The organism is Micromonospora sp. WMMD1155 (assembly GCF_029581275.1).
Taxonomy (GTDB): domain Bacteria; phylum Actinomycetota; class Actinomycetes; order Mycobacteriales; family Micromonosporaceae; genus Micromonospora.
Genome location: NZ_CP120742.1, coordinates 619,033 through 734,375, shown reverse-complemented (window position 1 = coordinate 734,375; position 115,343 = coordinate 619,033). Strand labels below are relative to the sequence as shown.

Below are 115,343 nucleotides of genomic sequence, written 5' to 3'. Positions count from 1 at the left end.
CCTCGTACGGGGCCATCGAGGTCGGCATCCGTCGCGGGACCGCCGCCTGGCTCGACGTCAGCTCCAAGCACGGTCGCGTGCACAACGCCCTGGAGAGCACCGACGGGCCGGCGCAGACCGACGAGACGGTCGAGGTACGGGCCAACACCTCCTACGGCGACATCACCGTCCGCCGCGCCTGACCGGCCAGCACACCGACGTGAAAGAGGAGACCATGACCAGTTCCACGAAGCCCGCTATCGTCGCCACCGACCTGCGGAAGTCCTACGGCGACAAGCTCGTGCTGGACGGCATCGATCTGATGATCACCGAGGGCACCATCTTCGCACTGCTCGGCCCCAACGGCGCCGGCAAGACCACCACCGTGCAGATCCTCTCCACCCTGGTCGGCGCCGACGGCGGGCAGGCCCGCGTCTTCGGCCACGACCTGAACCGGGAACCCGACGCGGTACGCGCGCTGATCGGTGTCACCGGTCAGTTCTCCGCCGTCGACAACCTGCTCACCGGCCGGGAGAACCTGAACCTGATGGCCGACCTGTGCCACCTGGACCGGGCGGCGGGCCGGCGACGGACCCACGAGCTGCTCGACCAGTTCGACCTGACCGACGCGGCGGGCAAGCCGGTGTCGACGTACTCCGGCGGTATGCGCCGACGGCTGGACCTCGCCATGACCCTGGTCGGTGACCCCCGCGTCATCTTCCTCGACGAGCCGACCACCGGCCTCGACCCGCGCAGCCGGCGGGCGATGTGGGAGATCATCCGCAACCTCGTCGCCGAGGGCGTCACCATCATGCTCACCACCCAGTACCTGGAGGAGGCCGACCAACTCGCCGATCGCGTGGCGTTCCTCGACCACGGTCGGCTGATCGCCGAGGGCACGCCGCGCGAACTCAAGCGGCTCATCCCGGGCGGCCACGTGGTGCTGCAGTTCGCCGACCAGGAGGGGCTCGACTCGGCGGCCCGTGTGCTGTCGACAGCCAGCCGGGACGACAGCGCGCTCACCCTCCAGGTGCCGAGCGACGGGGGAGTCGGGGCGCTGCGCTCCCTGCTCGACCAGCTCGACCGCGCCTCGATCACGGTGGCCGGGCTCTCCGTGCACACCCCCGACCTCGACGACGTCTTCCTCACCCTCACCGGTCAGCCCGACACCCGCGCCGGCCGACCCGACACCGAAAGGGCCTCCGTGCGATGAGCACCCTCTCCCTCGCCGTCCGTGACTCGAACACCATGCTGCGGCGCAACCTGCTGCACATGCGGCGCTACCCGTCGATGACCTTCCTGCTCATGGGCATCCCGGTCATCATCCTGCTGCTCTTCGTCTACGTCTTCGGTGGCACGCTCGGCGCCGGGCTCGGCCCGTCCGGTGGTCGCTCCGACTACGCGAACTACGTCACCCCGGGCATCCTGCTCATCACCGTCGTCAGCGCGGCGCAGGGCACGGCGATCTCGGTCGCCATGGACATGACCGAGGGCATCATCGCCCGGTTCCGCACGATGGCGATCTTCCGGCCGTCGGTCCTCACCGGTCACGTCCTGGGCAGTCTCGTGCAGACCCTGCTCAGCCTCGCGGCGGTCACCGGGGTGGCGCTGCTCGTCGGGTTCCGCCCCACCGCCAACCCGGTCGAGTGGCTGGCCGCCGTCGGTGTCCTCGCCATGGTCACCCTTGCGCTCACCTGGCTGTCGGTCGCCCTCGGCCTGGTCAGCGACAGCGTCGAGACGGCCAGCAACCTGCCGATGCCGCTGATCCTCCTGCCCTTCCTGGGCAGCGGTTTCGTCCCGACCGACTCCATGCCCACGGTGGTCCGGTGGTTCGCCGACTACCAGCCCTTCACCCCGGTCATGGAGACCCTGCGCGGCCTGCTCCTCGGCACCGGGATCGGTGCCGACGGAATCATCGCGGTGGTGTGGTGTGCCGTCATCACGGTGGTGTGCTTCCTGTGGGCGAAGACCCTCTACAACCGCAACCGGGCCGCCTGATCCGACCGACGCTCCACGTTCCGCCACCGCGCCGGCAGCCGGCGGTTCGGCCCACCGGGCCGGGCCGCCGGTTTCGCGTGCGCCGCGGTGCCCGCCTCGGCCCGGGGCGATCCGTGTGCGGCCGTGTCCAAACGTCGAATGTTATCGATAACACGGCCGACGCGTCGGCCCGTGAGGTCGGCCGGAGTGCTCACCTATGAGCAGTCGCGGCGGGCGGCGGCCCTTCCGCGCGTCCGACCGTAACAGCGGGGTGTGTCGATGATGTTATCGCTGACATCATGATCGAGGGCGACGCGGTTGCCGTCGGATGATCGACTCACGACGTCCGATGCGTTGTGCCTGTCGACCGGCCTGCCGAGGCGCCTCTGCTCCCCACCCGATCCGTGCGGCACTCCGTTCGAGGCCCGAGTGCGCTGGGTCGACATCGCATTTGCGCGTTTTGCACCGGTCCGTTATCGACGCGCCCGAGTCAACCGGGCTTCGCTGTTCCGTTACGCAGCTGTTGCGGGGGGATGTCTTGACGAGGGTTGATGTGAGCGTTAACACTATCCCCGTTAACGGTGGAGGTGAACATGAACCGTGTGGACGGAGCAGGCGACCGCTACGTCGTCGGTGTCGACTACGGCACCCTGTCCGGGCGAGCTCTGGTGGTCCGTGTCGGTGATGGTGCCGAGTTGGGGACCGCGGTGCACGAGTACGGCGACGGAGTCATCAGCACGGCGCTTCCGGGAGGTCGACAACTACCCCCGGACTGGGCCCTGCAGAACCCGGAGAACTACCGCGACGTGCTGCGATACGCCGTCCCGGCGGCGTTGTCCGCGGCCGGGGTGGATCCGGCCGCGGTCGTCGGCATCGGCATCGATTTCACCGCCTGCACGGTGCTACCGACGCTCGCCGACGGCACCCCGCTGTGCGAGACGCCCGAGCTGCGTGACCGACCGCACGCCTGGGTGAAGCTGTGGAAACACCACGCCGCGCAGCCGCACGCCGACCGGATCAACGCGCTGGCCCACGAGCGGGCCGAGCCGTGGATCGGCCGGTACGGCGGCAAGATCTCCGCCGAGTGGCAGTACGCCAAGGGTCTGCAGATCCTGGAGGAGGACCCGGAGGTCTACCACCGGGCCGAGCGCTTCATCGAGGCGGCCGACTGGATCGTCTGGCAGCTCTGCGGTGCCGAGACCCGCAATGTCTGTACGGCCGGTTACAAGGGCATCCTGCAGGACGGCCACTACCCGTCCGAGAGCTTCCTGACCGCGCTCAACCCCGACTTCGGCGACTTCGTGGCCAAGCTGGACGGTCCGCTGCTGCCCCTCGGGGCCCGAGCCGGCTCGCTCACCGCCCAGGCCGCCGCGTGGACCGGTCTGCCGGAGGGGATCGCGGTGGCCGTCGGCAACGTCGACGCGCACGTCACCGCGGCGTCCGCGCAGGCGGTGGAGCCCGGACGGCTCGTCGCCATCATGGGCACCTCGACCTGCCACGTGGTCAACGGCGCGGAGGTCGCCGAGGTGGCCGGCATGTGCGGGGTTGTCGACGGTGGGATCAGCCCCGGCGCGTGGGGGTACGAGGCCGGACAGAGCGGTGTCGGCGACATCTTCGGCTGGTTCGTCAAGCACGCCGCCCCGGCCGGCATCGACTCGCACGAACAGCTCACCAAGCTGGCCGCGAGCCAACCCGTCGGGGCGCACGGCCTGATCGCACTGGACTGGTGGAACGGCAACCGGTCCCTGCTGGTCAACCACGACCTCAGCGGCGTGATCGTCGGAATGACCCTGGCCACCCGGCCGCAGGACATCTACCGGGCGCTGCTGGAGTCGACCGCGTACGGCACCCGGATGATCATCGAGGCGTTCGTCGACGCCGGAGTGCCGGTGAACGACCTGGTGATCGCCGGTGGGCTCACCTCCAACGAACTGCTGATGCAGATCTACGCCGACGTGACGAGGCGACCGCTGAACATCATCGCCTCGGCGCAGGGCCCGGCCCTGGGCTCGGCGATCCACGCCGCCGTCGCCGCCGGAGAGTTCCCCTCGATCCACGAGGCGTCGCAGGCGATGGGTCGGGTGCACGAGGCCGTCTACCGCCCGGACCCCGAGCGGGCCCGCGCCTACGACGCCCTCTACGCCGAGTACCGCGCGCTGCACGACCACTTCGGTCGCGGGGGCAACGACGTCATGATGCGCCTGCGGGCGATCCGCAACGCGGCTGTCGAGAGCGCCGCGACCACACCCGAGACCGCGTTGGAGGTGGTCGCGTGAACGCCGAGGTGACCCGACAGATCCGTGAGCTGCGGGAGACCGTCGCCCGCCTGCACGGCGAGCTGACCCGCTACAACCTGGTCGCCTGGACGTCCGGCAACGTCTCCGCGCGGGTTCCCGGCCAGGACCTGCTGGTGATCAAGCCGAGCGGGGTGAGCTACGACGACCTCACCGCGGACACGATGGTGGTGTGCGACCTCGACGGTGTCCTCGTCGAGGGCGACTTCGCCCCGTCCAGCGACACCGCCGCCCACGCCTACGTCTACCGGGCCATGCCCGAGGTGGGTGGTGTGGTGCACACGCACAGCTCGTACGCCACCGCCTGGGCCGCGTGCGGGGAGTCGATCCCCTGCCACCTCACGGCGCAGGCCGACGAGTTCGGCGGGGAGATCCCGATCGGCCCGTTCGCGCTGATCGGCGGCGACGACATCGGCAAGGGCATCGTCGCCACGCTCTCCGGGCACCGCTCGCCCGCGGTGCTGATGCGCAACCACGGCGTGTTCACCATCGGCCGGGACGCCCGCGCGGCGGTCAAGGCGGCGGTCATGTGCGAGGACGTGGCGCGTACCGCGCACCTGGCCCACACCCTCGGTCAGCCGGTGCCGATGGCGCAGGCGGACATCGACGCCCTCTACGACCGCTACCAGAACGTCTACGGTCAACAACCAGTCGCACCGGCGGGTTCCTGACTCTTCCCCGATCATCAGGGCCCGCCGGTCTGCACCACCACGCACCAGCACGCACCACCCGCGTACGCCGCTTTTCGGGTCTTTCGGCGGCCGACGCGGTTACCCACCACATCCAGCCAAGGAGATTCGATGGGAAAGATGCGAACGCAGTCCGTTCGGTGGCGCGCTGTCGCGGTCCTCGCCAGCGCGTTGCTGGTCGGAGGCGTGGCGGCCTGCGGCAACAGCGACACCGGCGGCGGCGGGTCCACGGACGACGGCAAGATCACGATGGGCTTCTCCCAGGTCGGTGCGGAGAGCGGGTGGCGTACCGCGAACACCACCTCGATCAAGGAATCCGCCGCTGCCGCGGGCATCGAGCTGAAGTTCGACGACGCGCAGCAGAAGCAGGAGAACCAGATCAAGGCGATCCGCAACTACATCCAGCAGAAGGTCGACGTGATCGCCTTCTCGCCGGTCGTGGAGTCCGGCTGGGACACCGTGCTCAAGGAGGCCAAGGACGCCGGCATCCCGGTCATCCTGACCGACCGCTCGGTCGACTCGGCCGACAAGACGCTGTACAAGACGTTCCTCGGCTCGGACTTCGTCAAGGAGGGCCGTCTCGCCGGTGAGTGGCTGGTCGAGCAGAAGAAGACCGCCTCGGGCCCGGTGAACATCGTCGAGCTGCAGGGCAACACGGGTGCGGCGCCGGCGAACGACCGTAAGAAGGGCTTCGGCGAGGCGATCGCCGCCAACCCGAACCTGAAGATCATCGCCTCGCAGCCGGGTGACTTCACCCGGGCCGGCGGCAAGCAGGTCATGGAGCAGTTCCTCAAGGCCAACCCGAAGATCGACGTGCTGTTCGCGCACAACGACGACATGGGTCTGGGTGCGCTGGAGGCGATCACCGCGGCCGGCAAGGTGCCGGGCAAGGACATCATGATCATCACCGTCGACGCGGTGAAGGACGGCATGCAGGCGCTCGCCGACGGGAAGTTCAACTTCATCGCGGAGTGCAGCCCGCTGCTCGGCCCACAGCTGATGGACCTCGCCAAGAAGGTGCACGCGGGCGAGGAGGTGCCGCCTCGGATCGAGACCGAGGAGACCACCTTCACCCAGGAGCAGGCCAAGGAAGCGTTGCCCAACCGCAAGTACTGATCGACGCCGGGGTCGCCGCGCTCGCGTGGCGGCCCCGCCGCGTCGTCCCCCTACCCGCAACGGACCGGGCATGGCCCGCGACCACCCCGTGCCACGCCCGCCCGGACGATTCCGGCGGGCGCACGGGAGCGCAGCGGCCCTTCCGTGTCGACGACCCAGAAGAGGTCTGATGGGATGACGGATAGCCGTCCGGTCCTGACGATGACCGGGATCAGCAAATCCTTCCCCGGGGTGCGCGCACTCCACGACGTCAACTTCCGGCTTTTCCCCGGCGAGGTGCACGCCCTGATGGGCGAGAACGGCGCGGGCAAGTCGACCCTCATCAAGGTGCTGACCGGTGTGTACGACACCGACGGCGGCACGATCACCCTCGACGGCGAGCAGGTGTCCTTCAGCGGGCCGATGCAGGCGACCGCCGCCGGGGTGAGCACGGTCTTCCAGGAGGTCAACCTCTGCACCAACCTGTCGGTGGCGGAGAACATCTTCATCGGCCGGGAGCCCCGGCTCCTCGGTGCCGTCCGTTGGGGCGAGGTCCGCCGTCGCGCCCGGGCGCTGCTGACCCGCCTCGACCTCGACCTCGACGTGAGCGCGCCGCTGGGCTCGTACTCCCTGGCGATCCAGCAGATGGTCGCGATCGCCCGCGCCATCGACATCAAGGCGCGGGTGCTGATCCTGGACGAGCCGACGTCCAGCCTCGACGCCGGTGAGGTGGCGCAGCTGTTCCGCATCATGCGGCAACTGCGCGACGAGGGCATCGCGATCCTGTTCGTGACCCACTTCCTCGACCAGGTCTACGAGATCGCGGACCGGATCACGGTGCTGCGCAACGGTGGGCTCGTCGGCGAGTACCCGACCGCCGAGCTGCCCCAGCTCTCCCTCGTCGAGAAGATGATCGGCAAGGAACTGGACGTCCTGGAGGGCATCGAGGAGCACTCCCGGCGGGACCTGGCCGCCCTGGAGGAGGGCACCCCCCTGGTGGCGGTGTCCGACGTCGGCCGGAAGGGCGCCGTGGAGCCGTTCAGCCTCACCATCCACGCCGGCGAGGTGGTGGGCCTGGCCGGTCTGCTCGGCTCGGGGCGTACCGAGGTGGCCCGGTTGTTGTTCGGCGCCGACAAGACCGACGGCGGCCAGGTCACCGTCGACGGCACGGCGAGCAGTCTGCGCACCCCAGCGCAGGCCATCGGCCAGGGCGTCGGCTTCTGTTCGGAGAACCGCCGCGCGGAGGGCATCGTCCCCGACCTGTCGGTCCGCGAGAACATGATCCTCGCCATGCAGGCCGCCCGGGGCTGGCTGCGTCCGATTCCGCGTCGCCGCCAGGACGAGCTGGTCGACAAGTACGTCAAGGCACTGAGCATCCGGCCCGCGGATCCGGAGATGCCGGTACGCAACCTCTCCGGCGGCAACCAGCAGAAGGTGCTGCTGGCCCGGTGGCTGATCACCGAGCCACGGCTGTTGATCCTCGACGAGCCGACCCGGGGCATCGACATCGGCGCGAAGACCGAGATCCAGAGGCTGGTGACCCAGCTGTCCGACGGCGGCATGGCGGTGCTGTTCATCTCCGCCGAGCTGGAGGAGGTGCTGCGCCTGAGCCACAAGGTGGCCGTCATGCGGGACCGGCAGATGGTCGCGCAGTTCGCCAACGACGACAGTCTGGACGCCGACCGCATCATGCAGACCATCGCCAGTGGGTCCCTCCAGGAGGCAGACCGATGAGCGCCACCATGGGCCGCTACCGGGCGCTGACCGGTCACCGGCTGTTCTGGCCCGCCGCCGTGCTGGTCGTCATGCTCGCCGCCAACACGATCTACCGGCCGGGGTTCCTGTCCATCGAGCTCAAGGACGGGCACCTGTACGGCACCCCGATCGACATCCTGCGGCTGAGCGCGCCGTTGATCCTCGTCGCGCTGGGCATGACGCTCGTCATCTCGACCGGGGGCATCGACCTGTCGGTCGGTTCACTCTGCGCGATCAGCGGCGCGATCGCCTGCATGTACATCAGCAAGCAGCCCGACCAGAACAGCCTCACCGTGGTGCTGACCGCGCTCGCCCTGGCGTTGGCGATCTCGCTGGTGCTCGGTGCCTGGAACGGGGTGCTGGTGGCCGTGATCGGGATCCAGCCGATCATCGCCACGCTGATCCTGATGGTCGCGGGCCGCGGCCTCGCCCAGTTGATCACCCAGGGTCAGATCATCACCATCAACTCCGGGCCCTTCCGGGCGATCGGGCTGGGCCACCTGCTGACCCTGCCACTGGCCATCTTCATCGCCCTCGCCGCGGCACTCGTCGTCGCCGGGTTCACCCGCCGCACCGCACTCGGCATGATCGTCGAGTCGGTGGGCGGTAACGCGGAGGCGAGTCGACTCGCCGGCATCCGCTCCGGCCGGGTCATCTTCCTCGCGTACGTGATCAGCGCCGCCTGCGCCGCGGTCGCCGGTTTCATGATGACCGCCAACGTGTCCAGTGCCGACGGCAACGCGGTCGGTCTCTGGGTGGAGTTGGACGCCATCCTCGCGGTCGTCATCGGCGGCACGTCCCTCGCCGGCGGCCGGTTCTTCCTCAGCGGCACGATCCTCGGCGCGCTGATCATCCAGACCCTGACCACCACGGTGTACGCGATGGACATCTCGCCGCAGACGTCGCTGCTGTTCAAGGCGGTCGTCGTCATCGCCGTCTGCCTCATCCAGGCGCCGGCCTTCCGGGCCAAGTTCGCCGGCCGTCGGCGCGACCTCCCGCCGCCCACCACCGTTGCCGACAAGCCGAAGGAGCAGGTGCCGGCATGACCACTGGATCGCTCACCGCTGGGCGTACCCGGTTCCGGCTGCCACGGCGGCAGATACCGGTCCTGGCCACGCTCGCCCTCCTGCTGGTCATGTACGGCATCGGCGTGTCCCAGTACACGGCGTTCTCGAACGTCCAGGTCATCTTCAACGTCTTCATCGACAACAGCTTCCTGCTCGTCGTGGCGATCGGGATGACCTTCGTGATCCTCACCGGGGGCATCGACCTGTCGGTCGGCTCGGTCGTCGCGATGACGGCGATGGTGTCCGCCTGGCTGCTCCAGGAGGGTCTGCCCGCGGCGCTGGTGCTCGTCATCGCCCTGCTCATCGGGCCGACGCTCGGCCTGCTGATGGGCTGCGTCATCCACTTCTTCGAGATCCAGCCGTTCATCGTCACGCTCGCCGGGATGTTCTTCGCCCGGGGCATGTGCACGTTCATCTCCGACTCGTCCATCCCGATCACCGACGGGTTCTGGACCAGGATGTCGCAGGAGCGCATCGGCGATCCCCGGGGCAACTTCGTGTCGATCAGTGTGCTGATCGCCTTCGTCGTGGTCGCCGTCGCCGCGTACACGCTGGCCTACACCCGGCTCGGGCGCAACGTGTACGCCATCGGCGGCAATCCCCAGTCGGCCCTGCTGATGGGCCTGCCGGTGGGGCGGACCCGGATCGCCGTCTACACGATCAGTGGCCTGTGCTCGGCGATCGGCGGAATCCTGCTGTCCTTCTACACCCTCTCCGGCGCGCCCCTGATCGCGGTGGGCATGGAGTTGGACGTCATCGCCGCCGTCGTCATCGGTGGCACGGTGCTCACCGGAGGCGGCGGCTACGCCTTCGGCACGGTGCTCGGCGTACTCGTCCTGGGCGTGATCCAAACCCTCATCACCTTCGATGGGAGCCTCAACTCCTGGTGGACCAAGATCGTGATCGGCGGCCTGCTCTTCGCGTTCATCCTCCTCCAGCGCCTCATCGGCATCCGTTACAAGTGACCGTTCCTCTCCCGGAAGGCAACCCCATGGCACCACACCACGCACCCGAGATCTGGTTCCTCACCGGCAGCCAAGGCATGTACGGCGAGGAGACGCTCCGGCAGGTCGCCGAGCAGTCTCGCCAGATCGCGGCCGCGCTCGACGACTCGCCGCAGATTCCCGCCCGGGTGGTCTGGAAGCCCGTCCTGACCAACAGCGGTGAGATCCTGCAGGTCTGCCGGGACGCCGCCGCCCAGGGGGCCATCGGGGTCATCGCGTGGATGCACACCTTCTCGCCGGCGAAGATGTGGATCTCCGGGCTCGACGCGTTGCAGACGCCGCTGCTGCACCTGCACACGCAGGCCAACGTCCTGCTGCCGTGGAACGACATCGACATGGACTTCATGAACCTGAACCAGGCCGCCCACGGCGACCGTGAGTTCGGGTACATCCAGACCCGTCTCGGTGTGGCTCGCAAGACGGTGGCCGGGCACGTCAGTGACCCGCGGGTGAGTGCCCGGGTCGGTGCGTGGGCCCGTGCCGCGCTCGGCTGGTCGGCGATGCGGTCGCTGCGGCTGGCCCGCTTCGGCGACAACATGCGCGACGTCGCGGTGACCGAGGGCGACAAGGTCGAGGCGGAGCTGCGGTTCGGGGTGTCGGTCAACACCTACGGCGTCAACGACCTGGTCGAGGTGGTCGGTCAGGTCGCCGACGCGCAGGTCGACGACCTGGTCAAGGAGTACGAGGACACGTACCGCGTCGCCTCGGAGCTGCTGTCCGGGGGCGAGCGGCACGATTCCCTGCGGTACGCGGCCCGGCTGGAGCTGGGCATGCGTGCCTTCCTGGACGAGGGCGGGTTCCGGGCCTTCACCACGAACTTCGAGGACCTCGGGGGCCTGCGTCAGCTGCCCGGCATCGCCGTGCAGCGACTGATGGCCGACGGTTACGGCTTCGGTGGTGAGGGCGACTGGAAGACCTCGGTGCTGGTCCGGACCCTCAAGGCGATGTCGGTGGGTGTGGACGGCGGCACGTCGTTCATGGAGGACTACACCTACGACCTCACCCCGGGCGAGGAGCTGGTGCTGGGCGCGCACATGCTGGAGGTCTGCCCGACGATCGCCTCCGACACGCCGAACGTGGAGATCCACCCGCTGAGCATCGGCGGTCGGGAGGACCCGATCCGGCTGGTCTTCGACGCCGCGCCCGGCCCGGCGGTCGTGCTCGGCCTGGCCGACATGGGAGAGCGGTTCCGGCTCGTCGCCAACGAGATCGACGTGGTCACCCCGCCGCAGCCGCTGCGCAGCCTGCCGGTGGCCCGCGCCGTCTGGCGCCCGCGACCGGACCTGCCCGTTTCGGCCGAGGCGTGGATCACCGCGGGTGCGCCGCACCACACGGTGCTGTCCCAGGCGGTGGGGGTGGAGGAGTTGCACGACCTGGCCGAGATGAGCCGTACCGAGCTGGTCGTCATCGACGCCGAGACCCAGACCCGCCGCTTCGCCGACGAGCTGCGCTGGAACCAGGCCTACTACCGGCTGGCCCGCGGCTTCTGAGGCCCTGCCGCCGGGCGTGATCGGCTCGGGCCCGACAGGTCCGGGCCGATCACGGCTTAGGTGATCATGTTGTCCTGCCTTTGATCAGCGGGGCGTAGGCCGGCGCCGATGGGCCGGCCGTGTGGCCCGGTCCTGAACTGGCGGTCGGTGGAGCTGAGCCACCAGACACGCCGAGCACCGCACCGTTGAGCTGCCACCGATCGCGCATCCGCTGGCCGCGCCGCACGCACGTACGCACGCGTCGTGCCCTCCCGTCGCGCCCTCCGGCGTCGACGCCGTCCGCTCGGACCGCCGACTCATGTTTCGTCTTGACTACGGTCTTGTTATCGATAACAGTAAGCATCAACGCAACTCGATTCCTGCGCCACGCCGGCTCTGATCCGCGCCTCTCCGTCGAGGTCGAACGATCTCCGGGACCTGGCGTGGGGTGCTGTTAGCGATCACATCAATGGTCTGGCCAGCGCGCCGACCAGCGATGCGGATGCCGGCTGAGACGGTCCGGCACCTCAGGCCAGCGAAGGAGGATCATGATTTCCATCGGACGGGTTCCCCGGGGAGCACCGCGCCGGCGCGGAAGACTGTCACTACTCGGCGCGGCCGTGGTGGCGGTGGTGCTCGGTGGGGCCCTCGCGGCCGTCGCCCCGTCGCCGGCTTCGGCGGCGACCGTCGACACCAACGCGTGGTACGTGTTGGTCAACCGCAACAGCGGCAAGGCCCTGGACGTCTACAACCTGGCCACGAACGACGGTGCCCGGATCACGCAGTGGGCCCGGAACAACGGTAATCAGCAGCAGTGGCAGTTCGTGGACTCCGGTGGTGGCTACTACCGGTTGAAGTCGCGGCTGTCGGGCAAGGTGCTCGACGTCTATCAGCGTTCGACGGCCAACGGTGCGGCGATCGTGCAGTGGTCCGACAACAACGGGACCAACCAGCAGTTCCGGTTGGCCGATTCGGACAGCGGCTACGTCCGGTTGATCAACCGGAACAGCAACAAGGTCATGGAGGTGCAGGGCGCCTCGACCGCCGACGGTGGAAACATCGTGCAGTACGACGACTGGAACGGCGCCAACCAGCAGTGGCAGCTCGTCCGCATGGACGGCGGCACCGACCCCACCACGCCGCCCCCGTCGAACGGCACGTTCTCGAACCCGGCCATCTGGCAGGACTTCGCCGACGTCGACATCATCCGGGTGGACAACGTCTACTACCTGACGTCGTCCACCATGCACTACTCGCCGGGCGCGCCGGTCCTGCGCTCGTACGACCTGGTGAACTGGGAGTTCGCCGGTCACGCCGTGCCCCGGCTCGACTTCGGCTCGAAGTACGACATGAGCGGTGGTAGTAACGCGTACGTCGACGGGATCTGGGCATCGACGCTGAACTACCGGCCGAGCAACCGGCAGTACTACTGGGCCGGGTGCATCGACTTCGCGCAGACGCACATCTACACCGCGTCCGCCGTCGACAGCACCTGGAGCAAGCACGCCACCATCCCGAACTGCTACTACGACGCCGGCCTGCTGTTCGACGACAACGACACCCCGTACATCGCGTACGGCAACGGCACCATCAGCGTCGCCCAGCTCTCCGCCGACGGAAAGTCCCAGGTCCGGGCCCAGCAGGTGTACCAGACGCCGTCGAGCATCGGCACGCTGGAAGGTGCCCGGTTCTACAAGCGCAACGGCGCCTACTACATCTGGCTCACCCGACCGGCCAACGGCCAGTACGTGCTCAAGTCGACGAACGGCCCGTTCGGCCCGTACGAGCAGCGTCAGGTGCTGCTGGATCTGCCCGGCCCGATCTCCGGCGGTGGTGTGCCGCACCAGGGCGGCCTGGTGCAGACCCAGAACGGCGACTGGTACTACATGTCCTTCGTCGACGCGTACCCCGGTGGTCGGATGCCGGCCCTGGCACCGATCACCTGGACCGGCGACGGTTGGCCGGTGTTGCAGACGGTCAACGGCAGGTGGGGCGACACGTACCCGAAGCCGAACCTGCCCGCGCCGCCGCGTGCGGTCAAGCCGCTGACCGGCACCGACACGTTCGCCGGCACCACCCTCGGCCCGCAGTGGGAGTGGAACCACAACCCGGACAACAGCAAGTGGTCGGTCAACAACGGCCTGAACCTGCAGACCGCCACCGTCACCGGCGACCTGTACAAGGCGCGCAACACGCTGACCCACCGGATCCAGGGGCCCACCTCGACCGCCACCATCGAATTGGACTACTCCACGATGCGTGACGGTGACCGCACCGGCCTGGCGGTGCTGCGCAACTCGTCGGCCTGGATCGGCATCAAGCGGGACAACGGGTCCACCCGACTGGTCATGCAGAACGGCCTGACGATGGACGGCAGTTGGAACACCACCAGCACCGGCAGCGAGGTCGCGAGCACCGGTGTCTCGGGTGGCCGGATCTGGTTGCGGGCCAACGCCGACATCAGACCCGGGTCCGGCCGGCAGGCTCGTTTCTCCTACAGCACGGACGGGGTCAACTTCACCTCGTTCGGCAACGCCCTGACGCTGGCCAACAACTGGCAGTTCTTCATGGGCTACCGGTTCGCCGTCTTCAACCACGCGACCCAGGCGCTCGGCGGCGCGGTCACCGTACGCCGGTTCGACCTGACCACACCGTGACACCAGTCACACAACGAATGGTCTGACCAGCGGCGCTGGCAGACACGTGCCCGCCGGCACGTCGAGTCGACGCCACGGCTGGTCCTCGCCGGCCTGCTCCACGCTCTGTCCAAGGGCGTAGGGCAGGCCGGCGTGCCATCGCGCATCGACGGAGAACGGCTGTTCACCGCGTACCTCAGGCGGGGGTTGGGTTATGCGGCACTGGTGCGTCGCGCAGTCCACCGACGGGCATGCCGTGTTCGGGGCGGTGGCTGGCGTAGACTATCGGCGATCCAGCGCTGGTCACCTGGGATTCAGCACCGGCGTGGTGGCTGAGCGAGGGGGATCGGGCCGGGCCGCTCCAGTCGACGTCGACGGGCTGCGGGCCGGAGATGTAGCGGGGGGAGCGAAATGGCCGTCCACGGTCCCGCGATGACGGATGTTGCTCGTCTCGCCGGTGTCTCCCATCAAACGGTGTCGCGGGTGCTCAACGGGCACCCCAACGTTCGTGAGCAGACCCGGTTGCGGGTGCGGGCGGCGATCGCCGAGCTCGGCTACCGCCCGAACGGCGCGGCACGCGCGCTGGTGACCGGTCGGTCCCAGGTCATCGGCGTGGTCGCGCAGAACACGACGCTCTACGGTCCGGCGTCCCTGCTCGCCGCGTTGGAGCAGACCGCCGCCGAGGAGGGTTTCGCGGTCAGCGTCGGCAGCGTCCGCAACCTCGACCACCGGTCCATCTCGGCGGCCGTCGAACGGCATCTGTCGCACCGGGTCGCCGGCATCGTGGTCATCGCGCCGGTCGAGTCGGCCGGTGAGGCGCTGGAGCGCCTACCGAAGGACGTACCGCTGGTCACCGTCGACGGTGACCCGAACCGACCGGTGCCGTTGGTGACCGTCGACCAGGTGGCGGGCGCCCGGGCGGCGACCCAGCATCTGCTCGACGCGGGGCACCGCACCGTCTGGCACGTCTCGGGGCCGTCCGACTGGTTCGACAGCGTCGGTCGGATCGACGGCTGGCGGGAGGCGTTGCTGGCCGCCGGCCTGGTGCCACCGCCGCTGATGCCGGGGGACTGGTCCGCGTCCTCCGGTTACCGGTGCGGGCAGATGCTGGCGCGGATGCCGGAGGTCACCGCGGTCTTCACCGCCAACGACCATCTCGCGCTGGGCGTGCTGCGGGCGTTGCACGAGTACGGCCGACGGGTGCCCGACGACATCAGCGTCGTCGGCTTCGACGACGTGCCGGAGGCGGCGTACTTCATCCCGCCGCTGACGACCGTCCGTCCGGACTTCGACGCGGTCGCGCGGGCGAGCCTGCAGATGTTGCTGACCCAGATCGAGTCGGGCACCGGTGGCGCGCTGCGGCAGACGGTCGCCCCGACCCTGGTCGCCCGCGAGAGCGTCGCCCCACCGCGTCGCTGACGTCCGGGCCACCGCGTCGCCCCGGTTGATAAGACCCGGGTCAATCGCTGCGCCATCTCACCAATCGACGAGAAGCAATGCGATGCGCGCAAGGTATTGAACCTCGTGAAATGGGACCGTAACATGATGGACGTCTCTGTTAACGCTAACAAACAATTGGCGTCCAGCTATCGGCCCATCGACCGGAGATCGTAGTCAGGGCGGGCGCCACCGACAAGGAGGCTCGATGAACCGCATCACTCGAGGTCGTCGCTGGGGGAGCGTGCTGGCAGCCGGCCTACTGGTCGCCGGCGCCCTGGTCGGCCTCCGCGCCCCCGCGGCGCAGGCGCTCGACAACGGCGTGGCGCGTACCCCCCCGATGGGGTGGAACTCGTGGAACCAGTTCGGCTGCAACATCAACGAGGCGCTGATCCGCAGCACGGCGGACGCGATCGTCAGCAGCGGGATGCGGGACCTGGGCTACCAGTACGTCGTGGTCGACGACTGCTGGTTCAACCCGAACCGGGACGCCAACGGCAACATCCAGGGTGATCCGACCCGGTTCCCGAGCGGAATGAAGGCGCTCGGCGACTACCTGCACGCCCGGGGTCTGAAGTTCGGCCTCTACCAGGTGCCGGTCGACAAGACCTGCGCGCAGTACTTCGGCGCCTACCCGGGCGCCACCGGCAGCCGGGGTCACGAGGTGCAGGACGCCAACCAGTTCGCCGCCTGGGGTGTCGACTTCCTGAAGTACGACTGGTGTTCGCCGGAGGGCAGCATCAACGACCAGGTCGCCACCTTCGCCAAGATGCGCGACGCGCTGGCCGCCACCGGCCGGCCGATCGTCTACAGCATCAACCCGAACAGCATCCACGCCAAGACCGGCCCGCAGCGCAACTGGGGGGACGTCGCCAACATGTGGCGGACCACCGAGGACATCACCAACGCGTGGGACACCGGCCAGACCAACGGCTACCCGATGGGCATCCAGAACATCATCAACGTGACGGTTCCGCTGGCCTCCTACGCACGCCCGGGTGGGTTCAACGACCCGGACATGATGGAGATCGGTCGCGGTGGCATGAACGACACGGAGATGCGCAGCCACTTCGCGATGTGGGCGATCATGGCGTCGCCGCTGATCGCCGGCAACGACGTGCGGAACATGAACGCCGCGACGCAGACCATCCTCAAGAACGCCAACCTGATCGCGATCAACCAGGACTCCCTCGGGTTGCAGGGGACGCAGGTGTCGTTCGACGGCACGCGTCGGGTGCTGGCCAAGCGGCTCGCCAACGGTGACGTCGCCGTCGCCCTGTTCAACCAGGGCTCCTCGACCACGACGATCTCGACCACGGCCTCCGCCATCGGCAAGTCCGGCTCGTCGTTCACGCTGGTGGACGCGTGGACGAATGCCACCAGTTCCAGCAGCGGAACGATCAGCGCCAGCGTCCCGGCGCACGGCACCGTCGTGTACCGGGTCAGCGGTGGCGGCACGACTCCGCCGACGACCCCGCCGCCGACCACGTCGAGCGCGTACGCCAGCGCGGCCTCCAACCGCTGCCTGGACGTGCCGAACAGCAACACCACCAACGGCACCCAGCCGGTCATCTGGGACTGCAACGGCCAGGCCAACCAGCGCTGGACGCGCAACGGTCAGACCCTGCAGGCCCTGGGCAAGTGCCTGGACGCGCCGACGAACGCGGCGGCCGGCTCCAAGGTGCAGATCTGGGACTGCAACGGCGGAACCAACCAGCAGTGGAACATCAACGCCAACGGGACGATCAGCGGCGTACAGTCCGGGCTCTGCCTGGACGTCAACAACAACGGCACGGCCAACGGCACCACGGTGATCCTCTGGAACTGCACCGCGGCGGCCAACCAACGGTGGTCGCAGCGGTAGCCACCCGAACCGGCGCTTCTCTTGGTGCCCGCGGACGACTACGGTCGTCCGCGGGCATCGGCGTGTCACGGCGTCGGACTGACCCCGGAGAGTCGCCGTGCGCTCACTCTCAAGCGATTGACTGCATGGCTACGCTCGCCTGGATGCTCCGTTACGAGACCGTGACACCGGTATTTCGGAGTAGGTGTTGACGCAACCTATGTGAGCGCTAACACTACCCGAAAGATGACAGTTGGCCCCGGCAGTCGGCGGGGGAGTCCAGAGAGGAGAACCCCGTGCGCAGGAGATTCCTGGTAGCTCTCGGCAGCGCGGCGCTGGCGCTGAGCCTTGCGGCGTGCAGTGGCGAGGGAGCGGGCAGCGACGGCGACAAGAGCGGCGAGAAGCCCAGCGACCTGACCATCGGTGTGTCGATGCCGACCCAGACCTCGGAGCGGTGGATCGCCGACGGCAACGCGGTGAAGTCCAAGCTCGAGGCGAAGGGCTACAAGGTCGACCTCCAGTACGCCGGCGACGACATCCCGACGCAGTCCCAGCAGGTCGACCAGATGATCACCCAGGGTGCGGACGTCCTGGTGATCGCGGCGATCGACGGCACGGCGCTCAACAGCCAGCTGCAGGCCGCCGCGGCCGCGAAGATTCCGGTCATCTCCTACGACCGGCTGATCCGTGGCAGCAAGGACGTCGACTTCTACGTCAGCTTCGACAACTACAAGGTAGGCGTCGCCCAGGGCACCGCGCTGCTCGTCGGTCTCGGCCTGCTGAACAAGGACGGCTCGAAGGGCACCGCCAAGGGCCCGCTGAACGTCGAGCTCTTCGCCGGGTCGCTGGACGACAACAACACCCAGTACTTCTACGGCGGCGCGATGGACACGCTGAAGCCGTTCATCGAGGACGGCACGCTCGTCGTCAAGTCCAAGCAGACCACCCCCGAGCAGATCGCCACCCTGCGCTGGCAGCAGGAGACCGCGCAGAAGCGGATGGAGAACCTGCTCACCTCCAGCTACAACGACGGCTCGAAGGTCGACGGCGTGCTGTCCCCGTACGACGGCATCTCCCGGGGCATCATCACCGCGCTGCAGAACGCCGGCTACGGCAGCGGCGCGAAGAAGCTCCCGGTGGTCACCGGTCAGGACGCGGAGATCGCCTCGATCAAGCTGATCAACGACGGCGTGCAGAACTCCACCGTCTTCAAGGACACCCGACTGCTGGCCGAGCAGGCCGTCAACGCGTCCGAGGCGTTCCTGCAGAAGAAGCAACCGCAGGCCAACGACACCCAGACGTACAACAACGGGGTCAAGGTCGTCCCGGCGTACCTGCTGCCGATCGCCACGGTCTACAAGGACGACATCAAGGCCACGCTGATCGACTCGGGCTACTGGACGGCGGAAGAGGTCGCCGCCGGCCAGGCCAAGAAGTAAAGCCACTCGTCGGGCCCGGCGGTCTCCGCCGGGCCCGACGCCGTGGCGTACCACGTCCGACCTGACAGAGGACAGTGACAATGGACGACACCATCCTTGAGATGCGCCGCATCACGAAGACCTTCCCCGGCGTGACCGCGCTGGAGGACGTCACCCTCGCCGTCCGTCGCGGGGAGATCCACGCCATCTGCGGGGAGAACGGCGCCGGCAAGTCAACCCTGATGAAGGTGCTGTCCGGCGTCCACCCGTCCGGCTCGTACGACGGTGAGATCCTCTTCGACGGCAAGCCGGTGCAGTTCCGGGGCATCCGCGACAGCGAGGCCAACGGCATCGTCATCATCCACCAGGAACTCGCCCTGGTGCCGTACCTGTCGATCGCGGAGAACATCTTCCTCGGCAACGAGCGGCGCGGCCGCACCGGGCTCATCGACTGGAACCTGGCCAACGCCGAGGCGGCGAAGCTACTGGCGTCCGTCGGGCTGCACGAGAACCCCGTCACCCCGGTCATCCAGCTCGGCGTCGGCAAGCAGCAGCTGGTGGAGATCGCCAAGGCGCTGTCGAAGAAGGTGAAGCTGCTCATCCTCGACGAGCCCACCGCCGCGCTCAACGACATCGACTCCGCTCACCTGCTCGACCTGCTGCGGGCACTGCGGGACCAGGGCATCACCTGCATCATGATCTCGCACAAGCTCAACGAGATCATGGCCATCGCCGACTCGACGACGGTCATCCGCGACGGGCGCACGGTCGAGACCCTCGACATGAAGTCCGACGACGTGAACCAGCAGCGGATCATCCGCGGCATGGTCGGCCGTGACCTGGACAGCTTCTACCCCGACCGGGAGTCGTCCCCCGGCGAGGAGGTCCTCCGCATCGAGGACTGGACGGCGCGGCACCCGGTCCAGGACCGGATGATCGTCGAGGGCGTCAACCTGTCCGTGCGCGCCGGTGAGGTGGTCGGCATCGCCGGCCTGATGGGCGCCGGGCGCACCGAGCTGGCGATGAGCGTGTTCGGTCGGTCGTACGGGCGCGACATCAGCGGCCGGCTGTTCGTGCGCGGGAAAGAGGTGCAGGCGCGTACCGTCGCCGAGGCGATCGACAACGGGATCGCGTACGTCACCGAGGACCGCAAGCACTACGGTCTCAACCTCATCGACGACGTGCGGCGCAACGTGTCCGCCGCCGCGTTGGACCGCCTGTCCCGGCTGGGCTGGGTCAACGGCAACGAGGAGATCAAGGTTGCCGAGACGAGCCGCCAGGAGATGAACATCCGGACGCCGAGCGTGATGGCGGTGGTCGGCAAGCTCTCCGGCGGCAACCAGCAGAAGGTCGTCCTGTCGAAGTGGCTGTTCACCGACCCGGACGTGCTGATCCTGGACGAACCCACCCGTGGGATCGACGTCGGGGCCAAGTACGAGATTTACACCATCATCAACCGGCTGGTGGCCGCCGGCAAGGCAGTGATCGTCATCTCCTCCGAGCTGCCGGAGCTGCTCGGGATGTGCGACCGCATCTACACCCTCGCCGCCGGCCGGATCACCGGTGAGATGCCGGTGGCCGAGGCTACTCAGGAGAGCCTCATGGAGCTGATGACCAAGGACAAGGAGCTCGTCGGATGACCGACATCAAGACCTCTTCGACGGAGCGCCCGACGCCCCCGGACAGCGCGCCCGCCGCCGCCCTGCACAGCGGGACGAGCGACCTGCGGGCGTTGGTGTTGAACAACCTGCGGCAGAGCGGGATCTACGTCGCCCTGGTCGTCATCGTCGCGCTCTTCGCGCTGCTCACCGACGGGGTGCTGCTGAGCCCCGGAAACATCACCAACATCGTCCTTCAGTACTCGTACATCCTGGTGCTCGCCATCGGGATGGTCATCCTGATCATCGGCGGTCACATCGACCTGTCGGTCGGATCGGTGGTCGCGCTGACCGGAGCGGTCTCCGCCGTCCTGGTGATCCAGCAGGGGCATCCCTGGTGGATCGGCGTCCTGGCGGCACTGGCCGTCGGCATCGCCGTCGGTGCCTGGCACGGCTTCTGGGTGGCGTACGCCGGCATTCCGGCCTTCATCGTGACCCTGGCGGGCATGCTGCTGTTCCGGGGCCTCACCCTGCGGGTGCTCGACAACATCTCGCTGTCGCCGTTCCCGGCCGAGTACCAGAAGGTCGCGGCGGGCTTCCTCAACGGACTGCTCGGTGGAAACGGCTTCGACGCCTTCACGTTGCTGATCGGCGCCGTCGCCGTGGCCGGCTACGCGGTGAGCGGCTTCCGCACCCGCGTGGCGCGCATCCGCTACCAGCAGCACGTCGAGTCGTTCCCGCTGTTCGTCGCCCGGGTCGTGCTGGTCGGCGCGGTCATCATGTACTTCGCCTGGCAGCTGGCGCACGCCCGCGGTCTGCCGATCGTGCTGATCATCCTCGCGGTCCTCGTGCTGGTCTACGGCCTGGTCACCCGGCGTACCGTCTTCGGTCGCCAGGTCTACGCGATCGGTGGCAACCTGTCGGCGGCGGCGCTGTCCGGGGTGAAGGTCCGGACCGTCAACTTCTGGATGTTCGTCAACATGGGCTTCCTGGCCGCGGTGGCGGGCGTCATCTACTCCTCGCGGTCCAACGGCGCCCAACCCGCCGCCGGCAACATGTTCGAGCTGGACGCGATCGCCGCGGCCTTCATCGGCGGCGCGGCGGTCACCGGTGGTGTCGGCACCGTGGTGGGCGCGATGGTCGGCGGTCTGATCATGGCGGTGATGAGCAACGGCATGCAGCTGATGGGCATCGACCAGTCGACCCAGTCGGTGGTGAAGGGCCTCGTCCTGCTCGTCGCGGTCGCCTTCGACGTCTACAACAAGCGTCGGGCCGGAACGGCCCGCTGACGCCTGGACCGTACGCACGTGCGCCCCTGCCCGCCTCGCGGGTGGGGGCGCACGTCGTTTCGGCAGGATGCCGTCCCGTGCGGTGCCGATCCTTGAGCGGTTCGAGGTGGTGGGGATCCCGCTGCGCCGAACGGCGCAGCGGGATCACGCGCTCAGTGGCAGTTGCCGGTGCCGCTGTCGCTGTAGGTCTGCCCGGCCACCGGCACGAACTGCCAGTCGTAGCTGCCGGAGTGCAGGGTGAACTTCAGGACGCCCCACGCCGAACTGTTGCGGGCTTCGCTGTTGGGCTGGATGGTGCCGAAGCCGTAGTGGCTCGCGCCACCCATGCCGGCGACGAAGCTGCGCAGACCCCGACTGCTGTCGGCGCCACCGGAGGGGTTCATCGGTGCGAACCGCTCGTACACGTGGTTGTGTCCCCACACCACGACGTCGGCGTTGTAGTCGTAGAGCGCCTGGTACAGCGGGCGCGTGGACGTCGACGGCGCGTGGTTGGAGCTGGACGTGAACAGCGGGTGGTGCCAGTACGCCAGCGTGCACGGCTTGCTGGTGGCGGCCAGGTCGGCGCGCAGCCACTGCTCCTGGGTCGATCCGGCGGACATGCTGATGTTCGAGTTCAGCGACACGATGTGCCAGTTGCCGAGGTCGAAGGAGTAGTAGCCACGGCCACTCGGGCCGGCTGACGTACCGAAGTAGTTGTAGTAGCCGGTCGCGCCGGACGTGTTGTAGTCGTGGTTGCCCGGCGACGGCCGGGTGCGGCTCTTGTGCCGCCCCCAGGTGGGCTCGTAGTAGCTGTTGAACTGCGACGCGGTGCCGCTGTCGTAGACGTTGTCGCCGGTGGTGAAGACCGTGCCGGGGATGGTGTCGAGCAGCGCGGCGGTGGCGCTGTCGCCGGAGCCGGAGTCGGCGATGTCGCCCGCGCCGACGAACACCGGGTCACCGGACGGAGGCGTGGTGGTCCCGGTGGTGACCACCAGTTGCGGGGCGTCCGCGCCGCTCTCGCGGGTGTCGTAGTACGCGCCGTCACCGCTGGCGGAGGTCGCGCCGAAGCTGTACGTGCCGTTGCCGGTCACCGCAGCCGTGACGTCGACCTCGTACCAGGTGTTGCCGCTGACCGCGCCGATCGTGCCGAGTGTGGCGCCGTCGATGGCCGGTTGGTTGTTCCAGGTGGTGCCGGTCTCCGACCAGGTCGTGTTGGACATCCGGCGGAACGTGCCACCGGCGTCGCTGCCGCTGTTGCCGCTGATCGTGCGCAGCCGCAGCTTCGCGCTGGTCACCGTGCCGCTGACGCCGCTCACCGTGAAGCGCAGGAACGAGCGTCGCACCGGCGAGTTGTCGACGACCATCTGCGTCGACGTGCCGTAGTTGGTGGAGGCCGTGTCGCTCTGGACGTAGGTGTCGGCGACCGGCGTGAACGTCACGCTCGCCGCCGACGCCGAGCCGGCAGCGGTCACGACGACGGCGGCGGTCGCGGCGAGGACCACCGTGACTACCCCCAGCGTCACCGGCGGACGGGGGAATCGAATGTCCATCCAGGACTCCTTCGCATCGTGGGAAGAGCGCAAGGAATGTAGGAGAGTCGACGGTCCGAAGGGCCACAGTCGAATGAACAGTACGCTCAGCCAGTGAAACATCTCGATGTTCGTCGGATGTTCACCCGCCGCACGCCTGGCGGCTCCCGTCGAACCCTTGCCGCTCCTGCGTCCAGTCGCCACGATGGCTGACCGTCAGCTACCGACCCGAGGAGATGCTCGTGTACCTGTCGACCGTCTCCCGGCCGGTCGCCGACCCACCGGAATCGGGGCCTCGGCGTCGACGACTGGCCATGGTCAGCGGCAACGTCGTCGCGCTCGGCACGGTCAGTCTGATCACCGACGTCTCGGCCGAGATGGTGGCCGCCGTCCTCCCCCTCTATCTGGTGCTGGGCCTGCAACTCAGCCCGGTGGCGTTCGGGGTGCTCGACGGCGTGCACACCGGTGCCACCGCGTTGCTGCGGGTCGTCGGTGGCTTCGTCGCCGACCGGTTCCAGCGGCGCAAGCTGGTCGCGGGTCTCGGCTACACCCTCTCCGCGGTCGCGAAGCTCGGGCTGCTGCTCGCCGGCCGGTCGATACCGGCGATCGGTGCCGTCATCGCCGTGGACCGGCTCGGCAAGGGTGTCCGCAGCGCACCCCGCGACGCCCTGATCACACTCTCCACCCCGCCCGAGGCGCTGGGCCGGGCGTTCGGGGTGCATCGCGCGATGGACAGCGTCGGCGCGTTCCTCGGGCCGCTCGCCGCGTTCGCGGTCCTGCTGGTCGTCGGGCAGTCGTACGACGCGGTGTTCGTCACCAGCTTCTGCGTCGCAGCCCTGGCCGTGGTGGTGCTCGTGCTGTTCGTCCGGGAGCGGCCACCGGGGGAGGTGAGGGGCGAGGTGAAGGACGAACCGAAGGTCTCCGTCCGGGAGGCTCTCGGGCTGTTCCGTGGCGGACCGGCCCGTCGACTCGTGCTGGCCGCCGCGATGCTCGGGTTGGCCACCGTCGGCGACGGGTTCGTCTACCTGTTGTTGCAGCGTCGGGAGGATCTCGGCCTGCGCTGGTTCCCGCTGCTCGCAGTGGGCACCAGCCTCGCGTACCTGCTGCTCGCCGCCCCGCTCGGCGTGCTCGCCGACCGGATCGGGCGGCTGCCCGTGGTGATCGGCGGCTACACCGCCCTCGGTGCGACGTACCTGCTGCTGGCCGGGCCGGTCGACGGCTGGCCCCTGATCGTGCTGACGCTGACGCTCTACGGCGCGTTCTACGCGGCCACCGACGGCGTGCTCATCGCGCTCGCCGGGCCGGTCCTGCCGGCACGGCTGCGGACCACCGGGATCGCTCTCGTGCAGACCGGGCAGGCCCTGGCGTACCTCGTCTCCTCGGTCCTGTTCGGTCTCGCCTGGCAGGCGTTCGGGCCGGAGACCGCGATCCGCGCGGCGGCCGTCGCGGTCGCCGGGGTCCTGGTCCTCACGCTGCTCCTGCTGGTGCCCCCGTCCCGCCTCGCCACCCGGAAGGTGCCCCGATGACCGCGATGTCGACCCGAGCGAAACTCGGCGTGGTGACCGCCTCGGCCGTGCTGCTGGCCGGTGTGGCGGTCGGCTACGTGGCCACGGCGGCGGAGACCGCACCGAAGCCGCCTCCCACCACCGGCGAGCAGGCGGTCACCCTGACGCCCGGCCCGCGCCTGCTGGCGATCACCGACCGGCACGTCTCCACCGTCGCCGCGGCCGACCCCACCGGGCCGCGTACCGTCTCCGGCCTGGAATGCCTCCGGGTGTACGCCGCCGCCGGCACCGGCGTCTGCCTGAAGCCGGAGACCGCGTGGTCGTACCAGATGGTCGTGCTCGACGCCGCGTTGCGTGAGACCCGGAGGATCAGCGTGCCGGGTCTGCCGAACCGGGCCCGGGTCTCGGCCTCCGGACGGATGGTCTCCTGGACGACGTTCGTCGGCGGCGACTCCTACACCTCCAGCGGCTTCTCCACCCGCACCGGAATCCTCGACACCCACAGCGGGGTCACCGTCGCCACGCTGGAGGAGTTCGCGATCACGAAGGACGGTCGACGCTACCGCCACCCGGACGTCAACTACTGGGGTGTCACCTTCACCGCCGACGACAACCGCTTCTACGCGACCATGTCGACCGGGGGCAGGAGGTACCTCGTCCGAGGTGACGTCGCCGCCCGCACCGTCGAGACGGTGAAGGAGAACGTCGAGTGCCCGTCGCTGTCGCCGGACGGCACCCGGCTCGCGTTCAAGGAGGCCGTCGACGCCGATCCGGCGAAGGGCTGGCGGCTCTCGGTCCTCGACCTGGCGACCATGCGGGTCACCGTGACGGCCGAGGCGACGAGCGTGGACGACCAGGCCGCCTGGCTGGACGGGTCCACGCTGGCCTACACGCTGCGGCAGGACGACGGGCGGCCGGACGTGTGGAGCGTCCCGGCCGACGGGTCCGGCGCGCCGAAGCTGGTGATCCCCGGCGCCGAGTCGCCGTCCCCGCTCACCTGACGGATCGGCCCTCGGGCAGCCACGACACCTGACCGCCTTGGTGCGGACAGCATTCCGTCATGTGGGATTCCGCGCCGCACCCATCGCCGTTCATCGACGTTCCCGAGGCTGCTGACCATGACAAGGCTCAGTCGTCGCATCTTCGTCCTCAGTGGACTGGTGACCGCCGGTGTCGCGCTGACACCACGCCAGAACGCCCGCGCCGCGGTGCCGTACCCCTTCAAGCTCGGTGTGGCGTCCGGTGACCCGGCGCCCGACAGCGTGGTCCTCTGGACCCGGCTGGCACCGTCGCCGCTCAACGCCGACGGGCAGGGCGGCATGGCCAACGCCGACGTGACAGTCGAGTGGCAGGTGTCCACCACCGACCGGTTCACCTCGCTGGTCGCCTCCGGTTCGGTGGTCGCCCGCTACGCCGACGCGCACTCGGTGCACGCGATAGCGGGCGGGCTCGCCGCCGACTCCGACTACTTCTACCGGTTCCGGGCCCAGGGTCAGATCTCCCCGGTCGGGCGTACCCGGACCGCCCCGGCGCCCAGCTCCTTCGGCCGCGACCTGGTGATGTCCTTCGCCTCGTGTGCGCACTACGAGGCCGGTTACTACACCGCGTACCGGAGGATGGCCGAGGACAACCCGGGGCTGATCCTGCACCTCGGGGACTACATCTACGAGGGCGGCGTCAACACCTCCGCCGTGCGGCAGCACGTCGGCGCCGAGATCGTGTCGCTGGCCGACTACCGCCGCCGGTACGCGCTCTACAAGTCCGACCCGGACCTGCAGGCGGCCCACGCGGCGGCGCCCTGGCTGGTGGTGCCGGACGACCACGAGGTGGAGAACAACTACGCCGACATGGTCCGCAACGACAGCAGCCCCACGCTGACCGCCGCGCAGTGGACCGCCCGGCGGACCGCCGCCTACCGGGCCTACTACGAGAACATGCCGCTGCGCCCGGCCTCCGCCGCGAACGGCAACAGCATCCCGCTGTACCGACGCGTCCGGTGGGGTCAGCTCGCCACCTTCCACATGCTCGACACCCGGCAGTTCCGCGACGACCAGGCGTGCGGTGACGGCTGGAAGGTGTGCGCGGACGCGGACCTGACCTCCCGGTCGCTGACCGGGGCGGCCCAGGAGGCGTGGCTGCTCGACGGCCTGGCCCAGCGTTACGGCACCTGGGACATCCTCGGTCAGCAGGTCTTCTTCGCCCGGCAGTTCGACGCCGCCGGGGCGGCCAGCATGGACGCCTGGGACGGCTACCGTGCGTCGCGTAGCCGCATCCAGACCGGCTGGCAGCAACGCGGGGTACGCAACCCGCTGGTGCTCACCGGCGACGTCCACAAGTCGTGGGCCAACGAGCTGAAGGCCGACTACGCCAACCCGTCGTCCGCGACCATCGGCACCGAACTGGTCTGCACCTCGATCACCTCCGCCGGCAACGGCACCGGAAGCACCACCATCCCGAACGCGGCGACCAACCCGCACCTGAAGTTCCACTCGGACCGGCGGGGCTACGTTCGTACCACGATCAGTCGCAGCCAGGTCCGCGCGGACTTCCGCGCACTGAACACGGTGACCGAGCACGGCGCGGCGGCTTCCACGGTGCGTTCGTTCGTGATCCTCGACGGCCAGCCCGGCCTCCAGGCCGGCTGAGGGAGAGCCACACCATGACCGCGATCACCGCACTGCTCACCGCGTCCCTGCTGGTCCCGAACCTGGCACCGGCCCCGACCGCCATGACCGCCGAGGCGGTCACCTGGACCACCGCGAACAGCGTCGCCACCGGCGACCAGGACCTGCCCTCCATCGCCATGAACCGCAACGGCCAGGTCGCCGTCGTGTGGGAGGACGACCGGGACAGCACCGCGCCCGAGGACGACACCCACAGCGAGATCTACCTGCGACTCTTCCGCGACGGCACACCCGGCTACGAGCTGAAGCTCTCCAACGGTGGCACCAGCGGGGCCGCCTGGCGGCACATCAGCCCCGACGTCGGGCTCGACGACAGGGGCAACGCCGTGGTGGTCTGGGCCGCCGACGGCGACGGCAACGGCTACTACAACATCCAGTACCGGGTGGTCTCACCGACCGGCGCGGTGCTCGGCTCGGGCCAGGCGAACGCCTCCGACGCCGGGCAGCAGATCTGGCCGAAGGTCGGCGTCGACCCGGACGGCGCGCCGACCACCGCCGCGGTCGGCTTCACCGTCGCCTGGGAGGACGTGCAGGGAACCGCACCCGCCACCGTCAGGGCCGCCGGCTTCACCGCGCCCACCACCAAGGGGTACGAGGTGACGGCCTCACAGACGACCGGGACGCACCACCGCCCCGACGTGGCGGTGTCGGCGTCCGGCGAGGCACTCGTGGTCTGGGACGAGGACGCCGACGCGAACGGCTCGGACAACATCGGGTTGACCCGGCTGGCCCGGTCCACCGGCGCGGTGGTGCTGTCCCGGCGGACGGCCAACGCGCAGAGCGGCGGCCAGCAGCGGCGTGCCTCGGTCGCGGCGAACTTCGCCGGTGACTTCACCGTCGGCTGGGAATCCGACCACACCGGCACCCGGGGTGTCTGGGCGCGTTCGTTCACCGCGGCCGGTACGGCCCGGCACGGGGAGGTCGAGGTCTCCACCGGCGCCGGTGCCGTCGTGCCCAGCGTGGGCATCGACGACCAGGACAACGCCGTGGTGGGCTGGACCGTGTCGGGCGCGAACCCGGACGTCTGGGCCCGGGGCCTCAACCCCGACGGCACTGTCGACGGCCGACTGGCGGCCCAGGCGTTGAGCCAGACCACCACCGGTCGCCAGGAGCACTTCGCGCTCGCCGCGTCGCCGTGGGGCGAGGTGAGCGTCTGCTACACCGACGACAACGACGGGAACACCTTCGACCAGGTGCTCCTCGGCCTCGGCACGACGAACTCCACCTGGCTGATGTCCGCCGACGACCTGCGCCGACTCAAGGCGCGGGGCACCCCGACCCGCTGAGCCGAGCGGGCCCGTTCAGCCTGCGTGGTCGGGCTCGCCGCCGACCCTCGCCACCCCGTCGTCCGCGCCGCCGGGCGACGGGGTGGCCACAGCGCGCAGAGTCACCGACCGGTCGGTGTGGTCGACCTCGAAGAGCGTTCCGGCCGGGAAGCCGGCCAACGTCTCGGGCGGCAACTGGATCGTGCCGTCGCCGGCCACCACGGCGAAGTCCCGCCCGTCGCGCCCCTCGGCCCCGACCCGACCGTCCCGGATCGTGACGGCGCGGCCCAACCGGGCACCCACCTCGCCGTCATGGGTCACCACGACGACTGTGGTGCCCCGCTCCGCGTTGACGGTGGCCAGCGCCGCGAGCACCTCGTCCCGACCGGACCCGTCGAGCTGGCTGGTCGGCTCGTCGACCAGGAGCAGACCGGGCCCGGCCGCGAGCCCCTGCGCCAGAGCGGCCCGCTGACGCTGCCCAGGAGTCAGGTCGCCCATCCGCCGGGCGCCGGCGCCGCCGAGGCCGACGAGGTCCAGGATCGCCTCCGGCGGATCGAGCCGGCGTCCGGCGATGCGTGCCGCAGGTCGCTGCGCCAACCAGACGTTGCGCGCCAGCGACACGTACGGCAGCAGGTTGCGTTCGGCGCCTTGGAGCACCGTGCCGACAGTGGCCCCGCGCAGAGCGGCCAGGCCCTTGGCGGAGAGTCGGGACAGCTCGTGGTCGCCCACGTAGACGCGCCCGGCGGAAGGCTGCGTGAGCCCGCCGAGGATCGCCACCAGAGTGGACTTTCCCGAGCCGGACGGGCCCACCAGCGCCAGCATCTCGCCGGCGGCGATTCGCAGGTCCACCCCGGAGAGCGCGACGACGTCACCGGTGGCAGTGGGATAGATGTGGATCAGCCGGTGGCAGGTGACGGCCACGCCTCCGGCCGGCAGGGTGACGGGCACCGACTCGTGCGCCTCGGCGGTCATCGGCCAGTCCGGCGGCGTACCGAGGCGGCGACAACCTGACCGAGAACGACTGCGGTGAGGGCGAACAGCGTGACCGTGGGCACCACGAACACCAACAGACGGCCGACGTCCGGCCACTCGGGTACTGGCACCGGGGAGCGGCCGTCACTGAACAACCGCTGGCCGCTTCGGGTGAGAAGCCAGATCACCACTGTGACGAGGGCGCCCGAGACGGCGGCGACCGCGACCGGCCATCCGTAGCCGCCACGGACCGCGCCTGGTGGCAACCCCTGCCGACGCAGCGCCACCAACATGGCCACCCGGCTACGCTGCTCGGCCGCCGCCATCGCGACCAGGCCGGCCGCTCCGATCAGCACCCCCGCCAGCGCCGCGAACATGTTGAAGCGCACGGCCAACGCCATCGCCTGCCGATCGAGATCCTGGCGGAGGGCGATGGCCGTCCGGTCGTTCTTGATGACCAGGCCCTGGGCGCGAAGTCGGTCGAGGACGTCAGTGGGGGCTGTGCGAGCCAACCAGACCTCTTCGTTGCCATTCTGGCTGGCGACGGCGAGTCGATCCGCGTACTCCAGGTCGAGAATCAGACCGGATCGACCGAGCCGCGGCAGACGATCGGCCAGACCACCGACCAACGCCCTGGTCGGTGTCCCGTCGACCCCGTCGTACGCATGGACCCCGGCGAGCGGCGTTCCCATCGACCGGGTCAGGTAGACGGGTAGCGGGAAGGGTGCGTCGACAACTGCGATCCCGGCCGGCGTCGCACGCCGGTTCTCCGTCACGGTGAGAACGAGCGCCGCCTCCGTCCCGCTGGCGACGTCGAGGAAAGTGTCGTCGGGATCGGACAGCCGCCACCGCGTCGGGTCGGCGAACTGCGCACCGGTCAGCACGATGTTCTCGCGATCGCCGTCCTCATCGCCGGTTCGCAATGCCTCGAAGCGGGCCTCCAGGTTTCCGGACACCACCGGTGCGACGATGTCGATTTTGACCAGCCGGCATTCCTGCGTGCACTCGGGCACCTGGAGGACGTAGCCCTTACGGCCGGGCTCGATGTCATCGCGAGAGGTGACCACTCGGGTGCCGTTGGCGCTGGAGACCGTGACCGCGAGGCGGACCCGATTGCCGCCGAAGAGCTTGGCGTCGAAGCTGGCGGAGATCTGAACGGTGAGCAGGCGCCCGCGCAGTCGCACAGGTTCCCCGGGCACAGCTGGGCGGATCTTTCGCGCGACGTCCGCCAGGGACACGCCGTAGGACGGATGCGACCCGGCCACTGTCGCCAGCCGGTCGGAGTCCACTGCCAGCAACGGTGTACCAATCGTTGAGGACGAGTCCGTCACCACCGTGGCCATCGCGAAGCGACCTTCGGGATCGGCCGCCCGAACGGCTGCCAACAGGTGCGAACGCGACGTGGCGTCGACCTCGACCACGCGCGGCGCACCGACCTCGACGGTCGCCCGGTCACGGTAGGCGGCCGACGCGACCTCGCTCGTGGCGACGGTGAACGCGAGCATCGCGACGACCACTGTGAGCAGCGCGATCAGGGGCCGGAACCGTGGTTGCCGAGCCACCTGCACCAGGGCGAGACCACTGGCGGTCCGGCCACGCGCCAGCAGCGCACCACCCACCGCGGCGCCGGCGATCATGGTGACTCGCGCCAGCAGCACCGCTGCGGCGAGTGCCCCGGCGACCGGGGCCACCAGTGCCAGTCCGCTGGGCGATCCGCCGGAGCGCAACTGCACGACGGCAGCCACGGCGACGGACACCGCGACGACATCACCGACTGTCGACCGCCACCCCCGTACCCGTGCCGGAACCCGGCGTAGCAGGTCGATGACTGGTGCGGACAACATCCGAGCCTGGGCCAGCAGCACCGCGGCGAGCGCGCCGAGGGCGCCGATGGCGGCGAAGCCGATCACGGTGGCGTCCACCGTGACGTCGGCGCGGGCCGGGAGGGTGTGCGCGGCGAGCACCTTGGCGGCGGCGAGGCCACCCAGGCAGCCGAGGGGGATCGCGACCAACGCGGGTGCGGCGTGCTCGCCGATCGCCAGCACCCACAGGCGTCGGCGCTGCACCCCGCGGAGCAGGAGCAGGCCCTGCTCCGGTCGACGCTGGTCGGCGGCCGAACTCACCGCGACGAAGAGCACCAGCCAGCAGAGCAGGACCAACAGCCCGGCGCCCAGCGTCACGCCGTCGGCCAACTGCCCTCGTTGCACGGTGACGCGATCAAGCAGGCTCGGCAGGGTGGTGCCGGCACCGAAGCCCTCGCGGCTCCCGTCGCGCTGCACCATCGTGATCGCGTCTCGCAGGCCCCGTACGGACCGGCTGTCCAACAGGTGCTCGGTGACGTAGAGGTCGGCTGTCGACACGTGCAGGATCGCCTGCTCGTCGGCCAGGGGTGCGACCTCGGCGGTGAAGATCGCATCCTGGGCGCTGCCCGCGATCGACGTGCCGGGTGGCCCTGCGGCTGGTGGCCGAATGAGCTCCGCGCCGAGCCAGAACGGATCGGTCACGTCCCGCGGTCGGTAGACACCGGCCACCCGCACCGGCACCGCGCCGAAGGTGAACTGATCACCGACGACGACGCCGAGACGGGCGGCGGTGTGCGTGCTGACCATGACCTCGGGGAGTTGACCCTTCGAGGTGGACCGAGGGCAGGCTCCGGTCAGGTCGACCCGCTCGCAGACCCCCGCTCGGAAGGTCAGGTTCGAGGTCACGCTCCCGGCCCGGCCGGCGGCGACGCCACCGCTCTGGGCGCCCAGGACGACGTCGAATCCGGCCGGCGTGAGTTGCCTGACCTTGGCCGCGAACATGCTGCGTGCGGGGTCGGCTGGCATTCCCGGATGTTCGACGACTTCGGTGAGCCGTACCCGAAGCTCGTTCGGCGACGCCTTCGACATCTCGTAGCTGGCCAGGGACTGCCCGGCCGCGGCGACATAGCTCGGTGCCGCCGCGGCGGCGGCGCTGGCGAGCACTGCTAGCAGGAGCACCGCCAAGGCGTGTGCCCGGCGTGCCGCGAGCGCTCCCCAGATGACCGTCAGCATTGATGGTGAGGGTATTGACGTGACCGCTCGTTCACCGTCCCGGCGGATGGACCGAGACCCAACGGTTACGGCACTCCCTCAGCCGCGGACGATCTCCGCTCGCCCCTCGACGAGATGCAGCTCGGCTCCGCAGGCGGCGGCCAGATCCGGATCGTGGGTGGCGAACACGACGGCAGCGCCCCGCCGCGCCTCATCGTGGAGCAGCCCCAGCACCCGCTGCCGATTGCCCGCGTCCAGCTCGCTGGTCACCTCGTCGGCCAGCAGCACGTCGCCACGCAGAGCCAGGCCGCGGGCGACGGCCGCACGTTGCTGCTGACCGCCGGACAACTCCTCGACGAGCTGGTCGGCCTGGCCGGAGAGCCCCAACAGCTCCAATGTCGCGGCGGTCTGCCGACGGGCTTCGGGTGGTGGCGTGCCGTCGGCCACGAGAGCCACCTGGAGGTTCTCGGCTGCGGTGAGGATGGGAGCCAGACCGTTGTCCTGTGGGATGAGGACGATCCGGTGCTGCACCGCGTGATCGCGGTCGCGCAGCGGCTGCCCGTCGACGCTCACTGCGCCGGCACGTGGCCGCAGCAGCCCCGCAATCGCGCTGAGCAGAGTGGTCTTGCCCGCGCCCGAAGACCCGGTCACCGCGAGCAACCGACCCGGACGGACTGCCATCGAGACGTCCCTGAGGACGGCCGGCCCGTCGCCGTAACCGACGGAGATCCCGTCAATGCTCAACACGTGCCACCGCCCCCTGCCCGGCATCGATGATCCGCAGACTGCCACGGCTCGCCGACCCGCACAATCCCGGTGGCTCAGCCTGCGGTGCGACGTGCTCGGACCTGGGTCAGCCGTTCGTGCAGGACCAGGGCGGCGAGGAAGGCCGCCAGCAGCCCGAGTGCGGCCAGCGCGGGCAGGATCCGGGCCACCGGCATCAACGCCGGCACGAGGCCGAGCGCGACGAGTTGGCCCGGCGTGTCGCGTACGGTCAGCCGGAGGAACAGTAGACGGCCGACGAGGTAGAGCGCGGTTCCGCCGTAGAGCACAGCAGTCGCCGGCCACACCATCGGCTCCCCGCTGGGGTGGCCCGGCTGATCGGTCAGACTCGCGAGGACCAGGTGAAGGCCCAACGCGAAGTAGACCACCCCGGCGACCAGCGGCAGGTGTGCCAGCGTGTACGCGTCCGACGCCAACTGCTGGCGACGCCGGGAGCCCGGTGGGGCCGCGGTCAGCACGTTCGCGGCGGCCGGGGCGACGCCCACGAAGTAGAGCCACCACAGGCACACGGTCGCGGCGAAGCCGAACACCGCGGCCAACAGCACCGGCCAGGCAATCATGGCCCGGCCCACGCCGGCCCCGGCCGACAGCAGGGACTCACCGAGCACGATGATCAGCACCAGGCCGTGGCGTTCGGCGAAGTGGGCTCCGCTGCGAACCTCCCCGAAGCTGACGGCGGTGGTGAGCCGGCCGCCGCCGTAGTCGACGATGAACGCCACGGTCCACAGCACGGTCTGCGCGGTCCCGCCGAGGATGGCTCCCACCAGCAGCGGGGCCCAGGCGGTCATGGTGGACACGGCGAAGCGCAGGGTTTGCCGGCGGTACTGCGGGTTGCCGGACGAGGCGTAGGTCATCAGGCCGAGGTGTAGCCCTCGGACCACGATGTAGGCGACGGCCAGGGTGAGTGGCGGGCTCAGCGCGCCGTCATGGCGCTGCCACGCCTCCGGGATCACCAGCGCGGCCACGAAGATGGCGGCCATCGCCGCGAGCATGCCGGCCAGCACCGGGCCCTTGTCGGCGCGGACCTGATTGGCCAGCCACGCGTAGCAACTCCAGGAGTACCAGAACCAGAGCAGGAGCAGCAGCCCGTGGTAGAGGGTGAGCGGCCCCAGCGACTCCGCCATGAAGCCGATGAGCCGTGTGAGCGCGAAGACCAACACCAGGTCGAAGAAGATCTCGAAGGTGGTGGCCCGGTGCGCCTCCTCGACCAGCACCGGCCGGGAATGGTGGCCGCGGCTCATCCGCTCATCCTGGTCTGTCCCGCACCGGGTGCGCGGGCCAACGCCCAGCTCAGACGAGATCAGCCGAAGAGCAGGTCGAGGTGAGCATCCAGTGCGTCCAGCGCCTGCTCGGCCGTGTACTGCCCGCCGAGCAGGTAGACACCCAGCCCTTCCATCAGCGCCAACAGGCCGGCCGCGGCGGCGTCGCCCCGGCCTTCCGGCAGGAGGCCGGCGATGAACTCGGTGAGCTGCCGGGTGCCCGCACGGAGGCCGGTGGCGGCGGCCGGCCGCACCGCCGTGTACGCGAGGAACGCCAGCGCCACCCGCCCGTCGTCGCGGGTGTGCTCGTCGAGGGGTAGCAACGCGGCGAGCAGGGTCCGCAGCAGCAGCCGGGGCGGTGGGTTCTCGCCCAGCCGGGCCACCGCGTCGGTGACCCGGACCTGGCTGCGCTCGCGGACGACGCTCAACGCGAACGCCATCATCTCGTCCTTGGTCCGGAAGTAGTGCTGGACCATTCCGGCGGACACACCGGCCGCGGCCGCCACGTGTCGGAGGCTGACGGCCTCCAGCCCCTGATCCGCGGCGACCCGCATCAACGCGTCCGCGATGAGGGTGCGTCGCTCCTGGTGATCGACCTTCTTGGGCATGGCCTCGATCGTTTCACAGTGGGTGATCCGGGCACTCCGCCTGCGGCGGTGGTCACCGGCTGACGGTGGTGCTCGTGGGGGTGCCCCGGGCGCTGCGCAGGAGGCCGTCGGGGTCGTCGGCGTACAGTCGCAGCTCATTCGTCGGCACGGATCCACCCCTCGGCAGGTCGAAGGTCATCGGCCGGCGCAGCAGGACGTCGATGCTCGTCTGGCTGCCGACCGAGATGGACACCACCCGCCGGTCGCCCTCCTGCTCGACCTGCACCGACCTGCTCGACGGCAGCGAGCGGTACCGCTTTCGCAGCGCCTCGACGTCCGTCCACGGGACGAAGACGTCGATGCCGGAGCTGAGCCGCACCCGCAGACCCCGGTCGCCCACGACGTGGGGGTGGATGGTCATGGCGGCGTACAGACCGATCATCCAGAGCAGACCCCAGATGCCGAGGCCGAGCACGATCCACCGGGCGGGTCGCCAGGGCACCACGTGGGTGACGACGACATCGAAGATCGGGATCTCGACCACCGACAGACCGATGAAGATGCCCAGGATCGGCTTGACCACGCCGAGGTAGCCGAACGGCTCGTCGCCGGGGCCCAGTGGCAGCGGGCGGCGTCGCGCCCACAGGTAGAGGCTGCGCCACGTCGCGGCCTCGGCCTGCGCCGCGCGACGCAGCAGTTGGCCCACCCGCGCCCTGGCCGGGGCGTTCGTGTCGCTCATCGTCGTCCTTCTCGGTAGCTGTCGGCGGTCAGTGCAGCGTGACGGTGCCGGCGGCGCCGTCCACGGTGACGACCTGCCCCGTGCGGATCGTCCGGGTGACGTCGGGCACGCAGATGACGGCGGGGATGCCGTACTCGCGGGCCACCGTCGGGCCGTGCGCCATGATCGCGCCGGTCTCGGTGACCAGCGCGGCGGCGGTGAGGAACAGCGGCGTCCAGCCGGGGTCGGTGGTCGCGGCCACCAGGACGTCGCCGGGCTCGATGTGGGCGGTCCGCGGGTCGTGGACCACCCGGGCGGGGCCGGTCACCCGGCCCGCCGACGCGCCCACGCCGGTCAGCGTCCCGTCGCCGCCGGCCACCGCCGGCAGGACGGCCTCGACATCGGTGCCGTCGGAGAGCAGCGCCACCGGCACCGTCCGGCGCCGCGACTCCCGCCGGTACACGGCCCGTCGGGTGGTGACCGTCGCCCGCGGATCAACCCCCTGGTGTACGGCGGTGTGCACCTCGTCGAGGGTCAGGAACATGATGTCGTCGGGCTGGTCCAGCAACCCCGAGTGGTGCAGGTCGGCCCCGATGAGCAGCAGTTGACGGCGTGTCTCGCGCAGTGGGTAGAGCCCGGCGAACTTGCCGGCCTCGCGCAGGCCCGCCAACGACCGCGCCCGGCGCAGCAGGAATCCGGCGATGGTGCCCCGCACCGGCCGCCGACGGCGGGCTCGCCGGGTCAGCTCCTCCAGCGCTGCCTCCGCCGCGGAGGCGGCCCGTCGGAAGCGCTGATCGGGGCCCTGCCGGGGATCGGTGACCCGGAGGTAGTTCACGACCGCGGCGAAGACCGGCGTGGGGTCCTCCTCCCATCGCGGCACGCCGAGGTCGACCTCGGCGACGCCCCGGTGACCGTAGGCGGCCAGGAAGGCGGCCATGCCGATGTCGGGCAGGGTCCCGGCCAGGTAGCGCGCGGCCGACTCGGCCGGCGGGGTGTCCAGGAGGAGTTGCCGGTGCTCGCCCGCGTTCTGGGCGAGCCGCCACAGTGCCAGGTCCATCTCGATGGTGACGTTGTGCGGCATGCCGCCCAGCACGGTGTGGATCTCGTCCGGCCCGGCGAGGCCCTTGAGCAGTGTGGTCGGCAACGCGGCGGCGAGCATTCCCGCGACGATCGGCCACATGATCGCGTCGGCGCTGTCGTCGGCGTCGCGCGCCTGCACGAAGCGCAGCCGGTCGGCGGTGGTACGCAGGTCGGCGGGGGCGGCCGACTGTGTCCTCATCTGCTCGATCGCCTCGAACATCCGGAGCCGCGCGGTGTCGGGACGGGCCAGGGCCCGCAGGATCCCCACGACCGCGCGTCGGGCGGTGCGCAGCGACGCCCCAGTCGGTGTTCCGCCGCGCCGGGCACCGCCGCTGGTCGGGGCGAAGCGGGGATCGGCCAGCACGTGCTGCATCACCGCCTGGGCGCGTGGCCCGAAGTCGACAGCCATGAGCTTGACCAGCCGCTTGCGGGAGGACCGGTCCCGAGCCAGGTCGGTCAGGTCGCCGTAGAGCCGCCCGCCGATGTCGACGATCTCGACCCGCACACCCAGCGAGGCCAGCATGGCGGCGATCTGTGTCCGCAGCGTCGACATGCCCATCGGGGTGACCGGTTGCCGCATGCCCTGGACGTGACCGAACTCCAGGTAGACCCGGGGGAGAGGCTTGTCGGTGGCCGGTGGCTGTGGGAACAGGCTGGTGATCGGCCGGGACTGGAGGAGCCACCGGACGTCGTGCGCGTCGATCGCCCACTCGATGTCCTGCGGGCAGCCGAAGTGGGCCTGAAGTCGCTCGCCGGTGGCTCGCAGGTCGGCCAGGTGCGCGGACGTCAGGCATCCGGTGTCGTCTCGGGTGACGTCGTCGAGGACGTAGTGGTCCACGGTCGCCGCGCCGTCCACCACCGTCGTGCCCAGACCCGGTGCCGCGTCGACGGCCATCTCGTCGCGACGACCGGTGAGCGGGTTGGCGGTGAAGAGCACCCCGGCGACCTTGGGCGCGATCATGCGTTGCACGACGACGGCCATCCGCACCTGCCGACCGTCGATCTGGTGGGCGTCGCGGTAGGCGGTCGCCCGGTCGTTGTGCAGCGAGTCCCAGCACTTCGCGATGGCGGCGATCACCTCGCTGGCGCCCACGACGTCCAGCACGGTGTCCTGCTGTCCGGCGAAGCTCGCGTCGGGCAGATCCTCGGCGGTGGCGCTGGAGCGCACCGCGACCGGGCCCGCGCCCAGCCGCTCGTAAGCGGCGGTGACCTCGGCGGTGGGGATCACGCCGAGGCGATGTGCCTCGGTGGTGACGCAGAAGCCCTCGGGGACCCGTTCGCCGCGCCGGATCAGCTCGCCCAGGCCGGCGGCCTTGCCGCCGACCAGGTCGAGCATCTCGGTGGTCACCTCGGACAACGGGATCACGTGCATCGCGGGCCCACTCTCGTTGCAATACGACTGCATCGGATGCGACCGTAGCTCGTTCACGATGCAACTGCAATGTTTCCGATTCGGTGGTGACCCGGAGCCGCGACGTTGCCGGCGTCTGCCATGCTCGGGCCGGTGACGACCGGCCGCCCCGCCAGAGCCCGCACCCACCGCCGCCCGCGAAGCCGCACCCTCCTCGTGCTCCTCGCGCTCGTCGCGGCGGCGGCCGTCCTCGGTGTCGCGGTCGTCGTGGTGCCGATGCTTCGACCGGCGGGTCCGCGCCCGCTGTTCCAGATGCCCGTCGCCTGCGGCGAGACCTGGCAGCTCAGCACCTATCCCGGCCACGACGACTACGACGTGGACTTCTTTCCCGTCGAGGGTGAGACGTGGGGGCGTCCGGTGCTCGCGTCCTATGCCGGAACGGTCACCGTGGCGGGTGTCAACGGGTCGCTCGGCGGTCGTACGCCGGAGAACCCGGAGGGCCCACGCGGGCGCGGCGGCGGTTACTGGGTGAAGATCGACCACGGCGGCACGTGGGAGACGCAGTACCTGCACCTGCTCGAACCGCCGCTGGTCGAGGTCGGCCAGAAGGTCGCCCAGGGCGAACAGATCGGGAAACTCGGCAGCACCGGCAACTCCGGGGCGCCGCACCTGCACTACGAGCAGCGGCGCGGCTGGGAGAAGGTCGAGACCCACTTCGACGGTACGCCGTCGGGCATCACCACCGACGACCGTGAACAGATTCTGCGGCGGGTGAGCAACAACTGCCCGGCGCCCGTCTCCTGAGGACGGCGGTTTGCCCGCCGCGTCCCGGGGCACTGGTTCGGGGAACAGTTTCGGTCGCAGGGAGGAGCTGGCCATGGCCAAGGGTGACGTCGACACGTACCACGAGGACGGGCAGTGGAAGAACAAGCCGGAGGGCAACGAGCGGGCCAGCAGCACGCATGACGTGAAGGCCGACGCGCAGGCCCAGGGTCGCGAGATGGCGGCCGACCGGGGTGTCGAACACGTGGTCAAGAAGCAGGACGGCACGATCGGGGAGAAGAACACCTACCCGCGAAGCCGCGATCCCCGGGACATCGAGGGCTGACGCCCTCGTTCCACGTTCTCACCGACCCCCTCGGCAGGAGCCGACGGGGGTCGGTCCGTTCTCACTGAGGCCATCGTCGGCCTGCGACCGTTATCCGCGTACCGAAAATATGGGTGGTTTGGGAGGTTATAGTCCGAATCGAGACTGAAGTGAAAGCTGGGAGTGGGCATGTCGTTGTGGGGCCGGCGTCGTCGAACCAGTGCCGGCGCACTGGTCCTTGTCGTGCTCGTGGGGACTCTCGCGTTCGGGCCGGTCCCGGCGTCGGCGGCCGGGTCCGTCCTGTTCGACCAGCCGTTCCACAACAACACCGCGAACGGCATCGGCGCGGTCGCGGTGCCCGCCGCGCCCGTCGCCGGCGGCACCAACGCCGCCTGCCTGAGTGCCGCCGGCAACACCACCGCCGGCCCGCTGCTGAGTTGCACGACCTCCACCGACCCGCAGGGCGCGGGCAAACTGCGCCTCACCCCCGCCACCGTGAACCGGCAGGGCGGGGTGTTCGCCGCGGTGAGCGTGCCCACCTCGCAGGGCCTGCACCTGACCTTCAACACCTACCAGTACGGCGGCAGCAACCCGGGTGCGGACGGCCTCGCCTTCGCACTGGCCGCCGTCGACCCGGCCAACCCCAGGTCCCCGTCGACCCTCGGCCCGTCGGGCGGTTCGCTGGGCTACTCGGCGGCGTTCAACGGTGTGTCGGCGGGCCTGTCCAACGGATACCTGGGCATCGGCCTGGACGTCTTCGGCAACTTCAGCAGCAGCACCTACCAGGGGACCGGCTGCACGAACCCGCCGTACATCTCGACCACGGGTGGGCGGGTCCCCGGCCAGGTCGTCGTTCGCGGACCGGGCCGCAACGGCGTCGGCTACTGCGCGCTCAACAGCACCGCCGGAAGCACCTCGGCTCCGGCCATCCCGTTGCGGGCCAACACCCGGGCCGCGTCCGTGGTACCGGTCGAGGTCGTCATCAACACCACCTCGTCGCCGTACACCACCGACACCGGCATCACCACCCCCGCGGGCCAGTACCGGATTCGATTCACCCCCGTCGGCGGGCAACCGCGGATGCTGCAGGGCGTGCTGCCGGTCGTGTCGCCCAGCCTGTACCCGTCGCCCACCTGGTTGAACGCCGACGGCTACCCACGGCAGCTCGCCTTCGGCTGGGTGGGCTCCACCGGCTCGGTCACCGACTTCCACGAGGTCGACGAGGCGCGGGCGGTCAGCTTCAACCAGGTGCCCGACCTGAACGTGTCGCAGACCAGTGCGGTCGGCCCCTCCCCGCAACCCGGTGACCCGGTCACCTACTCGATCACCGCGGGGGTCGACGCGGGCGCCGCCGAGACGGCACCGATCTCGGTCACCCAGACCGTCCCCACCGGTGTCGTACCGCGCGCCGCCTACGGGTCCGGCTGGATCTGCGGCGCACCGTCCGGGCAGACCATCACCTGCACCAACAGCAACGGCCCGTTCGCCGGCGGCACGTTCCTGCCGCCCATCACCATCGTCGCCACGGTCACCGGCAGCGGCGTGACCCCGACGCAGATCCAGACCGCGACCGTGGCGACCTCGTCGTCGATCGACGCGAACCCGGGGCTCGCCACCGGCACCACACCGGTCGCCCCGGCGACCGCACCGACCGGCGTCACAGTCACCCCGGCCCAAAGCTCGATCTCCGGCGGCATCGCGGTCACCGTCGGCGGCAGCAACCTCACCGGCGCGACAGCGATCACCATCGGTACGGCCGCCGAGCAGCAGGCCGGCACCTCGGTGCTGTTGCTGCCGTGCGCCTCCGGCCCGGCCCCCGGCTGCTTCACCGCGAACCCCAACGGCACACTCGGCATCTCCTCCATGCCCGCCCGGTCCAGCCCGGCGACGGTCACCGTCAGCGTCGTCACCCGCGGCTCCGCCGGATCGGCGACCTACGTCTACGCGTCCGCACCGGGCACTCCGGCCACGCCCACCGCCGTCGCGGGCTTCACCAGCGCCACCGTGAGCTGGACCGCGCCGGCCAGCAACGGCAGCCCGATCACCGGCTACCTGATCACCCCGATCCGGGACGGCGTCACCCAACCCACGCTCTCGTTCGACGCCTCCACCACCAGCCGCACCCTGACCGGCCTGACCGCCGGCTCCGCGTACGCCTTCCGGGTGGCCGCAGTGAACGCGTACGGCACCGGCGCGGCCAGCCCGGCCTCGGCGGCGGTGGCTCCATACACCCTGCCCGGCGCCCCGACGATCACCTCGGCCTCCGCGGGTACCACCGCCGCCAGGCTGAGCTGGACCACCCCGACCAACGGCGGGTCGGCCATCACCGGGTACACCGTGACGCCGTACCTCGCCGGGGTGGCGCAGACCCCGCAGACCTTCACCGGAACCGCCACGACCCAGATCGTCACCGGGCTGACCGGCGGTGCCACCTACACCTTCCGGGTGGCGGCGATCAACGCCGCCGGGACCGGCCCGCAGTCGGCCGCGTCCGCGTCGGTGACTGTCAACCCGGCACCGACCCTGACCTTCGCACCGCCGCCGCCCGGCAAGGTTTACGACCAGTACCAGTACCAGTTCACAGTGAACGGCGGCACGGCTCCCTTCGCCTGGTCGACGAGCGCCGGCACCCTGCCCGCCGGATTGACCCTCGACCCGGTCACCGGTCTGCTCTCCGGCACACCCACCGTGTCCGGGACGTTCCCCTTCACCGTGCGGGTGACCGACTCGTACGACCAGTCCGCGACCCGACCGGTCGAGCTGGTCATCAGCCCGCTCGGTGGGCTCTCCATCAGCGTCCCGGCGATCTCCGCGCTGGGCACCGTCACCTCGGGTACGACAGGCGTCTCGGGCCAGCTCGGCCCGGTGACCGTCACCGACGACCGAGGGCCGTTCTCCGGCAACTGGGTCAGCGTCGTCTCCAGCACGAGTTTCACCACGGGATCCGGTTCGGGTGGGGAGACCATCCCCAACAGCAGCATCACGTACGCCTCCGGTGCCGCGACTGCCGCCACCGGCGTCGGGACGTTCATCCCGCAGCCCGGCGCGGTGCTGAACACCCCGCGTACGGCCGCCGGGTGGTCCGGCCCGAGCGGCGGCCCGAACTCCGCCACCTGGAACCCGACCCTGTGGTTGACGATCCCGTCCGAGGTGGTGGTCGGTGACTACGTGGCGGTCGTGACGCATTCGGTCATTTAGGCCGTCGTGAAATCCGGTGGTGTCAGTCGTCGCCGCTTGCGGTGAAGTGGGCTTCAACAGCGATCCTTCATCAGGCGTCTGGCAGGCGGAACATCCGCGAGCGCCTCGAAGGGGGACTCGAAGTTGCTACCCGAACCACCGCGCACCGCTCAGCAACGGAAGCGGGACACGCTCGCCCGCCTCGACCACGACCTGGACGCGTGGGTCGCCTCGGCGGACCGGAACGGCGACCCGTACCTGGTGCCGCTGTCCTTCCTCTGGGACGGTACGGCCTTCACCATGGCCACGGCCGAGTCGAGGCCCACCGCGCGCAACCTGCGGGCCTCCGGACAGGTGCGGATGTCGGTCGGTTCGACGCGGGACGTGGTCCTCATCGACGGCGTCGTGGAGACGTTCTCCAGCGACACCGTGCCCGGCGAACTGGCCGACGCGTTCGCTGCGAGACTCTGGGATGCGCGGATCGGCCCGACCCCCTACGCGTACTTCCGGGTGACACCCCGTCGGATACAGGCGTGGCGGGAGGAGAACGAGATCGCCGGCCGTGACCTGATGCGCGACGGTCGGTGGCTGGTCTGAGGGTGGCCGACGCGTCACCGCCCGGCCGTTCCGCTCGGAACGGCCGGGCAGTCTCCGAGTGCTCAGGCGAGCCGGGGTCGTTGTCGGCGAACGAGGTACCAGCCGCCCAGGGTGACCAGCACCAGCGCGGCGAACCCGCCGACCGTGTAGACCAACCACCTCGGCCCTGCCGACGTCGCGACAGTCATCGGTGCCGCGACGGGCAGGCTGATCGTCCCGGTCGCGGTGCGTTCCACGATGCCGCTGACGAGTTTCGCCTGTACGTCCCAGGTCCCCGCGGGCAGGGCCTGGTCGACCTCGATCCGGACCTGGCCGCTGTGGCCGGGCAGGATCGTCACACCGTTGGTCACCTTGAACGGACCGGCCCGGACCGCGGCCTTGCTCAGCGACAGGGTGCCGGTCATGTCCAGCGCGCGCTGGCCGGTGTTGGTGACCTGCGCGGTGACGACCGGGAACTCGCCTGTTCCGGGCTCGGCGGCCAGACCGTCGATGCGAAAGTCGGTCGGCGGTTCTCCACCCGGACCGATGTCCAGGTAGACCCGGATGCCCACCCGGTGGATCTGGGTGACGTTGCCGGTGCGTTCCTTCGCGCTGGTGACCTGCGCCCAGATCGCCGCGTACCGCTCGCCCTTGGACGCCTTCCTCGGCACGGCGATCTCGACCTCGACCGGCCGTCGCTCGCCCGGGGCCAGCACCATCGTGGCGGTCCTCAACCGGATCCATCCACTGAGTTCGTTTCCGGTACGCCCCTCCGGCACGGTGAAGGCGTTGTTCTCCACCGACGCCGCCCCGGAGTAGAAGTCGATCTCCTGCGACTCGCCGGAGGTGTTCCGCACCTCGACCCGGCGGTTGATCGTCGTCCCGGGCTTCAGGTGATCCACGATGTAGACCTGGGCGCGGGGGTCCTGCACGCGGCTGGCGGGGATGTCGAGCAGGCGGATGCTGATCGCGGCCTCCTCGGCGGGTTCCTGTCGGTGCTCCCGCACGGCAACGGCCGGCGCCGCCGAAACCCCGAGCGCCACGAGGGCGACCGAGGCCAGCAGCGCCAGCCGGCCGAGCGGGTCAGACCACCGAATGGGTCACCGTTCCGGTGTAGACACCCTGGACCGTGCCGACGGGCACGTTCACCACCAGGGTCGGGTTCCAGGTGGCGAAGTTGTTGCCGGTGCCGCCGGTGTGGGTCATCGCCGTCCGGGGCACGTTGATGATCACCTGCTGGGCGGCGGTCGGCTGGCCGGGCGTGAAGGTGCCGCCGCCGGCGGTCGCCGTCGGCGGGCCCGACCAGTAGAGGACGTTGATGTTGGGGATCGTCTCCCCGGACGAGCCGCCGCCGGTGATGAAGTCGGTGGAGATGACGCTGGCGGTCCAGTTGGGGGTGAGCGACCCGCGCTGGTCCAGCACCGTGACCGGACCGAGCTGGCCGGTGATCGTCGAGCCCTCGACACCGTGCCCGATGTTCGCCGAGGCCGGGACGGTGATCGACAAACCGCCGGCGGCGTCGACGGTCAGGGTCACGATCGTGTCGCCCGTCGTGTCCGCGGCGGCCGGTCCGGCGAGCGCGACGACGGCGGCGACGCCGGCCACACCCGCGAGAAGTTTCCTGCGCATCGAATCTCCTTATCCTTGAATCGCCCAAACGGCGCGTTCTAAGGCTAACTACGCAAAACGCCTCGATATGGGCGAACGGCTCGGGGTCACCCGGTCGCTTGGCAATCGTGAGCTGGGAGAAGTCGATCGCCCGCCGGTCGTTATGACAGCGAGCGATCGCGACTGGGCTGACAAGCCGATCGTGCGGCGAACCGGGCCTTCGGCATGCGGGCCGAGCGTCGGCCACCGGAGCCTGGTCCGCGGGGCGCGGACCGTCAGGCCGGCACGACGTAGGGGAAGGTGTTCGCACGGGCGGCCTTGGTGACCTCCGGCGTGAGACCCGAGGTGGTGCCGGTGTTGAGGATCAGGGAGAACATCACCTCGGGCGCGTTGTCGGCCATGGTGCGCCCGTTGCGGACCGCGAAGCCGTAGTTCGCGGCCGTGCCGACCTTGTACGACAGGACGTCGGGGTAGAGCTGTCGGGCGACACTCCAGCCGTACGCCTGCGGGTCCGGTGCGGTGCCGTTCGCCGCGACGACACCCGCGACCGCGTTGGCGATCTCCTCGCCGTCCTCGGCGAGGTCGCGACTGGGGTGGCGGAAGTTGGCGGGGTTCGAGAAGTCGGTGTCGTGCGGCCAGAAGATCGGCCACATCATGGGGTGGCCGGCGCGGTTGATCTGACGCCAGCCCCCGGCGTCGGTGGCCAGCAGGGTGCGACACCACACGCCGATCTCGGTGCCGTCGCGCAGCAGTGGCTCGTCGTGGGAGACCTCCAGGACGATCGACTCGACGGTCGTGCCGGCGAAGCTGTTCTTGGCCTGGTCGACGCGCCACGCTGAGCGGTCCACAGTCGATCCGTCCTTGACCGCTCCGTTGATGGTGGCGAGTTCGTCGAGGTCGACGAAGAACGGGTCGGTGATCCGCCCGGCCCAGGCCCGGACGTTGCCGCCGGTCGACACCTGACCGGTCCGCCCCTCGGCGATGGGAGTGCCCATCGCGGCGTCGTCCCGAGCGTCCGATCCGGTCAGCTCGTACAACTGGAAGGTCTGCTTGCCCTCGGCGTCGACTTCACCGAAGGCGAACCGGTAGGTCAGGTCCTCCAGCTCCGTACCGTTGATGTGGATCTTGAATTCGTAGCGGGCCTCCGCATGGAAACCCCGCTTGATGTCGGCCCTGGTCACCGAGCTGTTGACGTCCATGACGAACACCGTGGCGCGGTCGCCGTCGAAGACGTAGAGGTCGTCGATGTAGAGCTGACCGCCCTGGGCGGCGAGGGGGGTGTCGAGGTGGTGCGACATGAACTCACTCCCGGGAACGGCCGGATCTCTGGATCGATCCGAACGTAACCGGCGTGGCTTCGACCGCGGCGAGGGTTGGCTTCTGATTCACCCGGGCGACGGAGCGGCCCGGGGGGTGGGCCGCCCGAGAGTGTCCTCGGACGGCCCACTCGTGGTGCCTCAGATGCGCGACCACTTCTGGTTGGCTGCGCCCAGGCAGTCCCACAGGTGCAGCTTGCCGCCGTTGTTGGGGTTGGCTTCCCGCACGTCCACGCACTTGTTGGCGTTGAGGTTGACCAGGTCGCCGGCCCCGTTGAGGGTGAAGCGTTGCGCCGTGTTGCCGTTGCAGCTGACCAGGTTGACCTCGGTGCCGTTGGCGGTGCCGGCCCAGGCGGGGTCCATGCACTTGCCCATCGCGCGGACGGTTCCGTCGGAGGCGAAGGTCCACGCCTGCGCGGCGGTGGTGTTGCAGTCCCAGATCTGCAGCTTGGCGCCCTCGACCGGGTCGGCGCCGGGGATGTCGATGCAGCGGCCGCTCTGCGCGCCCCGGATCCGGCTGGTGCCGGGCGCCGGGTCACCTCCGCCGGAGGTGTAGCTGGACACCCGGACGTAGTCGACGAGCATCTGCTGCGGGAACTGCGTGGACCCGTCCGGGTAGCCGGGCCAGTTACCGCCGACCGCCACGTTGAGGATCATGAAGAACGGGTGGTCGAACACCCACCGGTTGCCACCGAGTCGCGCGGGGTCGACCCGGTGGTACTGCACCCCGTCGAGGTACCAGGTGATGACGTTCGGCTCCCAGTCGACCCGGTAGGTGTGGAAGCCGTCGGCGAGAGGGCTGCCGAGGGTGCGGCTGCCGGTGATGCCGCCGCCTCCGGAGTAGCCGGGCCCGTGCACGGTGCCGTACACGGTGTTGGGCTCCCGGCCGATGTTCTCCATGATGTCGATCTCGCCCGCGTCGGGCCAACCACCACCGGTGCCGAGCATCCAGAACGCCGGCCAGATGCCCTGGCCGCGCGGGATCTTGATCCGTGCCTCGAACCGGCCGTACGTCTGGGTGAAGGTGGCTGCGGACAGCAGTCGGGCCGACGTGTACTCGCAGCGCCCGTAGTGGCACTGGTAGTTGGCGGGGTTGTCGCGGCGGGCGGTGATCACCAGGTTGCCCTGGCCGTCGTGGACGGCGTTGCTCGTGCTGCTCGTGTAGTACTGCCGCTCGTTGTTGCCCCAGCCGCCGCCGCCGATGTCGAACCGCCACTTGTTCTGGTCGACGGGCGTGCCGGCGGGGGAGTTGAACTCGTCCTGCCAGCTGATCGGGCCGATGGCGGCCTCGGCTCGATCCGGCTGCGGCGGGACGACGAGTGCCACGGTGGTCGTGACCAGGGCGGCCGCCGCGAGTACGAGTGGTCGGAAGCGGGCTGTGAACACGGGAGGCTCCTCAGCGTGGAGGTGATGGAGGCGTCGTGACGAAGAGGCGGAGAGCGCTCTCCACAATGAAGCATGTCGATGCCGGATCCTTTCTGTCAAGAGTGTTTCCAATATGACGACCGTCCGTTACCGCCCGATGCTGCCCAGTGAACGGTGGGATGTCGGAGTGCGATGGGGACGCGAGGTTCGTCGATGCCTCCGAGGTGGACGACGGCAACCCGTCCCCGGATGCCGGGAACCCCGACCGTTACTCGATGGCGGTCGAATCGACCCTTCCTATTGCCGTGGGGCGTCCAACCGGGACAGGATGGCGAGGCGTGCGGGAAACCTTCTCGTAACCTGCGTGCTGCTGGTCTCTGTCACAAGGAAGTGGGAGTCAGTCATGAGCGACGCGTCGACGGCACTGGGTGTACGCCTCTACCCGGACCTGGTCGAGCACGGTGGTCTGGCCCCCGCCCTCATCGAGACCGCCACCCGCCACGGGCTCGACATCGGCCGGGTCACCGCCCCCGAGCAGGGCCGCAGCCGCTTCACCTGCGCCGAACTGCACTCCGACCAGGGCGTGGTCTGCGTCAAGCTGGGCTCGCAGGCCCGATACTTCATGATCGACCTGCGGATCTCCGGCGAGGTCCTCGGGCGTGGCGACGTCATGGACCTGCTGCAGGTCGCCCAGGTGGCTGCCGCCTGGCAGGCCGGGCTGCCGTTCGCCGAGCTCACCGCCCGGTTCCCGTTCATGGAGGAGATCAAGCACCGCCCGGCCCCGGTAGCCCAGGTCGGCTGATCCGGCGCTGCCGTCAGCAGCGCAGTCGGGGCGGCAGCGGTGACGCCACCCCGACGTCACGGTTCAGGTAGGTCGACTGCACGAAGGCGACGAAACGTTCCGCATCGGCCGCGGTGGAGGCCGACCCGAACGAGACACGGACCGCGCCGCCGGTCGGCAGGCGCAACGCGTCGAGATACTGGTCGATCGTGTCGACGCGCGCCAACAGTCGCCGCCGCACCGACTCTCTCCTGATCCCGAACGCGCCCTCGCCCGCGCCCGGATTGCAGAAACAGCCGGTCCGCAGGGAGAACCCGGCCGCCGCGGACTCCCGTGCGACGAGCCGCTCGTCGATGAGGGTGCCGTCCGGGTGGCGGAGGTTGAACGTCACCGTCCCGCCCCGCGCCGCACCCGTCGTCGGCCCGTACACCTGCACCAGCGGCCCGCCCGAGTCGTGCCGCAGTGTGGTCAGCCGTTCCAACAGCCATTCGGTGAGCAGGCCGACGCGGGTGTGGACGAGTTCGACGCCGATCGAGTCCAGCCAGCGCAACCCGAACTCCACGTCCGGGATGCTCAGGAAGTTGAGTGTGCCGTCCTCGAACGCCGACTCGTCGTCAGTCGACCGGTGCCAGTCGCCCTGCACACTGACCGCGCGAATGGTGCCACCGGCGAACCACGGCCGGCGCAGCCGGGCCAGTGCCCCACGGCGGGCCAGCAGCGCGCCGACCCCGGTGGGGTAACCGAACAGCTTGTACCAGCTCAGGCACACGAAATCGGGCCGCACGACGCCGAGGTCCAAGCGGTTCGTCGGCACGAAGGCGGCGGCGTCGAGCAGCACGTCGTACCCGCGTTGGTGGGCCACCTCCACCCAGCCCAGCGGGTGCTGCACGCCGGAGAAGTTGCTCTGCGCCGGATAGGCGAACAGGCCCGGACCACCGGCCCGACCCCGTCGGCCGGCCAGGCCGCCCCGGCCCGCGTCCAGCACCGCGACCAGATCCGACTCGGCGACCCGCAGGTCCGGCCCGCTCAGCGGTACGTAGCGCGTGGTCGCCCCGGCCGCCCGGGCGTACTCGCGGACACCGTTGACCGAGTTGTGGTTGTCCCAGGTCAGCACCAACGACCTGCCCCGGCGGAAGTCGTACGCCTCGCCGACCAACCGGCAGGCGCCACTGGCGTTCGGGGTGAAGACGACCGCGTACTCGGCCGGGTCGGCGCGGAAGAAGTCGAGCACGGCGCGTCGGGCCGACTCCACCAGCGAACCCGCCGCGCCGCTGGTGGGGTTCTCCGAGTGCGGGTTGCCGTACAGGCCGGCGAGCAACCGATCGTGGTGCTCGCGTACCTGGGACTGCGCGGCCACCCCCGACCCGGCGTAGTCGAGATACACCTGCCCGTTCCGGTCCAGGTGTTGGTATTCGGTGGCGCGCAGGTCGTCGATCCGGCTCGTGGCGGCATAACCGGGCCACGCCGTCGGCGAGGCGGGTGCCGCCGGTTCACCGGTGGCCACGGGAGCCCTTTCGTGCCAGCACCGCCCAGGTGGCCGTCAGGAAGAGCACCACGAAGCCGCCGAGCACCAACCAGTTCACCCACACCGGACGGGAGAAGCTGTCGCCGTACGTGGCGAGCAGCGGCGGACCGAGCGGGGACCCGCCGTCGCGCCAGAGTCGCTCCACCCCGGCGGTGTGCCCCAGGGCCTCGAACGCCCACCGGTTCGACATGGCGTAGCTGAGCCACTGACCGCCGACCGCCATGGCCGGCACCGGCAGGATCGCACCGACGAACAACACCTGCGGGAAACAGAGCATCGGCAGCATGAGCGTCGCCTGGGCCGGGTCGGACACGGCCGCGGAGCACAGCAGACCGAGGGCGAGCGCGGCGGTCGAGGAGAGCAGCAGGGTCGCGTACAGGGCGGCGAAGTCGGGGCCGTCGACGGGTGGCAGCCGGTCGATGCCACGGAGGACCCCGAGCAGGGCCAGGTCCACCAGGGCCAGCAGCGGCAGCAGCACCGCGACCTTTCCCATCAGGTACGGCACCAGTCGGACGCCCGCCAGCCGCTCCCGGCGCAGGATCGGTAGCTCGGTGCAGATCTGCAGCAGCCCGTAGGTCAGGCCGAAGAAGAAGCCGCCGAACGCGATCCAGAACAGGATCATCACGGTCACCGTCGGGCTCGGCCGGGTCGGATCGAACGCTCCCGGGCGGAACAGCAGCGCGAACATGCCGAGCACCATCAGCGGCGAGCCGAGCAGGATCGCCAGGGTCAGCCGGTTGCGGGCGACGATCTCCGTGTTGCGTGCGGTGAGGACGGCCCACTGGCGCAGCCGGCCGACGTGCTCGGGTGCGCCGCCGCCAGCGTCGGTGGTGCGGGCCGGCCGATCGGCGTCGCGCCGCCGCTCGGCGAACCGGTCGGGCCACTCGGTGGGGTCCGTCGCCTGGTCGAGTCGCAGGTGCACCTCGGCGAGGGACCGCAGGTCGAAGAACTCCCGGGCCGCGGCCGGGGTGCCGGTGAACGCCAATCGTCCGTCGCGGGTCAGCACGACCACCCGGTCGCAGTGGTCCACGTCGGTGATCTGGTGGGTGGTGAGCACGACGGTGGTCCCCGTGTCGGCGAGCGCGCGGAGCACCTGGATCAGCTCCACGGCGATCGCCGGGTCCAGCCCGGACGTGGGTTCGTCGAGGAGGAAGACGCCGGGCCGGGTGAGCAACTCGACAGCGATGCTGGCGCGCTTGCGCTCGCCGCCGCTGAGCAGGCCCACCCGGGTGCCGGCCCGTTCGTCGAGGCGCAGTTCGGCGAGCACCTCGGCGACCCGGTCGACGACCTCGGCCGGCCCGGTGGAGCGGGGCAGGCGCAGTCGGGCCGCGTACCGCAGGGTGCGGGCCAGGGGCAGCTCCCGGTGGATGATGTCGTCCTGCGGGACGAAACCGATCGTGCCCGGGTCGGCGGTGCCGTCGTACGTCACGGTGCCCGCCGTCGGTCGCCGTACGCCCCCGAGCAGCTCCAGCAGGGTGGTCTTGCCGGCGCCGCTGGCGCCGATGATCGCGACCAGCTCGCCCGGCGCGACGGCCAGCGAGACGTCGTCCAGGATCTGGCGACCGCCCCGGACGCGCTGCCCGAGACCACTGGTGGCGATGCCGACGCCGGTGCGCGGGGGAGCGGTGGTCTGCTCGGTCGTCATGTCGATCGCCCGATCCGGTCGGTGAGGGTCCGCCTGAACATCGTTCCTCGCCGATGTTACTGAGTGGTCCGGTCGATGTGCCGGCCGGATCGGCCGGCGCTGTCCGCCCACTCAGTCGATCGTGGTCCGTGCCTCCGCCGGCACCTGGAGAAGGTCCAGGCAGTTGCGCCACAGCGTCTCCAACTGGGTTGGATCGTTGAGCAGCTTCGCGAGCAGGACCCGTCCCTCGATCTGGGCCACGATGGACCGGGCGGCCTCCCGGACGTCGACCGACGGGCCGGCCAGGCCGCGTTCCTTCGCCTCGACGACGACCTTCTCGATGAGGGCGATCTGCTCCTCGAAGATCTCCTGGAGTCGACCGCGGATCTCCTCGGCCTGGTTGCTGAGTTCGAGGGCGAGGTTGCCGAACAGGCAGCCGGCGACCACACCGGATTTCTGCTGGCCGACGCGCTGGATCTCCTCGGTCGCCACGAACAGGTCCCGTAGCCGCCGCAGCGGGTCGTGCTCGGTGCCGAGCAGTTGCTCCCACTGGCGGCGCTGGGTGACCCAGTGCTCGTCGATGACGGCGCGGGCGAGGGCCTGCTTGGATTCGAAGAAGTAGTAGAAGCTGCCCTTCGGCACGCCGGCCGTGGCGCAGATCTCGGCCACGCCCAGGGCCGAGTAGCCGCGCTGCTCGATCAGCGTGGCAGCCGCGTCGAGGATCTTGTTCCGCGCGTCACTGGTCCGTCCCATGCTTTGACGATACACGACCGGTCGGCTAGCTTTTAGTAGACCAGTCGTCTAGCGATCGTCCGGTCGGGCCACCAGGTCCGGCCGCCAGGGCTTCGGCCAGTCAGGAGAGGGTTCCCATGAGCACCAGTCAGGTACAGAAGGTCGTCGTGGTCACCGGCGCGTCCCAGGGCATCGGCGCCGGCCTCGTGGACGCCTACCGCAAGCTCGGCTACGGCGTGGTCGCCACCTCGCGCTCGATCGGCGCGTCCGACGACCCGCAGGTCGTCACCGTCCGGGGCGACATCGCCGACGCCGACACGGCGCAGCGGGTGGTGGAAGTCGCCCTCGACCGTTTCGGGCGTATCGACACCCTGGTGAACAACGCGGGCGTCTTCGTCGCCAAGCCGTTCACCGACTACACCGACGAGGATTTCGACCAGGTGACCGGGATCAACCTCGCCGGGTTCTTCCACCTCACCCGGCGCGTCATGCCGCACCTGCTGGTCAGTGGCGCCGGCCACATCGTCAGCATCACGACCAGCTTCGTCGACCAGCCCAACTCGAACGTCCCGTCGGTGCTCGCGTCGTTGACCAAGGGTGGCCTCAGCTCGGCCACCAAGTCCCTGGCCATCGAGTACGCGGGTCGCGGTGTGCGGGTCAACGCCGTCGCGCCTGGCGTCATCAAGACCCCGATGCACCCGGTCGAGACGCACGAGACACTCGCCGGCCTGCACCCGGTGGGACGGATGGGCGAGACCAGTGACGTGGTCGAGGCCGTCGTCTACCTCGAGTCCGCCCCGTTCGTCACCGGCGAGATCCTGCACGTCGACGGTGGCCAGAACGCCGGTCACTGACCTGACCCGATCCCGAAAAGGAGCAGGCGATGCCGATCGTCACCATCCAGATCACCCGCGAGGGCAGCACGCCCGGCACGTCCGCGGCGACCGCCGAGGAGAAGGCCGCCCTGATCAAGGGCGTGAGCGAGCTGCTGCGCGACGTCCTGAACAAGCCGTTGACATCGACCTTCGTGGTGATCAACGAGGTCGCGACCGAGAACTGGGGTCGGGGCGGCCTCCCGGTCGATCAGTTCCGCCGACAGCAGAGCGCCGAATAGGGAGAGACTCAGGCATCCCGAGATGGCACCGCCCTGATAGCGGCCGGCCGGCCCGGTGGCATGAACGGGGCGGCGGGGGGAAGGCCGGCCGTTGCCGAACAGGAGGGCCGGGATGAGAGCCGTCGTCTACGCCGACGTCCGAACCGTCGCCGTCCGGGAGGTGCCCGACGCGACGCTGGAGGAGGAGACCGACGTGCTCGTGCGGATCACCTCCACCGCTCTCTGCGGCACCGACCTGCACATGTACGACGGACGAACCGGCGCGGACCCCGGGCTGGTGCTCGGTCACGAGCCGCTGGGCGTGGTGCAGGAGGTGGGCAGCGCGGTGCAGACCGTCCGGCCGGGCAGTCGGGTGGTGATCCCCACGCACCTGTTCTGCGGGACGTGTGTGATGTGCGCGCGGGGGTTCTCGGCGGCCTGCCTGCGGGCCCGGGCCGACGCGCCGGGCGCGGCGTACGGCTACGCCGGCATGGGCCCGTACCGGGGTGCCCAGGCCGAGCTGCTGCGGGTGCCGTGGGCCGACGCCAACTGCGTGCCGGTGCCCGGTGAGCCGGGCGACGCGTACGAGGACGACTTCGTGCTGCTCGCCGACGCGTTCGTCACCGGCTGGCACGCCGCCGCGACCCTGGCCGGGGTCGAGGCCGGGGACACGGTGGCCGTGTTCGGCGCCGGCACCGTCGGCCTGTTGGGCGCCTACTCGGCCCTGCTGAGAGGCGCCCGCGTCGTCTACTGCGTCGACGGAGTCGACGCCCGGCTCGACAAGGCGGGCGAGATCGGCGCGGTGCCGATCGACTTCCGCCGTGGTGACCCGGTCGAGCAGATCCGCGCCGACCGGGCCCGGGCCGGGTTGCCGCTCGGCGAGGAGAAGGTGGGCGGGGTGGACAAGGTGATCGACGCGGTCGGGTTCCAGGCCCGGGACCGGGAGCACCCCGAGCGGGAGCGCCCGAACCAGGTGATCGCCGATGCGGCCCGGCTGGTCAACCCGGTCGGCGCGATCGGGGTCGCCGGCGTCTACCCGGACCGGGACCTGCGCCCCGCCCCCGGCGCGGACGACCGCGAAGACCTCGTCGCGCCGTGGGGGACGCTGTTCAGCAAGGGTGTCGCGGTCCGGTTCGGCCGTACCCACGACCGCCGCTACACCGTGCTGCTGCGCGACCTGGTCGTCGCCGGTCGTGCCCGGCCCAGCGTCGTCGTGACCCATCACGGCACCCTGGCCGACGCGCCGGAGTTGTACCGCCGCTTCGACCGCCGGGAGGACGGGGTCATCAAGGCGGTGCTGCGCCCGAGCTGACGCGTGGGCCGCGGCCGGCGACCCCCGAATCGGCCTTAAGGGGCGTTAGGCCACGATCCCTCTCCTGGTGACGGGCGCGTCGAGACGACAGTCGTCGATCCGGCTCCTCGGGAGAGGCGTGGGTCACACCACCTGCGGCTGGGTCCGCGTGGCGTCCCGGAGGCGCCGCCGGCGTGGCGACCCGATCAAGGTCATTCGATGGTGCCGAGCGCGCGGGCGCGTCGACCGTCGTCAGGTTGCCGCCGATCATGCCTGGTGGCGGTGCGTGTCAAGGGGTCGTCGGGCCTGATCTCGGCGGGGCTAGCATTTGACAACGTTGCCACCGGCGCGCGAGGGTGCCGGGAGGGGCTGCGGATGCGGCTGTGACGGGCGAATACTGCGCTACGTCTATATTGCCGGATTGTTACATTTTCAACAGGCCCTCGCCTTGCGGATGACCCTCCGGCCGCAATACGTTGCCGTCAACAACAAAACCAAGTGAAGGTTCAACCTTCCGGAGGCAACCGATGACGTTGGCGAGGTGGTACGAGCTATGAGCGACGTGCCGATCCTCCTTGAGATGCGCTCCATCACCAAGGAGTTCCCCGGAGTCAAGGCCCTCTCCGACGTCAACCTGGTGGTTCGCGCCGGCGAGATCCATGCCATCTGCGGCGAGAACGGTGCGGGCAAGTCCACGCTGATGAAGGTGCTCAGCGGGGTCTACCCACACGGCAGCTACGACGGCAAGATCGTCTACCAGGGGTCGGAGAGCAAGTTCTCCGACATCCGGTCCAGCGAGAGCGCCGGCATCGTGATCATTCACCAGGAGCTCGCGCTCATTCCAGAGATGTCGATCGCGGAGAACATCTTTCTCGGCAACGAACCGCGCAAGCGGGGCGCGATCGACTGGACGGCCGCGAACCGGATGGCGCTGGACCTGATGGCCCGGGTCGGTCTGGAAGAGGACCCGGACACCCTGATCAAGGACATCGGGGTCGGCAAGCAGCAGCTCGTGGAGATCGCCAAGGCGTTCGCCAAGGACGTCAAGCTGCTCATCCTGGACGAGCCGACCGCTGCTCTGAACGAGGCCGACTCCCGGCACCTGCTGGATCTGCTGCGCGGCTTCCGCTCCCGCGGCATCACCTCGATCATGATCTCGCACAAGCTGAACGAGATCGAGGCGATCGCCGACCAGATCACCATCCTGCGCGACGGCCGGACGGTGGAGACCCTCGACGTCAAGGCGGACGGGGTCGACGAGGACCGGATCGTGCGGGGTATGGTCGGTCGCGAGCTGAGCAGCCGGTTCCCGGACCACACCCCGAAGATCGGTGACGTCTTCTTCGAGGTCCGCAACTGGAACGTCCGGCACCCGATCTCCGCCGAGCGGCAGGTCTGCAAGAACGAGAGCTTCGTGGTGCGTCGCGGTGAGATCGTCGGCTTCGCCGGTCTCATGGGCGCGGGCCGCACCGAGCTGGCGATGAGCGTGTTCGGCCGCTCCTACGGGGTGTACGAGTCGGGCACGATCATCAAGGACGGCAAGGAGATCGTCCTCAAGTCGGTGGCGGACGCCATCGACAACGGGCTCGCGTACGTCAGCGAGGACCGCAAGGCGATCGGCCTCAACCTGCTCGACGACATCAAGACGTCGACGGTGGCCGCCAAGCTGTCCAAGATCTCGCACCACGGCGTGCTGAACGAGGTCGAGGAATACCAGGCGGCCGAGTCGTACCGCAAGGAGCTGCGGACCAAGGCCCCGACGGTCGACGAGGGCGTCTCCAAGCTCTCCGGCGGCAACCAGCAGAAGGTCGTCCTGGCCAAGTGGATGTTCACCGACCCGGACCTGCTGATCCTCGACGAGCCGACCCGCGGCATCGACGTGGGCGCCAAGTACGAGATCTACGGCATCATCCAGCGGCTCGCCGACCAGGGGAAGGGCGTCATCGTCATCTCCTCGGAGCTGCCTGAGCTGATCGGGCTCTGCGACCGCATCTACACCGTGTTCGAAGGTGCCATCACGGGCGAGATCGCTCGGGCGGACGCGGACCCGGAGACCCTCATGAAGCAGATGACCTCGACGAAGAAGTTGGCCACCCGATGAGCCGTATCAAGGACCTTCAGAAGAACCTGTTCGGAGGCACGACCTCCAACGCCCGCCAGTTCGGGATGATCTTCACCCTGGTGGCGATCGTCGTCCTGTTCCAGATCCTGACCGACGGCCTGACGCTGCGGTCGGACAACCTGATCGCGCTGTTCCAGCAGAACTCGTACATTCTGATTCTGGCCATCGGCATGCTCATGGTGATCGTGGCGGGGCACATCGACCTGTCGGTCGGCTCCGTCGCCGCGTTCGCCGGCATCCTGGTGGCCAAGTCGATGGCCGAGTGGGACCTGCCCTGGCCCGCCGCCATCGTGTTCGGCCTCGCCATCGGCGCGGTCATCGGCGCCTGGCAGGGCTTCTGGGTCGCGTACATCGGAGTGCCGGCGTTCATCGTGACCCTGGCCGGCATGCTGCTGTTCCGCGGCGGTAACCAGTTCATCGGTAACGCCAACACCATCCCGGTGCCGGAGGGCTTCCGGGAGATCGGCGCGGGCTTCCTGCCCGAGTTCGGACCGAACACCGGCTACAACAACGCGACGTTGCTGCTCGGCCTGGCCGCCGCCGTGGCCGTGGTGTGGCGGGAGCTCCAGGCGCGCAAGACCCGCCGGGCGATGGACGCCGACCCGGCCCCCATGTGGGTCTCGATCCTGCGGATGGCCGTCATGGTCGGCGTGATCGCCTTCGCCGCGCTGCGCTTCGCCAGCGGTCGCGTCGGCACCAGCTTCCCGATCTCGGGCATCATCCTGGTGCTGCTGGTCATCGCGTACTCCTTCTACACCCGCAACACGGCCGGTGGTCGGCACATCTACGCGGTGGGCGGCAACTCCCGGGCGGCCGAGCTGTCCGGCGTGAAGCTCAAGCGGGTCAACTTCTTCGTCATGATGAACATGTCCGTCCTGGCCGCCCTGGCCGGCATGATCTTCGTGGCCCGTTCGGCGGCCTCCGGTCCGCAGGACGGCAACGGCTGGGAGCTGGACGCCATCGCCGCGGTCTTCATCGGCGGCGCGGCCGTCTCCGGCGGTATCGGCACCATCAGCGGCTCCATCGTCGGTGGTCTCGTCATGGCCGTGCTCAACAACGGCCTGCAGCTGATGGGCGTCGGCACCGACCGGGTCCAGATCATCAAGGGCCTGGTCCTGCTGCTGGCCGTCGCGATCGACGTCTACAACAAGAGCCAGGGGCGCTTCTCCATCATCGGGAGCCTGATGCGACCGTTCCGTCGCGAGGACTCCGCCCCACCCGCCTCACCGCCGGACGCGGAGCGCGAGCCCGCCAAGGCAGCGGTGTCCGGCTGACGGCCACCGACCTCTCCACCCGTCTCACATCAAGAAAGGCAAGTCCTCACCATGCGTAAATTCTTTGGCACGTCGGTGGTCGCGGTCAGCGCCGCCGCCATGCTGGCCCTCGCGGGCTGCGGCTCCGGCCGCGACGGCGACAGCAACTCCGGCGGCGAGGCCGCCAAGGGCTTCGCGGCGAACTCGCTGATCGGCGTGGCGCTGCCGGCCAAGACCTCGGAGAACTGGGTCCTCGCCGGTGACCTGTTCACCAACGGCCTCAAGGAGGCCGGTTTCCAGGCTGACGTGCAGTACGCCGGCGCGTCGACCACGGTCGCCGACCAGCAGGCCCAGATCACCGCCATGACCACCAAGGGCGCCAAGGTCATCGTCATCGGCGCGACCGACGCCGCGCAGCTGTCGACCCAGGTCGCCGCCGCGCACGCCGCCGGTGCCAAGGTCATCGCGTACGACCGGCTCATCACCAACACGCCGGACCTCGACTACTACGTCGCGTTCGACAACTTCAAGGTCGGCCAGCTCCAGGGCCAGGCCCTGCTGGACGGCATGAAGGCCAAGAAGCCGAACGGCCCGTACAACATCGAGCTGTTCTCCGGCTCGCCGGACGACAACAACGCCGGTGTCTTCTTCAACGGTGCGATGGACGTCCTCAAGCCGGAGATCGACAAGGGCAACGTCGTCGTCGCCTCGGGTCAGAAGGACGTCAAGCAGACCGCCATCCAGGGCTGGAAGGCCGAGGGTGCGCAGGCCCGCATGGACCAGCTGCTGACCTCGACCTACGGCAACAAGGAGCTGGACGGCGTCCTCTCCCCGAACGACACCCTGGCCCGCGCGATCCTGACCTCGGTCAAGGGCGCCGGCAAGCCGACCCCGGTGGTCACCGGTCAGGACTCCGAGGTCGAGTCGGTCAAGTCGATCGTCGCCGGCGAGCAGTACATGACGATCAACAAGGACACCCGCAACCTGGTGAAGGAGACCATCAACATGGTCAAGGCTCTCCAGGCCGGTAACACCCCGCAGGTGAACGACACCAAGTCCTACAACAACGGCAGCAAGGTCGTCGACACGTACCTGCTCCCGCCGGTCGCCGTCACCAAGGCGAACGCGGCTGAGGCGTACGCCAACGACCCGAAGCTCGCGCCGCTCACCAAGTAAAGCGCACGGTAGGCAGCAACGCCGATGGGTCCCGGGTCTTCACTACCGGGACCCATCGTCGTCTCCGCACCTGCGCGCCCATCGGTATCGACCCGGAAGGAGGTCTGACCGTGGCGGCACCAGTCCGGTCCAGGCCGGCCGGCGTCGGTCGTACCACCGAATCCCCGCTGCCGCCGCTTCCCGGCGCGAGTCAGGAGGAGATCCGGCGGCAGAACCTCGGCGCCGTCCTGCGCTACGTCCACCTGCACGGGCCGACGTCCCGGGCGGAGCTGACCAGCCGACTCGGTCTCAACCGCAGCACCATCGGCGCCCTGGCCGCCGATCTGGTCGCCGGCGGACTGGTCACCGAGGGAGCGCCGGCAAGCGTGCGCCGCGCCGGTCGCCCCTCCCTGGTCGTCAGTCCCCGCTCCGACCGGGTGTACGCGCACGCTCTGAGCATCGACGCGGGCCGGCTGCGCGCCGCCCGGGTCGGCCTCGGAGGGCAGATCCTCGACCTGCGGGAGGTCCCCCGCCTCGGTGGCATGTCGGCGATCGACGCCGTCGGACCCCTCGCCGACCTGGTCCGCGACATGGAACGGTCCGTGGCCACGGACGCGCTGCTGGTCGGCGGCGCGGTCGCGGTGACCGACACCACCCGCGACCCGGACGGCAGGATCCAGATCGCCGGTGTCGACGAGACGCTGGGCATCGCCCTCCAGGCGCAGTTCACCGCCGGCCCGGGCTTCGTCGCCGGCGACCTGGCCGACATCGCCGCCCTGGCCGAACACGTGCGGGGCGTGGCGACCGGCAACGACGACGTCATCTACCTGCACGGCGACCTCGGCATCAGCGCCGGCATCATCGTCGGCGGCCGACTGATGATCGGCCACCGGGGGCACAGCGGCAAGGTCGGCCACATGGTCGTCAACCCGAACGGCCTGCCCTGCGGCTGCGGTTCGCGGGGCTGCTGGGAGACCGAGATCTCGGAGGCCGCCCTGCTGCGGCACGCCGGCCGGGACCCGAGCGACCGCGCGGCGGTGGCCGAGGTGCTGCGCGCGGCGGCGGACGGCGACCGGGTCGCCCGCGACGCCGTCGAGCAGGTCGCCGACTGGCTCGGCTTCGGGGTGGCCAACCTGGTCAACGTGGTCAACCCGGACGCCGTGGTGTTCGGTGGATCGCTGCGCGACATCTTCACCGCCGGTGCCGACGTGGTGCGCGAACGGCTGGACTCCATGCCGCTGCCGGCCTCCCGCGAGCACCTGCGGCTGCACGCCGCGGCCCTCGGCCGCGACGCCGTCCTGATCGGCGCGGCCGAGGTGGCGTTCGACAAACTGCTGGCCGACCCGCTCAACGTCGGCGTCGCCGGTCAGGTGGACTCCGCCGACCCGGCCTAGCGGATCTCCCGCAGCACGCTGGTGCCGCTACCCGACCGGGACTCCCAGGTCCAGCTCTCCCGCAGCTCCAGGCGACCGTCGGCCGCCACCCCCACCTCGGTCACACAGTGCCCGGAGGACGTCTGCCCCTCGGCGTTGAGCTGGACGTAGCGGAAGTCCAACCGGTCGTCCTCCCGGGTGCCGACGAGGTGGCCGCGCCGGATGGAGCCGCCGACGTACTCGGCCCACACCTCACCGGCCCGCTCGTGGTACGTGAAGACCGTCTCGGTGCCCACCTCGCCGGCCACCACGTCCGTCACCGCGGCGAACCGCCGGCCGTCCAACGAGATCGTCATGCCACGACGCTAGTCGACCGACTGCTGCCGGGCGCCCCCCGGTCGCTCTCCGCCACCGGGGGCGCGGTCGGTCAGCCGCCGGGACGCAGCACCCGGCCGGGACCGGCGGCGTTGTCGGCGGCGGCCTGGGAGCGTTGCGCTCCGGTGACGCACACGTCGTCCCCGATGAACGCCTCGCGCCACACGTAGCCGGCGACGCAGGTGTGCGGGCCGTACGGGCCACTGACCCAGCGACTCGCGGCGACCGTGTTGTCCGCGAGCACCTGGGATCGCGTCGTGCCGGTCACACAGACATAGTCGGACTGGTCGGCGTCGCGCCACACGTACCCGCTGACGCAGGTGTTCGGGCCGGACACCAGCCGGGCCGGGTTGCGACGGGACGCGGCGGCGGCGTTGTCGGCGGCGGCCTGGGTGCGTTGCGCCCCGGTGACGCACACGTCGTCCCCGGCGTACGCCTCGCGCCACACGTAACCGGAGACGCAGGTGTGCGGGCCGTACGGGCCGTTCACCCAGCGGCTCGGTGCGGCGGCGTTGTCCGTCCACACCTGGCTGCGGGTGGCGCCGGTGACGCAGACCAGGTCGCCCGCGCGGGCCTCGCGCCAGACGTACCCTTGGAGGCAGCGGTTGACCACGTCGGTGGTCACGGTCACCGAGGCGGCGTTGCCGGAGAGCCAGTTCACGCCGATCTGCACGCCGCCCGCGTTGAGCGACTGGGCCGGACCGCCGCCGGGGCCGGTACGCAGCAGGGTGGGCGTGCCGTTGCGGACCTCGTGCAGCAGCACCGTGTCGGCCGGGATGCCGGCGCTCCAGCCGGTCTTCCGGCGGAACTCGACCGTGTAGTAATGGAACAGGTCGGCCGGGTCGAACGGAATCCGGATCAGCTGCGGGCCGCTGGCGGCGGGCACCTCCAGCGGGGCCAGGGTGAGGGTGCGCGAGCCGACCCCGTCGGCGGCCATGGTGAAGATGCGGTTCTTCGGCAGCCAGCCCAACTCGTCACGGTTGGGGCCGTTGAGCCCGACCGCGCTGGTGCCGTAGTTCGCGGTGCCGAAGGCGTAGATGTGCATCGCGCTCATCTCGTCCCACGGGTCGTCGTACTCGCCCGGCTGGGACCACGGCGCGTTCTGGTAGGTGGTGTCGTTGGAGAACGAGTGGCCCAGGTTGTAGCCGTGCAGCATCTCGTGCGCGGCGAAGCCGACGTTCCAGGCGCCCGGGTCGAGCAGCACCCGGCCACCGGCCGCACCGGAGTCCACCCAGTCGTTGAGCATGACCGCGATCCGGTTGCCCGCGGGCACCACGTAGCCGGCGGCCGCCGCGGTGTCCACGCAACGCTGGGTGCGGGTCCACCGGTCGATCGAACCGAACTGCGCCAGGGTGTACGGCATCGTGTACCACCCCCGGACCACCGAGCCGGCCAGCGACACCCGTCCGCCGGACTGGTCGGCCAGGTAGTCCGCCACGCCGCCGGTGTCGACGCCGGTCGCCGTGAGGAAGTCGGCGAAGTGCGTCGGCGTTTTGGGCTCCGCCGGCTTGTCGCTGAACTTGCACAGCAGCACCGACCACGGGGTGGCGTTGCGGATCGGGTTGGCGGCCGCCGGGGCGGCCGGCAGTGCCACCGCTCCCAGCACGGCGCAGGCGAGCGCCACGGCTGACGCGGCGACCCGACGGAGGACTCTGGACTTCACGCGTACGCTCCCATCGCTGCGGCCCGCCGGACGCGGGCCCTGCGGTCCACATCGGAGCACCGATCGTGACCGCGTCGACGCGTTCAGTCGCGTTGGCGACGGGCCGGAATCCGACTGCGCTGGTCAGCAGCGTGTCGGTGCCCGGCGTTAGGCTCACCGACGTGGGTGTGCACCAGCTCGATCGCGCGCAGGCACGACGGATCGCCGTGCGGGCCCAGCTGTTGGCCGACCCGCGCCCGACCGACCTGCTGACCGTGGTGCGGCGGCTGACGCTGGTGCAGATCGACCCCACGGCTGCTGTCGCGCCGAGCGCGGACCTGGTCTGTTGGAGCCGGCTCGGCTCGTCGTACCAGCCCGCGCAGTTGCGTCACGCCCTCGAACGGGACCGGACGCTCTTCGAGCACCAGGCCATGCTGCGACCGATGGACGACCTGGGGCTCTACCTCGCGGCGATGGCCGCCTGGCCCGCTCACGAGCGGCACCGCGAGTGGCTGCGCGCGAACGACGCGTTCCGGCGGGACGTGCTCGACCTGCTCGGTCGCTCCGGGCCACTGCTGTCCCGCGACATCCCGGACACCTGCGCGGTGCCCTGGCCGTCGTCGGGGTGGACCGACAACCGCAACGTCACCCAGATGCTGGAGTTCCTGGTCGCCCGTGGCGAGGTCGCGATCGCCGGTCGCCAGGGCCGGCAACGGCTGTGGGACGTCGCCGAGCGCGTCTATCCGGCCGGCATCCCCGTCCTGCCGCTGGATCAGGCGCTGCGGGTCCGCAACGAGCGCCGACTGCGCGCGCTGGGCATCGCCCGGGCGAAGACACCCGTCCTGCCGGGCGAGCCGGCGGAGGTCGGCGACGCCGGTGAGCCGGCGGTGGTGGAGGGAGTCCGGGGGGTCTGGCGGGTGGACCCGGCCGCGCTCGGGCAGCCGTTCACCGGGCGTACGGCGTTGTTGTCGCCGTTCGACCGCCTGGTGCACGACCGGGTCCGCCTCGAAGAGATCTTCGAGTACGAGTACGTGCTGGAGATGTACAAGCCGAAGGCGAACAGGCGGTGGGGCTACTTCGCGTTGCCGATCCTGCACGGCGACCGGCTGGTCGGAAAGGTGGACGCCACGGCCGACCGTCGGCGCGGCACGTTCACCGTGCACGCCGTGCACGAGGACGTGCCCTTCACGCCACAGGTGAGCCGTGCCGTGCACGACGAGCTGCGCGAGCTGGCGTCCTGGCTCTCGCTGACCCCGGAGGGTCTGCGCTGACGGGTGCTCGCCGAGGCCCCGGCTCCCCGACGAGCACCCGTCGTCCACCTCTCGGCTAGGCGATCCGGCGCACCCGGCGCACGGCCAGGTAGAGCAGCAGCAGGGCGAGGGCGACGAAGATGCCCGTCTCGATGCCCTGGAACAGCCAGAACCGGTCGGCCGGCTGGTAGAGCTGCCAGTTGTACGCGCCCGGTTCGAGGCCCAGTTCGGCGCCGCAGACCCGACCGTCCGGCCCCTTCCCGCCCGGCGGGCACTGGATCCGGGTGTCCTCCGCGATCATCGTCCCGTCCGGGTTCCGGACCCCCTGGGCGAGGATCCAGTCCCCCCGGCTGGTCTCCCGTGCTTCGTCCCCCTCGATCGGGAAGGTCTTGGTGCGGGCGGCCTGGTAGTGCGGCCGGGCCAGGATCTCCACCGCCGCCCGTACACCGATGAACCCGGCGAGGGTGATGCCCATGGCGGGCAGCATCCGCTTCCAGACGGTGCCGGCGAAGACGCCCAGCGCCACGGCGAAGAGCGTGTAGCCGATCGGGACGATGCCCTGCAGATCGAAGACGATCAGGCCGAGGCGACCCTCCTGAGCGGCCTGGGTCAGCGGCTCCACCCACCACGACATGCCCAGCCCGTAGCCGATCGCGAGGAGCAGCACAGCGGCGCCGACCAGTCCGAACTTCGTCAGCGCCCACCGGGTACGGCCGACGCCCTGGGTCCAGACGAAGCGGTGCGTGCCCTGCTCCACCTCCCGGGCGACCAGCGGGGCGCCCCAGAACAGGCCGACCAGCACCGGCAGGGTGATCAGCAGGACGGCCAGCAGGTTGAGGCTGCCGTACTGGTTGCTGAAGCGGTGGAAGCCCGCGTCGCATGTCTCGCGGGTCGTCGTGGCCACGTCGGCACGGGCGAGCTGACTCACGCAGTCCGTCAGCCCGAGGTCGGCGAAGGTGTTCCGCATCGACAGGCCGATCGGCACCAGTGCGGCCGCGAGCACGGCGAACGCCAGCAGTGTGAAGAGGGCCTGCTTGCGGTGTTGCCGCCAGGTCAACCAGATCATGCTGCTACCCCCCACTCGCTGTGACTGGTCTGCGCGGTGCCCTCGGCGAGGTAGGCCAGGACGACGTCCTCCAGGCTCACCTCGCGGATCGTCCAGGCCGGATCGGTGACCGGCCCGTCGGTGCGGACCAGCAGTGTCGACTGCCGGTCGGTGTGGCTGGCCCGGACGACGGCGGCGACGCCCCCGATCGGGCCGCCGTCGTGCCGTGGGCCGACCAGTTGGCGGTGCTCGGCGACCAGGTCGTCGACCGAGCCGGTGAGCTGCACTTTGGCGGCGTTCAGCACGATCAGGTAGTCGCAGACGCGCTCCAGATCGGCCAGCAGGTGCGAGGAGAGCAGGACGGTGGTCCCGGAATCCGCGACGCTGCCCATCAGCGACTGGAGGAACTCACGCCGGGCCAGCGGGTCGAGGCTGGCGACCGGCTCGTCGAGCAGCAGCAACCGGGGCTGCTTGGCCAGCGCCAGGGCCAGCGCCACCTGGGCCCGTTGCCCGCCGGAGAGTTTGCCAACGGGTCGGTCCGGTGGGATGCCGAGCTGCGCCAACCGGGTGCGGGCCAGCGGTGCGTCCCACCGCTTGTTCAGCTTGCCGCCGGCCACGACCAGCTCGGACGCCGTGAAGTCCCGGTAGAGCGGGGTGTCCTGGGCGACGAAGCCGATGTCGGCGAGGCCGTCCGTGTCGCCGTACGGCGACCGATCGAACACCCGTACCGTGCCCGCGTCGGGCTTGAGCAGCCCGACGGCCAGGTGCAACAGCGTGCTCTTGCCCGCGCCGTTTGGCCCGACCAACGCGGCGATCCGGCCGGCCGGCAGGCGCAGTGAGCAGTCCCGCAACGCCCAGGTGCTGCCGTACCGCTTGCCCAGCCGGTCTGCCTCCAAGACATGGTCCATTCTCTGTCCTCTCGTTGCGCTCATGCGGGTTCCTTCTGCGGGGTGTCGTCGGCGAGGGTGGCGCGCAGTGTGGTCTCCACCAGGGCGATGACGTCCTCGGCGGTGAGGCCGGCGGTCTGCGCCCGGTGCAGCCAGGCGACCAGGTCGTCGCGTAGCTCGGCCTGGTTGGGCAGGGACGCGCCGGCAAGGGTGCGCTGGACGAACGTGCCCACCCCGGGTCGGCCGCCGACCAGACCCTCGATCTCCAGCTCCCGGTACGCCTTCAGCACCGTGTTCGGGTTGATCGCCAGGGATTGCGCGACGTCCCGGACCTTCGGCAACTGGTCGCCCGGTGTCAGCAGACCGACCCGCAGCGCCTGTTTCACCTGCTGCACGAGCTGCATGTAGGTGTTCACCTTCGACCGGCTGTCCAGTACGAACTCGATCACTCGCGATGATCCTTCCTGTTGTCCTACGACAGTAGGACTAATAGACAGCTTCACCGGCGGGGTGACTGCTGTCAAGGGCGGCGCGGTGCCCGTCCTGCCCGCGACGGCGCGTCACGGGCGGCTGCCCGGCGTGTCCGACCTGGTGGCACCGGCAGGCCAGAGGTTGGCACCGACGGGTCAACCGCTTGGGAAGGGAACCGGCAGCAACCCAGGTGGAAGGGGAGGTGTGCGATGGTCGCCAACGAACTGACGACGCCGAGGGCTACGCCACTGCAGGTGGCCCGCGCCCGCGGGCGGGTACGCGGGCGGCTGATCCTGCTCGGCCCGGCGTTCGTCGCCGCGGTCGCCTACGTCGACCCGGGCAACTTCGCCACCAACTCCGCCGCCGGTGCCCGCTACGGCTACCTGCTCGTCTGGGTCGTGGTGGTGGCCAACCTGATGGCGATGCTGGTGCAGACGCTCACCGCGAAGCTGGGCCTCGCCACCGGTCGCAGCCTGCCCGAGCTGTGCCGGGAACGCCTGCCGAAGCCACTCAACAAGGCCATGTGGGTGCAGGCCGAACTGGTCGCCATGGCCACCGACCTGGCCGAGGTCATCGGTGGTGCGGTCGCCCTGTACCTGCTCTTCGGCATCCCTCTGCTGCCCGGCGGGATCATCATCGGCGCCACCGCGTTCGCCGTGCTGGCGCTGCGCTCGCGGGGCTTCCGCGCCTTCGAGGTCGCCATCGCCGTGGGGCTGGGCGTCATCGTCCTGGCCTTCGCGGCGAACCTGCTCGCCGCCGGCTCCGACCCGGGCTCCGCCGTGGCCGGCCTGGTCCCTCGGCTCCAGGGCACCGACAGCGTGCTGCTGGCTGCCGGAATCCTCGGTGCCACGGTCATGCCGCACGTCATCTACGTGCACTCCGCGCTGACCCGCGACCGCATCCCCGCCACCGACGACACCGAGCGTCGGATCCTGTTCCGTGGTCAACGCACCGACGTGCTGCTCGCCCTGAGCGCGGCCGGCGCGGTCAACCTCGCGATGCTGCTGATCGCCGCGGCGAGCTTCCGGGGCGGCGGGCCGGGCGGCGCGGACACCCTGGAGGGTGTGCACGCCGGGCTCGGCCAGACCATCGGCACCGCGGCGGCGTTCGGTTTCGCCATCGCCCTGCTGGTCTCCGGGCTGGCCTCCACGAGCGTCGGGACCTACGCCGGTGAGGTGATCATGGAGGGCTTCCTGCGGCGGCGGATTCCGCTGCTGCTGCGCCGACTGGTCACCCTGGTGCCCGCGCTCGCCGTGCTCGCCATCGGCCTCGACCCCACCCGGGCGCTGGTGCTGTCCCAGGTCGTCCTCAGCTTCGGCATCCCGTTCGCGCTCATCCCGGTGGTCGCCTTCACCCGCCGTCGGGACCTGATGGGCAACCTGGTCAACCACCCGCTCACCACGGCCGCCGCGTCCCTGGTGGCGGTCCTGGTGGTCGCGCTGAACGCCTTCCTGCTCTGGCAGGTCGTCGCCGGGTGACCCGGCCGATCATGCGTGCCCGCCGCGCAGCAGGGCGATGATGTCTCCGACCGTCCGACGACCCTCAGGGGTCGGCATGATCGGCCAGTCGTGGATCATCCCCTCGCCGACGTGCAGGTGGAGATCGGTCCCGGCCACCTCTTCGGCCCGGTCCCGGAGCAGGACGGCATCGGGGAAGAGGACATCGCGTGTGCCGGCGTACACGTGGACGAGTCCGAGGTCGTCCAGGTGGCCGCTCAGCGGACTGACCTGCGGGTGCGAAGGATCGGCGGGAACTGCCCAGCGGGCCGCGAGAACTCGGATGTGTTCGAGATTCAGCAACGGATCGTGAGGTGCGATGTCGGCGATCTTCGGATTGGTGAAGGTCAGATCGAGGGCGGGTGAGATCAGGACGGTGATATCCGGCCGCCGGTGGTGCGGGGTCAGGGCCTGCAGCACGGACAAGGCGATGGTCCCGCCCGCTGAATCACCGATCAGGGCGGTCGGTCCCTGCTTCTGGACGTGCTGGGACAGGCGCAGCATGACCGGAAGGACGTCGGCGTGGGTGGCGGTGGGCAGGCGCGGGTACAGGGGCAGGACGACTTCGCGGCCGGATTCGACGGCGATCCGGGCGGCCAGCCTCCAGTGCTGCCTGGTGATGGGGGCGGCCCAGGCGCCGCCGTGGATGTAGACGGCGTAGTGCTGCACCGGATTGGCGGGCGTCAGCCGATAGACGGTCCAGCCGTCGAACTCTTCCCGCCGGACCGTGACACCCGGCAGACGCGGCGGGGCCGGGTTGGTCACTTCGGCGAGGAACCGGCTGGGCTTGAACTGTCGCTTCCGCACTCCTGCCACGCGCAGCAGACCGACAACGGTTCTGCTGGTCAGGCTGGGGCTCACGGGTTCACGACCTGGTACGAGCCGGAGCGCACGTCGTCCGGCAGGGCGGGACCGCCGGTGCTCCAGCCGAACGTGGTGCGCGCCTTGAGGGAGGTGATGCGCGCCGAGGATCGGAGCAACGCGGCCATCGGCCCCATGGCGCTCTCGGCCTGTTCGGCGGTGATCGAGGTCGCGGTGGTTCCGGTCAGGTCCGCGATCGCCTCGGCGAGTTCGCGGAAGGTGAACTGTCGCGGTCCGGCCGCGTCGTAGGTGCCCGCCACCGGGCGCTCCAGGGCCGTCAGGTACAGGCGGGCGAGATCGTCCACGTGCACCGGGGTCCACTCGTTGTCGCCGGCGTCGATGTAGGTGGCCGTGCCCGAACTGGTCGCGGCATCGATCAGACTGGTCAGCAGGAGGGAGCCGCCTCGACCGTAGACCAGACCCGCGCGGATGATGATGCCGGTCAGGCCCGCCGCCTCGCGCACCAGTCGCTCGCCGACGAGCTTGAACGGCTGCAGGCCCGGCTCCGGCAGTTCTGCGTCTTCGTCCCGGGAATGGGTGGGGTCGAGCCCGTAGACCAGATTCGTGCTGGTGTAGAGGAACGGCTTGCCGGTGCCCGCCTTGCCCGCCCCACGGGTCAGCGCCTCCACGGCGGCGGCCTCCGCCCTGACCGCGTCCTCGCCACCGAAATAGTCGACCGCGGTGTGCACCACCGCATCAGCCTCCGTCGCGGCCTTCTCCAGGAGCGCGGTGTCGGTCAGGTCGCCGAGCAGAGGAACCGCGCCCGCCTCTGTCGCCTTGGCTGCTGACTCCGGGGACCGGGTCAGCGCTACTACGTCGTGGCCTGCCGCCATGAAGTGTTCGACGAGCACCGAGCCCAGGTAGCCGGTGCCGCCGGTGATGAGGATCTGCATGGTCTCTCCAGAGCCGAGTGAACAATGAAACGGATGAAGTATCCGTTTGCCAACCGTAGCACGAACCGGATGGATCATCCGTTTCATCGTCCGGAGCCGCCCGTTCCAGGGCCGCGGGCTCCAGGCGGGGCAAGTGGAGCCCTTATCCGCTTATGCTGGAGGAGTGACCGCTTCGCCGCTCCGCAGGGACGCAGTACGCAACCGCCAGCGGATCATCGAGATCGGCCGGCAGCTGGTCGCGGACGGCACCCCGATTCAGCTGAACGAGGTGGCCCGCGCGGCCGGCGTCGGGGTCGCCACGGTGTACCGGCACTTCCCGACGCCTCAGGCACTGGTCGAGGCGGTGTCGGTGGACGGACTCGAGACGCTGATCCAGGCCGCCGAACGGGCCGTGCAGCAGGACGACCCCTGGGCTGCTTTTCATGATTTCCTGGTCAGCGTCGTGGACGCGCAACTACTCGACGACGCCCTGTCCTCGGTGCTGTCCACGCCCACGGCCACCCTGCCGGGCACAGCGCACCTGCTCGATGAGTTGTCCTCGCTGTTCGGCGAACTGTTCGCTCGGGTCAGGGCGGCAGGGCTGCTGGCGCCCGGCATCACGCTCGCCGACATGACGCCACTGATGTGTGGCATCGCCTTCTCGGCCAGGATGCATCCCGCCGCCGATGCACAAGAGCAAGCCGCAGCCGGCCGTCACTACCTCGATGTCGTACTGAACGGGATGCGGGCCCGCTGAGCGCCACGGGGATCGAGAACCAACCCGGCCGACCCCGAGGGATCCACGACCTCACGCACTAAGTCCGGCGGCCCTCGTCGCGCGTCGGGATCGCCTGACGCTGTTCGAGGGCGTCCGCCGGGTTCGCGTCGGCCGGCAGCGACGTCACGTCTTCGAGTACGCCCCCCGGCAGGGCGCCCTGCTCGGCCAGGTCCGCCTCGGACGCCTCGGGGTCGACGTCACCCGACGCCCGGTCCGGCGGCCCGTAGTCGACAGCGCTCTGCCGTTGCTCCTGGGCGTCCGCCTCCGGAGGAGGGAACGTGTCGCCCTGATCATCCCGGTACGTGCTCATCGGAGCCTCCTCGCGACGGTTGTCGGCATGCCACCGGGTCGCTGCCTACCCGCGGTGGTCGTCCGCACGCCTGTCCCGGCCTGTCCCGGCGGCCAGTCCCAGCCCCAGCAGCGCGCACACCGAGCCGACCAGGAAGAGCAATGAGGCGGCCGGTTGACCGAGCCACTCCCAGAACGGGTGCCAGGCCGGGTGCGGCTCGCCGAGGTGGTGATGCAGCAGCGACGGTACGGCCAGCAGCACCGGCAGCCACCACAGCACCACGGCCACACCCAGCAGGATGCTCACGGCGGCGCCGCGCTGTGCGGAGCGGCGGCTGGTCCAGCCGAAGACCCACCACCCGGCCACCGCTCCCAGCAGCGTGCCGAGCACCCCGGCGGGCACCACCAGCGGCGGTGGCGCGCGGTGCAGCTCGACCGCCAGGTAGGCGGCGTCGGCGGCGGTCTGCGACGAGATCGAGGCGTTCAGGATGGTGTCGCCGCGTCGAGCGACCAGCGTGGTGTCGGTGATCGCCAGCCGGGTGGCGCACATCTTGTCCGCGCAGCTGATGCGCTCGGCCACCTGCGGGTCGTACACCGTCCAACCGGCGCCGGTGAGGCGGTCCCGGGCCACCGCGACGATCTGCTCGGCGGGCACCGGTGGCGGGCCGAAGGCGGCGGCGCTGGTGGCGCTCTCCTGGTATGCACCGCGGTCGCCGAGCACCAGGGTCTTCACGGTGCCCAGCCGCAGCGCGTGCCGGTAGACGACGAAGAGCGCGGGCGGGGTGTCGATCTCGCCGACGTCGTGACCGGGAAAGACCATGGTCAGGATGGCGGCGGCCTCGGCTCGGGTCGGGCTGCGGCCGGGACGAATCCCAGGCGGCCCGGCTGGCCAGCGCGCCGGTGAAGAGGCCACAGACGATCGCGGCGAGCGGCACCCAGGCGACAGCCGCGCCCCTGCTCGGACGGCCCAGCCGGTGGAGCAGCCGCCGCCCGAACGGGCGGGCCGCCGAGGTGTCGGTCCCGGGCATGATCATCCTTCCGGTCGCGAACGGGGCGGAGCGACGGTACATCGACCACCGGGGTGGACGCGTACCCGTGACTACCGCCGTCCGTGGCCGGGATCGGACAGGATGGACGGGTGGCCGGGGCATGGCCGCGACGACGAGGAGGAGTGGCGATGCGGGTACGCGGGCGGTCGAGCGGGGGACGGCGTGCCCGGGTGGGGGCGACGCTGGGGGCTCTGCTCACCGGTGTGGTCGTACCGATGGCGGTGCTGACACCGGGGGCGGCGGTCGCGGCGGCGGTCGGTGCGCCGGTGTGCCAGATCCGCGACAACCGGCTCCGCGAGATCTCCGGGATGGTGGCGACCGACGACGGGTACGTGGTCGTCAACGACGGCGCCGACGACGAGACCCGTCGTCGGATCTTCTTCCTCGACCAGCGGTGCGCCGTGGTCCGGGCGGTCTCCTACCCGTCCCGGCCCCGGGACACCGAGGACCTGGCCGTCGGCCGGGACGGCACCGTCTGGGTCGCCGACATCGGCGACAACGACCGTTCCCGGACGACGGTCGGCGTGTGGCGGCTCGCGCCGGGAACGGAGCAGCCGGTGCTGCACCGGATGACGTACCCGGACCGCCCGCACGACGCCGAGGCGTTGCTGCTCGACGCGGACGGCCAACCGCTGATCATCACCAAGGGCGGCAGCGGCACCGTCTTCCTGTACCGGCCGACCACCGCGCTGCGGCCGGGGGCGACGACGACGCTGGCCCTGGCCGGCCAGGTGACCCTGCCGACGACCACCACCAGCAACCCGTTCTCGTTCCTCGGGCGGGGTGTGGTCACCGGTGCGGCCAGCGCGCCGGACGGGCGTCGCGTGGTGCTGCGCAGCTACGCCGACGCCTTCGAGTACGACGTCCCCGACGGCGACGTGGTCAAGGCGTTGACCTCCGGCACCCCCCGGACCACCCCGTTGCCGGACGAGCCCCAGGGCGAGTCGATCACCTACAGCCGCGACGGCGGGTCGCTGCTCACCGTCTCCGAATCCGCCGACCAACCCCCGGGTACGCGCCCGACGGTCCTGCGCTACCCGGCCACCGCCGAGACGACCCCGACCACGGGCCCGACGGCCTCCACCGGCCCGGTGGCGCCCACCTTCGTGCGTCCCATCGCCGAGGACACCGTCGGCCTGGGCGGCCGCACCTGGCCGCTGGTCGTCGGCGCCGGGACACTGCTGGCCCTGCTCGGGCTGGCCGGTCTGCTGCGGTGGAGGCACACCGCACGCCACTGAGCGGACGGGGCGGTGCGGCAGGATGGGCCCATGTCCACCCTGTCCACGTTGCGTCACCCGATCATCGCCGCGCCGATGGCGGGAGGCCCGTCCACGCCCGCGCTCGCGGCCGCCGTCTCGGCGGCCGGGGGGCTGGGCTTCCTGGCCGCCGGGATGATCGACACCGACCGGCTGGTCGCCGACGTCGCCGAGGTCCGCGCCCGTACCGACCGGCCGTTCGGGGTCAACCTCTTCCTGCCCGATCCGGGCGGCGTCGACGAGGCCGCCGTCCGGGCGTACGCCGAACGGCTCGCCCCGCAGGCCGCCCAGCGCGGCGTCACCCTGGGCGATCCGGTGGGCGGCGACGACGCGTACCCGGAGAAGCTGGCCGCCCTGCTCGCGGACCCGGTCCCGGTGGTGTCCTTCGTGTTCGGGCTGCCCGACCGGGCGGCGGTGACCGCCCTGCGGGAGCGGGGAACCGAGGTGTGGGCCACGGTCACCCGCCCGGAAGCCGCCACAGCCGCCGCCGACCTCGGTGTGGACGCGGTGGTGGTGCAGGGCACCGAGGCCGGTGGGCACCGGGGCGGCCTGCCGGACGACGACGACTACGCGCTGCTGCCGTTGCTGCGGCTGACCGCCGCCCGCTGCGACCGGCCGCTGGTGGCGGCGGGGGGCATCGTCGACGGCCCCGCGCTGGCCGCCGCGCTGGTCGCCGGCGCCACCGCCGCCCAACTCGGCACGGCCTTCCTGCGGTGCCCGGAGGCGGGCAGTTCACCGATGCACCGGGAGGCGGTGGCCGGTACCGCGCCGACCGCGTTGACCCGGGCGTTCACCGGCAAGCGGGCCCGGGGTGTGGCCAACGACTTCCTGCGTCGGCACGACGCGGCGGCACCGGCCGGTTACCCACAGGTGCTGCACCTGACGCGTCCGCTGCTCGCCGCCGCCCGGCGCGACGGCGACGCGTCGGTCGCCAACGCGTGGGCCGGACAGGCGCACGCGCTGGCCCGGGACCTGCCGGCGGCCGAGGTCGTCGCCGAGGTGAGCGCCGGTGCCCGGGCGGCCCTCGCCGCCGTGGTCGAGCGGTCGAACCGTCGGGGCTGACCTGGTTGCCGACCACCGGCCCGGGCGGGCGGGGCAGGGCGGGCCGGAGACCCGTTAGAGTCTCGCCGTGATCGAGATCGGCGCGCAGGTCGACCTGTCCCACCCGCCCGAGCGGGTCTGGCTCGCATTGACCGATCGGGAACTGCTCGGCCGGTGGTTCGCCGAGGCCGAGACGTCCGAGGGCGTACCGGATCGGCTGGTGCTGCACACCGCCGGGTTGCCCGGCTTCGGGGCCGACGTCGAGGTCGAGGTGACCGACCGGGAGGAGCCGGAACGTCTCGTGCTGGCCTGCGACGAGGCCGGCCGGCTCAGCGAGGTGACCTGTGACGTCACGGCCACGACGCAGGGCTGCCGGCTGGAGGTGCGGGAGGTCACCACGCACGGCGGGTGGTCCGTCGAGCAGCAGAAGCCACGCGAGCAGCAACTCCGGCAGGCGCTGACCGTACGACTGCCGGCCATCCTCGACTGGCTCGCCTTCCAGCAGGTCGACCTGCGGCGCGGCGACGGCGGGATGACCGCCGAACTGCCGCTGGTCGGCGCGTCCCGCAACGGGCCGGCCCGCGCCCGTCGGCGTCGCCTGACGGTGGCCGCCGTGCTGGTCGGGCTGGCTGTCGTCGGAGGGTCGGCGGCGTGGGTGGCGTTGCCGGTCGGCGGGAAGCAGAGCGCCGCGCCTCCGGCCACCCCCTCGCCGTCGCCGTCCGTGACGGCCGTCGCGGTCGCCACCACCCCACGCGCGACGACCTCCGTACGCCCGTCGCGCACGGCCACGTCGCCGACTGTCCGTCCGAGTCGGACCCCGTCGGTGAAGCCGACACCGACCGCCACGTCAGCGGTGCCATCACCCCCTCCGCCGCTGACCGCCCGCTACGAGACCGACTCCAGCCGGCTGTTCGGCTACACCGGTGAAGTGGTGGTCGGCAACCCCGCGGCCACTCCGGTGGGAGGTTGGGCCGTGGTGGTCACCTTCGCCGACGGCAGCATCGTCGACGACGTCGAGGGCGCGGAGTCGCGGCAGGACGGCAGGTCGATCACCTTCACCGGCGCGGCCCTGCCGGCGGGCGGTTCGCAGACGTTCCGCTTCGACGTACGCGACAACCGGCCCAAGGCGCGGGAGCCGGAGAGCTGCACGGTGGGCGGCAACCCGTGCGCCGGCCTCTGACGTAAGGCCTGTTTCACAAGACCTGGCCGGCCTGCGGCGGGCCCGGACGACGCCCGGCGGCATTGCGGTTTCGTCCGGGTACCGATGTCGTATCCGGGCGGAACCGCGCCTTGCCGGATCGCCGCCCGGACTCCGCCTCGGCTCGACCGCCCTCATGAAACAGGCCTTAGGCTGCGGTCATGGCACTGCTGCACCGGGCCACACTGCGCCCTACGAAACTCGACCTGCTGGCGGCCTGGCTGCCGGACCAACAGTGGTTCACCGGGCCCGTGGGGGCCTCCGGCACACTGACCGGCGCCGAGGTGGTGAGCCGGGGCGCCTACCGTTTCGACGACCCGGCCGGTGAGGTCGGCATCGAGACGATGCTGGTCGGCACCGCCGACGGGCCGGTCCACCAGGTCCCGCTCACCTACCGCGCCGCGCCGCTGGACGGGGCCGAGGACTGGTTGGTCGGCACCACCGAGCATTCGGTGCTCGGCCCCCGCTGGGTGTACGACGGCTGCGGCGACCCGATCTACGTCACCGCGCTCGCCCACGCGATTCTCACCGGCGCCGGTCAGGCCGAGCAGTACTTCGAGGTCGACGGCCGGCGTGAGGTGCGTGAGCCGACGGTGACCGTCGTCGTCGACGGCGTCGGCGTGGCGGAGGTGCCCGCGATCGGCGCCGTGCGTCGGGTGGTCGACGAGGACCGCACGGTCCTCGACACCGAGGCCGTCGAGCTGGTCGTCGTCCGACGACCGGGCACCGGGTCCGACGGGTTGGCGGGGGCCGTGCTGGCCGGTAGCTGGGACGGTCAGCCGACCACGGTGCCGCTGGCGTACGCCACGCTGCGCTGACCTGTCTTCGGCTGCGGTGGGCGGCCCGAGAGGGTCGGGCCGCCCACCGCGTTCACCACCGGGCCGGAGGCGGGGGCGGCGACACGGGCGGCCGGTCGTCGCAGGTGATGGTGTTGGGCAGCAGCCACGGAGCGAGCCAACCGCCGTCGTTGCCGCCGAGGTCGGTCACCGTGAACTCCGATCCGGCCGGGGTGAAGTGGAACGACCCGCAGTTGTTGACGCCTACCGCGCCGACGTTGCGCGCGTCCACGTTGGCGAACGAGGCGGACCCGGCCGCGCGGGCGCTGACCACCGAGGTGCCGGTGCCGTCGACCCGGATGTCCCGGAACTGGACGTTGGTGATCGAGTAGAGGTCCTTCACCGGCCAGTCGCTGACCAGCATGATCGCGTTGTACGTGTTGTCGAGGTACGCGTCGCCGGTCACCTGGATGGCCGCGTCGATGCTGCGGTCCAACGCGAAGATCCAGATCGCGCCCAGTCCGATGTTCCAGTTCAGCTCGTACGTGCCGGCGCGGGCGGTGGTGTTGTCGGTGATCCGCAGGTGCCCGGTGAACGGCTCCGCCCCGAAGCGGGATCCGGCGTGGATGCCGCTGCCCTCGCGGACCGGGTCGGCGACGAGGTTGCGCGAGACGGTGGTGTCGGTGCCGCCGTAGATGGCGATGCCGTTGGCCAGGGTCGGCGACTGCACGGTGTTGTGGTCGAAGGTGTTGCGCGCGTTCGCCGTCTTCTCCGACCACATGGCCAGGCCGTCGTCACCGGTGTTGCGGACGAAGTTGTGGGCGACCACGGAGTCGGTCACGCCGGTGTGGAAGTTCAACGCGTCGGCGATCTGGTCGACGATGATGGAGTTGGTGACCCAGACGTTGCGCATGGGCCCGTCGAACCACACACCCACCTTGGTGTGGTGCAGGTAGAGCCCGTCGATCGTCGAGTCACTCATCGCGCCACCGATCGCGTTGACCTGGTCGGTGTCGATGCGTTCCCGGACGTCTCCCTCGATGGCGAAGCCGGAGAGGTGGACGTTGCGACTGCCGCCGTCGGCGGCGTCCCGCCCGTAGAACCCGACGCCGGTGTGCACCGAGCCGTCCGGGGCGGGCGTCGGCAGGGCGACCTCACGGCCCTTGATGACGGTGTGCCAGTTGCCGGCACCCTCGATCGTCACGTCGTCGACGATGATGTGCCGGTTGACCTGGTAGGTGCCCGGCGGGAGGTAGACCTTCAGGTGGGCGCGCCGGGCGAAGGCGATGGCCTTGTCCAGGGCGTCGGCGGAGTCCCGGCGGCCGGTCGGGTCGGCGCCGAACGCGAGGACGTTCGCCGCGAGCAGCCGGACGTGCGGCGGGGCGACCAGTTCGGAGTCGAGCAGGTCGATGACCGTCCAGGCGGCCGTGCTGCCGGGTGGCGCGGTGAGCCGGATCCGGTCGCCGGCCCGGTAGGTGCGCCCGAGCAGGAGTCGCTGCTCGTCGTAGAAGTGGGTGGGCCGGAAGGGCTTGCTGATGCTCGGGTACGGCGTGGTGGCCGCCGGTACGCACTGGCACTCGGTGATCCACCAGTCCGGGTGCAGCAGACCCGCCTGCGGGTCGTTGGTGAACGGGTACTGGTTGTAGAGCCACGAGTACTGCGAGGTGAGCGTCATGGTGCGCACGTGCTTGCCGTTCACCGCGACCCGCAGCGGCGCGGTGATCCCGCCGCCTCGCGGCGCGTCCGGGATGCTGTACCGCACGGTGATCCCGTTGGCGGCGCTGGGCAGGACGAACTCCACGTACTCCCCGGGGGTGAGCCGGACCGCCCGGCGGCCGGAGGCTTCCGACGGCAGGGTGTAGGCGGTCCGGTCGGGGCCGATGACCTCGCCGTTGGTGCGGGCGTTCTCGGCTTCCTGCTCGACGAAGCCGACGTTCGCGCCGCGCCCGGCGACCAACGCCGGGTCGAGGGCGGCGCGGGTGACGACGGGTGTCGCGCCGGGGGTGCCGCTCGGGCCGGCGACGGCCACTGTGGGAGCGACGACCAGCAGGGTGAGGCCGGCCGCGAGCGCCGTCACGGTGGCGGCCGGCCGGCCGGGGCGTCCCCGCACCGGCATGATGATCCGAAACATCGGTGACCCTCCTGGGTGGATGGTGGTGGGAGGTCCGCCCGGCGCCCCCGACGCCCGACATCGATCGCCATGATGTCAGCACTAAACACCACGCTGCAAGGCAGCGAGCAAACAACGAAAAGAAGCGACGATCAGGCCGCAAGAAATGGACGGACGTCGAGTTGAGGTGTCGTGTGTCGTCTGCCTCGACCAGCTCACGCCGGGCGTAGGCTGACTCCCGTGGATCAAGAAGACCGGATCGCCCTGTTCCTCGACTACGAGAACCTCGCGCTGGGCGCGCGCGATCACCGTGGCGGCGCGGACTTCGACTTTCGGCCCATCGCCGACGCGCTGGCCGAACGAGGCCGGGTGGTGGTCCGCCGGGCGTACGCGGACTGGTCGTACTTCGACGAGGACCGTCGCATGCTCACCCGGTCACACGTCGAACTGATCGAGATTCCGCAACGGATGGGCGCCTCCCGCAAGAACGCCGCGGACATCAAGATGGCGGTCGACGCCATCGAGTTGGCGTTCGAGCGCGACTACATCTCCACCTTCGTGATCTGCAGTGGGGACAGCGACTTCACGCCGCTGGTGCACAAGCTGCGCGAGCTGAACAAACGGGTCATCGGCGTCGGGGTCGAGGGATCCACGTCGGCGCTGCTCCCGCCGGCCTGCGACGAGTTCCTCTACTACGACCGGCTGGAGGGCGTGGACATCCCGCCGACCCGTGGCCAGCGGGCCCATCCCGCCCGGCAGGCCGGCGTCGACCAGCGACCGCCCGAGCCCGAGCCCGAGGTGGACCGGCGACCCGCCGGTGAGGAGCCCGGCCGGGACGTGGACACCCTCGCCGTGCTGGTCGCCCAGACGGTGGCCGGGTTGCAGGGCAGCGCCAACGGCGAGGTCACCGCATCCCGGCTCAAGCGCACCCTGCTCCGCAAGGACCCGACGTTCAGCGAGTCGGACTACGGCTTCCGTACCTTCGGCGAGCTGCTGCGCCACCTCGCCGAGCGCACGGTCGTCGAGCTGGCCGAGGGCCCGGCCAAGGGCGACCCCGAGGTCTCGCTGCCCGAGCACGGCGATCGCGAGGTGGCGTTCGGCCTGCTCCGGGGCGTCGTGGCGGACCTGGGCAGTGGCGGCAACCCGGTGGCGTTGTCCGGCTTGAAGAACCAGGTGCGCCGGGCCCGCCCGGACTTCAGCGAGAAGAAGCTCGGCTACCGCAGCTTCCTGCAGTTCTGCAAGGCCGCTGCCACCGCCGGCGTGCTGGACCTGCGTTGGAGCCCCGAGGCCGACGACTACCTCCTGACCACCCGGGGGTGACGGTCGACCCGTGACAGCCCTCGCCGGCCATCGACCGCTGTCGAGCGGAAGCGCCGGACCTACCCATAGGGTGGGCGGTAGGGCTGTCCCGAGGGCGAGGTGAGGGTCGGCATGTCGGGACGTGGCGAATGGACACTCGTCGGGCGCGACGACGAGCTGAAGACCATCGAGGACGTCGTGTCGGCGCGCCTGCCGGGGCTGGTGCTGGTCGGCGACGCCGGGGTGGGCAAGACGCGCCTGCTGCGCGAGGCGTTGGCCCGCGCCGCCGACGACGGCGTGGAGTGCCACTGGGTGTCGGCGACCGGTGCGGCGCGGTCCATCCCGTTCGGTGCCGTCTCCCATCTGATACCCGCGCCGACCCGTCCCCGTGCCGATCCGGTGGGATTGGTGGTCAGCGTGGAGCGGGACTTCGCCCGCCGGACCGGCGACCGGCCGGTGGTGATCGGCATCGACGACGCGCACCTGCTGGACGAACCCTCGGCCGGGCTGCTGCACCAACTCGCGGTGCACGGGTTGGCGGTCGCGGTGGCGACGGTCCGGGCCGGTGAACCGCTCTCCGACGCCCTCACCTCGTTGTGGGCCGGATCGGGCCGACGACTGGACGTGCGCCCTCTGCCGGCAACCGCTGTGGAGCACCTGCTCGACGAGGCGGCACCCGGCCCGCTCGACGCGATCAGCCGTCGTCGGCTGACGCACCTCGCCGACGGGAATCCGCTGCTGCTCCGGGAGCTGCTCGCCGACGCGATGGACACCGGTGGGTTGAGCGAGTCTCGCGGAGTCTGGCGTTGGCGCGGTACCGCGTCGGGCAGCCCTCGGCTGGCCGAGCTGGTCAGTGCCCGGCTGCGGGCACTGGAACCCGCCGCCCGGCGGGTGCTCGAGGTGGTGGCCTGCGGTGAACCACTGCCCCTGGCCCTGCTGGAACGGTGTACCGACCCGGCCGCCATCGAGGCCGCCGAGCGGAGCGGCATGGCGGTAGCGGAACGCTCCGGAGCTCGGACGGCCCTGCGCATGGCCCACCCGCTCTACGGTGAAGCGCTACGGGCCAGCATGCCGGCCAGCCGCGCCCGCACGGTCTTCGGGCAGCTCGTCGACGTACTGGCCAGCATGCCGCTGCGCCGCCGCGACGACGCGCTGGTCGCCGGGGTGTGGCAACTGCGCTCCGGAACGGTTCGTCACCCGGGCATCGCGCTGGCCGCCGCTCGGCAGGCGCTCGAACGGTTCGACATCGACCTGGCCGAGCGGTTGGTCCGCACGGCGTACGACGCGGGGCAGGGCTGGGAGGCGCAGTGGCTGCTGGCCCGGGTCCTGCAGTACCAGGCACGGAGCCAGGAGGCGTTCGACATGCTCCCGCCGACCCCGCCGTCGGGCAGCAAGCGGCTGGCGATCTGGGCGATCACCAGGGCCGGGCTGCTCTACTGGGGGCTCGATCGCATCGACGAGGCACACGAGACGCTGCTGATGGTGCCGGAAGGCGCACCGGGCCACGACCTCACCGAGGCCACCCGTTCGTGGGTGCTGTTCTACGACGGGCGGTGCGAGGCGGCGCTGACGGTGGGCCAGGCCGTGTTGAACCGATCCGACACCGGCGTCCGTGCCGCGAGCTGGGCGACAATGGGGGCGGCGTCGGCGGCCGGGATGCTCGGCCGACTCGGCCTCGCCGCGGAACTGGCCGAGCAGGGCCGGGCGGTGCTCGCCGCCGAGCCGGAGCGGCTGCCGTGGAACGAGGCCCAGGTCGGCCTGGGGCTCTGCTACGCCCGTTACGCCGCCGGACAGCTGACCGGGGCGGCCGAGCTGGCCGACCAGGGCTATCGCGACGCCGTGGCCAGCGACGCGCGAGGGATGGTCGCCGTCTGGGCGGGGTTCCGAGGGATCATCGGCAAGACACAGGGCCGGCTCGACGCCGCCGAGGCGGACCTGCGGGAGGCCATCGCGTTGGTGGAGGAGAACGACCAGTACCACCTGGTGCGCACCTACTGGGCCGAGCTGGCCGGCGTCCGTGCCCTCGCCGGTGACCTGCCGGGAGCACGCCGGTGGCTGGCGGCGGCCGACGCACGGGCCCGAGCCGCCAACCGAGTCTTCCACCCCTGGGTGGAACTGAACCGGGCCTGGGTGGAGGTGGCCCAGGGCGATCTCACCGCCGCGATCCGAACCGCCCGCAACGCCGCCGACCTGGCCCGGGACAGTGAGCAGCCGACCATCGAGGCGGTGGCGCTCTACGAGTGCGCCCGGTTCGGCGAGCCGGAGCCGGTGCGGGACCGGCTGGTCGACCTTGCCGACCGGATCGGCGGAATCGCGGCCACGCTGGCCAGCGCGGCTGACGGTCTGGCCAGCGATGACGGGCCGACACTGGAGACGGCCGCTGACGACCTCGTCGCCTGCGGCCACACCCTGCTCGCGGCTGAGGTGCTCGGTGCGGCTTCGCGTGCGTATGCCCGGCACGGCCGACCACGGGTGGCGGTGGCCCAACGGGCCGCGACGCTGGCCCGGGAATGCCGGTCCGTGCGCACGCCACTGCTTGCCGCCGACACTCCCGGTGTCGAGCAGGCGAGTCTCACCCGTCGGGAGCGGGACGTGGCCATGCTCGCCGTGACGCTGCCCAGCCGCAGCATCGCCGACCGGCTCGGACTGTCCGTCAACACCGTCAACAACAACCTGGCCCGGGTCTTCACCAAGCTCGGTGTCCGCAACCGGAAGGAGTTGGCGGTCGTGCTCGGCCACGACCAGCCTGCGGCGGTGGCAGGTCACCCGTCGCACTCGACCGTCCACAGTAGGTAAGGACGACTGATCTACCGGGTTACCGGACGCATGCCTACCGTGCGGTAACACCCACCGGTGCACTTCAGTCCCTGGAGGACGGCATGAGCCAACTGGATCCGAGCGGACCGCCAGGACCGCGACCCACCAGGTCAGTCCACACCCACAATGCCCTCTTCGCCGCCGCTGTGGCGGTGATGGTCGTGGCGGTCACCACGGCGGTCGCCACCGTGGCCGGCGGCGCCCCGCCCACCTCCGCTGCGGCGAAGCCCGAGCCGGTGTCGTACGAGGCGCCGCCGTGCACCCGTCAGTTGGAGGGCACGACCTGGCTGCTCGACCCGTGCGTCAAGCCAGGCGGGAAACTCCCCGCCGAGGTCGAGGCGCGGCTCGCGCAGATCCGTACCCAGGCTGCCGCCACCACCGCCGACTGCCCGGACCCGACGGAATCGCCGTCGGCCTCGACGTCGCCGACCCGGGAAACCCGTCCGCCGGTGACGGCCGATCCGGTGGTGCAGCGGGCACCCGGAGCGACAGCGACAGCGCCCACCTCGACCGCGTCGCCCACCGGAACCGCGTCGCCCACGGGATCGCCCTGCCCCTCCGACAGTGCCTCGCCGTCCGGCTCGGCCTCGCCCTCGGGTACGTCCTCGCCGTCCGGGAGCGCGTCGCCGTCGGACAGTGCTTCGCCGTCGGACAGCGCGTCGCCGTCGGACAGCGCTTCGCCGTCGGACAGCGCGTCGCCGTCGGACAGCGCTTCGCCGTCGGACAGCGCGTCGCCGTCGGACAGCGCTTCGCCGTCGGACAGCGCGTCGCCTTCCGACAGTGCCTCGCCCTCGGACAGTGCCTCGCCCTCGGACAGTGCGTCCCCGTCCGGCAGTGCCTCCCCGTCGGAGAGCACGTCGCCGTCGGGCAGCGCCTCGCCATCGGATTCGGCGTCTCCCAGCGAGTCGGCGTCACCCACCGAGCCGACCGATCCGACCGACCCGCCCACCGGACCTACCGGAGGACCGCCGCCTCCGCCACCCCCGCCGCCGACCGGCTGCCCGAACGTGAGCGGCAACCCGACCCTGGTGGACGCGAACAAGGACCGGATCCGCTGCCGGGAGGTGCAGACGGTCTCCGACGACACGGTCCTGACCCTCACCGGGGACTCCATCAGCTCGGCGCACCACCAGTTCGGCTTCGGCGTGGGCCCCGGCTGCCCGATGACCTCGTTCGACGGCCGTGGCATGCCCGGCAACAACGGCGTCTACAGCTACGGGCGGCGCTACTTCGACATGGACGGCAGCGTCGTCGACTACGACAACTACGCCCGCACCGGTTACGGCACCGGTGACATCATCGCCGGCCGCGCCGGCCCCGACGCCTGCGGAAACGCCTGGGGACGGGTCGCCAGCCCGCTCGGCCTCGCCACCGCGCGGATCGCCAAGGCCAAGGCGGACGGGCACGACGCGTACCACGCCACCACCGGCGGCGTGAACAACACCAACTGGACCACGGTCCTGACCCGGCTGGCCATGTGTCGTGGTCTCGAGTTCGCGGCGGAAACCCTGGACCCGTACGGGGTGTTCCGCTTCGAGTGGGCCGCCGTGGGAGGCAAGGCCGGCATCGTCACCAGCGGCGGTGGTTGCAACTTCTGGCTCGACCTGCCGGTCGGCGAGGACTACTACATCAACATCGGGGTGCCACGCTACGACGGCCCGGCGCAGTACGCCGGCATCACCGCCGACGCCACCACCATCGTCAACTCACTGCTCGGTGCCGGCGCGGACAAGGTGGTGTGGATGCTGTACTACGACATCACTCCCGCCAACGTCGACGTCGGCCAGTACGCCTGGGCCAAGCTCAAGTCGCTGCTGCCGACCGCGACGCACTCGTACCTGCCGGCGGCACCGGTGTCGACACTGCAACCCCTGATCGATCCGCTCTGGGTGGGCAGCGTGCGCGGCGTGATCAATGACCTCAACTGGGCCATCCAGCTCGGCGTCCCGTTCGACCCCGCCGTCCGGGTGGCGATGCCGCCACCGTTCACTCCCGGTGACCTTCAGATCACCGCCGAGGGGGGCTCGCCCCACCCCAGCCCCTCCGGGCAGGACGCCTTGGCCAACACCCTGGCCGGGGTGCTCAGCGGCATGTGATTCGCGCCTGATCCGTTACTCAGACCAGGGAGGAGCCGCCGTTGCGGTTCCTCCCTGGTAACGGTCAGGTTGAAGTGCGCCGGAATTGGGAGCATCGCCCTGGTATCCACCCTGCTGCGCCGTACCCTCTGCGCAAAAATTGCTATACGGTCGGCAAATGAAGGTCGAGGAGCACTGGTGGAACGGAGACACGACTCCGCGCGGGCGCAGGGACGTGTATATCCGTACTGACGGGCAGGGTTGGGAGGTCCGCGCCCAGATCGGTGGGGCGTCGGGTCGTGAGCGGGTGCAGCAGTGCCCCAGCCGGGCCTCGGCGGCCATCCTCGCCGACGCCTGGCGCGGCACCCACCCATCCTGGCGCGAGCTCAAGCAGCGCTGATCCGGCACCGGGCCGGGTCGGCAACGCTCCCGGGCTCCCGCAGCCCGGGGCGCGCCGACCGGCCCGGTGCTCGGTGAACCGGTCCGCCGGACGCTCAGCGGCCGATATTCGACCTCCTTGATCAGGCGATGAGAAATAGGTCCCGCAGAGCGGATTCAGCTACTTTCATCACGTGGTCAAGGCTTGGCGGCGGGCTCGTGTCTACGCCCCGAGGTCGGGTACACGGAGGTCTGCCGGTCGTGCCCGATGGAGGTCGCCCATGTCGCAGGGTCCCGCTGAGGAGAACCCCAGGCTCGACGAGGAGGTCCGGGAGGCCGAGCGCCTACTCGCCGACCTCGCCGCCTCGTCCGACGACGACGCGCTGACCGACGACGACGCGCGAGCCCCGGACGAGGCGCCCTCCGAGGGGAACCCTCGCCAGGAGTGACATCCTCGCGCTCAGGGGAGGAGGACCGCCCCGCGCCCGGGTGCCCCGGCCGCGACCCGCTCCGGTCGGTGCGCGCCGCGGGGGCGGATGGACGAGGCCGCCGCCTGCTCGCGGCTCACCGACAACTCGTTGCCGCGCGGCCGCAGGAACGGCCGTTCCAGCAGGTGGTAGCTGAGGGCGGTGCCTCCCACCGCGATGCCGATGCCGATCACGCCGACCGTGATGCTGGGCAGGCCGAGCCAGTTCCTGCTCAGCAGCACGATGGGGAGGGTGTGCCAGAGGTAGAGGCTGTAACTGATCCGCCCGGCCGCCACCAGCGGTCGCCAGGACAGCAGCCGAGCCGGGCCCGGCGGACGGGCCTCGTAGCCGGAGAGGATGAACAGCACGGCACAGCCGACGGTCAGCGGGAGTGCGACCAGGCGGTAGGCTGGCGAGTAGGGATCACTGCCGAACGTCGTCCACAGTGCCACGAACGTGAACGCGGCCACCAGGAGGAGGCGACCGTCGATCCGGAGCCTCGGTGTCCAGCCGTGGGCCAGCGGGAAGGCGATCGCGGCGCCGACCAGCAGTTCGCTGGTGTGGGCGAGGGGGCCATAGTAGAACCACCAGCCGGGCTGGACGGCCGCGACGAGATAGACACCCCCGGCGGCGAGCAGTGTGAGGCGTGCGGCGCGGGCCGCCGGCAGGCGGCGGAGCCGCAGCACCGCCAGGGGCCAGAGCAGGTAGAAGTACCACTCCACCGAGAGCGACCACGTCATCGAGAAGGGGTCGATCGGGGCGCCGCCCAGTGTGATCCACAGCGAGGACGCCTGGACCGCGGCCACGAGACCGTGGCGCAGGGGCGTCTCCGGGGAGAGGGCGCTGTCGGGTAGCAGCCAGGTCAGCGCGGTGATGCCCATTAGCGCGCCGACCAGCGGTGGGTAGAGCCGCCGTACGCGGTTTCGGAGGAAGCGCCCGTACGGCTGCACCCGCTTGACGAGCAGCGTGGTGATGATGAAGCCGCTGAGGACGAAGAAGAGGTCGACTCCGATGTAGCCACCCTCGAAGCCGGGGAGCCGCTGGCCGATCCAGTGGACGGCGCAGACCGCCAGGATGGCGATGCCGCGGATGCCGTCGAGGTGGTCCACACGACCCCTCACCCCGGGTGCGCTCCTCGGGGAGTCCAACGTGGTGACCTTGACATCGTTCACCGGTGGAGAATCGCATACTTGCATGGGTTTCTGACCGAGTTGGACCGTTTCCGTCCATCTGGTGACCGGGGTGGGCCCTGAGGGCCTGCCCCGGCAGTCCAGGTCAGATCGGTTCCGGCGCGGCGACGTCAGACGGTGGGGACCGGCAGCACCACACCCTCGGCCGCCGACCGGTGCGCCAGCTCGATCAACTGGACGGTCGTGATCGAGTCCCGGGGGTCCACCGGCATCGGCGTACCGTCGCGCAACGCCGTCGCCACCTGGGCGTAGAAGCTCTGGTACGACCCGGGCTCGGTCGGCACCGGACGCAGCTCACCGTCGACGCCGAGCATGCCGTACCGCTCCGGCGGGACCTCACCCCAGCCGGGCTGGTCCGGACGGCCACCGGCGTGCAGCGCCGCCTCCTGCACGTCCAGCCCGTACGTGGTGTAGCCGGCCCGATCACCCAGCACCCGCAGGCGGGGCCCGAGCTGCGCGGTGATCGCACCCATCCAGAGGTGCGAGTGCACCCCGTTCGCGTGGGTCAACGCCACGAAGGCGTCGTCGTCGACCGCCGCGCCCGCGCGACGACGGTCCACCTCCGCGTAGACGCGATCGACCCGGCCGAAGAGCTGCACCGCCTGGTCGACGAGGTGCGCGCCCAGGTCGAAGAGAGCCCCGCCGGCCTCCTCGGGACCGGCCAGCTCCCGCCAACCCGGCTTGATCGTCGGACGGAAACGCTCGAACCGGGACTCGAAGCGCAGCACCCGTCCCAACTCGCCCCGCTCCACCAGGTGGCGCGCGGTCAGGAAGTCACCATCCCAGCGCCGGTTCTGGAACACCGTCAACGGCACGCCACGCTCGGTCGCCTCGTCGACGAGCGCGCGGCCCTCCGCGGCCGTCGCGGCCAACGGCTTGTCCACGACGACCGGCAGCCCGGCCGCGAGCGCCACCCGCGCCATCGGCACGTGGAGCCGGTTCGGCGTCGCCACCACGACCAGGTCCAGATCGTCAGGGGTACGCCACAGCTCGTCGGCGTCGTCGACCAGGCGGGCGTCCGGGAACAGTTGCCCGGCCTGCTCGCGCCGCTGCGGATCGCGGGTCACGATGGCGTCGAGCCGCAGCCCGGGCGTCGCGGCGATCAGCGGTGCGTGGAACACCCGACCCGCCAACCCGTACCCCAGCAGACCAACCCGCAGCGCCTCCGCCATGCCCGTGCCCCCATCTCCCTGGTCCGCGCCCCGATGCGGCGGCGGTACCGCGGAGGAGAATCTACGCCCCGAAGCGACCGGCTCGATCTCGACCCGGTGCTGGTCAGGCCACTGGGTCGGCCCGCAGGTAGGTGAGGACCGCGAGCACCCGACGGTTGGTGTCGTCGCTCGGCGGCAGGTCGAGCTTCAGCAGGATGTTGCCGACGTGCTTGCCCACCGCCGCCTCGGTGACGTGCAGCCGGGAGGCGATCGACGCGTTCGACCGTCCCTCGGCCAGCAACGCCAGCACCTCGCGTTCCCGGGCGGACAGCGCGCCGAGCGGGTCGCGCGGCCGGTGCAGGAGTTGCCGGACCACGTCCGGGTCGATGGCCGTGCCGCCGGAGGTGACCCGACGCAGCGTGTCGACGAACTCGGTGACCTCGGCCACCCGGTCCTTGAGCAGGTAGCCCACCCGCTGGCCGTCGCCGCTGTCCAGCAGCGCCGCCGCGTACCCGGTCTGCACGTACTGGCTGAGCACCACGACCGGCAGGTGGGGTTGCTCGGCGCGTAACGCGACAGCCGCGCGGAGCCCGTCGTCGCGACGCCCGGGCGGCATCCGGATGTCGGTCAGCACCAGGTCAGGTCGGTGCTCGCGGGCCGCGTCCAGCAGGTCCGGCGCGGAGCCGACGGCGGCGCACACAGTGAAGTCGAAACGGGTCAGCAGTGCGACCAGGCCCTCGCGCAGCAGCACCTCGTCCTCGGCGAGCACCACCCGGGTCAGCGACGGCACGGCAGCTCCACCCGGACCAGGGTAGGCCCGCCGGGCGGGCTGGACAGCAGCAGCCGACCGTCCACGGCGGCGACCCGGTCGGCGAGCCCGGTCAGGCCCGTGCCCGCGGTCGGGTCGGCGCCGCCCCGGCCGTCGTCGGACACCTCGACCACCAGGTCGCCACCGGTCCGGGCGAGGCGTACGTCGGCGCGGGTCGCACCGGAGTGCCGGACCACGTTTCCCAGCGCCTCGGACACCACGAAGTACGCGGTCGTCTCGACGATCTCCGGCAGTTCGCCGTCGAGGTCGGCGTGGACGGTGACCGCGACGGTGGACGCGTCGGCCAACTCCTGTGCGGCCCCGGCCAGACCGAGGTCGGTGAGGCTCTGCGGGCGGATGCCGTGCACGAGTTGGCGCAGCATCACCATCAGTCCCCGAGCCTGGTCGTGCGCCACGGCGAGGGGTCGGGCGGCGGGGGAGTCCTCGGGTACGTCCAGCCGGGCCAGGCCGAGCTGGAGGGTGAGGCTGGTCAGCCGGGGCTGCGCGCCGTCGTGCAGGTCCCGCTCGATCCGGCGCCGCTCGGCCTCGTAGGCGCTGACCAGGCGGGTACGGGAGCGGGCGACCTCGCGCAACGCCGCCGCGTCGACCGGCCAGGTCAGCGCCCAGCGGGCCACGGTGGCCTGCACGGCGGTGAACAGACCGGCCGCATAGCAGAGGACCGGCAGGAGCAGCACGCCCACTATCGCGTACGGGACGGCCTCGGCGGCGGTATCGACCGCCTGCCAGATCACCACCGGGTTGTCCGGATCGCCGGCCAGCCAGGGGCTGGTGATCAGCAGTACGTCGAACACCAGCAGCAGCAGGAACACCCAGTACGTGATCGGGGTGACCCCGCCCAGCCAGAACAGGTACGCCACCTCCCGCCATCCGGCGGCGGTGCGGTACCGGGCGGCCGGGCCCGGCCACGGCGACGGGGGCAACGGACGACCGTCCACGAGGCGCAGTCGCCACCGCTCGACGGCGGCCACCGGGAAACTGACGATCGGCGCCAGTGCCAGCACGGAGAGGCTGCCGACCGCCAGGAACAGCATGAGCGCAACGCCCGGCGGGCGGTCGTGCAGCAGCAGCCCGTTGACGGCGGCGAGCAGGGGCGCGCCGACGATGAGCAGCCCGACGGCGAGCACGCCCGCGATCGGCACGGTGCTGACCAGGTAGGCCAGCGCCCTCCAGGGCCAGGCGGAGATCAGCCAGTCGCGGCGGCGCAGCGCCTCGGCCAGGTGCGAAGGACGTTCCGGGGTCATGCCAGAGACGCTAATCGCGGGCGAGGGGCCGCCCCAGCCGTCCAGATCCACTCTCCGGGGTATGCCCAGCACTACCGGTTGAGCGGGTCGGCGCGTGCCGCGTCCGGTCGGCGTACGGCGTACGCCCGCGTTGTTAGGATTGCCGCACCATGGCGAGTGAGCGCAAGGCGACCGCGGACCCGGCCCGGAGCCTGGCCATCCTCTGGCGCACCCGGGAGCCGGCCAGCCGTAGCGCGGGGCCGGGGCTCAGCGTCGACCGGATCGTGCGGGCCGCCACCGAGATCGCCGACGCGGAGGGTCTCGACGCGTTGACGATGCGCCGGGTCGGCGAGGCGCTGGGCGTCGGCACGATGTCGGTCTACACCTACGTGCCGGGCAAGGCCGAACTCGTCGCCGTCATGATCGACAGCGCGTACGGCGAGATGCCCCGCCCCGCCGTCGAGGGCGACTGGCGGGCCCGGCTGGACCGGATCGCACGCGACAACCTGGCGCTCTACCAGCGGCATCCCTGGATGCTGCGCGCCGAGACGACCCGACCGGTGCTCGGCCCGCACCTGATGGCGAAGTACGACCACGAACTCGGCGCGGTCGCCGACATCGGGCTCAGCGACGTCGAGATGGACGCGGTGCTCACCCTCGTGCTCGGCCACGTGAAGAGCGCGGCGCGGGCCGCCTCCGAGGTGGTCGACCTGGAACGCGAGACCGGCATGACCGACGGCCAGTGGTGGCAGTCGCACGCGCCCTGGCTGGAGACCTTCATGACGGCCGACAGCTACCCGACCGCATCCCGGGTCGGCACCGCGGCGGGTCAGCGGCACGGCGGCGCGTACGGCCCGGAGTACGCCTTCGAGTTCGGTCTGCAACGCGTCCTCGACGGGATCGCGGTGGTCGTCGCCGAGCGGGCGACCACCGGTTAGCCCGGCCCAGTGGTCGGGGCCAGCCGGGCCAGGGTGCGCGCCGACGGGCTGCCCGGCTCGGCGTGGTAGACGACGAGCGACTGGGTGGTGCCGCTGACGATGAACTTCTCGTAGCGCAGCTCCAACTCGCCCACCTGTGGATGCCGGAACACCCGTGACCCACCGCCGGCGCGGGCGCTGACGTCGTGCCGGGCCCACAGCCGTCGGAACCGTTCGCTGCCGGCCGTCAGCTCGTCGACCAGGTCGGTGAGGCGGGGGTCGTCCGTCTCGGGGCCGACCTGCGCGCGCAGTCCGGCCACCGCGTTCGCCGCGACCGCCGTCAGGGCGGGGTAGAGCGCCGGCACGCTCGGGTCCAGGAAGACCGCGCGCAGCAGGTTCACCCCGGCGCTGAAGACGGGTGCCAGAGCGGTCGCCAGGGGATTGGCGAAGAGCACGTCCAGATACCGGCCGTGCACGAACGCGGGTGTCTCGGTCCACGACCCGACCAGCTGCCGGACGCCGGTCGGCACCCGCTCCGCCCGGCGCGTCGGGCGGCGGGTCGGGACCGGCCCGCCTAGGCGGTGCAGATGCGCGGTGGCCTCCGCGTCCAGCAGCAGCGCCCGGGCCAGCGCGTCGAGCACCTGCGCCGACGGGTGCCGGTCCCGGCCCTGCTCCAACCGCAGGTAGTAGTCGGCGCTGATGCCGGCGAGCAGAGCCGCCTCCTCGCGCCGCAGGCCGGGCACCCGCCGTCGGCCGTGCGCGGGCAGCCCGACGTCGCCCGGCCCGATCAGCTCGCGCCGGGCACGCAGGTACTCGCCGAGCGGCCCGGCCGTGCTCATCAGCCCATCGTAGGAGCGGTGGCCGACCGCCCATCCTGGTCCTGCCACTACCAGGAAAACCAGGACCCGGACACCGCCCGCTGATTGGGTGACAGTGGCTGGCGTAAGCGTGACCGGAAGATGGGACAGAGATGACTGAGCGAATCGTGACCCCGTTCGGCTTCGCCTCGACCGCCGACGAGGTCATCGCCGGGGTCGACCTGACCGGCCTGCGGGCCGTCGTCACCGGAGGGGCCGCCGGTATCGGCGTCGAGACCGCCCGCTCGCTGGCCGCCGCCGGTGCCGAGGTGGTGCTCGGGGTACGCCGGGTCGCCGCCGGCGAGCAGGCCGCCGCCGACATCGCGGCCGGCATCGGCGCGGACCGGGTCACCGCCCGCGAGCTGGACCTGGCCGACCAGGATTCGGTACGCCGGTTCGTCGCCGCCTGGGACCAGCCGCTGCACATCCTGGTCAACAACGCCGGGATCATGGCGCTGCCGGAGTTGGAGCGCACGCCCGAGGGCTGGGAGATGCAGTTCGCCACCAACTTCATGGGGCACTTCGCGTTGACCGTCGGCCTGCACGACGCGCTCGCCGCCGCCGGAGGCGCCCGGGTCGTGTCGGTCAGCTCCAGCGGCAACCTCTTCTCCCCGGTGATCTTCGACGACCTGCACTTCGCGTTCCGCCCGTACGACCCGTTGCTGGCGTACGGGCAGTCCAAGAGCGCCGAGGCGTTGCTCGCCGTCGAGGTGACCCGCCGCTGGTCCGGCGAGGGCATCCACGCCAACGCGCTGAACCCCGGTGCCGTCGCCACCGGCCTGCAGAAGCACACCGGTGGGCTGCGCACACCGAAGGAGCGGCAGAAGACTCCGCAGCAGGGTGCCGCGACCTCGGTGCTGCTCGCCGCGTCCCCGCTGCTCGACGGCATCGGCGGTCGCTACTTCGAGGACTGCGCCGAGGCCGTGGTCGTGACCGAGCGGCCCGCCGACTACAGCGGTGTGGCCGCGTACGCGGTCGACCCGGGCAACGCCGAGCGGCTCTGGGACGTGGCATCGGACCTGATGTCCCGGCCCGCCGTCGCCACCACCCGCTGATGACGACGGCCCGGCCTGAGAGAACGCGCCCGGGCCCGGCTGCTCAGGTGGTACGACTGGGGCGGCAGTTGACGTCAGGAAAGGCGGGCGATGACGAACGGGTTTGCCGACCGGCTGCTCCAGCGCCGGGAGAATCCCCGCCGGACGTCGTTCCTGGAACTCTTCTTCGACCTGGCGTTCATCTTCGCGCTGACCCGGTTGTCCCGGGCGTTGCTCGACGACACCAGCATGGTCGGCGGCTTCCGGGTGTTGATCCTCTTGGCGGCGCTCTGGTGGGTGTGGTTCGTGACCGCGTGGTCGGCGGACTGGTTCGACCCGCGGGCCCCGCTGATCGTCGTACTCCTGCTCTGGGTGATGTTCGGCGGTCTGCTGATGGCCGCGGCCGTGCCCACCGCGTTCGACTCGCACGCCCCGGTGTTCGCCGTCGCCTACGTCGCCATCCACCTGGGCCGGGGCGCGCTGTTGATCCCGGCGCTGCGGGGGCATCAGCTGCAGGTGCGCAGCGTGCGGGTGGCGACCTGGTTCGCGATCTCCGGCGTGCTCTGGATCGTCGGGGCGTTCGTCGCCCCGGCCCGGGAGATCCTCTGGGCGCTCGCACTGCTGCTGGAGTACGCCCTCGCGCGGCTGCGCTGGCCGTTCCCGTGGCTCGGGCGCAGCACCTGGCCGGAGCTTCAGGTGAACGGGGACCACCTCTCCGAGCGCTACCAGCAGATCTTCATCATCGCGTTGGGCGAACTGATCCTGATCGCCGGCGTGACGTACAGCGGCTCCGGCATGGATCGGGAGAGCACCCTGGCGTTCGCTCTGGCGTTCGTGACCGCGGTGGCCCTGGCCCGGCTCTACCTGGTGCCCGCCGGTACGCGGCTGGGTGCCGCCGTGGTGGCGGCCGGGCCGCCGGGCAGCATGCTGGCGCTGATGGCCGGCTACCTGCACCTGGTGATGATCGCCGGGGTGCTGGCCACCTCGGTCGCGATAGAGATGACGATCGACGACCCAGGCGCCCGCGACAACGGACAGTTGGCCGTGGGCGTGATCGGTCCCGCGCTGTTCCTGACCGCCCGGATCCTGCTCGCGGCCGCTGTCGACAGCGGTCTGCCCTGGGCGCGACTGGTCGGTGTGCCGGCAATCATCGTGGCCGGGCTGGCGACCTGGAAGCTCCCGCAGCTCGCCAGCAGCGCGGTCGTCGCCGGGGTGCTGCTGCTGATCGTCCTGGTCGACGCGATGCCACTACCGTGGCAGGGTGCCGGACGTTCCGACGCCGCCGGTCGGCCGGCCCGGTAGCCGCCGATGCCGGAGGGGGAAGGGCAGCACGATGACCCACCGCGCGAGCACGACGTGGTGGAGCTGCGGGTGCACGGCGTGTCCGGGGCGGAGCCCCGAGTCATCCTCGATCAGGCGCCGGTCCACCAGGTGGCAGGCGACGCCAGCGGGGGCTTCCACCGCGCCGACCGGTCCGACGACAGCCCGGACGGGATGACGGTCGAGGCGTACCGCTGGGGTGACCTGCCCTCGGGCACCGTGGCCCGGACCCTCTCCCTGGTCCTCCTGCTGCCGTTCATGCTCAGCAACCTGGCGGTGTGGATGCGGCCCACGGCCCGCCGCGGCGGTGAGTGGGTCACCACGCTGTGCCGGCTCCTCGCGCTCGACCTCACCGTGCTGTACGTGGTGTGCACCGCCGGAGTCGCCCTCGACCTGATCGCCTGGCGGTGTCTGGGCGCGGCGCGCTGCCGGGGCCCGTTCGACGCGGTGGGCGGGCTCGACGGGCGTCAGGTCGGGTTGCGGCTCGCCGTCCTGTCGCTCCTGCCCATCGCCGCCGTCGCGTTCCTCCGGTTGCTCGGCGCCCGACGGCCCCGCCCGGCCGGCAAACCCCTGTGGGTCGTCGAGCCACTGGTGGATAGGTTGCGGGCGATCCACGTGGCGGCCGCGCTCGCCATGCTCGATCTGATCCTGCTCGCCGCCCGTACCGCAGGCGGCGCGACGGCCACGTCGGCCCTGCTGTTGACGCTCAGCGTCGCGGTGCTGCTGGCCTGTGCCGGGCTGCTCGTCGTGCCCGGCCTGCTCGATCGGGCGGCAATGACGGGGACGATCACCCGGACCGCCAAGACGCTCCGCGCGGTGGCCGTCGGCCTGACCGCGGCCACCCTCGCCACCGTCGTCCTGGACGAGCGGGCCTGGCCCTCGTCGGACGGGCTGCCCGGATACGACTCGATCGCGAGCTGGGCACTGCTCGGGGAGATGACGCTGCTGGTGGCGCTGAGTGCGCTGGTGCTGTGGCATCACGGCCGAGGGGACCGTCGCCGCGCGCTGTCGCGCGGATTGGGCGCGGCGGTGGTCGCGGCCTTCGGGGTCGGCCTCGCCGGAGTGTTCTCCGCCAACCTCGTCTACCAGAGCGGGAACCTGCTGGACGGCTACCGCGGCGAGGGCGGACCGCCGCTGCCGTACCAGTGGACGATCCTGGCGTTCTTCCTGCACGTCATCGCCGGCGTCCTGGTGTGCGGGGCGTTGACCCTGCTGAGTCGGCGACGCCGTCGCCGCGCGGCGGCGGCGATCACGGCGCGCGACTTCCCGACCGTGCCGCCGCGGGGCGTCGGGCGGCTGCGTCAGGTGACGAGGGCGGTCGCCCGGGCGCGGTTCGCCGAGTGGTTGGGGCTTCTCTGCGTCGCGTGGGCGGCCCTCACCGCGATCGGCCTGGCCACCTCTCTGTTGCGGCTGTTCGACCTGACACCCGACGAGCTGGCGACGCGGTTCCTCGGGCTTCCGGTCGGAGTGGCGGGCATGGGGCTCGCCCTGGGTAGCTACTTCGCGACGGCGGCGGTGGTCGCCCTGCTCCTGGGTGGGGTGTTCGCCTACCGGACGGCGTGGTTCCGCCGGCACGTCGGCATCCTGTGGGACCTGGGCACCTTCTGGCCCCGGGCCGCGCACCCGTTCGCGCCGCCGAGCTACGCCGACCGCGCGGTACCGGAGCTGGCGCACCGGATCACCCAACTGACCGAGCGGCACGCCGGGGTGCTGCTCTGTGGGCACAGCCACGGGTCCGTGTTGCTCGCTCTCGCGGTGCTGCGGCTGCCTCCGCGCGTCCGTACGCGGGTCGCGCTGCTCACCTACGGCTCGCCGCTGGACCGCCTGTACGCCCGGATCTTCCCCGCCTACCTGAACGAGGAGGTCCTACGGCAGGTCGGGGAGCGGGTCGGGTGGCGATGGCTCAATTTGTGGCGGGACACCGATCCCATCGGTGGCTGGATCTTCGCCGCCCATCGGCCCGGTGATCCACCCCCGGACCCGACCGATCCGGCCGGTCGAGTCGACCGACGGTTGCGGGATCCGTCGGACCTGCTACCGGCCCCGGGAGAGCGCTGTCCACCGCCGATGCGGGGGCACCATCCGGGCGAGTCCGACCCCGAGTTCCGGGCGGCGGTCGACGAGCTTCGCGCCCGTATCCAGGGCTCCGCCTGAGGTCTTCACTGCCGGTCGGCCGCGCCGGGAACGCGGGTGGTCAGCGCTCCTCGGTCGCGCGGTCGGTCTCCGCCACCGTCGCGCGGATCTTCCGTAGGGTGGCGTCCGGGGCTCGGATCGCGGCCCGCCAGCGGTCCAACGTCCGGGTGAGCACCCGGACCACGAACTGCAACTGGTTGACCTGTTCGCGGAGCACGCCCAGCTCGGATCGGGCGTTCAGCGCCTCGCCCTCCAGCTGGGTGATCCGGGTCTGCAACGGCTGCACCAGGGTGAGAGCGGCCTCGGTGAGGGTGTCGGCGGCGTCGGCCTTGAACTTGCCGCGCTGCACCACCACGGTGGCGATAGCGGCGAGGCCGGTGCTGCCACCGAGGATGCCGAGCACACTGAGCGCCAGCTGCACCCAGTGGGGTGCGGCCGGCGCCGGGGAGGTCATCACGTGACACCTGCCTCCAGGGGTTCGTAATTCAGGCATTCGCAAGCCCGGGCCAGGCGACGCAGGTCGACGGCGATCTGCGTGGCCCGCCACAGCGACCCGACCGTCACCGCGATGACGAACGACGTCGCGACGAGGGACTGTCGGCCCGACATGGTCACCAGGGCCACCGCGTACATGCCGGTGATCGTGCCGAGCACCAGCACCGACGCGAGTTCGAGGCCGAGCCCGGTGGAGAGCCGGCCGGGCCACAGGATGCCCAGCAACCCGCCCACACCCACCGCGATCAGCCCCAGCTCCCAGGCGGCCTGGATGGGCCCGGGCATGGCCGTCTGCACGGAGGTCGGCCGAACGTCGAGGGTCATCATCAGAACGCCGCAGACGGGTGCCGCGGTCAGGACGGCGATCTCGTACGGTTGGTGTCGGGATCGGATCCGGAGGGTTCCCACGGCAACTCCCTGGTCGAGGAACGGCCTCCCGCAGCGGCCCGACGCGTCGGTGCCGTCCGATCGCGACTGTGGAGCGGCATGCCGGCGCTGGTGCGGCGCGGTTGGACGGTCGTAAGGCGAGGAGAGGGATCGACTCGACGTCGTTGGCTGCCGGTTATCTGCCTGTGTATCACCGATGACCGGTTGTCGTCCACTGCGTGTCACGTCGCATTGCCGCAGGTCAGGGCCCGTTCGGGCCCGGTCGCCGCACGCTGGGCCGGATGGAGCGCGGCGGCCCGGCCACGCCACCATGATCGTTACCCCGGGTGTCGCCTATCTTACCCAAGGTGATGGTGGTGTGGTCGGGCCGCCGATCGGTCAGCGGTCGAGCAGCGCCCGCAGCTCCCGGACGACCTCGGCCGGCGCCTCCTCCGCCATGAAGTGCCCGGAGGTGACCGTCCGGTGCTCCAGGTCGGGTGCCCAGGCCCGCCACACCCCGGCCGCGTCGTAGCCCAGCGCGGCACCCCAGTCCTGCTGGAGCACCGTCACCGGCATGCGCAGCGTGTTGCCGGCCTCGCGGTCGGCGGTGTCGTGGACCACGTCGATGCCGGCCGACGCGCGATAGTCGGCGACGATCGAGGTCACCGCGTCACGCGACGCCCGCAGGTAGGCCGCCCGCACGTCCGCCGGCATCGCCGCCGGGTCACGGGTCCAGGCGTCGAGGAAGTGGCCGAAGAAGGCGTCCGGGCGGCCACCGATCAACTCCTCCGGCAGCCCGGGCGGCTGCGCCATGAGGTACAGGTGGAACGCGACAGCCGCGGAGGTGCCGTGCAGCACCCCCCACATGTCCAGGGTCGGCACCACGTCGAGCAACGCGAGCCGGCTGACCGACGCCGGGTGGTCCAGACCGGCGCGGAACGCCACGAGCGCACCCCGGTCGTGGCCCGCCAGCGCGAACCGTTCGTGGCCGAGCGCGCCGGCCAGCGCCACGACGTCGGCGGCCATGGTGCGCTTGGCGTACCCGGTGCCGTCGGTGTCGGCGGGCTTGTCGCTGTCGCCGTAGCCGCGCAGGTCTGGGCAGATCACCGTGTGGTCGGCGGCCAGGTCGGCGGCGACGTGCCGCCACATGAGGTGCGTCTGCGGAAAACCGTGCAGCAGCACGACAGCTGGTCCGGATCCGCCCACTGCGACGTTGAGCGCCACACCGTCCGCGACGCTCACGCGTCGGTAGTCGAATCCGTTGATCCTGGGGTCCACGGGAGAACCTCTCTGGTGAGCAGTGCCGGCTGGGGCGGTCGCCCCGCCTCGTCGTACGTGATCGAGCCTGCTCCGTGCCGATCAGCGGACGGTCAGCGTCGGATCAGCACCGGCCGGCCCTCGCCCCCGGGCGCGCCCTAGCCTGGTGCCATGACCAGGCAGTCGACGGCACCGGAGGCGGTGACCTTCGGCGTCCTCGGGCCGGTGACCGCCATGACGGAGCGCGGTCCGGCACCGCTGCGCGGACACCGACACCGCCTGGTGCTGGCTCGGCTGTTGATCGCCCACGGGCGGGTGGTGCCGGTGCGGCGTCTGGTCGACGACCTGTGGGAGGTCGCGCCGGAGGGCGCGCTGGGCGCGATCCGGACCTTCGTCGCCGATCTGCGCCGGGCCCTGGAGCCCGATCGGCCACCCCGGCAGCCGCCCCGGGTCCTGGTCACCGAGTCGACCGGGTACGTGCTGCGCGTCGCTCCGGACGCGGTGGACGCCGGCCGGTTCGAGGCGGCAGTCGGCGAGGCGGGCCGACTGCTCGCGGCCGGACGTCCCGAACCGGCGCTGACCGCCCTGGACGGCGCACTCCGGCTCTGGCGCGGGCCCGCGTACGCCGACTGCGCGAACGAGGTCTGGGCGGCTGCGGAGATCAACCGACTGAACGAGCTGCGGATGCTGGCCGTCGAGCGGCGGGCCGAGGCGTTGCTGGCCCTGGGCCGCCCGGACGAAGCCGCCGCCGACCTGCCGGCTCACCTGGCCAACCATCCGCTGCGGGAGGACGCCTGGCGGTTGCTCGCGGTGGCCCGGTACCGCGCCGGTCGGCAGGGGGACGCCCTCGCCGCGCTGCGCGAGGCACGTACCGTCCTGGTGGCCGAGCTGGGGGTCGACCCCGGGCCCGAGTTGCGGAGGTTGGAAGCCGACGTCCTGGCCCAGGCGCCGCATCTCACCCCGGCCCTCGACGCCGCCGCCACTCCCAGCCTCCGGGGGCCCGCAGGGGCCGAGCCGCCACGGCGGCGTCCGTTCGTCGGCCGATCCGGGGAGTTGGACCGGCTGTGGCACGCCGCCGAGACCGCACTCCGACGCCGCAGGCCCACCCTCGCGCTCCTCTCCGGCGACCCGGGTGCCGGCAAGACCGCGATGGCCGAGACGCTGGCCCAGCGGCTCGCCGCCGAGGGCTGGACCACGGCGTGGGGCCGCAGCCCGGAGTACGAGGGCGCACCGCCGGCCTGGCCGTGGACCCAGGTCAGCGACGCGCTCACCGGGCTGAGCGGCGAGGTGGGGGCCGACGACGACTCGGGCGACCTCGCCGGTGGGCGGTTCCGTCGCCACCGGGCGGTGGCGTCGGTGATCGCGTCGGGCGCCGAGCGAGGGCCGCTGCTCGTGGTCCTCGACGACCTGCACCGCGCCGACGGTGACACCCTGGACCTGCTGACCGCCCTGCTCACCGGTCCACACCCGGCCACCGGGCCGGTGCTCGTCCTCGGCACCTACCGGGCCACCGAGATCAGCCCGGAGCTGACCGCCGCGCTGGCCCGCGTCGCCGGGCTGGAGCCGACCCGGGAGTACCTCGCCGGCCTGTCCGCGTCGGCGACCGGCGAGTTGGCCCGCGCCGTCGTCGGCCCGGCACTCGCCCCGGCCACCGCCCGGTTGATCCACGACCGCAGCGGCGGCAACCCGTTCTTCGTCCGCGAGCTGGCCCAGTTGTACGCGAGCGAGGGGGAGGCCGCACTGGCCTCGGTGCCGCCCGGGGTACGCGACGTGATCCGACACCGGTCGGCCCAGCTACCCACGCCGACACGCACCGTCCTGCGGCAGGCCGCCGTGCTCGGCCGTGATCTCGACCTGGAGGTCCTCACCTCCCTGGCGGGGGATCCCGCGATGGTGCTGGACGCCGTCGACCGCGCCCTGCAGGCCGGCTTCCTCACCGAGCGGGAGCCCGACGGGCGGCTGCGCTTCACCCACATCCTGGTCCGCGACACGCTCTACGCCGACCTGTCCACACCCCGCCGGGCCGCCTGGCACGCCGCCATCGCCGAGGAGCTGCGACGACGAGACCCCGTCGAGCCCGCCGCGATGGCGTACCACCTGCTGCGCGCGGGCGGACGGGCCGCTGCCGGTCGCGCCGGGGCGTACGCCCGCACCGCCGCCGAGCAGGCCGAGCGCGGTGGGAACCCGCATGAGGCGGCCCGCCTGTGGGGGCAGGTGATCGAGGCGTACGACCACGCCGGCGGTGTCGAACAGCGCGAACGGCTGACCGCGCTGCTCGGACTGGGGCGCGCGCTGGCCGTGACCGGGAGGCTGGCCGAGGCGCGGGGGCGACGAGCCGAGGCGATCACCACCGCCCAGTCCCTCGGCGACCCGCTGCTGGTCGAGGAGGTGCTGGCCGGCTTCGACGTACCCGCCGTCTGGACGCGCAACGACGACGACAGGCTCTCCGGGCACATCGTCCGAGCCGCCGAGTTGGCCCTGACCGCTCTCGGTCCGACCGGCTCGGCCCGGCGCAGCCGACTGCTCAGCACCCTCGCGCTGGAGCTGCGCGGCACCACCACCGACAGTGGTCGCCGGGCGGCGTCCGAGGCCGAGACGATCGCCCGGACGATCGGCGACCCCGGGCTGCTGGCCTTCGCGCTCAACGCCCGCTTCATGCACACCTTCCAGCGCGTCGGCCTGGCGGCCGACCGGGCCCGGATCGGTGTCGAGCTGGTCGAACTCGCCGCCCGGCACCGGTTGGTGACCTTCGAGGTGCTCGGCCACCTCGTCCTGGTCCAGGCGTACTGCGCGCTGGCCGACCGGCCCGCCGCCGACGAGCACGCCCGCGCCGCCGACCGCCTCGCCGAGCGGTACGACCTGCCGTTGGTCGCCGTCTTCACCAGGTGGTTCGCCGCACTGCGCCGGGCCCTCGACGGGGAGTCGGCCGCGGCGGCGGACGCCTACCGCGAAGCGGCCGGCCGGCTGCCCGCCGACGGCATGCCGGGCCTGACCCGGGGGTTGCTTCCGCTCGCGCTGCTCGGCCTCCGGCTGGCCGACGCCGTCGACGACGGGGCCGACGGTGTCGACCAGCCGCTCCCCGGCCCGGGCGGGACCGACTGGGCGGGCCTGGACTGGGGGCCGCACGAGCCGTGGATCCGGCCGTTGCTGCTGCTGGCCGACGGCGACCGGGACGCCGCGGCAGCGGCCCTGTCGGCCCTTCCGGACGGGCCGCACGACCTTCTGCGGGAGGCGCGGCTCTGCCTCGTCGGCCAGGCGGCGCGTGCCCTCGGTGACCGGGACACGATGCAACGGGTCTACGTCGAACTGTCGCCGGCGGCGGAGGAACTGGCCGCCGGCAGCGGCGTGCTCACCGTCGGCCCGGTGGCCGGGCACCTCGCCGCCCTGGCGGCCGCGCTGGGCCGCGAAGAGGAGTCGGCAGCTCATCGCCGGGTCGCCCGCGCGGTCACCGCCCGGGGCCGCGCCGCCACCGCGACCCGCTGACCGCCGCCCACGGCTACTTGCCGATTCCCCTCGGAACCCGCCGGTGGGTGCGGTCAGATGGAACCACCGGCGCATCCACCGCCGGCGACGATCAAGGGGGTACGCTGTGCAGGCGCTCGTCATGATCGTGGTGCTGGGCGTCACCGTCCTGATCGGCACCACGCTCGGCGGACGGTACCGGGTGGCCCCGCCGGTCCTGCTCATCGCGTTCGGAGTGCTGCTCGGCCTGACGCCCCCGCTGTCCGACGTGGCACTGGAACCCGAGCTGGTGCTGCTGATCTTCCTCCCGGCGATCCTGTACCGGGAGAGCCTCACCATCAGTCTGCGCGAGATCCGGGCCAACCTCCCGGTGATCGGGTCACTCGCCGTGCTGCTGGTGGTGCTCACCCTGGTCACCGTGTCGTTCACCGCGCAGGCGTTGGGGGTGAACCCGGCCGCCGCCTGGGTGCTCGGGGCGGTCCTCGCCCCGACCGACGCCGCGGCGGTCACGGGGCTCGCGAAACGGCTGCCCCGAAAGCTGCTCACCACCCTGCACGCCGAGAGTCTGATCAACGACGGCACCGCCCTGGTGGTCTTCGCGGTCACCGTGGCTCTGCTCACCCACAGCGCGGAACCGGGCGTGCTGGGCATCGGTGAGGAGTTCGTCGGCGCCAGCGTCGGCGGCGTACTGGCCGGTGTGCTGGTGGGGGCGGCCGTGGTGCTGGTCCGCAAACGGCTCGACGACCCGCTTCGGGAGGGCGCGCTGAGCGTGCTCACGCCGTTCGCCGCGTTCCTGCTGGCCGACGCCGTGCACGCCAGCGGTGTGCTGGCGGTGGTGGTCTCCGGTCTGGTGCTGTCCTACGCCGGTCCACGGGTGATCCGCGCCCGGTCCCGGGTGCTGGCGTTCGCGTTCTGGGACCTGTCCACGTTCCTGATCAACGGTGGGCTGTTCGTCCTTCTCGGCACGCAGATACCCCGCGCGGTGCGGGGCATCACCAGCACCTCGCCCGGGCGCGCCCTGGTGATCGTGCTCGTGGTGACGCTCGTCGTCATCGGCACCCGGCTGTTCTTCGTCTACCTGACCGCGCAGATCGCGAGGCTGCGACGTCGCCGGATCATGGACCCGAGCCAGGGGCCCTCGGCCTGGCGGGTGGGGACAGTCGCCGGCTGGTCCGGGTTCCGGGGCGCGGTGTCGCTCGCCGCCGCCCTGGCCGTACCGACGGTGACCGTCGACGGTCAACCGGTGGTCGAGCGCGACCTGATCATCTTCGTCACCGCGCTGGTGATCGTGCTGATCATGCTGCTGCAGGGCGCCACCCTGCCGCTGGTCGTGCGCTGGGCGGGGCTGGTCGGCGACCCCGGACGCGTCGACGAGACCCGGCATGCCCAGCGCCGGGCCACCGAGGCGGGCCTCGCCGCTCTGCCGCAGGTGGCGGCCGAGGTCGGCGCGCAGGAGGAGTCGGTCCATCGGCTGCGAGCCGAGTACCAGCGGCACCTGGAGGACCTCAACGAGAGCGGCGGGAGCACCGCCGAGGAGCGGCGGCTGGAACGTCAGTTACGCCTGCGCGTCCTCGCCCACAAGCGTCGGGAGGTCACCCGACTGCGCGACAACCGGGAGATCGACGACCTGGTGTTGCAGGAACTCCAGGCCGCCCTGGACAACGAGGAGATCCGGCTGCTGGGGCGCGGACCCGATGAGTGATCACCGGGGAGCCGTGGCGGCTCAGCGCACCGGGGAGCCGTCGCGGCTCAGAGCACCTGGAACAGGAACCGGCGAAGCCGGGGGTGCTCGGCCCGTTCGAAGACCGCCTCGGGCGGCCCGGCCTCCAGCACGACTCCCCGGTCCATGAAGGCGACGGTGTCGGCGACCTGCCGGGCGAAGCCCATCTCGTGGGTGACCACCACCATGGTCATGCCCGCGGCGGACAGGTCGGCCATCACCCCGAGCACACCCTTGACCAGCTCCGGGTCGAGCGCCGAGGTGGCCTCGTCGAAGAGCATCACCTCGGGCCGCAGCGCCAGCGCCCGGGCGATCGCCACCCGTTGCTGCTGACCGCCGGAGAGCTGCGCCGGTCGTGCGTCGGCCTTGGCCGCCAACCCCACCAGGTCCAGTTGGGCCCGGGCGACGGCCTCCGCCTCGTCCTGGCCGAGCTTGCGCAGCCGGCGCAGTGCGAGGGTGACGTTGCGGAGCACGCTCATGTGCGGGAACAGGTTGAACTGCTGGAAGACCATCCCGACCCGCTGCCGCAGGCCGTCCGGGTCGTCGCCCAGCACGCTGCGCCCGTCCAACAGCACGTCGCCACGGTCCGGCTCGATCAGTCGGTTGACGGTGCGCAGGAGTGTGGACTTGCCGGACCCGGACGGGCCGATCACGCAGGCCGTCGCGCCGCGCGGCACGGTCAGGTCGACGCCGCGCAGCACCCGGTTCGGCCCGAAGGCGAGGTGCACGTCGCGGACGTCGAGGCTGACCGAGGTGGTGGTGTCGGTGGTCATCGCCGGTCTCCCTGAACGGTGGCGGGCAACGGGAGGTCGTCGTCCTCGTCGGTCGGCGCGGCGGCCGGCCGGCCGTGGCGCAGCCGCCTGTCGATCCAGTTGACGACGTGCGTCAGCGGTACCGTCAGCGCCAGGTAGAAGAGCCCGGCCAGGAGCAGCGCGGACTCGTTGCCGGTGGTGGCCGCGTAGTCCTGCCCGATCCGGAACAGCTCCCGTTGGCTGGCCACCAGGCCGAGGAAGTAGACCAGGCTGGAGTCCTTGATCAGCGCGATGAGCTGGTTGACCCAGGCCGGCAGGACCCGCCGGACGCCCTGCGGGATGATCACCAGCCGCATCGAGTCGCTCCAGGAGAAGCCGAGCGCGCGGGCGCCCTCCAACTGGGCGGCCTCCACCGATTGGATGCCGGAGCGGAAGATCTCCCCGATGTACGCGGCGGCGATCAGCGACAGCGCCAGGATCCCCAACGGGTAGGGGTCCGGACCCCAGACCTGCATGCCCAGCGGGGCCAGCCCGACGCCGATCAGCAGGATCGTCGCCGCGGCCGGCAGCCCCCGGAACACGTCGGTGTAGACGCGCGCCGGCCAGCGCAACCACCGGCTGCGGGAGATCCCGGCGACGGCCAGCAGCAGGCCCAGCACCGAGCCGAGCAGGGCGGCGGAGACCGCCAGGATCAGCGTGTTCGGTAACCCGACGGTCAGCATCTCGGGCAGCGCCTCGCGCATCGCGTCGAGGTCGAAGAACGTCTCCCAGAGGGTGCTCAACGGATCCATCGGTCGCCTCTCCTACCGTCCTGCTCGCTCGTCACCGCTCAGGAGGCGGCCGACGCCGACGGCGCGGCTGACGTGGCCGCCGACGGCGTGGCCGCGCCGCTGCCCGGCTTGAAGTCCGCCGGGATCGGGCGGCCCGGGTAGTACTGGGCCTGCAACCGGCTCCAGGTGCCGTCCGCGATGACCTCGTCGAGAGCCTTGTTCAGCGCCTCGCGCAGCTCGTCGCCGCCCTTCGCGACGGCGTACGCGGTCGGTGCCGGGCTGAGCTGCTTGGCCGCCACGGTGATCTTGCCGTTGCTGTCGGCGGCCGACTTCTCGCCGATCTCCGCCGGGGCGATCCACGCGTCGGCGGTGCCGGCCTTGAGCTGGTTGATCGCGCCGTTGTAGTCCGGCACCCGCACCGGGTCGAGCTGCTTGCCGGTGGCGTAGTCGTCCTGCACGGTGCCCTGCACCACCACGACCCGCTTGCCGGCGAGCTGGTCGAAGCCGGTGATCGGCGAGCCCGCCGGGACGTCCAGACCGAAGTAACCGAAGTCGTAGCCGTTGCCGAAGTCGACGGTCTTCTTCCGTGCCTCGGTGATGGTGATCGAGGAGCTGCCGACGTCGAACTTGTGGTTGTTGACCTGGGAGAGCAACGCCGAGAAGTCGGTGCCGACGAACTCGACGCGGAGGCCGAGCTTGCCGGCCACGGCGGTCAGTAGGTCGTTGTCGAAGCCGGTGAACCTGCCGTCCTTGAGGTACACGTTCGGCGGGGCGTCGGTGAGCGTGCCGGCCCGCAGCACGCCCGGCTGCGCCAGGCCGTACGGGTTGGCGCCGCTGTCGGACGAGCTGTCGCCGCCGCAGGCGGTGAGCGCGGTGGCGGCCAGGACGGCGGCTGCGCCCAGGGCGGTGGCACGGGTCAGGGCAGGAAGAAGTCGCACGGGTGTCTCCGAGAAGGTCGCGTACCGGCACGCACGGGATGTGCGTCGCCGGCGGTGCGCCCGATGGGCGTACCGGTGAGGGAGGTTCGGGAAGAGGGCTGCGCTAGTGCGTGCTGCCGCGACGACACGCGGCGCTGCACATTCGCATCATGTCCACGTGCCGTCGCCGGATCAGTGCCGGCGAGGGACGACCGACGCGGACGTCCGCGATGCCGGTCGGCGGGGCGGTGCTGAGGATGCGCATGGTTCTCCCGGGTCTGTGCTGACCTGGGTGCCAGGCCACGCTTGCACCGACGTCCTGTCGATGCCTGGTCTTCACCCGGGGCACCCCACCGCGGAGGAGGGTTGCCGGCCAGCGAGCCGGGGCTTCGCGCTGGCGCTCATGACCTGCGCCGAGGCTAGCAGCAGGCACGGGTGGGTCGTCCAGTCGTTATGACCACGCTCACCAGGGGAGACGGGTGGCCGGCACTCCGGTCAGCCGGCGTGCACGTGTGGCCGTCGGCGCGGATCGGGCTCGTGACGGCGCAGGATCTCCCGGGTGACGGAGGCGATCTCACCCTGCCCGAACGCCAGGTAGCGCAGGACGTTGCGGCCCGGGCCGCCCTCGGTCCACTCGAAGTAGATGTGGGGGCGCCGACCGGTCCGGTCCCGGATCTCCAGCAGCAGGGCGGCGAGCGCGTTGGGCACCGCGGAGCTGGTCACACTGAGCACCGAGTGGTGGCCGCCGACCAGGCGGCCGGTCACCACCAATTCGGTTTCGAAGTCCGACGGGTCGGTGACCCGCACCTCCACGAAGAGCACGTCGCCGGCGTCGGGGAAGTCGTTGTCCGCCATGGTCTGCGCCAGCTTGGCCTGGTACTCCGCCTCGTCCCGACCGTCCGGCTCGTGGGCGATGAGGCGGATCCGTCGTCCGTCACGCTCGCTGATCATCCGGGTCGCCACCGGGTCCAGCTCGACGCGGTCGACCCGCAGCTCGAAGGCGCGGGACAACCGGGAGAGCAGCGAGACCACGATGATCCCGCCGATGAAACAGGCCGCGATCTTGACGCCGTCGGGGCGTTCCACCACGTTCGCCAGCGTGGTGTAGACGAAGATCACCGCGATGGTGCCGAACGCGATCGTGCGGCCGCGCTGCCGGTGCCGCACCGCCGCGAGGGTCACGGCCGTCGCCGCCGAGGTGATCAACACCAGAACCCCTGTCGCGTACGCGCCACCCTGCGCGTCCACGCTGGCTTCGAAGACGACCGTGATCAGGAACGCCACCGCGGTGAAGACCAGCACCAGCGGCCGGACCGCCCGCGCCCAGGTCGGCGCCATGCCGTAGCGGGGCAGATAGCGGGGTACGAGGTTGAGCAGCCCGGCCATCGCCGACGCCCCGGCGAACCAGAGGATCCCGATGGTGGACAGGTCGTAGACGGTGCCGAACACCTCCCCGAGATGCGCGTGCGCCAGGTAGGCCAGTGCCCGGCCGTTCGCCGGCCCGCCGGGCTGGAACGCCTCCGGTGGGATCAGGATCGTGGTCGTCACGCTGCTGGTGATCAGGAAGACGCTCATGATCACGGCGGCGGTGGTGAGCAGGCGGCGAGCGCCACGGATGCGGCCCAGCGGTCGCGCCTCGGTGTCCCGCGGGTCGCCCCGCACGCTCGGCATCACGGCCACCCCGGTCTCGAAGCCGGAGAGACCCAGCGCCAACTTCGGGAAGACCAACAACGACAACGCGACCACCATCCACGGATCGCCGTGGCCGGTGGTCAACGCGGTGGTCCAGTCCTCGACCGCGCTCGGGTGCGTCACCACCCGCCACAGCGCGTCGGCGACCACCACCGCGTTCAGCGTCAGGTAGACCGCGACCAGGACGACGGCGATCCCGATGGCCTCGGTGAATCCCTTGAGGAACACCGCGCCCAGCAGTGCCACGAGCAGCAGCGTGAGCAGCACCTCGTGCCCCTTGAGCGCGCTCGGCCAGAACGGGTTCTCGTCGATGTGCGCGGTCGCGTCGGCGGCCGAGAGGGTGATGGTGATGATGAAGTCGGTGGCCGCGAAGCCGAGCAGCACCAGCACCAGCAGTTTGCCCGGCCAGTAGCTCAGCAGGCGTACCAGCATCGCGATGGAACCCTCACCGTGTGGGCTCTCCGCCGCCACCCGTCGGTAGACCGGCAGCGCGCCCAGCAGGGTCACCAGCACCAGCACCAGGGTCGCCACCGGCGAGAGCGCCCCGGCGGCGAGGGCCGCGATGCCCGGCTGGTAGCCCAACGTCGAGAAGTAGTCGACACCGGTCAGGCACATCACCTTCCACCAGGGGTGGTGCCGGTGCTCCGGTGGACGCCCGTGCGGCCCCGGGTGCTGCACGGGTTCCTCCGCGCCGGCACGCAGCAGCCACTCCCGCAGCCGGCCCGCGCGTCCGTCGACCTCCACCGGCGCGCCCCCGTCATACCGCCCCTGGTCACCGTGAGTATCCGCCCTGGGCGACGCGCCCGTCCGCCGGTGCGCGGAACCCACCTCGCCCCACTGCGGGTTTCGCGCTCGGGACACCGGGGAAGCAGCGCCCCCGGGTTGGCGGGAGTGTGCCGGACCGGGCCTCACTGGGGAGGGGACAGGGGCATGGTCGGTGGCCGTCGCTTCCGCCCGGGTGGTGGCTTCGGTCGCCAACTCGACGAGTACGAGACCACTGTCGGCGTGCCACCGTCCACGGAGCCGCCCGCTCCGCCCGCCGGTGGCCTGGTGGACAGCGCCGTCTACCTCCACGGGCACCGGTTCGCCTCGCCGTCCGGCCTGGCCGAGACGTACCGCTGCCTACAGGAGCAGGACGGCGCGATGGCCTGGATCGGGCTGTACCGGCCCGACATCGAGCAGATCACCTCGCTGGCGCGGGAGTTCCGGCTGCACGACCTGGCGGTCGAGGACGCGATCAACGCCCACCAGCGGCCCAAGCTGGAACGCTACGGCGAGACGCTGTTCGTGGTGCTACGCGCCGCCCGCTACGACGACCTTCGGGAGGAGGTCGAGTTCTCCGAGTTGCACCTGTTCATCGGGCCGGGTTTCGTGATCACCGTCCGGCACGGTGAGGCACCGGATCTGGCCGCGGTGCGGCGGCGCATGGAGGTCGAGGCGCAGATGCTCGCCCGGGGCCCCGACGCGGTCCTGTACGCGATCCTCGACCAGGTCGTCGACGGGTACGCGCCGGTCGTGGCCGGGCTGGAGAACGACATCGACGAGATCGAGACCCAGGTGTTCGGCGGCGACCCGAACGCGAGCCGGCGCATCTACGGTCTGAGCCGGGAGGTGATCCAGTTTCAGCGCGCCGCGCGACCCCTGCTCGCGGTGCTCGACGCGCTGGCCGACGGCGCGGGCGGTGCCGACACGGACGAGGAGCTGCGCCGCTATCTGCGGGACGTGACCGACCACCTGACCCAGGTGGTGGAACGCGTCGACGGGTTTCGGCACCTGTTGCAGAACATCCTCACCGTCAACGCCACACTCGTCTCGCAGCAGCAGAACGAGGAGATGCGGAGCCTCACGGCGGCCAGTTACGCGCAGAACGAGGAGCTGAAGAAGGTCTCGTCCTGGGCGGCGATCCTGTTCGCTCCCACGCTCATCGGCACCGTGTACGGAATGAACTTCGTCCACATGCCGGAGTTGCACTGGCGCTTCGGTTACCTGTTCGCGCTGCTGTTGATGCTGCTGGTCTGCGGGACCCTCTATCTGATCTTCAAGCGGCGCGGCTGGCTGTGAGCCGCCCGGCGGGGATCACTCGATGCCGCGCAGGATGTGCCGCTCGTCCTCGATGTCGTCGTCGCCGGCGCTGATCCGGCCGAGCAGGACGGCGGCGGCCCAGATGGTCAGGGGCGTGGCCGCCCCGGTCAGGCCGCCGGCGGTCCGGTCGTCCCGGGTCTGGCTCCGCTCCGCTCGCGGTGGCCTGCGCTGAGCCTGCATAGGCACTGCCCCTCTCGTGGAGGCCGCCGAGGGCGGCGCGGCGGGAGCCCCGCGCCACAGGCCGGGCGAACCACGCTCGGCAGGACGGCATCTACGTCGAACCATCCCACGTCAGAGCGCATAATCACCGCTTGTTTTCAGTTTCCCGACTGACGCCCGCCAAACCGGACATTTCCGCAAAGCGTCAGGGGAGCGGGTGGGCGATGCCCCGCGCGTGGTCGGTGAGGGCCGCCCCGACCACTGTCGCGCTCAGCGGCAACACCTCCAGGCAGCGGCGCACCGCGGCGGCCATCAGCGCGTTCGGCACCCGCATGGAGAGCGTGCAGTGCGGCACCCAGCGGCCCGGCTGGTAGTGCTCGGTCAACGGGATGCCGGCGGCGGTGAGCCGGTCGTGGACCGTGCGGTGGTGGGCCAGTAGCTCCGGGGTGGGCGTCGGGCCGAGCCAGAGCACCCGACCGACGAACTGGCCGGCGTGCTGGAATTCGAGCCGTAGGGGAGCGGCCACCACCGTGCCGTGCAGGGCCGCGGCGACCGCCTCCGGATCGAAGCGGGGCGCCACCGCCAACGAGACGTGCGGACGGTGACGTTGCTCCAGCAGTGAGCGCATGCTCTGCACGCCCTCGGTCTCCAGCGCGTCCCACAGCACCCGGATCCGGCGGGTGGCGTCCGGGTCCAGGTACAACTCCACCGCCGCGACCATTCGATCACCGTACTGGCCGAGGTTTGGGCACCCGCCCTCGGCGGTACCTGACCGGAAACCGACCAGGAGGCGTGCCCGGTGGACGTGAGTGATCTGTTGACCGAAACCTACGACCGGCTGCCCGACCTCGTCCGCGCGGCGGTGGACGGCCTCAGCCCGGAGCATCTGCGCCACCAACCGGCAGGGGGCCACAACTCGATCGGCTGGCTGGTCTGGCACCTCACCCGGGTGCAGGACCATCACGTCGCCGAGCTGCTCGACGCCGAGCAGATCTGGGTGAGTGGCGACTGGGCCGGACGGTTCGGCCTCACCGCCGACCCCGACGACACCGGCTACGGGCATTCACCCGCGCAGGTCGCGGCGGTACGGCCGGAGAGCGCGCAGGCGTTGATCGACTACTACGGGGCGGTCGCGTCGCGTACCGGAGAGTTCCTGGCCGGTCTGCGCCCGGCGGACCTGGACCGCGTCGTGGACGAGGCGTGGGACCCGCCGGTGACCCTCGGCGTCCGGCTGGTCAGCGTCGCCGAGGACGACCTGCAACACGTGGGTCAGGCCGCCTACCTGCGCGGACTGCTCGAAACCGGTTGACCGGGCCGGCACCTCCCGTGGCTTCACCCGTTTCGGATGAGGCGGCCTCACCCGCGAGCGGGTGATCCTGCGGAGAACCGTGGGGAGGGGACCTGATGGGCGCGACGGCAGAGCAGTACCTGCGACAGTTGGACGCCGGTCGGCGCCCCGACCTGCCGGAGACCACAGCGGGCACGCTGCGGCTGGACGTCCGCGGCGACGGCTTCACCGACCACTGGTACCTGACCGTCGCCGATCAGCACGTCCGGGTGACCCGCTCGGCTGACGACGCCGACCTGGTGGTCCGCGCGGACCGCTGGGTGTTCGACCGCATGGTCAACGGTGAGCTGCATCCCGGCGCCGCGATGCTGCGCAACGAGCTGACGATGCGGGGCGAGATGCGCCTGCTGCTGGTGCTGCGGCGAATCTTCGCCGGCCCGGCCGACGCCCGCCACCCTCGGGAGCTGGGCCGGGCCGCCCTGGCGGGTCGGGCCGCGCCGGCCGCTCGGGGGGGTCGGTCGTGAAGCAGGAACTGTTGCACGTCATCGCCGGCAACGTGTTCGCCATCAGCGACGCCCAGGGGGACATCGAGGCCGACGCGCGGACACCCGTCGGTCTCTTCGCGTACGACACCCGTTTCCTGTCGCACTGGGTGCTCACCATCGACGGCGAACGGATCAACGCGTTGTCCCGTGACGACATGACGTATTTCGAGACCCGGTTCTTCCTGGTCCCCGGTGCGGCGAGCCACTACGTCGACGCCGACGTGTCGATCATCCGGCACCGCTCGATCCACGACTGTGCCCACGAGAACATCACCGTGCTCAACCACTCGCCGGAGACGGCCGAGTTCACCGTGCGGTTGGAGATGGGCAGCGACTTCACCGACATCGCGGAGATCGGTCATCTCCGGCGGCGGGTCGTCGAGGTCACCCCCGACTCGGCCAAGCGCCAGCTCGTGCTGCGCTACCAGCGGCAACGGTTCGTCCGCCAGACCACAGTGCAGAGCACCGCTCCGGTCGAGGTGGACGAGCAGGGGATGACGTTCCGGATCCGGGTGCCCCCGGATGGCAAGTGGGAGACCGACCTGCACATCGCCATGAACATGGGCGGCGAAGGCGGCCGGGACGTACGCGCCTCCCTGGAGTCGCACCAGCGGGCCGTGCGGGGCGGGATGCGTGAGGACCTGGCGGACTGGATGGGCCGGGCTCCGACGCTGGTCGCCGAACGCGACGGTCTGGAGGAGATGTACCGGGGAGCCCTGGCCGACCTGGCGGCGCTGCGGTACAAGCCGTGGTCGTTGCGCGAACGGGTGCCGATCGCCGGTCTGCCGTGGACGATGTGGTTGTGCGGACGGCACAGCATCATCACCTGCCTGCAGACGATGGCGTTCACCCCCGAGTTGGCTCCCGCGACACTGCGGATGCTGGCGTTCCTCCAGGGTGCTCGACTCGACGACGACCTGGACGAGGAGCCGGGCAAGATCCTGGCCCACCTGCGCTACGGCGAGTCCGGCGCGTTCGGCGACCGGGCGAACGCGTTGTACTACGGCGCGGCGGACACCACCCCGCTCTTCGTGATCCTGCTCGACGAGTACGAGCGTTGGTCCGGTGACGCGGACCTGGTGCACGAACTGCGCCAACCGGCCCGCATGGCGTTGGACTGGATCGACGAGTACGGCGACCTGACCGGAGACGGCTACGTGCGCTACCAGACGCGCAACGACCGCAGCGGCGCGATCAACCAGTGTTGGAAGGACACGCCGGACGCGATCACGGACGCGCACGGCCAGGAACCCGCCTTCCCCCGCGCCACCTGCGAGTTGCAGGGCTACGCGTACGACGCGAAGAGGCGTGGCGCCCGGCTGGCGCGGGAGTTCTGGGGCGACCCCGCGTACGCCGACCGGCTGGAGCGGGAGGCCGCGGCGCTCAAGGAACGCTTCAACCGGGACTTCTGGCTGCCGCACCAGGAGTACTACGCGTTGGCCCTCGACCCGTACGGCGAGCCGGTCGACGCGTTGTCGTCCAACATGGGGCACCTGCTGTGGAGCGGGATCGTCGCGGACGACCGCGCCGGTTTCGTCGCCGAGCACCTGGTCGGGTCGCGGTTGTTCAGCGGTTGGGGGGTGCGGACCTTCGCCACCGGGCAGCGGCCGTACAACCCGATGGGGTCACACCTGGGCGCGGTGTGGCCGGCGGACAACGCCCTGATCGCCGCCGGGCTGCGCCGCTACCGGTTCGACGCCCACGCGGCCACGATCGCGGCCGGCGTCTTCGACCTGGCACAGACCCTCGGTGGCGCGGTGCCGGAGATGATCGCCGGCCACGATCGGTCCCTGACCAAGTATCCCGTCCAGGTGCCGGCGGCCGGTCGCCCGCAGGCGTGGTCGTCGGGGGCGTTGCTGATGCTGCTGGGCACCATGCTGGGGCTGCGACCCACCGGCGACAACCTGCTGGTCAACCCGGCGGTGCCGGAGGGATTCGGTCGGTTGGAGCTGCTCGACATCCCGGGCCGCTGGGATCGCTCCGACGCGTACGCGAGGGACCGGACCACAGCGCACCGCCACCGCCTGCCTTGAGTGGCCGAGAGACGTCCGTCAGCCCATGGTCCGGGCGCCGTCGATCGACTCCCGCAGGATGTCGGCGTGCCCCGCGTGCTGGGACGTCTCGGCGATCAGGTGCAGCAACACCCGCCGAACCGTCCAGCTCGCGCCCGGCTCGAACCAGGGCGCCTGCGGCAACGGGTGCGCCGCGTCCAGGTCGAGGGTCGTGAGCAGCTCGTCGGTGTGGTCGGCCACCTCCTGGAAACGTGCGACCAGCCCGGCCAGGGTCTCGCCCGGTGCCATCCGGAACTGACCGACCCAGTCGACCTCGGCGCGCTCCATCGCCTCCGCGCCGCCCTCGGCGAAGAGCATCCAGCGGTGCTCGACGTTGGTCACGTGCTTGACGAGGCCACCGAGGCAGAGCCCGCTGACGGTGGGACGGGCCGCCGCCTGCTCGTCGGTGAGCCCGTTGACCGTGTGCAGGAGGAAGCCCCGGTGCTTGCGCAGTGTCTCTAGCAGATCGGCCCGCTCACCGGTGAGCTGCTCGATGCCGGTCATGGCGCCACCCCTCGTCGCTGTCCGTTCGAACCTCGGGTGTCACCGTAGAACGGGGCACCGACACTTTCCGGCCCCGACACCGCCAGCGGTTGCCGATCCACGCCCGTGGTTGTCCACTGAATGACATGGGTGTCATCAAGGTGGGCACGTCGTCCTGGGCGGACCAGTCGTTGCTGCGCTCCGGGTGGTACCCGCGATCGGCCAACACGCCGGCCCGCCGGCTGGGCTTCTACGCGGGGCGGTTCCCACTGGTCGAGGTGGACACGTCCTACTACGCGGTCCCGGTCCCCGAGACCACCCACGGCTGGGTCGACGCCACTCCGGACGACTTCACGTTCGACGTCAAGGCCTTCAGCCTCTTCACCGGTCACCCGACGCCGGTCGCCGCGCTGCCCCGGGACCTACGCCCGGCCGCCGGCCCGAGCCGGATCCGCCGACGCGACCTGCCGCCGCAGGCGTACGACGAGCTGTGGGCCCGCTTCCGTGCGGCCCTCGACCCGATCGCGGCGGCCGGCAAGCTGGGCGCGGTGATGGTGCAGTTTCCGCCGTGGCTGGTGCGCAGCGCCGCCGCCGAGCGCCGGATCGTGGAGCTGGCGCAGCGCTGCCGGCCGTGGCGGGTCGGCGTGGAGCTGCGGCACGGGTCCTGGTTCGACGGCCCGGCGGCAGCGGACACGCTGGATCTGTTGCGCGAACACGACCTGTCCCTGGTCTGCGTGGACATGCCGCAGGGGCACCCCTCGTCGGTGCCCCCGATCCTGACCACGACGGCGCAGCCGGCGATCGTCCGGTTCCATGGCCACAGTGCGGCGTGGGGCGGCGGTGACAAGCAGGAGAAGTTCCGGTACGCGTACGCCGAGGACGAACTCCGGCACTGGGCCGGGCTGCTGGCCGAGGTGGCCGCCGACGCCGACGACCTGCACGTGCTGTTCAACAACTGCTGCGCCGGGCAGGCCCAACGCGATGCCACCCGGCTGGCGCAACTGCTCCACGAGACGATGATCGACGACCGGGCGCCGGCCACGTCGGCCACCGGCTGACGGCTCCTAGGAGCGCCGGCCCCGGGCGCGCAACGCGTCCTGCGTCGACTCGCCGATGTCGGCGTCGTCGGGGAAGGTCCGTCCGCTGGGCGCGGGATCCGGTGGGGCGCCCGGTCCGGCCATCGGGGCACGGGTGGGTTCCACCGAGCCGAAACCGTGCCGTCCGGCCGGGTCGTGGCGGCCCGTCGGGGCGCCCGCGCGCCGCTCCCCGCGCCGTCCCTCGGGCACCGCGGTCTCCTCGCTGCCCTCGTCCATCGGCGAGTCCTCGTCAGTGCCCCAGGGCGCGTCGGCGTCGAAGCCGTCGCCGGTGCCCCACGGATTCACCGCCTCCGGCTCCAGCCGGTCGTCGTCGCCCCTGCGTCCCTCGTGCGCCGCCATGGCCACCCCGCTCGTCGGTCCGCCGGAACCGGCGGACGATGTGCCGTCCCCGCGCGTCCGCCGAAAGCGGCGGACCGAACGGGACGATGTGCCGTCCTGCGCGTCCGCGTCGCCGCGGGCCACCGTCGTCACGCCGACGAGCCCGCGGAGGGCCGGAGAGCGCCCCGCCGTCGAGGTGGCGGCGGGACGCTCACCGGTCCGACGTTCAGCGTCCGGCCATCGCCATCGGCCGCTTGCCGTTGCTCATCCCGGCCATCTTGATCATCGTCTTCGAGGCGCCCCTCATCCCACCGGCCCGGCCGAGCATCCCCCGGAACACCTGCCCCGGCTTCTGCTGCTCACCCATGTACGCGGTGACCACCACCAGGGTCCCGGTCAGCGCCGGGATGGCCCACTGGAGCAGCTTCATCTGCCGCTGCGAGGAGGCCACGC

The 115,343-nt window shown here is 71.0% G+C and carries 98 protein-coding genes and 1 riboswitch (2 of these 99 only partly in view); of the genes, 55 read left to right on the top strand and 43 right to left on the bottom strand.

Going from position 1 to position 115,343, the window contains the following annotated elements:
• The 16 genes from O7617_RS03030 to mmsB (O7617_RS02955) form a co-directional block, all read left to right on the top strand.
• A protein-coding gene (locus O7617_RS03030) for a DUF4097 family beta strand repeat-containing protein (RefSeq protein ID WP_282261366.1) crosses the window boundary here: on the top strand, window positions 1–182 show its end. 661 nt of this gene lie to the left of the window's left edge; only the last 182 of its 843 coding nucleotides appear in the window; its start codon lies off the left edge, out of view; its stop codon occupies window positions 180–182.
• Between the two features lie 32 nt (window positions 183–214).
• Window positions 215–1,192: an ATP-binding cassette domain-containing protein gene (locus tag O7617_RS03025; RefSeq protein WP_282261364.1), complete on the top strand. Its 978-nt coding sequence runs from the start codon at window positions 215–217 to the stop codon at window positions 1,190–1,192.
• Complete coding sequence (locus O7617_RS03020; protein WP_282261363.1) at window positions 1,189–1,977, top strand: ABC transporter permease; 789 nt, start codon at window positions 1,189–1,191, stop codon at window positions 1,975–1,977. The genes O7617_RS03025 and O7617_RS03020 overlap by 4 nt, the downstream gene beginning before the upstream one ends.
• A gap of 572 nt (window positions 1,978–2,549) precedes the next feature.
• Window positions 2,550–4,232, top strand: coding sequence for a ribulokinase (gene araB / locus O7617_RS03015; RefSeq protein WP_282261361.1), 1,683 nt, complete (start codon window positions 2,550–2,552; stop codon window positions 4,230–4,232).
• Window positions 4,229–4,921, top strand: coding sequence for an L-ribulose-5-phosphate 4-epimerase (locus O7617_RS03010; RefSeq protein WP_208745067.1), 693 nt, complete (start codon window positions 4,229–4,231; stop codon window positions 4,919–4,921). Before araB ends, O7617_RS03010 begins: the two co-directional genes overlap by 4 nt.
• Window positions 4,922–5,059: 138 nt before the next feature.
• The gene (locus O7617_RS03005; RefSeq protein ID WP_282264617.1) at window positions 5,060–6,055 is read left to right on the top strand and encodes an ABC transporter substrate-binding protein; all 996 of its coding nucleotides are present in this window, start codon (window positions 5,060–5,062) and stop codon (window positions 6,053–6,055) included.
• Window positions 6,056–6,229: 174 nt separating this feature from the next.
• Window positions 6,230–7,768 carry a sugar ABC transporter ATP-binding protein gene (locus tag O7617_RS03000; protein ID WP_282261357.1) on the top strand — a complete coding sequence of 513 codons (1,539 nt, stop codon included), beginning with the start codon at window positions 6,230–6,232 and terminating at the stop codon, window positions 7,766–7,768.
• Window positions 7,765–8,835 (top strand): ABC transporter permease, encoded by a 1,071-nt coding sequence (locus O7617_RS02995; RefSeq protein WP_282261356.1) that lies wholly within the window; start codon window positions 7,765–7,767, stop codon window positions 8,833–8,835. Before O7617_RS03000 ends, O7617_RS02995 begins: the two co-directional genes overlap by 4 nt.
• Entirely contained in the window at window positions 8,832–9,821 is a 990-nt protein-coding gene (gene yjfF, locus O7617_RS02990; protein WP_145784528.1) for a galactofuranose ABC transporter, permease protein YjfF, read from the top strand. Before O7617_RS02995 ends, yjfF begins: the two co-directional genes overlap by 4 nt.
• Before the next feature lie 26 nt (window positions 9,822–9,847).
• A complete protein-coding gene (gene araA / locus O7617_RS02985) occupies window positions 9,848–11,350 on the top strand; it encodes an L-arabinose isomerase (RefSeq protein WP_282261355.1) in 1,503 nt (500 codons plus the stop codon).
• A 527-nt stretch (window positions 11,351–11,877) separates the two neighbouring features.
• Window positions 11,878–13,986: an RICIN domain-containing protein gene (locus tag O7617_RS02980; protein ID WP_282261353.1), complete on the top strand. Its 2,109-nt coding sequence runs from the start codon at window positions 11,878–11,880 to the stop codon at window positions 13,984–13,986.
• A gap of 411 nt (window positions 13,987–14,397) precedes the next feature.
• The gene (locus O7617_RS02975; RefSeq protein ID WP_282261352.1) at window positions 14,398–15,384 is read left to right on the top strand and encodes a LacI family DNA-binding transcriptional regulator; all 987 of its coding nucleotides are present in this window, start codon (window positions 14,398–14,400) and stop codon (window positions 15,382–15,384) included.
• A 226-nt stretch (window positions 15,385–15,610) separates the two neighbouring features.
• Complete coding sequence (locus O7617_RS02970; protein WP_282261351.1) at window positions 15,611–17,266, top strand: ricin-type beta-trefoil lectin domain protein; 1,656 nt, start codon at window positions 15,611–15,613, stop codon at window positions 17,264–17,266.
• Window positions 17,267–17,541: 275 nt separating this feature from the next.
• A complete protein-coding gene (gene chvE, locus O7617_RS02965) occupies window positions 17,542–18,684 on the top strand; it encodes a multiple monosaccharide ABC transporter substrate-binding protein (RefSeq protein ID WP_282261349.1) in 1,143 nt (380 codons plus the stop codon).
• Window positions 18,685–18,764: 80 nt separating this feature from the next.
• Window positions 18,765–20,303, top strand: a complete 1,539-nt coding sequence (mmsA, locus tag O7617_RS02960) for a multiple monosaccharide ABC transporter ATP-binding protein (protein ID WP_282261347.1) — start codon at window positions 18,765–18,767, stop codon at window positions 20,301–20,303.
• The gene (mmsB, locus tag O7617_RS02955) at window positions 20,300–21,550 is read left to right on the top strand and encodes a multiple monosaccharide ABC transporter permease (protein WP_282261345.1); all 1,251 of its coding nucleotides are present in this window, start codon (window positions 20,300–20,302) and stop codon (window positions 21,548–21,550) included. Before mmsA (O7617_RS02960) ends, mmsB (O7617_RS02955) begins: the two co-directional genes overlap by 4 nt.
• A gap of 152 nt (window positions 21,551–21,702) precedes the next feature.
• On the opposite strand, the gene O7617_RS02950 is transcribed toward mmsB (O7617_RS02955), so the two are convergent.
• Window positions 21,703–23,079, bottom strand: a complete 1,377-nt coding sequence (locus O7617_RS02950) for a DNRLRE domain-containing protein (RefSeq protein ID WP_282261343.1) — start codon at window positions 23,077–23,079, stop codon at window positions 21,703–21,705.
• 215 nt (window positions 23,080–23,294) lie between these two features.
• On the opposite strand from O7617_RS02950, the gene O7617_RS02945 reads away from it, so the two are divergent.
• From O7617_RS02945 to O7617_RS02930, 4 genes are all read left to right on the top strand, one after another.
• Complete coding sequence (locus O7617_RS02945; RefSeq protein ID WP_282261341.1) at window positions 23,295–24,584, top strand: MFS transporter; 1,290 nt, start codon at window positions 23,295–23,297, stop codon at window positions 24,582–24,584.
• Complete coding sequence (locus O7617_RS02940; RefSeq protein ID WP_282261340.1) at window positions 24,581–25,564, top strand: hypothetical protein; 984 nt, start codon at window positions 24,581–24,583, stop codon at window positions 25,562–25,564. Before O7617_RS02945 ends, O7617_RS02940 begins: the two co-directional genes overlap by 4 nt.
• A gap of 117 nt (window positions 25,565–25,681) precedes the next feature.
• On the top strand, window positions 25,682–27,208 hold the full coding sequence (locus tag O7617_RS02935; protein ID WP_282261339.1) for an alkaline phosphatase D family protein: 1,527 nt from the start codon (window positions 25,682–25,684) through the stop codon (window positions 27,206–27,208).
• 14 nt (window positions 27,209–27,222) lie between these two features.
• Window positions 27,223–28,533 (top strand): hypothetical protein, encoded by a 1,311-nt coding sequence (locus O7617_RS02930; RefSeq protein WP_282261338.1) that lies wholly within the window; start codon window positions 27,223–27,225, stop codon window positions 28,531–28,533.
• A gap of 15 nt (window positions 28,534–28,548) precedes the next feature.
• Here O7617_RS02930 and O7617_RS02925 read toward each other — a convergent pair whose 3' ends face one another.
• The 7 genes from O7617_RS02925 to O7617_RS02895 all read right to left on the bottom strand — a co-directional run bounded on the left by O7617_RS02925 (window position 28,549) and on the right by O7617_RS02895 (window position 38,330).
• Window positions 28,549–29,484 carry an ATP-binding cassette domain-containing protein gene (locus O7617_RS02925; protein ID WP_282261336.1) on the bottom strand — a complete coding sequence of 312 codons (936 nt, stop codon included), beginning with the start codon at window positions 29,482–29,484 and terminating at the stop codon, window positions 28,549–28,551.
• Window positions 29,481–32,519, bottom strand: coding sequence for an FtsX-like permease family protein (locus tag O7617_RS02920; protein ID WP_282261334.1), 3,039 nt, complete (start codon window positions 32,517–32,519; stop codon window positions 29,481–29,483). The genes O7617_RS02925 and O7617_RS02920 overlap by 4 nt, the downstream gene beginning before the upstream one ends.
• A gap of 78 nt (window positions 32,520–32,597) precedes the next feature.
• Complete coding sequence (locus tag O7617_RS02915) at window positions 32,598–33,269, bottom strand: ATP-binding cassette domain-containing protein (RefSeq protein WP_282261332.1); 672 nt, start codon at window positions 33,267–33,269, stop codon at window positions 32,598–32,600.
• A gap of 50 nt (window positions 33,270–33,319) precedes the next feature.
• Window positions 33,320–34,522, bottom strand: coding sequence for a low temperature requirement protein A (locus tag O7617_RS02910; protein WP_282261330.1), 1,203 nt, complete (start codon window positions 34,520–34,522; stop codon window positions 33,320–33,322).
• A 59-nt stretch (window positions 34,523–34,581) separates the two neighbouring features.
• Window positions 34,582–35,148 carry a TetR family transcriptional regulator C-terminal domain-containing protein gene (locus tag O7617_RS02905; RefSeq protein WP_282261329.1) on the bottom strand — a complete coding sequence of 189 codons (567 nt, stop codon included), beginning with the start codon at window positions 35,146–35,148 and terminating at the stop codon, window positions 34,582–34,584.
• Window positions 35,149–35,200: 52 nt separating this feature from the next.
• Window positions 35,201–35,866: a hypothetical protein gene (locus O7617_RS02900; RefSeq protein ID WP_282261328.1), complete on the bottom strand. Its 666-nt coding sequence runs from the start codon at window positions 35,864–35,866 to the stop codon at window positions 35,201–35,203.
• A gap of 28 nt (window positions 35,867–35,894) precedes the next feature.
• The gene (locus O7617_RS02895; RefSeq protein ID WP_282261326.1) at window positions 35,895–38,330 is read right to left on the bottom strand and encodes a PEP/pyruvate-binding domain-containing protein; all 2,436 of its coding nucleotides are present in this window, start codon (window positions 38,328–38,330) and stop codon (window positions 35,895–35,897) included.
• Window positions 38,331–38,417: 87 nt separating this feature from the next.
• On the opposite strand from O7617_RS02895, the gene O7617_RS02890 reads away from it, so the two are divergent.
• The 4 genes from O7617_RS02890 to O7617_RS02875 all read left to right on the top strand — a co-directional run bounded on the left by O7617_RS02890 (window position 38,418) and on the right by O7617_RS02875 (window position 43,137).
• On the top strand, window positions 38,418–39,080 hold the full coding sequence (locus tag O7617_RS02890) for a M23 family metallopeptidase (protein WP_282264616.1): 663 nt from the start codon (window positions 38,418–38,420) through the stop codon (window positions 39,078–39,080).
• Window positions 39,081–39,153: 73 nt separating this feature from the next.
• Window positions 39,154–39,384, top strand: coding sequence for a DUF2188 domain-containing protein (locus O7617_RS02885; RefSeq protein ID WP_088990612.1), 231 nt, complete (start codon window positions 39,154–39,156; stop codon window positions 39,382–39,384).
• Window positions 39,385–39,606: 222 nt separating this feature from the next.
• A complete protein-coding gene (locus O7617_RS02880; protein WP_282261323.1) occupies window positions 39,607–42,561 on the top strand; it encodes a fibronectin type III domain-containing protein in 2,955 nt (984 codons plus the stop codon).
• A gap of 123 nt (window positions 42,562–42,684) precedes the next feature.
• The gene (locus O7617_RS02875) at window positions 42,685–43,137 is read left to right on the top strand and encodes a pyridoxamine 5'-phosphate oxidase family protein (RefSeq protein WP_282261321.1); all 453 of its coding nucleotides are present in this window, start codon (window positions 42,685–42,687) and stop codon (window positions 43,135–43,137) included.
• Window positions 43,138–43,199: 62 nt separating this feature from the next.
• On the opposite strand, the gene O7617_RS02870 is transcribed toward O7617_RS02875, so the two are convergent.
• The 4 genes from O7617_RS02870 to O7617_RS02855 form a co-directional block, all read right to left on the bottom strand.
• Window positions 43,200–44,159, bottom strand: coding sequence for a hypothetical protein (locus O7617_RS02870; protein WP_282261320.1), 960 nt, complete (start codon window positions 44,157–44,159; stop codon window positions 43,200–43,202).
• A 40-nt stretch (window positions 44,160–44,199) separates the two neighbouring features.
• On the bottom strand, window positions 44,200–44,745 hold the full coding sequence (locus O7617_RS02865; RefSeq protein ID WP_282261319.1) for a hypothetical protein: 546 nt from the start codon (window positions 44,743–44,745) through the stop codon (window positions 44,200–44,202).
• 254 nt (window positions 44,746–44,999) lie between these two features.
• Window positions 45,000–46,022 (bottom strand): DUF4331 family protein, encoded by a 1,023-nt coding sequence (locus O7617_RS02860; protein ID WP_282261318.1) that lies wholly within the window; start codon window positions 46,020–46,022, stop codon window positions 45,000–45,002.
• Window positions 46,023–46,181: 159 nt separating this feature from the next.
• Entirely contained in the window at window positions 46,182–47,426 is a 1,245-nt protein-coding gene (locus O7617_RS02855) for a family 16 glycosylhydrolase (RefSeq protein ID WP_282261317.1), read from the bottom strand.
• Between the two features lie 382 nt (window positions 47,427–47,808).
• Between O7617_RS02855 and O7617_RS02850 the strand changes: the two genes are divergently transcribed.
• A complete protein-coding gene (locus O7617_RS02850; RefSeq protein WP_282261315.1) occupies window positions 47,809–48,207 on the top strand; it encodes a hypothetical protein in 399 nt (132 codons plus the stop codon).
• A gap of 13 nt (window positions 48,208–48,220) precedes the next feature.
• On the opposite strand, the gene O7617_RS02845 is transcribed toward O7617_RS02850, so the two are convergent.
• The 3 genes from O7617_RS02845 to O7617_RS02835 all read right to left on the bottom strand — a co-directional run bounded on the left by O7617_RS02845 (window position 48,221) and on the right by O7617_RS02835 (window position 52,088).
• A complete protein-coding gene (locus O7617_RS02845; protein ID WP_282261313.1) occupies window positions 48,221–49,690 on the bottom strand; it encodes an aminotransferase class V-fold PLP-dependent enzyme in 1,470 nt (489 codons plus the stop codon).
• Window positions 49,677–51,356: an ATP-binding cassette domain-containing protein gene (locus O7617_RS02840; protein ID WP_282261311.1), complete on the bottom strand. Its 1,680-nt coding sequence runs from the start codon at window positions 51,354–51,356 to the stop codon at window positions 49,677–49,679. The genes O7617_RS02845 and O7617_RS02840 overlap by 14 nt, the downstream gene beginning before the upstream one ends.
• Before the next feature lie 111 nt (window positions 51,357–51,467).
• Window positions 51,468–52,088, bottom strand: coding sequence for a TetR/AcrR family transcriptional regulator (locus tag O7617_RS02835; protein WP_282261310.1), 621 nt, complete (start codon window positions 52,086–52,088; stop codon window positions 51,468–51,470).
• A gap of 116 nt (window positions 52,089–52,204) precedes the next feature.
• Between O7617_RS02835 and O7617_RS02830 the strand changes: the two genes are divergently transcribed.
• The 7 genes from O7617_RS02830 (at window position 52,205) to O7617_RS02800 (ending at window position 60,375) form a co-directional block, all read left to right on the top strand.
• Window positions 52,205–52,921, top strand: a complete 717-nt coding sequence (locus O7617_RS02830) for an SDR family oxidoreductase (RefSeq protein WP_282261308.1) — start codon at window positions 52,205–52,207, stop codon at window positions 52,919–52,921.
• 29 nt (window positions 52,922–52,950) lie between these two features.
• Window positions 52,951–53,181 (top strand): 4-oxalocrotonate tautomerase family protein, encoded by a 231-nt coding sequence (locus O7617_RS02825; RefSeq protein WP_282261306.1) that lies wholly within the window; start codon window positions 52,951–52,953, stop codon window positions 53,179–53,181.
• 112 nt (window positions 53,182–53,293) lie between these two features.
• Entirely contained in the window at window positions 53,294–54,472 is a 1,179-nt protein-coding gene (locus O7617_RS02820) for a glutathione-independent formaldehyde dehydrogenase (RefSeq protein ID WP_282261303.1), read from the top strand.
• Window positions 54,473–55,004: 532 nt separating this feature from the next.
• Window positions 55,005–56,552 carry a multiple monosaccharide ABC transporter ATP-binding protein gene (gene mmsA, locus O7617_RS02815; RefSeq protein WP_282261301.1) on the top strand — a complete coding sequence of 516 codons (1,548 nt, stop codon included), beginning with the start codon at window positions 55,005–55,007 and terminating at the stop codon, window positions 56,550–56,552.
• Window positions 56,549–57,847 (top strand): multiple monosaccharide ABC transporter permease, encoded by a 1,299-nt coding sequence (mmsB, locus tag O7617_RS02810; RefSeq protein WP_282261300.1) that lies wholly within the window; start codon window positions 56,549–56,551, stop codon window positions 57,845–57,847. The genes mmsA (O7617_RS02815) and mmsB (O7617_RS02810) overlap by 4 nt, the downstream gene beginning before the upstream one ends.
• A gap of 51 nt (window positions 57,848–57,898) precedes the next feature.
• Window positions 57,899–59,002: a sugar-binding protein gene (locus O7617_RS02805; protein ID WP_282261299.1), complete on the top strand. Its 1,104-nt coding sequence runs from the start codon at window positions 57,899–57,901 to the stop codon at window positions 59,000–59,002.
• A 110-nt stretch (window positions 59,003–59,112) separates the two neighbouring features.
• Complete coding sequence (locus tag O7617_RS02800; protein ID WP_282261296.1) at window positions 59,113–60,375, top strand: ROK family transcriptional regulator; 1,263 nt, start codon at window positions 59,113–59,115, stop codon at window positions 60,373–60,375.
• Here the strand turns inward: O7617_RS02800 and O7617_RS02795 are convergent.
• Window positions 60,372–60,710, bottom strand: a complete 339-nt coding sequence (locus tag O7617_RS02795; protein ID WP_282261294.1) for a hypothetical protein — start codon at window positions 60,708–60,710, stop codon at window positions 60,372–60,374. The genes O7617_RS02800 and O7617_RS02795 overlap by 4 nt on opposite strands.
• A gap of 71 nt (window positions 60,711–60,781) precedes the next feature.
• Entirely contained in the window at window positions 60,782–62,392 is a 1,611-nt protein-coding gene (locus O7617_RS02790) for a hypothetical protein (protein ID WP_282261292.1), read from the bottom strand.
• Between the two features lie 161 nt (window positions 62,393–62,553).
• Here O7617_RS02790 and O7617_RS02785 point away from each other — a divergent pair, with 161 nt between their 5' ends.
• Window positions 62,554–63,642, top strand: coding sequence for a crosslink repair DNA glycosylase YcaQ family protein (locus O7617_RS02785; protein ID WP_282261291.1), 1,089 nt, complete (start codon window positions 62,554–62,556; stop codon window positions 63,640–63,642).
• Window positions 63,643–63,697: 55 nt separating this feature from the next.
• Here the strand turns inward: O7617_RS02785 and O7617_RS02780 are convergent, their stop codons facing one another.
• Genes O7617_RS02780 through O7617_RS02770 form a run of 3 tightly spaced genes read right to left on the bottom strand, consistent with a single transcriptional unit; the run spans window position 63,698 to window position 66,002 of the window.
• Window positions 63,698–64,687: a transporter gene (locus tag O7617_RS02780; RefSeq protein WP_282261289.1), complete on the bottom strand. Its 990-nt coding sequence runs from the start codon at window positions 64,685–64,687 to the stop codon at window positions 63,698–63,700.
• Window positions 64,684–65,574: an ABC transporter ATP-binding protein gene (locus tag O7617_RS02775; RefSeq protein ID WP_282261287.1), complete on the bottom strand. Its 891-nt coding sequence runs from the start codon at window positions 65,572–65,574 to the stop codon at window positions 64,684–64,686. Before O7617_RS02775 ends, O7617_RS02780 begins: the two co-directional genes overlap by 4 nt.
• 20 nt (window positions 65,575–65,594) lie before the next feature.
• Window positions 65,595–66,002, bottom strand: a complete 408-nt coding sequence (locus tag O7617_RS02770) for a GntR family transcriptional regulator (protein ID WP_269680165.1) — start codon at window positions 66,000–66,002, stop codon at window positions 65,595–65,597.
• A 231-nt stretch (window positions 66,003–66,233) separates the two neighbouring features.
• Here O7617_RS02770 and O7617_RS02765 point away from each other — a divergent pair, with 231 nt between their 5' ends.
• Entirely contained in the window at window positions 66,234–67,502 is a 1,269-nt protein-coding gene (locus O7617_RS02765; protein ID WP_282261284.1) for an Nramp family divalent metal transporter, read from the top strand.
• A gap of 9 nt (window positions 67,503–67,511) precedes the next feature.
• Here O7617_RS02765 and O7617_RS02760 read toward each other — a convergent pair whose 3' ends face one another.
• On the bottom strand, window positions 67,512–68,327 hold the full coding sequence (locus O7617_RS02760) for an alpha/beta hydrolase (RefSeq protein WP_282261283.1): 816 nt from the start codon (window positions 68,325–68,327) through the stop codon (window positions 67,512–67,514).
• Window positions 68,328–68,377: 50 nt separating this feature from the next.
• Window positions 68,378–69,352 (bottom strand): NAD-dependent epimerase/dehydratase family protein, encoded by a 975-nt coding sequence (locus O7617_RS02755; RefSeq protein WP_282261282.1) that lies wholly within the window; start codon window positions 69,350–69,352, stop codon window positions 68,378–68,380.
• 85 nt (window positions 69,353–69,437) lie between these two features.
• On the opposite strand from O7617_RS02755, the gene O7617_RS02750 reads away from it, so the two are divergent.
• Window positions 69,438–70,010 (top strand): TetR/AcrR family transcriptional regulator, encoded by a 573-nt coding sequence (locus tag O7617_RS02750; RefSeq protein WP_282261280.1) that lies wholly within the window; start codon window positions 69,438–69,440, stop codon window positions 70,008–70,010.
• A 58-nt stretch (window positions 70,011–70,068) separates the two neighbouring features.
• On the opposite strand, the gene O7617_RS02745 is transcribed toward O7617_RS02750, so the two are convergent.
• Together O7617_RS02745 and O7617_RS02740 are read right to left on the bottom strand one after the other, a co-directional pair.
• On the bottom strand, window positions 70,069–70,341 hold the full coding sequence (locus O7617_RS02745) for a hypothetical protein (RefSeq protein WP_282261278.1): 273 nt from the start codon (window positions 70,339–70,341) through the stop codon (window positions 70,069–70,071).
• A 45-nt stretch (window positions 70,342–70,386) separates the two neighbouring features.
• Entirely contained in the window at window positions 70,387–71,139 is a 753-nt protein-coding gene (locus O7617_RS02740) for a hypothetical protein (protein WP_282261277.1), read from the bottom strand.
• A 357-nt stretch (window positions 71,140–71,496) separates the two neighbouring features.
• Here O7617_RS02740 and O7617_RS02735 point away from each other — a divergent pair, with 357 nt between their 5' ends.
• The 4 genes from O7617_RS02735 (at window position 71,497) to O7617_RS02720 (ending at window position 75,681) form a co-directional block, all read left to right on the top strand.
• A complete protein-coding gene (locus O7617_RS02735) occupies window positions 71,497–72,606 on the top strand; it encodes a hypothetical protein (RefSeq protein ID WP_282261276.1) in 1,110 nt (369 codons plus the stop codon).
• Between the two features lie 30 nt (window positions 72,607–72,636).
• A complete protein-coding gene (locus O7617_RS02730) occupies window positions 72,637–73,686 on the top strand; it encodes a nitronate monooxygenase (protein ID WP_282261275.1) in 1,050 nt (349 codons plus the stop codon).
• Window positions 73,687–73,753: 67 nt separating this feature from the next.
• The gene (locus O7617_RS02725; protein WP_282261274.1) at window positions 73,754–74,845 is read left to right on the top strand and encodes an SRPBCC domain-containing protein; all 1,092 of its coding nucleotides are present in this window, start codon (window positions 73,754–73,756) and stop codon (window positions 74,843–74,845) included.
• Window positions 74,846–75,024: 179 nt separating this feature from the next.
• Window positions 75,025–75,681, top strand: a complete 657-nt coding sequence (locus tag O7617_RS02720) for a hypothetical protein (RefSeq protein WP_282261273.1) — start codon at window positions 75,025–75,027, stop codon at window positions 75,679–75,681.
• Window positions 75,682–75,733: 52 nt separating this feature from the next.
• Here O7617_RS02720 and O7617_RS02715 read toward each other — a convergent pair whose 3' ends face one another.
• On the bottom strand, window positions 75,734–77,770 hold the full coding sequence (locus tag O7617_RS02715; protein WP_282261272.1) for a glycosyl hydrolase family 28-related protein: 2,037 nt from the start codon (window positions 77,768–77,770) through the stop codon (window positions 75,734–75,736).
• Window positions 77,771–77,989: 219 nt separating this feature from the next.
• On the opposite strand from O7617_RS02715, the gene O7617_RS02710 reads away from it, so the two are divergent.
• Together O7617_RS02710 and O7617_RS02705 are read left to right on the top strand one after the other, a co-directional pair.
• Window positions 77,990–79,069 (top strand): NYN domain-containing protein, encoded by a 1,080-nt coding sequence (locus tag O7617_RS02710; RefSeq protein WP_282261270.1) that lies wholly within the window; start codon window positions 77,990–77,992, stop codon window positions 79,067–79,069.
• A 111-nt stretch (window positions 79,070–79,180) separates the two neighbouring features.
• Window positions 79,181–81,844, top strand: coding sequence for a LuxR family transcriptional regulator (locus O7617_RS02705; RefSeq protein WP_282261268.1), 2,664 nt, complete (start codon window positions 79,181–79,183; stop codon window positions 81,842–81,844).
• 286 nt (window positions 81,845–82,130) lie between these two features.
• Here the strand turns inward: O7617_RS02705 and O7617_RS02700 are convergent, their stop codons facing one another.
• Complete coding sequence (locus O7617_RS02700) at window positions 82,131–82,814, bottom strand: hypothetical protein (RefSeq protein WP_282261267.1); 684 nt, start codon at window positions 82,812–82,814, stop codon at window positions 82,131–82,133.
• A 58-nt stretch (window positions 82,815–82,872) separates the two neighbouring features.
• On the opposite strand from O7617_RS02700, the gene O7617_RS02695 reads away from it, so the two are divergent.
• The 3 genes from O7617_RS02695 (at window position 82,873) to O7617_RS02685 (ending at window position 84,767) form a co-directional block, all read left to right on the top strand.
• Complete coding sequence (locus O7617_RS02695) at window positions 82,873–83,961, top strand: hypothetical protein (protein ID WP_282261265.1); 1,089 nt, start codon at window positions 82,873–82,875, stop codon at window positions 83,959–83,961.
• A 157-nt stretch (window positions 83,962–84,118) separates the two neighbouring features.
• On the top strand, window positions 84,119–84,340 hold the full coding sequence (locus O7617_RS02690; protein WP_030335934.1) for a hypothetical protein: 222 nt from the start codon (window positions 84,119–84,121) through the stop codon (window positions 84,338–84,340).
• Window positions 84,341–84,599: 259 nt separating this feature from the next.
• Window positions 84,600–84,767 (top strand): hypothetical protein, encoded by a 168-nt coding sequence (locus O7617_RS02685; protein WP_282261264.1) that lies wholly within the window; start codon window positions 84,600–84,602, stop codon window positions 84,765–84,767.
• An 11-nt stretch (window positions 84,768–84,778) separates the two neighbouring features.
• On the opposite strand, the gene O7617_RS02680 is transcribed toward O7617_RS02685, so the two are convergent.
• The 4 genes from O7617_RS02680 to O7617_RS02665 all read right to left on the bottom strand — a co-directional run bounded on the left by O7617_RS02680 (window position 84,779) and on the right by O7617_RS02665 (window position 89,196).
• A complete protein-coding gene (locus O7617_RS02680) occupies window positions 84,779–85,906 on the bottom strand; it encodes an acyltransferase (RefSeq protein WP_282261262.1) in 1,128 nt (375 codons plus the stop codon).
• Window positions 85,907–86,085: 179 nt separating this feature from the next.
• Window positions 86,086–87,147: a Gfo/Idh/MocA family oxidoreductase gene (locus tag O7617_RS02675; protein ID WP_282261260.1), complete on the bottom strand. Its 1,062-nt coding sequence runs from the start codon at window positions 87,145–87,147 to the stop codon at window positions 86,086–86,088.
• Window positions 87,148–87,250: 103 nt separating this feature from the next.
• Complete coding sequence (locus tag O7617_RS02670) at window positions 87,251–87,916, bottom strand: response regulator transcription factor (RefSeq protein ID WP_282261259.1); 666 nt, start codon at window positions 87,914–87,916, stop codon at window positions 87,251–87,253.
• Complete coding sequence (locus O7617_RS02665; protein WP_282261258.1) at window positions 87,904–89,196, bottom strand: sensor histidine kinase; 1,293 nt, start codon at window positions 89,194–89,196, stop codon at window positions 87,904–87,906. Before O7617_RS02665 ends, O7617_RS02670 begins: the two co-directional genes overlap by 13 nt.
• 149 nt (window positions 89,197–89,345) lie before the next feature.
• On the opposite strand from O7617_RS02665, the gene O7617_RS02660 reads away from it, so the two are divergent.
• Complete coding sequence (locus O7617_RS02660) at window positions 89,346–90,113, top strand: TetR/AcrR family transcriptional regulator (protein WP_282261257.1); 768 nt, start codon at window positions 89,346–89,348, stop codon at window positions 90,111–90,113.
• On the opposite strand, the gene O7617_RS02655 is transcribed toward O7617_RS02660, so the two are convergent.
• Entirely contained in the window at window positions 90,110–90,931 is an 822-nt protein-coding gene (locus O7617_RS02655) for a helix-turn-helix transcriptional regulator (RefSeq protein WP_282261256.1), read from the bottom strand. The two genes, O7617_RS02660 and O7617_RS02655, sit on opposite strands and share 4 nt — an antisense overlap.
• A gap of 131 nt (window positions 90,932–91,062) precedes the next feature.
• On the opposite strand from O7617_RS02655, the gene O7617_RS02650 reads away from it, so the two are divergent.
• The 3 genes from O7617_RS02650 (at window position 91,063) to O7617_RS02640 (ending at window position 95,457) form a co-directional block, all read left to right on the top strand.
• Complete coding sequence (locus O7617_RS02650) at window positions 91,063–92,004, top strand: SDR family NAD(P)-dependent oxidoreductase (RefSeq protein ID WP_282261255.1); 942 nt, start codon at window positions 91,063–91,065, stop codon at window positions 92,002–92,004.
• A gap of 90 nt (window positions 92,005–92,094) precedes the next feature.
• The gene (locus O7617_RS02645) at window positions 92,095–93,285 is read left to right on the top strand and encodes a low temperature requirement protein A (protein WP_282261254.1); all 1,191 of its coding nucleotides are present in this window, start codon (window positions 92,095–92,097) and stop codon (window positions 93,283–93,285) included.
• 6 nt (window positions 93,286–93,291) lie between these two features.
• The gene (locus O7617_RS02640; protein ID WP_282261252.1) at window positions 93,292–95,457 is read left to right on the top strand and encodes a hypothetical protein; all 2,166 of its coding nucleotides are present in this window, start codon (window positions 93,292–93,294) and stop codon (window positions 95,455–95,457) included.
• 40 nt (window positions 95,458–95,497) lie between these two features.
• Here the strand turns inward: O7617_RS02640 and O7617_RS02635 are convergent, their stop codons facing one another.
• The 3 genes from O7617_RS02635 to O7617_RS02625 all read right to left on the bottom strand — a co-directional run bounded on the left by O7617_RS02635 (window position 95,498) and on the right by O7617_RS02625 (window position 97,575).
• The gene (locus O7617_RS02635; RefSeq protein WP_282261250.1) at window positions 95,498–95,890 is read right to left on the bottom strand and encodes a hypothetical protein; all 393 of its coding nucleotides are present in this window, start codon (window positions 95,888–95,890) and stop codon (window positions 95,498–95,500) included.
• Window positions 95,890–96,339 carry a hypothetical protein gene (locus tag O7617_RS02630; RefSeq protein WP_282261249.1) on the bottom strand — a complete coding sequence of 150 codons (450 nt, stop codon included), beginning with the start codon at window positions 96,337–96,339 and terminating at the stop codon, window positions 95,890–95,892. Before O7617_RS02630 ends, O7617_RS02635 begins: the two co-directional genes overlap by 1 nt.
• Before the next feature lie 357 nt (window positions 96,340–96,696).
• Window positions 96,697–97,575 (bottom strand): alpha/beta hydrolase, encoded by an 879-nt coding sequence (locus tag O7617_RS02625; RefSeq protein WP_282261246.1) that lies wholly within the window; start codon window positions 97,573–97,575, stop codon window positions 96,697–96,699.
• Window positions 97,576–97,725: 150 nt separating this feature from the next.
• On the opposite strand from O7617_RS02625, the gene O7617_RS02620 reads away from it, so the two are divergent.
• Window positions 97,726–101,037: a BTAD domain-containing putative transcriptional regulator gene (locus tag O7617_RS02620; protein ID WP_282261245.1), complete on the top strand. Its 3,312-nt coding sequence runs from the start codon at window positions 97,726–97,728 to the stop codon at window positions 101,035–101,037.
• Window positions 101,038–101,143: 106 nt separating this feature from the next.
• Window positions 101,144–102,718 carry a Na+/H+ antiporter gene (locus O7617_RS02615; RefSeq protein ID WP_282261244.1) on the top strand — a complete coding sequence of 525 codons (1,575 nt, stop codon included), beginning with the start codon at window positions 101,144–101,146 and terminating at the stop codon, window positions 102,716–102,718.
• Between the two features lie 47 nt (window positions 102,719–102,765).
• Here the strand turns inward: O7617_RS02615 and O7617_RS02610 are convergent, their stop codons facing one another.
• The 4 genes from O7617_RS02610 to O7617_RS02595 form a co-directional block, all read right to left on the bottom strand.
• Entirely contained in the window at window positions 102,766–103,509 is a 744-nt protein-coding gene (locus O7617_RS02610; protein ID WP_282261243.1) for an amino acid ABC transporter ATP-binding protein, read from the bottom strand.
• Window positions 103,506–104,279, bottom strand: a complete 774-nt coding sequence (locus O7617_RS02605) for an amino acid ABC transporter permease (RefSeq protein WP_282261242.1) — start codon at window positions 104,277–104,279, stop codon at window positions 103,506–103,508. Before O7617_RS02605 ends, O7617_RS02610 begins: the two co-directional genes overlap by 4 nt.
• A gap of 38 nt (window positions 104,280–104,317) precedes the next feature.
• Window positions 104,318–105,196 (bottom strand): ABC transporter substrate-binding protein, encoded by an 879-nt coding sequence (locus O7617_RS02600; protein WP_282261241.1) that lies wholly within the window; start codon window positions 105,194–105,196, stop codon window positions 104,318–104,320.
• Between the two features lie 276 nt (window positions 105,197–105,472).
• A riboswitch (SAM riboswitch) is annotated at window positions 105,473–105,584 on the bottom strand.
• A gap of 86 nt (window positions 105,585–105,670) precedes the next feature.
• The gene (locus tag O7617_RS02595) at window positions 105,671–107,611 is read right to left on the bottom strand and encodes an amino acid transporter (protein ID WP_282261239.1); all 1,941 of its coding nucleotides are present in this window, start codon (window positions 107,609–107,611) and stop codon (window positions 105,671–105,673) included.
• Between the two features lie 186 nt (window positions 107,612–107,797).
• On the opposite strand from O7617_RS02595, the gene corA reads away from it, so the two are divergent.
• Window positions 107,798–108,928: a magnesium/cobalt transporter CorA gene (gene corA / locus O7617_RS02590; protein WP_282261238.1), complete on the top strand. Its 1,131-nt coding sequence runs from the start codon at window positions 107,798–107,800 to the stop codon at window positions 108,926–108,928.
• Window positions 108,929–108,943: 15 nt separating this feature from the next.
• Here corA and O7617_RS02585 read toward each other — a convergent pair whose 3' ends face one another.
• Window positions 108,944–109,129, bottom strand: a complete 186-nt coding sequence (locus O7617_RS02585; protein ID WP_282261237.1) for a hypothetical protein — start codon at window positions 109,127–109,129, stop codon at window positions 108,944–108,946.
• Between the two features lie 184 nt (window positions 109,130–109,313).
• The gene (locus tag O7617_RS02580) at window positions 109,314–109,829 is read right to left on the bottom strand and encodes a 2'-5' RNA ligase family protein (protein ID WP_282261236.1); all 516 of its coding nucleotides are present in this window, start codon (window positions 109,827–109,829) and stop codon (window positions 109,314–109,316) included.
• A 78-nt stretch (window positions 109,830–109,907) separates the two neighbouring features.
• Between O7617_RS02580 and O7617_RS02575 the strand changes: the two genes are divergently transcribed.
• From O7617_RS02575 to O7617_RS02565, 3 genes are all read left to right on the top strand, one after another.
• A complete protein-coding gene (locus O7617_RS02575) occupies window positions 109,908–110,417 on the top strand; it encodes a DUF664 domain-containing protein (RefSeq protein ID WP_282261235.1) in 510 nt (169 codons plus the stop codon).
• 95 nt (window positions 110,418–110,512) lie between these two features.
• Entirely contained in the window at window positions 110,513–110,920 is a 408-nt protein-coding gene (locus O7617_RS02570) for an SCP2 sterol-binding domain-containing protein (RefSeq protein ID WP_282261233.1), read from the top strand.
• On the top strand, window positions 110,917–112,974 hold the full coding sequence (locus tag O7617_RS02565; protein WP_282261232.1) for a glycogen debranching N-terminal domain-containing protein: 2,058 nt from the start codon (window positions 110,917–110,919) through the stop codon (window positions 112,972–112,974). The genes O7617_RS02570 and O7617_RS02565 overlap by 4 nt, the downstream gene beginning before the upstream one ends.
• A gap of 18 nt (window positions 112,975–112,992) precedes the next feature.
• Here the strand turns inward: O7617_RS02565 and O7617_RS02560 are convergent, their stop codons facing one another.
• A complete protein-coding gene (locus O7617_RS02560) occupies window positions 112,993–113,496 on the bottom strand; it encodes a DinB family protein (RefSeq protein WP_282261231.1) in 504 nt (167 codons plus the stop codon).
• Between the two features lie 125 nt (window positions 113,497–113,621).
• Between O7617_RS02560 and O7617_RS02555 the strand changes: the two genes are divergently transcribed.
• Complete coding sequence (locus O7617_RS02555) at window positions 113,622–114,533, top strand: DUF72 domain-containing protein (protein WP_282261228.1); 912 nt, start codon at window positions 113,622–113,624, stop codon at window positions 114,531–114,533.
• A 6-nt stretch (window positions 114,534–114,539) separates the two neighbouring features.
• On the opposite strand, the gene O7617_RS02550 is transcribed toward O7617_RS02555, so the two are convergent.
• Together O7617_RS02550 and O7617_RS02545 are read right to left on the bottom strand one after the other, a co-directional pair.
• On the bottom strand, window positions 114,540–114,911 hold the full coding sequence (locus O7617_RS02550; RefSeq protein WP_282261226.1) for a hypothetical protein: 372 nt from the start codon (window positions 114,909–114,911) through the stop codon (window positions 114,540–114,542).
• Window positions 114,912–115,116: 205 nt separating this feature from the next.
• Window positions 115,117–115,343 carry the 3' end of a hypothetical protein gene (locus tag O7617_RS02545; RefSeq protein ID WP_282261225.1) on the bottom strand. The gene runs 403 nt beyond the window's last position, so only the last 227 of its 630 coding nucleotides appear in the window; the start codon falls outside the window, past its right edge; it ends in the stop codon at window positions 115,117–115,119.

What these genes read in the sequence shown, in the direction of transcription:
- O7617_RS02780 (WP_282261289.1), bottom strand. Translation starts at nt 64,687, where the DNA reads ATGATCTGGTTGACCTGGCGGCAACACCGCAAGCAGGCCCTCTTCACA.
- O7617_RS02715 (WP_282261272.1), bottom strand. Translation starts at nt 77,770, where the DNA reads ATGTTTCGGATCATCATGCCGGTGCGGGGACGCCCCGGCCGGCCGGCC.
- O7617_RS02705 (WP_282261268.1), top strand. Translation starts at nt 79,181, where the DNA reads ATGTCGGGACGTGGCGAATGGACACTCGTCGGGCGCGACGACGAGCTG.
- O7617_RS02740 (WP_282261277.1), bottom strand. Translation starts at nt 71,139, where the DNA reads ATGGTCTTTCCCGGTCACGACGTCGGCGAGATCGACACCCCGCCCGCG.
- O7617_RS02635 (WP_282261250.1), bottom strand. Translation starts at nt 95,890, where the DNA reads ATGACCTCCCCGGCGCCGGCCGCACCCCACTGGGTGCAGCTGGCGCTC.
- O7617_RS02900 (WP_282261328.1), bottom strand. Translation starts at nt 35,866, where the DNA reads ATGAGCGACACGAACGCCCCGGCCAGGGCGCGGGTGGGCCAACTGCTG.
- O7617_RS02640 (WP_282261252.1), top strand. Translation starts at nt 93,292, where the DNA reads ATGCCGGAGGGGGAAGGGCAGCACGATGACCCACCGCGCGAGCACGAC.
- O7617_RS02720 (WP_282261273.1), top strand. Translation starts at nt 75,025, where the DNA reads ATGGCACTGCTGCACCGGGCCACACTGCGCCCTACGAAACTCGACCTG.
- O7617_RS02650 (WP_282261255.1), top strand. Translation starts at nt 91,063, where the DNA reads ATGACTGAGCGAATCGTGACCCCGTTCGGCTTCGCCTCGACCGCCGAC.
- O7617_RS02655 (WP_282261256.1), bottom strand. Translation starts at nt 90,931, where the DNA reads ATGAGCACGGCCGGGCCGCTCGGCGAGTACCTGCGTGCCCGGCGCGAG.
- O7617_RS02925 (WP_282261336.1), bottom strand. Translation starts at nt 29,484, where the DNA reads ATGACCGCCGAGGCGCACGAGTCGGTGCCCGTCACCCTGCCGGCCGGA.
- mmsB (WP_282261300.1), top strand. Translation starts at nt 56,549, where the DNA reads ATGAGCCGTATCAAGGACCTTCAGAAGAACCTGTTCGGAGGCACGACC.
- O7617_RS02865 (WP_282261319.1), bottom strand. Translation starts at nt 44,745, where the DNA reads ATGCGCAGGAAACTTCTCGCGGGTGTGGCCGGCGTCGCCGCCGTCGTC.
- O7617_RS02585 (WP_282261237.1), bottom strand. Translation starts at nt 109,129, where the DNA reads ATGCAGGCTCAGCGCAGGCCACCGCGAGCGGAGCGGAGCCAGACCCGG.
- O7617_RS02885 (WP_088990612.1), top strand. Translation starts at nt 39,154, where the DNA reads ATGGCCAAGGGTGACGTCGACACGTACCACGAGGACGGGCAGTGGAAG.
- O7617_RS02975 (WP_282261352.1), top strand. Translation starts at nt 14,398, where the DNA reads ATGACGGATGTTGCTCGTCTCGCCGGTGTCTCCCATCAAACGGTGTCG.
- O7617_RS02850 (WP_282261315.1), top strand. Translation starts at nt 47,809, where the DNA reads ATGAGCGACGCGTCGACGGCACTGGGTGTACGCCTCTACCCGGACCTG.
- O7617_RS02735 (WP_282261276.1), top strand. Translation starts at nt 71,497, where the DNA reads ATGCGGGTACGCGGGCGGTCGAGCGGGGGACGGCGTGCCCGGGTGGGG.
- O7617_RS02755 (WP_282261282.1), bottom strand. Translation starts at nt 69,352, where the DNA reads ATGATCCATCCGGTTCGTGCTACGGTTGGCAAACGGATACTTCATCCG.
- O7617_RS02685 (WP_282261264.1), top strand. Translation starts at nt 84,600, where the DNA reads ATGTCGCAGGGTCCCGCTGAGGAGAACCCCAGGCTCGACGAGGAGGTC.
- O7617_RS02940 (WP_282261340.1), top strand. Translation starts at nt 24,581, where the DNA reads ATGACCGCGATGTCGACCCGAGCGAAACTCGGCGTGGTGACCGCCTCG.
- O7617_RS02570 (WP_282261233.1), top strand. Translation starts at nt 110,513, where the DNA reads ATGGGCGCGACGGCAGAGCAGTACCTGCGACAGTTGGACGCCGGTCGG.
- O7617_RS02805 (WP_282261299.1), top strand. Translation starts at nt 57,899, where the DNA reads ATGCGTAAATTCTTTGGCACGTCGGTGGTCGCGGTCAGCGCCGCCGCC.
- O7617_RS02775 (WP_282261287.1), bottom strand. Translation starts at nt 65,574, where the DNA reads ATGGACCATGTCTTGGAGGCAGACCGGCTGGGCAAGCGGTACGGCAGC.
- O7617_RS02915 (WP_282261332.1), bottom strand. Translation starts at nt 33,269, where the DNA reads ATGCCGGGCAGGGGGCGGTGGCACGTGTTGAGCATTGACGGGATCTCC.
- O7617_RS02795 (WP_282261294.1), bottom strand. Translation starts at nt 60,710, where the DNA reads ATGACGATCTCGTTGGACGGCCGGCGGTTCGCCGCGGTGACGGACGTG.
- O7617_RS02765 (WP_282261284.1), top strand. Translation starts at nt 66,234, where the DNA reads ATGGTCGCCAACGAACTGACGACGCCGAGGGCTACGCCACTGCAGGTG.
- O7617_RS02840 (WP_282261311.1), bottom strand. Translation starts at nt 51,356, where the DNA reads ATGACGACCGAGCAGACCACCGCTCCCCCGCGCACCGGCGTCGGCATC.
- O7617_RS02690 (WP_030335934.1), top strand. Translation starts at nt 84,119, where the DNA reads ATGAAGGTCGAGGAGCACTGGTGGAACGGAGACACGACTCCGCGCGGG.
- O7617_RS02645 (WP_282261254.1), top strand. Translation starts at nt 92,095, where the DNA reads ATGACGAACGGGTTTGCCGACCGGCTGCTCCAGCGCCGGGAGAATCCC.
- O7617_RS02730 (WP_282261275.1), top strand. Translation starts at nt 72,637, where the DNA reads ATGTCCACCCTGTCCACGTTGCGTCACCCGATCATCGCCGCGCCGATG.
- O7617_RS02895 (WP_282261326.1), bottom strand. Translation starts at nt 38,330, where the DNA reads ATGCAGTCGTATTGCAACGAGAGTGGGCCCGCGATGCACGTGATCCCG.
- mmsB (WP_282261345.1), top strand. Translation starts at nt 20,300, where the DNA reads ATGACCGACATCAAGACCTCTTCGACGGAGCGCCCGACGCCCCCGGAC.
- O7617_RS02980 (WP_282261353.1), top strand. Translation starts at nt 11,878, where the DNA reads ATGATTTCCATCGGACGGGTTCCCCGGGGAGCACCGCGCCGGCGCGGA.
- O7617_RS03025 (WP_282261364.1), top strand. Translation starts at nt 215, where the DNA reads ATGACCAGTTCCACGAAGCCCGCTATCGTCGCCACCGACCTGCGGAAG.
- O7617_RS03000 (WP_282261357.1), top strand. Translation starts at nt 6,230, where the DNA reads ATGACGGATAGCCGTCCGGTCCTGACGATGACCGGGATCAGCAAATCC.
- araA (WP_282261355.1), top strand. Translation starts at nt 9,848, where the DNA reads ATGGCACCACACCACGCACCCGAGATCTGGTTCCTCACCGGCAGCCAA.
- O7617_RS02550 (WP_282261226.1), bottom strand. Translation starts at nt 114,911, where the DNA reads ATGGCGGCGCACGAGGGACGCAGGGGCGACGACGACCGGCTGGAGCCG.
- O7617_RS02675 (WP_282261260.1), bottom strand. Translation starts at nt 87,147, where the DNA reads ATGGCGGAGGCGCTGCGGGTTGGTCTGCTGGGGTACGGGTTGGCGGGT.
- O7617_RS02825 (WP_282261306.1), top strand. Translation starts at nt 52,951, where the DNA reads ATGCCGATCGTCACCATCCAGATCACCCGCGAGGGCAGCACGCCCGGC.
- O7617_RS02560 (WP_282261231.1), bottom strand. Translation starts at nt 113,496, where the DNA reads ATGACCGGCATCGAGCAGCTCACCGGTGAGCGGGCCGATCTGCTAGAG.
- araB (WP_282261361.1), top strand. Translation starts at nt 2,550, where the DNA reads ATGAACCGTGTGGACGGAGCAGGCGACCGCTACGTCGTCGGTGTCGAC.
- O7617_RS02920 (WP_282261334.1), bottom strand. Translation starts at nt 32,519, where the DNA reads ATGCTGACGGTCATCTGGGGAGCGCTCGCGGCACGCCGGGCACACGCC.
- O7617_RS02745 (WP_282261278.1), bottom strand. Translation starts at nt 70,341, where the DNA reads ATGAGCACGTACCGGGATGATCAGGGCGACACGTTCCCTCCTCCGGAG.
- O7617_RS02945 (WP_282261341.1), top strand. Translation starts at nt 23,295, where the DNA reads ATGCTCGTGTACCTGTCGACCGTCTCCCGGCCGGTCGCCGACCCACCG.
- O7617_RS02820 (WP_282261303.1), top strand. Translation starts at nt 53,294, where the DNA reads ATGAGAGCCGTCGTCTACGCCGACGTCCGAACCGTCGCCGTCCGGGAG.
- O7617_RS02665 (WP_282261258.1), bottom strand. Translation starts at nt 89,196, where the DNA reads ATGACCCCGGAACGTCCTTCGCACCTGGCCGAGGCGCTGCGCCGCCGC.
- O7617_RS02860 (WP_282261318.1), bottom strand. Translation starts at nt 46,022, where the DNA reads ATGTCGCACCACCTCGACACCCCCCTCGCCGCCCAGGGCGGTCAGCTC.
- O7617_RS02890 (WP_282264616.1), top strand. Translation starts at nt 38,418, where the DNA reads ATGCTCGGGCCGGTGACGACCGGCCGCCCCGCCAGAGCCCGCACCCAC.
- corA (WP_282261238.1), top strand. Translation starts at nt 107,798, where the DNA reads ATGGTCGGTGGCCGTCGCTTCCGCCCGGGTGGTGGCTTCGGTCGCCAA.
- O7617_RS03005 (WP_282264617.1), top strand. Translation starts at nt 5,060, where the DNA reads ATGCGAACGCAGTCCGTTCGGTGGCGCGCTGTCGCGGTCCTCGCCAGC.
- O7617_RS02605 (WP_282261242.1), bottom strand. Translation starts at nt 104,279, where the DNA reads ATGGATCCGTTGAGCACCCTCTGGGAGACGTTCTTCGACCTCGACGCG.
- O7617_RS02905 (WP_282261329.1), bottom strand. Translation starts at nt 35,148, where the DNA reads ATGCCCAAGAAGGTCGATCACCAGGAGCGACGCACCCTCATCGCGGAC.
- mmsA (WP_282261301.1), top strand. Translation starts at nt 55,005, where the DNA reads ATGAGCGACGTGCCGATCCTCCTTGAGATGCGCTCCATCACCAAGGAG.
- yjfF (WP_145784528.1), top strand. Translation starts at nt 8,832, where the DNA reads ATGACCACTGGATCGCTCACCGCTGGGCGTACCCGGTTCCGGCTGCCA.
- O7617_RS02970 (WP_282261351.1), top strand. Translation starts at nt 15,611, where the DNA reads ATGAACCGCATCACTCGAGGTCGTCGCTGGGGGAGCGTGCTGGCAGCC.
- O7617_RS02950 (WP_282261343.1), bottom strand. Translation starts at nt 23,079, where the DNA reads ATGGACATTCGATTCCCCCGTCCGCCGGTGACGCTGGGGGTAGTCACG.
- O7617_RS02580 (WP_282261236.1), bottom strand. Translation starts at nt 109,829, where the DNA reads ATGGTCGCGGCGGTGGAGTTGTACCTGGACCCGGACGCCACCCGCCGG.
- O7617_RS02620 (WP_282261245.1), top strand. Translation starts at nt 97,726, where the DNA reads ATGACCAGGCAGTCGACGGCACCGGAGGCGGTGACCTTCGGCGTCCTC.
- mmsA (WP_282261347.1), top strand. Translation starts at nt 18,765, where the DNA reads ATGGACGACACCATCCTTGAGATGCGCCGCATCACGAAGACCTTCCCC.
- O7617_RS02930 (WP_282261338.1), top strand. Translation starts at nt 27,223, where the DNA reads ATGACCGCGATCACCGCACTGCTCACCGCGTCCCTGCTGGTCCCGAAC.
- O7617_RS02935 (WP_282261339.1), top strand. Translation starts at nt 25,682, where the DNA reads ATGACAAGGCTCAGTCGTCGCATCTTCGTCCTCAGTGGACTGGTGACC.
- O7617_RS02555 (WP_282261228.1), top strand. Translation starts at nt 113,622, where the DNA reads ATGGGTGTCATCAAGGTGGGCACGTCGTCCTGGGCGGACCAGTCGTTG.
- O7617_RS02910 (WP_282261330.1), bottom strand. Translation starts at nt 34,522, where the DNA reads ATGAGCCGCGGCCACCATTCCCGGCCGGTGCTGGTCGAGGAGGCGCAC.
- O7617_RS03020 (WP_282261363.1), top strand. Translation starts at nt 1,189, where the DNA reads ATGAGCACCCTCTCCCTCGCCGTCCGTGACTCGAACACCATGCTGCGG.
- O7617_RS02660 (WP_282261257.1), top strand. Translation starts at nt 89,346, where the DNA reads ATGGCGAGTGAGCGCAAGGCGACCGCGGACCCGGCCCGGAGCCTGGCC.
- O7617_RS02610 (WP_282261243.1), bottom strand. Translation starts at nt 103,509, where the DNA reads ATGACCACCGACACCACCACCTCGGTCAGCCTCGACGTCCGCGACGTG.
- O7617_RS02995 (WP_282261356.1), top strand. Translation starts at nt 7,765, where the DNA reads ATGAGCGCCACCATGGGCCGCTACCGGGCGCTGACCGGTCACCGGCTG.
- O7617_RS02830 (WP_282261308.1), top strand. Translation starts at nt 52,205, where the DNA reads ATGAGCACCAGTCAGGTACAGAAGGTCGTCGTGGTCACCGGCGCGTCC.
- O7617_RS02835 (WP_282261310.1), bottom strand. Translation starts at nt 52,088, where the DNA reads ATGGGACGGACCAGTGACGCGCGGAACAAGATCCTCGACGCGGCTGCC.